Below are 109,899 nucleotides of genomic sequence, written 5' to 3'. Positions count from 1 at the left end.
CGCGCAGGCCCTGGACGAAGGTCTCGAGCCGGGCGAGTCCGTCGAGGTCGAGGTCGTTCGTGGGCTCGTCGAGCAGCACGAGGTCGAAGCGGGAGAGCAGCAGCGCCGCGAGGCCCACCCGGGCGGCCTGCCCGCCGGAGAGGGAGGTCATCATCGTGCGCCGGGCGTCCTCGGGGCCGAGCGCGAGGCCGAGGTCCGCGAGCATCGGCGGGATGCGCTCCTCGAGGTCCGCGGCGCCCGTCGCGAGCCAGTGGTCCAGGGCCGCGGCGTACACGTCGGCCGGGTCCGGGCCGCCCCGGGCGGGGGCGGGCGCGGCGAGCGCGGCGGCGGCCGCGTCGTGGCGGGCGGTCGCCTCGGCGCAGCCGGTGCGGCGCGCGATGTAGGCGGCGATGCTCTCGCCTTCGACGCGCTCGTGCTCCTGCGGGAGGTGGCCGACGAAGGCGTCGCCGGGATTCAGGGTCACGCGGCCGGCCATCGGCGCGGTCTCGCCGGCGAGCAGGCGCAGCAGGGTGGACTTGCCGGCCCCGTTCGCGCCGACCACCCCGATCACGTCGCCCGGTGCGACGGTGAGGTCCAGGTCCTCGAACAGGACCCGGTGGCCGTGGCCGCCGGAGAGGCCATGGGCGACGAGGGTGGCGGTCATGGGGAGCATCCTCCCACCGCACGGACGCCCGCCCGTCATGCGGCATCGACTCGCCGCGGACCGGTCGCGCGAGACCCGTGCCGCAGCGGCCTCTCCGTGGGCGGGAGCGAGGGCAGGAGCCGGCGCGCGGGCGGGCGCCCTCGCCTGGTCATGAGACGACGCCGACCCACCGGCGCGCCGTCGTGCTTCTCCTGCTAGGTTCGCGGCAGCAGCGGACAGCGGAGTCCGCGGAAGGTGGCAGTCATGACCCGGATGATCGATACGGCCGAGCACACCGACGCCGAGGGCCGCCTGCGCGTGGTCCACGGCGTGGACATCGAGGCGGGGGGCGCCGGCGGCACTGCCCCCGTGACCGCCCAGGACCTGCGACAGCTGGCGGAGCTCGGCCTCGACGCCGTGCGAATCGTCGGCGCGGGCTCGGCGGAGCAGGCGCGCGAGCTGCTCGACCTCGCCGAGGGCGAGGGGCTCTCCGTGATCCTCGCCGACGCCCCCGAGGCGGGAGCGGGCCACCCGGCGCTGCTCGACGTCTCCGGTCTCGCCCTGCGCGAGCTGAGCGGCGAGGAGCCCCTGGACGAGGAGCTCCTGGACGCCCTGGACCAGGACGTCACCGGATGGATCTACCACCGGTGGGAGCCGGGCTTCGCGACCTCGGAGGTCGCCCGGACCCTGCGCCGGCCCCGGCCCGTCGCGGTCGCCGGGACCTCCCTGCGCAGCGGTCGGTCCGCGGGCGGCAGCTGGAAGGCCGCCTGGGACGGCGCGGAGGCCTCCGCGCCGAGCGAGTTCTGGGTGCCCGAGGAGCTCGACGTCGAGGTCGTCGTCGACGGCGCCCGCACCTCCCTCACCCGTGAGGGCGCGCGCGTGCTCGTCCCGGCCGGACCCGGGGAGCACCGCCTGCGGGTGAGCTGAGGCGGCGGCCCCGGAGCGACGGCGGCGCGGCGCCATTCCGCCCGAGCCCGGTGACGTCGAGCGTGGCGCCGAGCGGGCAGGCCTCGGACCTCCTACGGTGTCCTGGTGACCGACGCCACTCCGCCACCCCCTGACCGCCCGCGTCTCGTCCTCACGCGCCGGGGACGCCTCGCCCGCACGATCGTGGTAACCCTGCTCTCCGTGCTGCTGATCCTCGTCGTGGTGCTCGGGGTGCGCGCCCTCGCGAGCCCCGCGGAGCCCCCGGGCGATCCCTCCTCCCCCACGACCCCGTCTCCCGCCCCGGTGCCGAGCGACGGCGGCGGGGCGTCCGACGGTGGTGGGTCGGACGGCGGCGGCGCCTCCGACGGCAGCCCGGTCGCCGCGGCGGCGACGGGCGGGGTCACGGCCGAGATCACGGCGGCGAGCACGGAGATCCCCCGCTCGGGCATGACCGGCGAGGGCACCTGGACCGTGGCCGAGCCGGCGACCGACGGCGCCGCGTCGGAGGGCAGTGCGTCGGACGGGAACGTGCGCTCCTACCTCCTGCGCGTCGAGGACGGCATCGACCTGGAGGCCGGCGAGGTCGCCGGCGTCGTCGCCGAGGTCCTCGCCGACGAGCGCGGCTGGGAGCCCCTCGAGCACGTCGCCTTCCGTCAGGTCACGGAGCCCGCGGAGGCGGACTTCACGATCTCCCTCGCCTCCCCGCCCACCGTGGACGAGCTCTGCGCGCCGGCCCGGACCAACGGCCTGTGGAGCTGCCGGATCGGGGAGGAGGTGGTGCTCAACGCGGACCGCTGGACGCTCATGACGCCAGTCTTCGACGACCTCGGCGAGTACCGCGCCTACATGGTCAACCACGAGGTGGGCCACTTCCTGGGGCACGGCCACGAGACCTGCGGCGGCGAGGGCGAGGCCGCACCGGTGATGCTCCAGCAGTCGATGGACCTGGGCGGCTGCCGGGCGAACCCCTGGCCCTCCGCGGACGGCGAGGCCTGATCCCGCCCCAGGCCGGCGGACCGGGATCCGGCACCTGGGAGTGCCCCGGCCCGCCGTGCTCTACGGTTCACCCATGATCCGACGCCTGATCGCCGGAGCGTTCTGGCGTCTGAGCCGGTGGCGCCTCGTCACCGAGCCCGCCTCCCCGCGGCCCACGGTGCTCGTGGGCGCGCCCCACACCTCCAACTGGGACTTCATGCTCATGCTCGCGATCGCGTGGGAGCTCGGGATCCGCATCCACTGGCTGGGTAAGAACAGCCTGTTCACGGGATGGAAGGGGCCGATCATGCGGCGCCTGGGCGGGATCCCCGTGGACCGCTCGGACCCGGGCCGGGTCGTGGAGGAGGTCGTCGCCCGCGTGGACTCCGGCGAGGTCTTCAGCCTCGTCGTCACGCCCGACGGCACCCGCGGGGACCACGACCTGTGGAAGTCGGGCTTCCATCGGATCGCCCTCCGCACGGGCCTGCCCGTCACGCTCGGCTACGTGGACCGCACGACGATGACGACGGGCCTCGGCCCGTCCCTCGCGATGACGGAGGACCTGCGCGGCGACATGGACACGATCCGTGCGTTCTACGCGGACAAGGCCGGCTGGCATCCCGAGCAGCGGGTCGAGCCGCGCCTGCGCGAGGAGGACGAGCCCCGCGACCAGGGGGCCGCCGGCGCCTGAGCGCGGATCCGCTCCACCGCCGACCGCGACCGGGATGTGCCCCGACTCCCCGGGGACGGGTCCCGCTGAGCGCAACCTGGGTCCCGCCGGGCGTCCTGGGGCATCCTGGGGCATCCTGGGGCGATGGACGACATGCACGTGCCCCCGGGGCCCGGTGCCCCGCGCGGCCTGCGGATCCCCGCCGCGGAGCTCACGGAGCAGTTCTCCCACGCCTCCGGCCCCGGCGGCCAGGGCGTGAACACCGCCGACTCCCGGGTGCAGCTGCGCTGGGACCTCGCGACCACCACGGCGCTGACTCCGGCGCAGAGGGAGCGGGCGCTCACCGCGCTCGCCCCGAGGCTGGTGGGGAGCGTGCTCACCGTCGCGGCCGCGGAGAACCGTTCCCAGCGTCGGAACCGCGCGGCCGCGCGGGAACGGCTCGCGGCCCTGCTCCGGGAGGCGATCGCTCCCCCGGTGCCGCGCCGCGCCACGAAGCCCACGCGCGGGTCGCAGCGCCGCCGTCTCGAAGGGAAGCGGCAGCGCTCGCTCACCAAGCAGCAGCGCCGCCGGCCGAGCGGCGACTGAGCCCGCCCGCGACTCGGGCGGGGAGCGGGAAGGCCAGCTGGTTCTCCTTGACCCTCTCCCCGTCCGGGCCGGGCCCGAAGCTCAGGGACCCGCGTCGGGTGCTCGATGGGGCTGATCGTGAGATGGACGGGTGAGGCCCTGGCGTCTCCTCCGCCGGATGACTGCTGCGGGTGCCGGGCCCTCGCGCAGGGCCGGCCGGCGGAGGAGACGCGCCGGCTCACTCGGCCGCGGTGGACCCGTCCGTGGACGACGTCACGCCGGGGGCCTTGTCCTTGAGCGGCTTCTTGAAGGCCGTGAACGCGCTGACCTGCACGATGCCGCCGTCCTTCGTGGGATCCAGGGCGAGGGAGCGGGCCTCCTCGCTCACGGCCTCCTCGTCGCCCGAGACCTCGGCGGCGTCGCGGCTCACCGCGATCCAGCCGTAGACCTTCTTGTTCTTCAGGCCCTTCCAGGTGACGCTCGCGTCCTCTCCCGAGGCGTGGTTGACCTCGCCGATCACCTCGTCCGTCGGCGTGATGCCGACGAGCGCGTCGGTCGTGAACGCGGTCGTGCGGCCCTGGAACTGCACGGGGAGGCGGAAGTCGTCCTCACGGCCGTCGTAGCGGTCCTTCGTGTCGTACTCGGTGGCGCCGAACTCGTCCATGTACGGCGAGTAGGTGTCCACGGAGACCTCGCCGCGGTCCAGGTCGAACTGGAGCAGGCGGAAGAACGCCGCACCGAAGCGCAGGCCCGTGTCCTTCCCGTAGCCGCCCTCCTCGGTCAGGCCCAGCTGGTCCGAGCCCACCTCGTAGAACTGGTAGTCGGCGAGCAGCTCGACGACATCGTTGCCCGCCTCTCCCACGTCGGTGCGCACGCCGATCGAGACGCCGTGCTCGTGCCCGGAGAGCACGAGCGCGACGTTCGGGTGCTTCTCGAGGATCTGCTCGCGGATGATCTGGCCGTCCTGGGAGAAGGTCCCGCCGCGGCCGTCGGGCTCGGAGCTCGGCTTGTTGTACGCGTGGGTGAGCAGGACGGCGTCGCGGCCCGCGTACTGGTCGAGCACGTCGCTCGCCCAGGCGGCCTCCTCGTCGGTGACGATGTAGCCGAGGCTCAGGGCGATGAAGTCCTGGCCGCCGGCGCTGAAGAGGGTGTAGCTGTTGTCGTTGTCCCCCTCCTTCCACGGGTGGTACTCGGCGCCCGCCTCCTTCCAGGAGTCCTGCTGGGCGAGGGCCTCGTAGCGCTCCGCGCCGAAGTACTGGTTGTAGAGGCTGTCGGTGCCGGTGTCCCCGCCGCCGAGGTTGTCGTGGTTGCCGGGGAGCACGGAGTGGGGCACGCCCGTGTCCTCGAGGATCTTCTGGGTCTCGGAGGCGAACTGCATCTCCTCCTCCGCCTTGCCGCGGTCCGTGGCGCCGGTGTTCCAGTCCTCGATGATGTCCCCGGTGTGGGCGACGTAGGCGAGCTTGTGCTCCTCGCCGTGCTCGGCGACCCAGCGGTAGGAGTCCTCGTAGGCGCTCGCCCACTCCTCGCGCTCCGCCGCGGTCGCCTTCTGGGTGGCGCCCTGGCTGAGGTACTGGGTGTCGGTGATGTGCATGAGGGAGAAGTCGTAGTCGTCGGGGTCCTCGAAGCCGTCCTTGACGGGCTCGTCGAGGTCGTCGGCGAAGGGGTCGGTGCCGATGACCAGGGCGCGCAGCGTGCCGCCGGCGCCCTGGGCGGCGGTGGCCGAGGCGAGCAGCTCGGTGTCGCCCTCGGAGCTGCCGCGGGCGGTGTCGGTCACCTCGTAGCGGCCGGTCTCCGGGTTCAGCAGCAGCAGGCTCACGGAGCGCGCCGGGTCCACCTGGCCGCTCCAGGCGACCTGCTGGCCGGCCTCGGTGAAGGGGATCTCGGTGCGCAGGGCGGGCACCTTCGCGGTGACCGGGGAGTCGAGGTCCTTGCCGTCGCCCGGGGCGAGCTTCTCGCCGGTCCTCTTCGCGTCCTGGAGGGTGACGTCACCGGCGACCGAGCCGTCCTCGGCGACGTCGGCCGCCTCGATGACACCCTGCCGGGTGCCCGTCGCGGAGGAGATCTCCCCGGCGAGGAAGGTGGTGCGGAGGTCCTCGCCGGTGGGGCTCGTGGCGCGCGCGGTGAGCTGGGCGCTGCCCCTGCCGCTGGACTGCTCGACGCCGCCCGCCGTGGGGATGCTGGTGGAGGTGAAGGTCTCCTGTCCGGAGACGTCCTCGCCGAACTGGTCGAGACCGGTCCAGGCGAGGGTGTGCTCGCCGGCGGCGAGGCCGGGGCCCACCTCGTCGCCGAGGGAGACGGGCTCCCCGTCGAGGGTGTAGGCGAGGGGCCGGGCGAGCAGCTTCTCGTGCTCGTGGGTCCCCTCGAGGGTGGTCGGCGCGGTGAGGCGGGAGCCGGGGGCAGGGCTCGTGAGGGTGAAGGAGGCCTGGTCCTCGGTGCGGCCGGCGAAGGTGCTCGCGTAGCGGGCGGTGATCTCCTCGCCGCTGAGGGCGCGGGAGTAGATGCCGGCGCCGGCGAGGGAGACGGTGCCGTGGAACTGGGGGTTGCCGGAGCCGTTGGTGTCCGCGCCGAGGAAGAACTGGTGGGCGGCGGTCTTCGGCGGGGCGCTGATGGCGGAGCCGGTGGTGGGGGTCTCGGCGACCTTCGTGCCGTCGAGGTAGAGGGAGACGGACTTCCCGTCCCAGACGCCGGTCGCGTGGTACCAGACGCCCTGCTCGATGGGCACGCCGGCGCCGTAGTACTTCCCGTCGACGTTGACCATCATCTTCAGGGTCGAGCCGTAGACGGTGAGCGAGTAGCCGCCGCCCTCCTTGGCGCCGCAGAAGTTGCCGCGGGACTCGTCGCCGCCGTCGGAGAGGCCGTCGTCGAAGCGGACGGTGCACTCGAGGGTGAGGGCCTTCGCGGTCTTCTCGAAGCCGTCCGCGAAGTCGTAGCGGGTGGCGCCGGTGCCATCGTAGGAGGCGACCTGGCGGCCGAGCGCGGCGTCCTCGCCGACGGTCGGGGCGGTGCCGAAGGGAGTCTGCGTGCGCTGCTGGGCCTGCTCGTCGAGGCCGGTCGCGTCGATGTCGACGTCGAGGACGTCCGGGGTGGGCGCCTCGACGGCGGGGGTGGGCAGCGGGTCGCGCTGGGCGGGGGCGGCCGGGGTCGACGGGGACGCCGGGGCGGTGACCGGGGCGGCCTGCGCCGGGGTCGGCCCGAGGGCGAGGGCGGGGGTGAGTCCGAGGGCGACGGTGACGGCGAGGGCGAGCGGGGAGAAGCGCCGGGGACGGGGCGACATGGGGGCTCCAGGGGTCGAGGAGGAGGACAGGGCCGGGCTCGACGCTAGGGAGCGAGGAGGACGGGGGCGTGCCGCGCAGGCGAAGCTTCGGGGTGGGACAGGTGGACGGAAGGTGACCCGCGCCTCACATGCCCGGAATGCCTGATCATCGGAGGGGCCGCAGGTCAGCGCAGGGTGGGCGCGCTCCCACGACGTGGTGGGTGCGCTCCCGGCAGGATGGCCGCGGGATGAACGCGGCGGGGCGGCAGGGCCGGGCCAGGCGGAGGTCAGGCGCGGGGCAGGGTGGCGCGGGCGATCGTGCCGCCGCCCGGGCGGGGCAGCAGCGCGAGGGTGCCGCCCTGACGCTCGAGGGTGCGCACCGTGATCGCGAGCCCGAGGCCGTGCCCGGGCACCTCCTGCCCCGCCTCCCGGTGGAAGGGCGCGAGGACCTGCTCCGGGTCCTGGATCCCGGGACCGCGGTCCAGCACCTCGAGCCGCACCGCCTCCCCCACCGCCATCGCCCGCACCTCGATCGGTCCGGCCCCCGCGGCGTGCCGCAGGGCGTTGCCGACCAGGTTCCGCAGCACCGTGGTCGCGGCCGTCGCGGGAACGAGCGCCCCGTCGGCCGCCTCGAGGTCGAAGCGCAGATCGGCCCGGGCTCCCTCGGGGGTGCCCAGCAGGTCCCCGGCGAGCGCGCGCACCACGTCCTCCACGCTCTGGCCGTGGTCCTCGGGGGCCGACTCGTCGCCGAGCACGAGGAGCTGGTCGGCGAGGGTCCGCAGCCGGGCCAGCCCACCCTCGAGGGTGCGCCCGCGCCTCTCCCGCTCCTCCTCGTCCCGGGCGGCGAGCAGGTGCTCGGCCTGGAAGGACACGGCGGCGATCGGGGTGCGCAGCTCGTGGGCGGCCTCCGCGGCGAAGCGGCGCCGGCCCTCGAGCACACCCGCGGCGCGGGCGTGATGGGTGTCGACGGCGTCGAGGAAGCCCGTGAGCTCGTCGGGCACGCCGTCCCGGGGTAGGGGCTCGAGCTGGTCACCGCCGCGGGAGGCGAGCTCGCGACGCAGCGACTCGACCGGGCGCAGCGCCCAGGAGACCACGAGCACGGAGCCGAGCACGAGCAGCGGCACCGCGACCACGATCGGCACGAGGGTGGAGGTCACGGTCTCGCGCACGGCGTCGTCTCGCACGGCGATCGGCTGCGCCGCCGCGAGCCGGCGACCGTCGGGCAGCGTCCGCACGGCGACCCGCTGCGGCCCGTCATCCGTGGTCGACGTGGACAGGCCGTCCGGGAGCGAGGAGGGGAGGTCGTGGCCGGAGCCGGCGGAGATCTCCTCGACGACGATCCCCGCGCCCGCCCCGGTGCTCGCGACGTCGGCCGATGCGGAGGGGTCCGGGACGGCGGCGAGCTCGGAGATGCGCGTGAGCAGCTCGTCCTGGGTCTCCGCGGCCTCCTGCCGCGCGCGGAGCGTCGACCCGACCGCGGCGAGCGCGGCGACGACGAGCACCAGCAGGGTCAGCGCGGTGACCAGCCGGGTGCGCAGGGAGGCGCCGGCACCGCGGGGCGCCCTCACGGCAGCCTCGGGATCGTCCAGCCCAGGCCCCGCACGTTGCGGATCGACTCGGGCCCGAGCTTCCCGCGCAGGCGACGGATGAGGAAGTCGATCGCGTTGGACTCGATCTCCACCTCCCCCTCGTAGACCTGCGCCTCGAGCTGGCCGCGGGAGAGGACCATGCCCGGATGCATCATGAGCGCCCGCAGCAGGGCGAGCTCGCGACGGGTCAGCGGGACCACCTCCCCGCCCGGGCCCGTGGCCGTGACGGCGGTCTCGTCCAGCGTGATGCCGCCCGCGCGGAGCACGGCGCTCGTGTGCGCGGTCCCCCGTCGGCCGACGGCCCGCAGCCGGGCCCGCAGCTCCTCGTAGGCGAAGGGCTTGACGAGGTAGTCGTCGGCCCCGGCGTCGAGGCCCGCGACCTTCTCCTCGAGCCGGCCGCGGGCCGTCATGACGATGACGGCGGGGCCGGCCTCCTCCGCTCGCAGCGACCGCAGCACGTCCATCCCGTCGAGACCCGGCAGGCCGAGGTCCAGCAGGACCACGTCGAAGTCGCCGAGCGGGGCGAAGGCGGCTGCGGTCGGGCCGTCGTCCACGTGCTCGACGACGTGGGCGTCCTCGACGAGGCGCTGCACGAGGACGCCCGCGATCATCGGGTCGTCCTCCGCCAGCAGGATCCTCATGGCGGCTCCTCCTTCTCGCGGGCCTGCCCCGTCCCGGGGAGCCGGGACGGGGCAGGCCCATCATGCGCGGTGTCGGTCAGCCCTGCAGGGAGGTGATGACCTTCTGCAGGTCGTGGGAGGCCTGCAGGCTGGTCGCCTGGTCCGGGTGGTCGGCGCGCAGGGCGGTGAGCTCCGCGTCGATCGCCTGGTCCATCGTGCTCCAGTCCTGCGGCGACTGCGGCTTGAGACCGGCCTCCGCGGAGTCCCACGCCGTCTCGAGGTCCTTCACCCGGGTGCGGGCGCCGGAGAGGTCCCCGGCCTCGATCTTCGTGTTCACGTCGTCGACGATCATCTGGAAGCTCGAGAGGTCGCCGAGCGGGCCCTGGGAGGCGGCGGCCGACGACGCGGCCGGTGCGGGCTGCGCCGGGTGGAAGGCCGTGGCGGTGCCGGCGGCGGCCACGATGGCGAGCGCGCCGGCGCCGGCCCAGACCACGTCGCGGAGTCGCCCACCGGGCACGCCCTGGCCCTTGACCTGGACGCCGTGACGGTGCACGAGGAGCTGCTCGCGGATCACGAGGACCACGATGATGGCGAGGAACAGCAGGCTCGTCAGGCTCGCGCCGAGGCCCATGCCGCCGTAGGCGCGGTCCTGGGTGAGCAGGTCACCGATCGAGGCGCCGAGCGGGCGGGTGAGGACGTAGGCGATCCAGAACGACGCGACGACCGAGACCCCGGCGCGGGCGGCGACCGCGCAGGCGAGGATCAGCGCGCCGAAGATGATCGCGCCGAGCAGGAACCCGAGCCCCAGGGCCTCGGTGGCGAGATCACCGGCGGCGGTGCCGAGGGCGAAGGCGGTGAGGATGGCTCCCCAGTAGAAGGCCTCGCGACGCACCGTGTCGATCGAGGTGATCGCGAGGGTGCGCTCCTGCGCGTACCAGGCGGAGAACACGACCGCGAGGAGCACGGTGAACACGGCGGTGGAGACGTACAGGCTCACCCCGAGGGTGTCCGTGAAGAAGTCGGTGATCTGGGTGCCGACGATGCTCACGAGCACCACGGTGGTCCAGTAGATCCAGGGGGTGTAGGCGCGGGAGCGGAACTGCAGCACGAGCGCGGCGGCGAGCAGCACGAGCATCATGCCGGTGGTGACCATCGGCCCGAGGCCCACGTTCACCGCGAGGTAGTCGGCGAAGGTCTCGCCGACGGTGGTGGAGAGGATCTTGATGGTCCAGAAGGTCGCCGTGATGATCGGGACCTTCATCATCCGCTCGGGCGTCAGGGCGCGGAACGGGAGGGTGTCGACCCGGGGTCGGTGCTGCGGGACGGGACTGCTCACGGGAATCTCCTTCGGGGATCGGTGGCCTGCGGGAGAGAGCCTCGGGGGCGAGAGTGAGCGCAGAATGAGCGACCCCGGTAGCGTGCGGCGGATGAGCGTCCCCGATCACCGCCTCACATCCCGCCGCGCCCCGGCGACTGCGGGACATGATGATGCGTGAGCCCTTCGAGCAGGCCGTCGCCCGCCACGGCCCGGCCGTGATGCGGGTGTGCCGTGCGGTGCTCCTGGACCCCGCGGACGCGGAGGACGCCTGGTCCGAGACCTTCCTCTCCGCCCTGCGCGCCTGGCCGGAACTGCCGGCGTCGACGAACGTGGAGGCGTGGCTGGTGCGGGTCGCCCAGCGGCGGGCGATCGACGTGATCCGTCGGCGATCCCGCGCTCCGCTGCCCGTGGAGTCCCTGCCCGAATGGGCCTCGACCGCGGGCGGGCCGGGGGCCGACGAGGGGCTGTGGTCGGAGGTCGCGGCGCTGCCCGAGAAGCAGCGCCTCGCCGTCGCCTACCACTACCTGGGCGGACTCCCCCATGCGGAGACCGCGGAGCTCACCGGCAGCACCCCGGCGGCCGTGCGGCGCGCCGCCGCGGACGGCGTGGCCGCCCTGCGCCGCGGCCTCGCCGGACATCCCGCACCGTCCCGCGCCCTCTCCCCCGAAGGAGCTGACCGATGACCACCGCCGATCCCGATCTCAGCGCCGCACTCCCCGTGGACCCCGCGGTCCTCGAGCACCTGAGCGCCCGGCTCGCCGAGCGGGCCGGCCAGGAGCAGCTGCTCGACGTCGCGACCCGCACCGTCGACTCCCCCGTCGGCCCGCTGCTGCTCGCCGCGACCGAGCGGGGCCTCGTGCGCATCGCCTTCGAGCGCGAGGGCTTCGACACCGTGCTCGAGACGGTCGCGACCAAGGTCAGCCCCCGGATCCTGCGGGCACCCGCACGGCTGGACGGCGCGGCCCGGGAGCTCGAGGAATACTTCGCGGGCCGCCGGCGCGGCTTCGACCTGCCGCTGGACCATGCGCTGTCCCGCGGCTTCCGCCTCGAGGTGCAGGAGTTCCTGCCGAGCATCGGCTACGGCAGCACGCTCTCCTACGGGCAGGTCGCCGCGCAGGTGGGGAACCCGCGGGCCTCGCGCGCGGTGGGCACCGCCTGTGCGACGAACCCGCTGCCGATCGTCATCCCGTGCCATCGTGTGCTGCGCGGCGACGGCTCCCCCGGCGGCTACGTGGGCGGCACCGATGCGAAGACCACCCTGCTCACCCTCGAGAGGACCGCATGAGCACCCCCGATACCGACACCGCCCCCGACGCCGGGACGGTCCTCGGCGAGGACGGCCTGGCGCGCCCCGCCTGGGCCGCGACCGATCCCCTGCTGCAGGCGTACTACGACACCGAGTGGGGCATGCCCGTGCGGGACGAGCAGGGCATGTACGAGCGGATCAGCCTCGAGGCGTTCCAGGCGGGGCTCTCGTGGGCGACGATCCTGCGCAAGCGTCCCGCCTTCCGCGAGGCCTTCGCGGGCTTCGATCCCGAGATCGTCGCGCGCTTCGACGAGGCCGACGAGCAGCGCCTGCTGGCCGACGCCGGGATCGTGCGCAACCGCGCGAAGATCGCGGCGACGATCACGAACGCCCGCGCCACGCTGGATGTGCGCGAGCGGGGCGGCCTCGTGGAGCTCGTGTGGTCCTACCGGCCGGAGGTCACGCCGCGACCGCGCACCGCGGCGGAGGTCCCGACCCGCTCCCCGGAGTCCGTGGCGCTGTCGAAGCGGCTGCGGAAGGAGGGCTTCGCCTTCGTCGGCCCCACGACGATGTTCGCGCTCATGGAGGCCGTGGGCATCGTGGACACGCACCTGCTGGGCTCGCACCGCCGGGGCAGCTCGGGCGTTTGGGACGACTGATCGACGCGCACCGGGCCGTGATCGACGCAGGGCTCCAGCATTCGGTCGCGTGTCGCGAGGACGGCACGGTGCTCGCCGCCGGCTCGGACGAGGACGGCCGGTGCCGGGTCGGCGCCTGGCGGTGACGGGGCTGAGCCGCGCTCGCCCGGGCCGCGCCGGTCAGCCCAGCAGGAGGAAGACGCCGACGGTCCCGAGCACGACGCCGACGGAGACCATGGCGATCGCGGCCCTCGAGGCGCGGCTGCGGCCGAAGGTCATGGTGGTGGAGTAGATCCACACAGAGCCCAGGAACAGCAGGATCCCGGAGACGATGGTCATGACGAGGCCGGGGATGCTCACGGTGCGTTCTCCTGGGTCGGCGGGACTCGTGGTGGCGGCCGTCGGCCGACCTCAGGAACTGTACGCGAACGATTAGTGCACTAACTAGTTGCCTCGGAGTGATCCCCGTCCCGTCGGCGACGTCGGTCAGCCCCCGGGCACCTCGTCCTCGAGCGCGACGGTGATCAGCTTCATCATGCTCGCGTGCAGGGCCGTGAGCTCCTGCTCGTCCATGCGCAGCCGCCGCATCATCGCGGCGGGGATCTTCTCCGCCTCCGCCCGCAGCGCGGCGCCCTCGTCGGTCAGCACGATCGCGAGGGAGCGCTCGTCCGCGCTGTCCCGGGTGCGCAGCACGTAGCCGAGGGCCTCGAGCCGCTTGATGAGCGGCGAGAGCGTCGCGGGCTCGAGGTGCAGGAGGCCGCTCAGCCCCTTGACCGAGAGCGGCGCCCGCTCCCACAGCGCGAGCATCACGAGGTACTGCGGGTGCGTGAGGTGCAGCGGCTCGAGCACGGGCCGGTAGGCGGCGATCACGCTGCGCGAGGCGAGGGACAGCGCGAAGCACACCTGGCTCTCGAGGGCCAGCGGGTCCTTCACGGCCTCACCCTCCGCATCCACCGCCATCACGCTTTCCGCTCCCGTCGCCATGCTCCGTCCCTCGATCCTACGAGTCACCGCTCGGGCCCGGGGTCCAGGGGCAGCGGCTCGACGACCGGGGCGGGGTCGGTGCGCAGACGGCCGTAGGTGCGCACGTCGACCCGCACGCCGTCGACGATGAACTTCCCGCGCTCGGTCCCCTCCGGGACGAAGCCCGCGGCACGGGCCACCGCCCCCGAGGCCGGGTTGTTCACGCGATGCCCGAGCTCGAGCCGCTCGAGACCCCGATCGGTGAGCGCCCACTGCGCGACCGTGGCTGCCGCGCGTGCCATGAGCCCGCGGCCGCGGACCTCCGCATGCAGCCAGTACCAGAACCATCCGCTGCGCTCGGCCTCGTCGACCGTGAGGCCGACGAGGCCGACGGCCCTCCCCTCCTCGTCGATCACCCACGCCTCGTGCGGGGAGGGGCGCCCGTCGGCCCCGGTGTCGAGGAACCGGGCCACGTACCGCTCCGCCTCCTCCGGGCTGCGCACCGTGCCCTGCCGGGCCATGTCGGGGTGCGAGGCGAAGGCGGCGAGGACGTCCGGGGCGTCGCCGCGGCGCAGGCGGCGGAGCGTCGCGGGCGCCGAGGTCGCCGCGCGGACGGACGCCGTGCCGACGGTCGCCGCAGGCCGGGGCGGCTCGCCGACGGCCGCGAGCCAGTGCCGCAGCAGGTCCCGCACCGCGACCGGCTGATCGAGGTGGAGATTGTGCCCGGCGCGGTCGAGCACCGCGGTCGTGGCGCGCGGGAGGCGTCGTGCGAGGGCGAGCTGGTCCTCGTGGCCGACGACGGCGTCCTGGCGCCCCATGGCCAGGAGCACCGGGGCATCGAGCTCCTCGAGCGCGGCGTCGGGAAGGCGCGGGAGCGTGTAGTCCGCGGCGAGGCACGCGACGGCTCCACGATCCGCGGCGCGCAGCCCCGGCAGGGCCGTGGCCCGGAACCGCTCCCAGTTCTCCTGCGACGGCACGACGGCGAGCTCGGCGTAGAGGGCGGCGTCCTCGGGGGCGAGGGAGGCGAGCAGCCCGGCATCCGGCTCGAGCACGTCGCCCGGCGGCAGGGTGCGGTGGGCGTGCACCGGGTCCACCACGGGCGCGAGCAGGGCGATGCCGAGGCAGCGCTCCGGTCGGCGCGCGACGAGGTCCCGGGCGAGCAGTCCGCCGAGAGAGGAGCCGATCACCGCGAAGGGTCGCCCGTCGAGGAGCTCGCCGGCCACGCGGTCCAGCCAGTCGGCGAGCTGCGGCAGCCCGCCGGGCGCGGGCAGCGCCGGGGTCCGGCCGAAGCCCGCGAGGTCGAGGTGCAGCCGCTCCCACGGGGAGCTCTCGTCGAAGAGGTCCTCGAGGTCGAGCAGGAAGCGGTGGTCCACCTCGTTGCCGTGCACGAGCAGCAGCGGCGCCCCCTGCCCGCGGCGGACGATGTGCGGCACGGGATCGGTCATCGCGGCGGGGCTCCTCGGGGACTGTCAGACGGACGGGCGGCGCTCAGCGTACGCTTCCCCCACCGTCCCAAGGAGGCCCCATGCCTGGTCAGGCCGTCTCGTTCACCGATGTCTCCACCGAGGGCCTCGAGTCCTCCCCCGTCACCGAGGCCCTCGCCGGCCTGCGCGCCAACGAGGCCCGCTACTTCCACACGAAGTACAAGCACACGTTCACCGTCGTGCCCGCCGCGGAGGCGCCGGAGACCCTCGCCTGGGTCCAGGAGATCCTGCGCAGCGAGCGGGACATGGTGATCGCCTCCCCCGCGCTCGAGGTCAGTGTCAACGACGTCGAGGGGATCCTCTGGGTGCATGTCTTCCACGAGTCCGGCCTCGCGCTGAACGTGCTGTGGACGCGCGAGGAGGGCGGCAAGCGCGCCGTGGGCCTCAAGCTCTCCGAGGGCATGGAGGTCCCCGAGGAGCTCGGCGCCTTCAGGTTCGCCCGGCAGAAGTCGAAGCTCGCGGGCACGATCCGCGGCTCCTTCTTCGTCATCAAGGGCGAGCACCCGCTGCCCGAGGGCCTCTGACCCGCCCGCCGCAGCCCTGCGGTTCTCCCCCATCCACCTCGGGGGCGGCCCCCGGTGCGCGGGCCGCGCGGTGCGCGTAGCGTCGACCGCATGAACACGATCTTCGACTCCATCCGCCGTCTCGACGTCCGCCGCGGTCCGCGCCGACTCGTGGGCGGCATCGCCGGGGGCATCGCGCAGAGGACCGGGCTGGACGTGTGGCTCGTGCGCCTGCTGGTGCTCGCGTCCTTCCTCCTGCCGGTGCTGGGGCCGGGCGCCTACCTCGCGGTCTGGCTGCTCACCCCGTGGCAGGACGACCGGATTCCGCTCGAGCGGGTGCTCGCCGGCCGCAGCTGACCGGCTCGGCACCGGGCGGAGGTCGCCCCCGTGCGCCGTCCGGGTGCAGGTCGGGGCGCGCGGGGGCCGCAGGGGTCCGCTACCGTCGGAGGGACGTCACGACCACCGTTCGTGCGCGAGGAACGGACCGAGGAGGGGTGATGCCGACCCCGATGCCGTGGCACGAGCGGCAGCAGGTGCCGCTGTACCTCGCGGCGCTCGCGATCGGCGCCGCCGTCGGACTGTTGGCCCCCGCCCTCGCGCACCCTGCGGAGCTCGCGATCCAGCCGGTGCTCGCGCTGCTGCTGTACGCGACCTTCCTCGGCGTGCCCTTCGCGCGGATCGGCGCCGCGGTGCGGGACGTGCGCTTCCTCGCGGCGGCGCTCGGCGTGAACGTGCTGCTCGTGCCGGTGGTGGTGTGGGCGCTCTCGAGGGTCGTCGCGGACGATCCCGCGCTGCTGGTGGGAGTGCTGTTCGTGCTGCTCACCCCGTGCATCGACTACGTGATCGTCTTCGCGGGCCTCGCGGGCGGGGACCGGGAGCGGCTGCTCGCCGTGTCCCCGGTGCTCATGGTCGCGCAGATGCTCCTGCTCCCGCCGCTGCTGTGGCTGTTCGCGGGCGGCGAGCTCGCCCGCTCGATCGAGCCCGGGCCGTTCCTCGAGGCCTTCGCCCTGCTCGTCGTCGCGCCGCTGCTCGCGGCGGGCCTGACCCAGCTCGCCGCGGCGAGGACCCGGGTCGGCGCGCGGGTCGAGGCGGCCGTGAGCGCGTCGATGGTGCCGCTCATGATGGCGACGCTCGCCGTGGTCGTCGCCTCGCAGATCGCCGGGGTCGCGGGGCGGATCGGCGCGCTGCTGCTCGCCGTGCCCGTGCTCGTGGCGTTCGTCGTGGTGATGGTGCCGATCGGGATGGTCGCGGGCCGGGCGGCGGGACTCGACGTGCCGGGGCGGCGGGCGGTCGTGTTCAGCGGCGTCACCCGCAACTCGCTCGTGGTGCTGCCGCTCGTGCTCGCGCTGCCGGCGGCCTACGACCTCGCCCCGCTGGTCGTCGTCACGCAGACCCTCGTCGAGCTGCTCGCGATGATCGTGCTCGTGCGGCTCGTCCCCCGGCTGCTGCCCGCCTGACGTCCCCCTGAACCGCGCGGCCCTGGAGCGATGGGGGTGCTGTCGGGGACTCCCACGGGGACGGGCCCGCGCCTACCGTCGGATCCGGACCACCGCACCATCCCACCTCAGGAGGCTTCGATGACGGATCAGGACTTCGAGCAGATCTTCCCGACGGGCGCGCCGAACGACGCCTTCGCCGAGTTCTTCACCGGGCAGAGCTTCCTCGCCCCGCTCGTCACCGAGGGGAGCGTCGCCGTCAGCAACGTGACCTTCGAGCCCGGCTGCCGCAACAACTGGCACATCCACCACGCCACCGGGGGCGGCGGCGACCAGATCCTCATCTGCACGGCGGGCAGCGGCTGGTACCAGGCCGAGGGCGAGGAGCCCGTGAGCCTCGAGCCCGGCTCCGTGGTGCGCGTCCCCGAGGGACAGAAGCACTGGCACGGAGCGAAGGCCGGCTCGTGGTTCAGCCACCTCGCCTTCCTCACCCCGGGGGCGGACGCGAGCAACGAGTGGCTCGAGCCCGTCACCGACGAGATCTACGGCGCCCTGCCCACCGCCTGACGGCGCTTCGGAACTACCACCACCACACGAAGGAGAGACCCATGACGGAGAAGGTCACCGCAGGCCGGGACGCGCTCGGGGAGTTCGCCCCCACGTTCGCGGAGCTCAACGACGACGTCCTGTTCGGACAGGTCTGGGCACGCGAGGAGCAGCTTCCCCTGCGCGAGCGCAGCATCGTCACCGTCACCGCGCTGATGGCGAGCGGGGTGCTGGACGGCTCCCTCGAGCACCACATCCAGCGGGCGAAGGCCAACGGCGTCACCGCGGAGGAGATGGCGGAGGTGCTCACCCACGCCGCGTTCTACGCCGGTTGGCCCAAGGCCTGGGCGGCGTTCCGCCTCGCGAGGACGGTCTACGAGGGCTGATCCCGTGCCGGGCGGCCCGGGTCTTACACCCGGGTCGCCCGGCGCCTGAAGTCTCCGATCGTGATGACCAGCCAGACCCCCTGCGGCTGCTCCCGGGACGGCGACTTGGTCGCTCCCTGATCCGCGCTCCTCCTGCGCCGCGTGTGCCCCACCGCCCGCAGCCACCACCAGGAGAGACATGACAGCGCACTTCAACCACACGATCATCGCGTCCACCGACCCCGACGGGTCCTCGCGGCTCTACCGCGACCTGCTCGAGGCCGAGGAGGCCCCGTCCTGGGGCCCGTTCCGGAACCTCACGATCGGCGGCGGCGTCCTGCTGCAGTTCGCGACCCCGCCGATCGAGTTCCCGCCGCAGCACTACGCCCTCCTGCTCGACGACGCCCACTTCGACCGGGCGCTCGCCGCGCTGCGCGCGAACGGCCGGGAGCGCTGGGCGGATCCGCAGCGCTCCCGGCCGGGCGAGATCAACCACGAGCACGACGGGCGGGGTGTCTACCTGCTCGACCCGTCGGGCCACTACCTCGAGCTGGTCACCCGGCCGTACGTCTGAGGGCCGGCGGACGACGCGGTGGGCCGGGGTGAGGGCGTGCCATGATCCGCGGGTGACGCGCCCCGGATTCCTGCACACCTCCCCCGTCCACGTGCCGACCTTCGACACGCTCCTGGCCGAGCTCGACCCGGCGACGGGCGCGGTCCACCTCGTCGACGAGAGCCTGCTCGCCGACGCCCGTGCTCTCGGCGCGGAGTCGGTCACGGGTCGGGTCGCCGCGCGGATCGCGGAGCTGCGCGACCAGGGTGCGGGGACGATCTGCTGCACCTGCTCGAGCATCGGCGACGTGGCCGAGAGCGTCGGCGATTCCCTGGGCGTGCCCGTGTTCCGCGTGGACCGGCCGATGGCCGCGCGCGCCGTCGGTGCCGGCCGACGGATCGGCGTCGTCGCCGCGCTCGCCTCGACCCTCGCGCCCACGCGAGTGCTGCTGCTCGAGGAGGCGGCCCGCTCCGGGGCGGAGGTCGAGGTGGAGCTGGTGCTCGCCGAGGGCGCCTGGCCGCTCTTCGAGCAGGGCGACCAGGAGAGCTACCTCGCCGCGATCGCCACCGCCGCGCGCGGCCTCGCCTCGGGGGCCGACGTGCTCGTGCTCGCGCAGGCGAGCATGGCCGGGGCGGAGCCGCTGCTCGCCGATCTCGGCCTGCCCGTGCTCAGCTCACCCCGCATCGCGGCGGAGCACCTGCGGGGCTGAGGTGCCCGCCGCCGGTCCCGTCAGGCCTGGAGCGGCGCCTCGACCAGGAGCTCCCCGCGCTCGATGAGCAGGCGCACCGACTCGAGGATCGCCGCGTCCGGCTCGAAGGCGGGGGCGTAGCCGAGCAGGGTCCTCGCCTTCTCGATGCTGAAGACCTGGCTGCGGTGCAGGTGGCCCCAGCTCTCGAGGGCGTGGTGCTCATCCGTGGTCGCGCGGAACTCCTCCCAGGTGACGGGCTCGATGCTCGCCTCGGCACCGAACCAGCCGGAGGCGATCTCGACGTAGCCCCGCACCGAGAGCGCGGTCGGCGCGACCGCGGTGAAGGACTCCCCCGCGGCCGCGTCGCGGCGGTCGAGTGCGCGCTCGAAGACCTGGGCGACGTCGTCCGCGTGCACGTGGTGCATCGTCTCCGCGCCGCTGCCCGGGACACGCAGCACACCTCCCCCCGAGAGGATCCGCCAGGACTCCGGGTCCCGGTTCCCGAGCGGCCCGGTGGGGTGCCAGCCGGGGCCGACGATGTGCCCGGGATGGATCGAGGTCGTCACGAGGCCACCGCGGGCCGTCTCCTCCTCTAGCATCCGTGCGATGGCGGCTTTCTGCCGGCCGTACTCGTCGAACGGGGCGCCCGCGGCGTCGGAGTCCTCGGTGATGGGGAGCGTGCGGCTGGCCCCGTGGCGCCAGATGGAGCCGCAGTGGATCAGGTGGGCGACCTCCCCGCGCAGCGCCTCCACGAGCGCGGTCGCGGAGTCGAGGATGAAGCAGACCAGGTCGATGACGACGTCGGGGGCCTGCGCGAGGACGGTCCGGCCGAAGCTGCCGTCGGCGTCCTGCTGCTCGCGGTCCGCGGCGAGGTGCGTCACCTGCTCCCACTCCGGGGAGTCCCGGTACCCGGTGCCGCCGGAGCGGGTGATGCTGACGACCTCGTGGCCCGCGCGCACGAGCCGGGGGACGAGATAGGTGCCGATGTGGCCGGATCCGCCGATGACGACGATCTTCATGCTGCTCTCCGATCAGGATGGTGGTCGCGGATCCCGTCCGGACCGGGATGGGGTCAGGCCTGGTGGGGCGCCGTGCCCGAGGGGCCGGGGCCGAGGAGGCGCTGCTCGTCCGCGGTGCCGGGACGGGGCTGTAGGTGACGAGCCGGCGGGTCGGGTCGCCGGGGGTCTCGAGGACCTCGAAGTCCAGGGTGAGCGGGCCCAGCTGCGGGTGCACGAAGCGCTTGGTGCCGGTGCGGTGCTCGTGCACATCCCGTCGGGCCCAGTCCTCGCGGAACAGCGGGCTGCGGGTCGAGAGCTCACTGATCAGCGCCGTGAACTCCTCGTCCAGCGGGTCGCGGCCCGCCTCACAGCGGACGATCGCGGCTCCGGTGCGGCGGGCGAGCGGCCAGTCCGCGTACAAGTCGCGTGCCCGAGGATCGAGGTAGTTGAAGCGGGCGAAGTTCGCCCCGCGGTGGTCCTCGAGCACAGGCGCGAAGAGCCGGCGGGCGGGACCGTTCGCGGCGACGAGGTCGAGCCGCGGGGTCTGCACGATCGCGGGGACGGCGATCCGCTCGACGAGTCGCCGCAGCCGCTCCGGCACCTCCCCCGCCCCGTCGTCGTCCGCGCGGGGGCTGCTGCCCGACGGCCGACGGCCGAGATCCTCGAGATGCTCCCGCTCGACCTCCGTCAGTCGGAGTGCACGGGCGATCGCGTCGAGCACGCCCGGAGAGGCACCGCCGATCTCCCCGCGCTCGAGCCGGGTGTAGTAGCACGTGCTCACCCCGGCCAGCTCGGCGACCTCCTCCCGGCGCAGGCCCGGGACGCGTCGCTCCTCGTCGCGGTCCGGGAGCCCGGCCTGCGCCGGGGTGATCTGCGCACGGCGGGAGATCAGGAACTCCCGGGCGGTCTCCCTCGAGGTCATGCACCCACCGTAGGGGCGGTGCCCTGCTCCGTGGGAGTCCCTGCGAGGTGCACCCGGCGAGCGCGCCTGCTCGCCGGTCACCGGTTCGCGCGGGAGGATGAGGCGATGACGACCCTGCCCGGCCGAGCCCGGATCCGCGAGGCGCTCCCCGCCGATCTCCCCGCGATCGCGGAGGCGCTGCGGGCGTACCTCTCCGGCACCGAGGAGGAGAAGCGCGCGCACGGCGTGAGCCCCACGACGGGGACGGATGACGCGCTGCCCGAGCGGTACCGCGCCGAGGTCGAGGACCCGGCGCGGGCGCTCGCCGGCTGCCGGATCCTCGTCGCCGAGCTCGCGCCGGTGGAGGATCACGGTGGGACGACGACGGCCGACGGGGGCGAGGCGCTTCCCGGGGCGCTCGCGGGGATCGCCGTGCTCGCCCCGCGGGAGGGGTCGCTCGAGATCAAGCGCCTGTGGGCCTCCCCCGCCGTGCGGGGCCGCGGCGTGGGATCCGCCCTGCTCGACGCCGCGGTCGAGGCCGCCGGGCCGCTCCCCGTCACGCTCACGGTCTGGGACTGGCGCGAGCGCGCGATCGGTCTGTACCGCTCCCGCGGCTTCGCCGTGGGGCCGGCATGGGACGAGCGGCCGCGGCTGCTGTGCCTGCGCCGCTCGCCCGCCGTCGGCGATCAGTCCCTCGCTGCCGACTCCCCGTCGGCCGGTTCCGCGCCGGCCGCAACCACATCGGCCACCACGGCGCTCCCGCCGATCCGGCCCGCGCGCCCCGAGGACGCCGCCGCCCTGACGGCCCTCCACCTCGACGCCTGGGAGGAGGCGTACACAGGGCTCATCGCTTCCGAGGTGCTCGCCGCGCGGCGCGCGGACCGGGAGGCCCGGGCACAGCGCTGGCGCGAGAGCATCGCGACCACCCCCAACACCGTGCTCGTCGCGGAGGGGACGGGCGAGCGTCTGCTCGGCTTCGCCATCGCCGGCGCGGGTCGGGACGAGCCCGCCGGCGGTCTCCCGGAGCGGGAGCTGATGGCGCTCTACGTGCGTGCGGAGGTGTACGGCACCGGACTGGGCCATGCGCTGCTGCGCGCCGCGATCGGCGACGGCCCCGCCTCCCTGTGGGTGCTCGAGGGGAACGCGCGGGCGATCCGCTTCTACGAGCGGCAGGGCTTCCGCCTCGACGGCGCCCGCAAGGAGGATCCGGTGGGCACGGAGCTGCGGATGGTGCGCGGGGCCGGATGAGCACCCCGCGCCGTCGGCGCCCCGTGCGCGGCAGCGGACCCCCGTCCGGCACCGAGGCCGTAGAGATCCTCGCCTGGCTCAGGGCGGGCGACGACCCGGGGCGCGCACGGCATGACCCTGGGGGTGCCGGGGGCGCACCGATCCATCGCGCGGGGGGGGGCACGGCCTCTCGTCATCGACCATGCCGCGGCGTGCGGCGCCGGCCGGGTCGAGGGAGAAGTGCTCGATCCACGCAACGTCCCGGCCGGGCGACGCGGACGGGGCCGTCTCCCCGAGCTGACGAGCAGACGGTGACGCGGACCTCGACCGCATCGCTAGGCTGGAGGCATGGCGACGGTTCTCCTCGTGCGACACGGTCGCACCACGGCCAATGCGACGGGACTGCTGGCGGGTCGGATGGCCGGTGTCGGTCTGGACGATCTGGGACGCGACCAGGTGGTGCGGACCGGGGACAGGATCGCGGCCGTGCCCGTGTCCGCGGTGGTGTCGAGCCCCCTGGATCGCTGTGCGGAGACCGCCCGGGCCATCGTGGATCGACAGGCGGGCGCCCCGCTCACCTCGGTCGACGTCGATCTCACGGAGTGCGACTACGGCCGGTGGCAGGGGCGCCGACTCGCGGATCTCGCGACGCAGGATCTGTGGCAGACCGTGCAGGCGCAGCCCTCCGCCGTCATCTTCCCCGGCGGTGAATCCCTGGCAGGGATGCAGAGCAGGGCGGTGGCCGCGATCCGTCGCCACGATGCAGCCGTCCAGGCCGAGCACGGTCCGGGGGCGGTGTGGGTGGCGGTGAGCCACGGCGACATCATCAAGTCGGTCCTGGCCGATGCGCTCGGCATGCACCTGGACATGTTCCAGCGACTCGAAGTGGGGCCCGCCTCGGTGTCGATCGTGACCTACGGGACGAGCAGGCCGAGGGTCTGGGCGACCAGCACCGACTCCGGGGATCTCTCCTGGCTCGCGACGAGCGTCCCCTCCGGCGATGCACCGGTGGGCGGCGGTGCAGGCGCTCCCACCGCCGATGGCCCCCGGGCCTAGGATTCTCACATGACCGACGTGCCCGCACATCTCCATGCGTTCGACTGGCCGGACCGGGTCGTCATCGGGACCCTCGGGCGTCCCGGTGCCCGGACGTTCTACCTCCAGGTGCGCACCGGGGCGCAGATCATGAGCATCGCCCTCGAGAAGGAGCAGTCCGCACTGCTCGCGATGAAGGTCGACGAGGTCCTCGACCAGCTCCGCGCCGTCGAGGGCAACCCCTACAGCGTGCCCACCGGCACGCCCGTCGAGCTCGTCGACAACGATCCGCTCGACGCCGTCCAGGAGCAGTTCCGGGCCGCGACCATCGGCATCGGCTGGGACCCCACCACGGCCCAGCTGATCATCGAGGCGCAGCCGCTCCCCGCCGACGACGTCGAGCCCGACGAGGCCGGAACGGCGGAGTCCGAGATGCTTCGGGTGCGGATCCCGGTCGGCGCCGCCCGGGCATTCACCCAGCGCACCCGCGAGGTCGTGGACGCCGGGCGTCCCCTGTGCACGCTCTGCGGCCATCCCATCGACCCCGACGGCCACACCTGCATCATCCCCGAGTCCTGATGTCCGCGCCGGACCTGGTGACCGACGAGCTGGTGCTCACCGGTCGCCTCACGACGGCGTCGAACGCGACGTTCCTCGCCGCCATCGGCGAGACGGTCGTCGTCTACAAGCCGGTGGCGGGCGAGGCCCCGCTCTGGGACTTCCCGGGCGCCACCCTGGCCCGTCGGGAGGTCGCCGCCTACCTGGTCTCCGAGACGCTCGGCTGGGACGTCGTGCCGCGCACCTGGCTGCGCGACGGCCCATTCGGCGAGGGGATGGTGCAGCTCTGGCAGGAGCAGGATCGCAGCCAGCATCCCGTGGACCTGGTCCCGACGGACCATGTGCCGGCCATGGGCTGGCGGAGCGTCCTCGAGGGGCTCGACCAGGACGAGCAGCGGATCACCCTGGTCCACGAGGACACTCCCGCGCTGCGCCGCATGACGGTGTTCGACGCGATCGTCAACAACGCCGACCGCAAGGGCGACCACATCCTCGCCATGCCGGGCGGACACCGCTTCGGCGTCGACCACGGGCTCACCTTCCATCACGAGGACAAGCTGCGCACGATCCTCTGGGGGTGGCTCGGCGAGGCTCTGGACGACGAGGAACTGGACGGCATCGGCCGCGTCCTGGACGCGCTCGACGGTGAGCTCGGCCAGCGCCTCGGAGAGCTGCTCAGCGCACAGGAGCTCGAGGCGCTCACAGAGCGGTGCGCACGGCTGCGGGCCGACGGGCACTTCCTCGCCCCGAGCGGCGACATGCCGGCGGTGCCGTGGCCGCTGTTCTGACGGCCTGGGCTGCGACGACCGGGAGCAGGCCAGTCGTAGGACCGGAACTCCAGCGAGTCCCTGCACCGCAGGACCTCATGACCGGAAGTACCGGGTGTTCTCTTCCTCCTCCTCCGGGGAGAGGAGCATGCCCTCGTGTGTCACGGTCGCCCCGAGCATCGCGCCGCGCCGGTCGAGGAAGATGACGTCGACGTCCCCCAGCCCCGTCCACTGCTCGCCGCTCTCCGGGTCGGGGAAGAAGCAGCCGAGGCTCTCGATCGCACGGATGATGTCCCTGTCATACGCATAGCTGCGCTTCACCACGTCAGGGCGAGACCGCACGTAGTACCCGTTACCGGGCCCGACACCGACCGTCCTGACCGACTGAAGGTGGGACAGGAGCTCGAGCAGCGAGTGCTGGTCGTCGCCATTGTTGAAGACGAACTCGATGCGCGCCGTCCTCGGTCGCATCGACTGCATCCACGCTGACTGTTCCGCGAAAGAGGGAGTGGTCACCGGCTCAGCCTAGCGAGGACGAAGAGCCGGGCATCGAGGCGCCGCACCCGATTGGCTGATCCCACGACACCGGCCGACGAGGCGTCACTCGCAGGCTTGCTTCATTCAAGCCAGGAACTCGATCCAGGACAGCCTCGTCGGCACATGGACGCTCGGTGCGTACGAGACCGAGGACGTGGCGTGCGGCGATGTGGCCCACCCGCTCGTTCGCAGCGCGACCGGCCCGATCATGCACGCCGCGGACGGATACATGTCGGTGCAGATCAGCGACGGCGGCCGCGCCCTCAAGGTGACGACCACCGCGTGGGTCCGGCCCTCCAGCGCCGACAGGACGCCGGTCCCCCTGGCGCCGTAGGGGCGCGGCACGTCATCCAGAGCCGAGCCGCGTGGCGAGAAGATCCGCGACGTCATCGGCAGTCCGCCCGCCCGTGTCGATCTCCACCACGGCATCGGACCACACGGCATAGTCCGCGCGGCGCTGCTGCACGTCCGCCCAGGTCGGCTCACCGACATGCTCGAGGCCTCGTTCTCTGCCCCGGAGTCTCCGCCGATGCTCCTGCTCCTCCGCGAGCACGAGGTGCACGAACTGGAGGTCAGCGCCTGTCCGCTGTGCGGCGGTGCGCCAGGTCTGCCGGGCCTCGTCGCTGTCGTTCACCGCATCGACGACGACGTCGTGGCCGAGCCGGAGGTTCAGCTCGGCCATCGCTCGCGTTGCCTCGTAGGCAGCGACCCCGACCTCCCAGCCACGCGGCAGACCGCAGGCGAGGAGCGCGTCCTCGACCGCGTCGATGGACAGGTGGACCGACGCCGTCCGCGCCGCGAGGATCTCGGCGACGCTCGTCTTCCCGACCCCTGGGAGGCCGGAGAGCACGACCAGGCGCCCGCTCATCCGAGCGCCCGTGACGTGATCGTCGCGACCCGCTCCCCCGGGACGCCCTCGATGAGGACCGCCCTCAAGCGGGTCGGTGCGATCGGGTCAGTGGTGGTCACCGATCCGCCCCTCCCCCCTGCGGCGCCGCGGGACGCGGAGGACCACAACGCCTCCGCGGATCCGCTCCTCCCCTCATTCTCTTACCGACGCATCGAGTGGGACATGAAATGCGCGGACGAACTCCTCGACCAACGACGTCGGCCCCTCGCAGTCGATGCCGCCGGAGCTCAGCGCCGCGTCGACGTCACCATCGGCGAGCAGGCGACGCATCCCCGGGCCGCCGAGGCGGAGATCCGGATCGGGCGACGTCCCCTCGGCGACGCTGACACCGGTCTCCCCCACTCTCGCGGTCGCCACGGCGGGTCCGACCGCCACCTCGACGCTGAACGGCTCGACCGTCGTGTCGGTGCGAGCTGCCAGCAGGGCAGCGGCCAAAGAGCTGTCCGTGGGTCGCTCGCCCTCCCGCGGGGCATCCATCCGCCGCGCCGCCCACCGGCCGATCGCGAGGAGGATCGGCTCGAGGTCCCGCCCGTAATCACTGAGCCGATAGACGACGCCGCGGCCCGCGACGGCGCGCTCGACCACCTCGGCCCGCTCGAGGACGCCGAGTCGCGTGGTCAGGATGTTGGAGGGGATGCCCGGGATCCCCGTCCTGAGCTCGTTGAAGCGTTTCGGGCCGACGAGCAGATCGCGCAGGATCACCAGCGTCCACCGCTCGCCGAGGACCTCGGCGGCTCTGGCCAGGCCACAGTACTGACCATAGGTCTTCATGATTGACAGTCTAGGATCGAAAGTTCACTATCGCAAGTGTAGTTGTTTTTCTGAACTTCCCAGTCGACGACGAGAGGGCGCGATGACGACGTACGAGACGAACGGCGTGAGGCTCGGGGTCGAGCACTTCGGGGATCCCGCCGCACCGCTGCTCCTGTGCGCAGGAGGCACCACCATGCTGTCCTGGCCCGACGAGCTCTGCACAGCCCTCGCGCGGGGCGGCCGGCACGTCGTGAGCTACGACCTGCGAGATTCCGGCACGTCGACCACCATCGACCCCCAGAATCCGGCATACACGCTGCGGGATCTCGCCGCAGATGCCGTGGGTCTCGCCCGCGCGCTCGACGATCGGCCCGCCCACCTGGCGGGCATCGGGGTCGGAGGCCTGGTCGCCCAGGTTGCCGCCCTCGATCATCCGGACGCCTTCTCGGCACTGACCCTCGTCGGGACACGACCGCTCGCCCCTGGGCCCGTCGACGCAGATCTGCCCGACCACGACAAGGCGACGATGGCTCGGCTGTTCTCCCGCCGCAAGCCCGACTGGTCCGATCGCAGCGCGGTGGCGGAGTACGCGGCGGGCACCGCCGACATCCTCGGCGACGACCCTGCGGCCGCCCCGTCGCTCGCCGCACGCGTATGGGACCGCACTCCGGGCGCGCAGCCCGCTGTGCACATGGCGAATCAGCTGGGGATGACGTTCTCCAGGCTCGACTGCCGACCCCGCTGGCGGGAGCGTCTCGCCGACCTCGCCCTGCCTGCGCTCGTGGTGCACGGCCGTCGCGATCCGTTCTTCCCCGTCGGCAACGGTGAAGCCCTTGCGCGAGAGATCCCCGGCGCACGCCTCCTGGTGCTCGAGGACGCGTCGAGGGCGATCCCCGACGCGGCCACGGCCGAGGTCGCGGCGGCGATGCTGAGCCTGTGACGAGCCCCCGCTCGACGTGTCGCGACCCTCGGCGCGCGCCAGTCTTCCTCGATCCGTCGGGCGGCGTTATCCTCGGCGCCGAGCGTGGAAACCGCGTTCCCCCGGCGCATCTTCCGAATGGAGAGCTCATGACCATGGCCTCGACCCCCAGCAGTGACCCCGCAGTGCCCGAGAAGCACGGGATGACGCCGATCGCGGTCCCCGCACAGCCGGACGCCATCGAGCTCGGAACCGAGCCGTTGCCGGGCGCATCGGTACTGGAGTCCTGGCACAGCGAGTACGGCAGCGTGTTCGCCCGCAATGTCGGCATCGCCACGCTCACGCCGTTCCTGCCGGATCCGGCCACGGCGACGGGCACCGCCGTGATCGTGGCTCCGGGCGGAGGGTTCATGTCCTTGTCCATGGAGAACGAGGGGTGGGACGTTGCCCGCGCGCTCGCGGCCCGTGGTGTCGCCGCTTTCGTGCTGAAGTACCGGCTCAAGCCGACCCCGGCGCACCTCGACGACTTCGCTGCAGCGATCAGGGAGATGCTGGCCGGACCGATTCCCTCTCACCGGCACGACCCCGCCACCGCGCTCGGCGCCCTGGACCCGCAGATCGCCGACGCCCACGCAGCGTTCGCGCTCGTGCGCAGCCGAGCGGCCGAGTGGTCGATCGATCCCGAGCGCGTCGGCATGGTCGGCTTCTCCGCCGGCGCCATGCTCACCGTCGCCACCGCTCTTGTCGGCGAGGAGGCGAAGCCGGCCTTCATCGGCGACATCTACGGGCCGCTCACCGCGTTCGAGGTGCCCGACGACGCGCCGCCGCTGTTCATCGCGCTCGCCGCGGACGATGGCCTGATGGACCCGAGCGGGTTCCCCCTGGTGGAAAACTGGCGCGCCGCCGGGCGGCCCGTGGAGCTCCACTTCTATGAGCGGGGCGGGCACGGATTCGGCATGTACCCGAAGGAGACGACCAGCACCGGCTGGTTCGAGTCCTTCGCCAGCTGGATGCGGATGCACGGCCTGCTCGAGCGTTCTGGGGCGACGTCCGCCTGAGGCGACCTGCTCCTGCGAGACGCCGACCGCACGCCGGGGCTCCACCCCGATCCCTGGTGCGGAGTCGCAGCTCCCGCTCTCTCGTCCGTGAGCTCGAGGTGCACGACGTCGAGCCGTGCGCCCGTGCGCGACGCCGCGGTCCGCCAGGTCTGCCGAGCATCCTCGCTGTCGTTCACCGCATCGACGACGACATCGTGTCCGAGGCGGAGGTTCTGTTCGGCTATCGCGCGAGCCGCTTCGTACGCAGCGACCCCGACCTCTCAGCCTCGCGGTAGACCGCAGGCGAGGATCGATGCGCTGCCGCGCCGACATGCTCACCACCGAAACCCCCGAGAACAACAGCCGGCTCCTCATGACCGCCTGACCCAAAAGCCACCACTCAAAGGGACTTGACCCAGACCACTCGAGGTGCGCGGAGAGGGCGCCCCACAGCCCCAGAGGTATACGCCACGAATGGCAGAATATGCCGAACTACGTCTGTGACCAGCACGTTCTGAGGGTCGAGAGCTCAGCCCTCGGCTCGGAGCGCGGGATGCAGATGCTCGCCCTCGATCGCGACCCGCGCCTGCGCGGCCGCGGCGGAGAGCGCGGAGGGGATGCTCTGTCCGCGCAGCGTCGCCGCCAGCAGTCCGGCCATGAAGGCATCGCCGGCGCCGTTGGTGTCCACGACCTCGGCCGGCACCGCTGCGACCTCGTGCCGCGTCCCGTCGGCCTCCAGGGCGATCGCGCCCTGCGCGCCGAGGGTGCAGACCGCGAGTCGAGGACCGCGTGCGACGCAGGAGGCGAGCAGCGCCCAGGCGTCGTCGGTCGCATCGGCGTTCATCAGCACGACCTCGGCGGCCCCTAGGAAGGGCTCATGGAATGCCGCGGTGCCGTCGTAGTCGTGCAGGTCGGTCCAGATGCTGGGACGGCGCGGGGAGCGCTCGAGATCCCGGAGCACGGCGAGCCCCAGCTCCGAGAGGTCCAGCACGGCGACGTCGGCCGCGAGCGCCGACGCGGTGGCGGAGGAGACGTCATCGGCCGACGGGGCCGACGGGGTCGCGACGTACAGGGAGACCCGCCCGTCCCGCGCCATGAGGTTCACATGCCTCTCGGTGCGCTCGCTCCCGACCGCACGCAGATCGACACCGGCACCGGTCAGCAGCGCGGCGATCCGCCCGCCGTCCTCGTCGGTGCCGAGCGGCGCATGGAGCACCGTGGGGACGCCGAGAGCGACGAGATGCGCCGCCTTGCCGGCCGACGTGCCGCCGACGGTGTGCCAGGCGCTCTCGGCGAACTGCATGTGCGGGACCGGTTCGGGAAGGCGGTCCAGGGAGATCAGGTGGTTCCAGGAGGCGGGACCGCAGACGACGACAAGCGAGACCGGGTCAGGGGTGCTCATCGGACTATTGAACCCCATCGCGGGAGGCGAGGATGCGGAAGCGTCTCTGCGTGACACGGATCGGACGGTCCGCGTCGAGCGCGAGCAGGCGCTCGGCCTCGAGATCGCGCACGATGCACCCCGAGGAGACCTCCGGATACTGGGGATCGGTGCCGAACCACTCGTGGATCTCCTCGGCGTCGGCGCCGTCGACCTGCTGGGTGAGCAGATGACCTCCGGGGGCCAGGACCCGAGCGATCTCGCGCGGACCGATCGCCTCATGGCGGGGCATGACCAGGTCGCTGCACTGCCCGCGGCCCCGGCCCCGGCCCCGGGGATGATCGTCGCGAGCTCCTGCGATCCACCATAGCGCGGGCGCTCGAACTCCAGGACGTCGCCACGACGGGGAACGCATGCACGCCTCACCAGGCCAGACCGGCCTCCGGGCTATGGTCCCTCACCGCGCACGGCCGACTCAGCTGCCTCTCCGCTGGTCATCCAGCAACTGTTCGATCTCATCCGAAACCTCGTCCAGGAGGACCTGGAAGCCGGGCTCCTCGAGGGGGAAGTGGCCGCAGCCCGGAAGCATCACGACCCGGGTCTTGCCGCGAAGCCGACCAAGGTAGTCGAGGCTGAGCTCCGGCATAGTCCAACGATCCTCGGCCGGATGCAACAGCACGACCGGTGGTCCTTGGTATTGCTCGGGTGGAATAGCCGGACCCGCCTCGAGGAAGGAGCGGTACCAGCCCACCGGCATCGCGCCACCGCCGCCGCACGGGTCGGTGAGCACTGCATGACTGAGGCCAGGGTCGTTCGAGATCGCAGACATAGGGGTCAGCACGCGGAACGGGATCCGTGGTTTCGCCGCTGGCCCCCGGGCGAACTGCAGCAGTGGCAATCCCAGCCGCGCTATCCACGGGGATCGCACGATGGCGGCAGCGATGCCCGGCCGAGTCGGGTCGAGCAGGCAGGTCGCGATGACCCGGTCGGCCAGTCCGGTCACTGCAGCGGTGTCGACCGCGAGGGCACCACCCATGCTCGCTCCGACGAGGACCAGTGGCCGCTCGTCATGCTCGCGACCCACGAGATCGACGAGCAGCTGCTGCCAGTCGCCATAACTGACGCTGCGGCGTCCACGCCGCACCCGGATCGTTCGCCCGTAACCGGGCAGATCGACCACCGTAACCCGAGCGCCCAGGCGACTCAGGTGTGCAGCATAGGGCCACATCGCCGCCGCGTTCCCTCCCGCTCCATGGACCAGCAGCATTCGGACCGGAGCCGTCGGGGCACCCACGTGCTCGATGTGCAGGTCCCACGAACCACCCCCGTCCGGCGCCTCCCACCTCCACGATGAGGCCCCCCGCCGCACTGGTGCTGGGACGAGGCGTACGAAAGGCTCGTACCGGCGGTCCGTGGAGTCGAGTCGGCCAGTCCGCGCCGGTGGCACCTTCGCTCGACCCTTCGAAAGCGCCCCATTCATACCCGCAATGTTACGGGAGTGCCCGGTGTCAGGGACTGATGCGCAGGTAGGTGGGTCAGAAGCCTGTATTAGACATTGAACCTGAATTCAACCGAGTTCCGGTACATACCAACCTGTCACTGTGCAGTAAGGGTGCAACTCCGGGGTACAGATCCACAGAGGGTCACCGGGGATCTCACTCAAGGCTGACACAGAGGGCTTACGCCGACTTCGACACGGTACTGATTACTGACAGCGAGCGAAGCTGTGCGCGTCGGCTCCGATCCGTAAGTGCGAGCGCACCAAAGGTTTAGTTCGAGAAGCGGAACTCCACCCCATTCCGACACCGAGCGATCTCTTCCGCCACTGTCGTTGTGCGGGCCAGCACTGATGAGCCGCGTCTTCGCTCACCGGCGGTCAGACAACGGTGTGAGCGGACTCGTCGCCCTCCGTTCGAGCGCACACCATGAGCAGGTTCCCGTCAGGATCCCGGAACTGGACGAAGGCCACGCTCCCGATGTCGACGACGTCCGAGGCGAGTTCGGCCCCGAGATCGCGCACATGCGCCACGACTGCGCCGAGGTCATCGGCCCACCAGAAGAAGCGTGGCGGACCGTCCGGCGTGAACGGCGCGTTCGCGTCCAGAGCAAGGCCGGGGCCCGGTTCCATCGGGACGTCGACGATCGTGTCGTCATGCGAAGGCTGGGACACCTCCGCACCGAGCAGCCTGCCGTACCAGTCGGCAGAGCGGTGGATGTCCCGCACCGGGATGAAGACTTGGCCGATCTCGCGGCGTATAGGAGTCGTCACCGCTCAATCGTATGGCAACGCGTCTCGCGGATCGGCTCGCAGGGCCGTCATCCAGCTGTCCACCGACACGAGCGGACCCGGGAGGACATGGACAAGGGCAGCAACGCGGTGACCAAACGCAGAGGAAGCGCATCACACCACGCGCAACCGGAGGATATACGGCAAAACGAAATTCCACCAAGTTCCGGCACGGAGCAGCCTCTGGAGAGAAACCACCGCGTCGGGTGGGCGGCCCGCGGGCACCGCGGACAGCCCACCCCGGACCGCGACGTTCTCGAGGTCACGACTCCCGCCGCGCACGGCGGAGGCGAGGAATGATCTCGACGGCGATGACCGTCACCGTGCAGAAGAGCCCCAGACCGAGTATCAGCCAGCCGATCCTCCATGCATCATCCTCGTCCACCACACGCGCGCCGACGCCGCTTTTCCCCGGGAACACCCAACCGACGGTGTACGCCGGGTCCAGCAGCAGGACCAGCCCCCATCCGATGAGCATGAACCACACCGCACACGACGCCACCTGCGCGACCAGCATCGGCGTCACCGCGGACCGCGGCAGAAGCAGCAGAGCAGGCGCCGTCGAACCCACCGACGTCAGAGCAGCACAGGCGACGAACACGCCCCAGATGCCCCAGGACCAGGCCATCGCGCACCCGCCGACCGCCAGCGCCGCCGTGGCAGCGACGATCGCCCAGTGCTTCCTGGCGAGACGCAGCTGCATCCGCCTCGATCGCCCGGGGATCACTCACGCACCGCCGTCCGTCAAGATGTCAGACGTTGAAACGGAACTCCACCACGTCGCCGTCCTTCATGACGTACTCCTTGCCCTCCATGCGGACCCAGCCCTTGGCCTTGGCGTCGGCCATGGAGCCGGCCTCGAGGAGGTGGTCGAATGAGACGATCTCCGCCTTGATGAAGCCGCGCTCGAAGTCGGTGTGGATGACGCCGGCGGCCTGCGGGGCGGTCGCGCCCTGCGGGATGGTCCAGGCGCGGGACTCCTTGGGGCCGGCGGTGAGGTAGGTCTGCAGGCCCAGGGTCTGGAAGCCCACGCGCGCGAGCTGGTCCAGGCCGGACTCCTCCTGGCCGGTGGACTCGAGCATCTCCTTGGCCTCGTCCTCGTCGAGCTCGATGAGCTCCGCCTCGAACTTCGCGTCGAGGAAGATCGCCTCGGCGGGGGCGACGAGCTTGCGCAGCGCGTCCTGGGAGGCGGTGTCGGCGAGGCCCTCCTCGTCGGTGTTGAAGACGTAGATGAAGGGCTTGGCGGTCATGAGCTGCAGCTCGCGCAGCTCGGCGACCTCGATGCCGGCCTTCTCGGCGCCCTGGAAGAGGGTCACGCCGGTCTCCAGCAGCGTCTGCGCCTTCGTCACGTTCTCGAGGACGCTCGCCTCGATGACGCCGCGCTTGGTCTCCTTCTCGAGCCGCGGCAGCGCGTTCTCGATGGTCTGGAGGTCCGCGAGGATCAGCTCGGTGGTGATGATCTCCATGTCGCCGGACGGGTCGGTGGAGCCGTCCACGCGGGTCACGTCGGGATCGGCGAAGGCGCGGGTGACCTGGCAGATCGCGTCGGCCTCGCGGATGTTGGCGAGGAACTTGTTGCCGAGGCCCTCGCCCTCGCTGGCGCCCTTGACGATGCCGGCGATGTCCACGAAGGAGACGGTCGCGGGCACGATCTTCTCGCTGCCGAAGACGCCGGCGAGCTGCGCGAGGCGCGGGTCCGGGAGCGGGACGACGCCGACGTTCGGGTCGATCGTGGCGAACGGGTAGTTCGCCGCGAGGACCTCCGCGCGGGTCAGGGCGTTGAAGAGGGTGGACTTGCCGACGTTGGGCAGTCCGACGATTCCGATAGAGAGAGCCACGGGAGGTGATTCTACGGGGCGGGCCGCGGGGCCCGGGAGCGGATCCGGTGAGCCACCGGTCTCACTCCCGGGCCGGGTCCTGCTGACCGCTCAGTAGGCGACGTGGAAGCGGGCGCGGTGGTGCGCGGGCTTCTCGACCTCGTCGACGATGGCGACGCCGAGATCCTCCGCGGAGAGCGCGGAGTTGCCCTTCTCGTCGACCAGCAGCACCTCGTCGCTCACGCGGTAGCTGCCCGTGCGCTCGCCGGGCGCGTAGGCGCCGAAGCCGCCGGCGGGGCTGACGAAGAACCAGTCCAGGCCGGAGGCGTCCGCACGGAGGTCCTCGAGGACGTCGGTGAGCTCCTTCGCCTCGGGCTTGAAGGCGTCGGGGAAGTCGGGGGTGTCCTGCACCCGCGGGCCGCCCTCGGCGACGAGCGTGGAGCCGGCGCCGCCGACGACGCCGAAGCGTGCGCCCTGCTCACCCGCGATGCGTGCCGCGGCGGCGTAGGCGGCGCGGAGCGTGCCGGGCTCGGCGAGGTCGCCGCGGGGCGCGGAGGCGGCGATGACGACGTCGGCCCCCTTGGTGACCTCCTGGAGGAGGGTCTCGTCGCGCAGGTCGCCGGCGCGGTGCGCGGCGCCCTCCGGGAGCGAGGCCGGGGCGGTGCGGGAGACGGAGAGGACATCGTGGCCGCGGGACGCGGCCTCCGTGACGATGCCGGTACCGGCGTAGCCGGTCCCTCCGAGGACGACGATGCGAGCCATGTGCTCTCCTTCCGGGCGCCCTGGGGCGCCACTGATGATGATCACCCACAGCACATGCCATGGACCTCGATGCTCACTGTAGGTAACCTAGTCTCCATTGGGAAGTAGGCACTTTCCGGTAACCGTCCCCGCGCCGCCGCCCCGCCGGCTCCGCCACTCCCCTCGGAGGAGACCCCGATGACCGTCCTCGACGTCGACCCCTACGCGCGCGCCTGCCCGTCCCGGCAGCTCCTGGACCGCATCGGCGACCGCTGGACCGTGCTCGTCATCAACGCCCTCGAGGACGGGCCGCAGCGCTTCTCGCAGATCGCGCGGCGCGTGGACGGCATCTCCCAGAAGATGCTCACGCAGACCCTCCGCGCCCTCGAGGCCGACGGTCTCGTCGAGCGCACCGTCTACCCCGAGATCCCGCCGCACGTGGAGTACGAGCTCTCGGCGCTCGGCCGCTCCCTGCTCGAGCCGCTCGGCGCGCTCATCACCTGGGCCGTCGAGAACCTCGGCGCCGTCCAGAGCTCCCGGGAGCGCGTGGCCGCCTCCTGAGCGCCCCACGCGAACGGCGCGGCAGGCGTCGTTCGTCGGGCCACCGTGGTCTGCTGGGCGGATGGACGCCCTCACCGTGATCCTCATCCTCCTGGCCGGCGCCGCGCTCGGCGCCGCCGTGACCTGGCTGCTGCTGCGCGAGCGGGTGCGCGCCGCGGAGGCCGGCCACGGCCACCGGCAGGCGGAGTCCACCGCCCTGCTGGACCTCGCCGGGGAGCGCTTCGAGCGGGACAGCGCCCGGCGCGAGGCCACCGAGCACGCGCGGGACGCGCAGCTCACCCGCACCCTCGCCCCGATCTCCGAGTCCCTCGCCCAGGTGGAGCGGGCGCTCGCCCGCACCGAGCAGCTGCGGTCGCAGACCGACGGCGCCCTGCGCCGCCACCTCGGCGAGCTCGCCGAGCGCACCGAGCGGCTCGACGCGGGCACCCATGCGCTGACGACGGCCCTGCGCGCCCCCACCTCCCGCGGCCGCTGGGGCGAGGTGCAGCTGCGCCGGATCGTCGAGGCCGCCGGGATGCTCGAGCACGTCGACTTCACCGAGCAGCACGCGGGCACGAGCGCCGGCGGCGAGCGCGGGCAGCGACCGGACCTCGTCGTTCATCTCGCGGGGGACCGGCACGTCGTCGTCGACGCGAAGGCCCCGATGGACGCCTACCTCGACGCGATCGAGCAGACCGACCCGGACCACGCCGCAGGTCGCCGCCGCGCCCACGCGAAGGCCCTGCGCGGCCACGTCGACGCCCTCGCGAAGAAGTCCTACTGGGCCTCCCTCGGGGACACCCCCGAGTTCACGGTGATGTTCGTGCCGAGCGACGGCGTGCTCGCCGCGGCGCTCGAATCGGATCCCGGCCTGCTCGAGCACGCCTTCGCCAAGGACGTCGTGATCGCCTCCCCCGCGACGCTCGTCGCGCTGCTTCGCACCGTCGCGCACACCTGGCGCACCGACGCGCTGAACAAGGACGCCCGCGAGGTGCTCGAGGCGGGCCGCGAGCTGCACCACCGGCTCGCGACGCTGAGCGGTCACCTCGGCAAGGTGGGCCGCTCCCTGGACTCCTCCGTCGCCGCGTTCAACGACGCCGTCGGCTCGCTGCAGTCCCGGGTCATGGTCACGGCGCGCCGCTTCGAGGACCTGGGCCTCACCGCCTCCTCGATCGACGAGGTCGACCAGCTCACGCGCCGCTCCCGCAGCCTCGGCGAGGACGAGATCGCGGACCTCGCCCGCGGGGAGGGGGCCGACGGTCGCGACCCCGGGCGGGAGAACCGCGCGGGCTGAGGCGCCAGGATCCGACGCCAGGGGCCGCTCCGGGATCAGAACCCTGGGCTCTGCGCCCAGGGCCTGCCGCTCAGGACTCCGCGGTCGCGCGGTCGCCCGACGGGCGGGTGCGGCGGTCCGTCTCGCCGGCCGCCTTCATCTCCTGGCGCAGCTCGCGCGGCAGGGAGAACATGAGGTCCTCGGTCGCGGTGCGCACGGGCTGCACGTCGCCGTAGCCGCGCTCGGCGAGCTCGGCGAGCAACTGCTGGACCAGCACGTCCGGCACCGAGGCGCCGGAGGTGACGCCCACGGAGCCGACGCCCTCGAACCACTCCTCGCGCAGCTCGGAGACGTCGTCGATGCGGTGGGAGGCCTTCGCCCCGGCCTCGAGCGCGACCTCCATGAGCCGCACCGAGTTCGAGGAGTTCGGGGAGCCGACCACGAGCACGAGATCCGCGTCCGGCGCGATCTTCTTGATCGCGACCTGGCGGTTCTGGGTGGCGTAGCAGATGTCGTCGCTCGGCGGCGCCTGCAGGGTCGGGAACCGCTCGCGCAGTCGGTCCACGGTCTCCATGGTCTCGTCGACCGAGAGCGTGGTCTGCGAGAGCCACACGACCTTCTCCGGGTCGCGCACGGTGACGTGCTCGACGTCGTCCGGGGAGTTGACGATCTGCACGTGATCGGGCGCCTCGCCGGCGGTGCCCTCGACCTCCTCGTGGCCGGTGTGGCCCACGAGCAGGATGTCGTAGTCCTCGCGGGCGAAGCGCACGGCCTCCTTGTGCACCTTCGTCACGAGCGGGCAGGTCGCGTCGATCGTGCGGAGGTTCCGCGCCTCCGCCATCTCGCGGACCCTCGGGGAGATGCCGTGCGCGGAGAAGATGACCAGGGCGCCCTCGGGCACCTCGTCGACCTCCTCGACGAACACGGCGCCCTTCTCCTTCAGGCGGTCCACGACGAACTTGTTGTGCACGATCTCGTGGCGCACATAGACGGTCTCGTCGTAGTGCTCGAGGGCACGCTCGACGGCGACGACGGCGCGATCGACGCCCGCGCAGTACCCGCGGGGCTCGGCAAGGAGGACGGTTCCGGTGCTCACCGCTCCATCGTAGGAAACCTGCAGGCCCCGTGGCACGAGGGTGCGCCATGCCTCACCACACCTCCACATCACGCGCCGTCCCGGCACCCCGCGCCGATCGTTCCTCCCCAGTGCCCGTTCGTCCCCCGCCGGCGGTGGCGGGCCCGGGGTGTCCGCCGCGCGTGCCAGAGTGGACCCATGACCGAGCCCCTCCCCGAGCAGTCCGCGGCCGCCCCGCGGCCCGCGCCCGCCGCCACCGCGGCGGAGACCACGCCGGAGAACCCGTGGCCGCTGCGGCAGCTGTCGGTGAAGGTCGGCGAGTACGTCTCGCGCATGTCCCCGATCTGGGTCGAGGGACAGATCGTCCAGCTCAACCGGCGGCCCGGCGCGGGGCTCTCCTTCATGACCCTGCGGGACGTCGACGTCGACATGTCCTTCTCCGTCCCGGTGCGCGAGCACGTGCTGCGCTCCCTCCCCGTGGAGCCCGTGCCCGGCGCGCGCGTGGTCGTGCACGCGAAGCCCACCTTCTGGACCAAGCGCGGCAGCCTCCAGCTCGAGGCGGACGACATCCGCCCCGTCGGCCTCGGCGAGCTGCTCGCCCGGCTCGAGCAGCTGCGCCGCAGCCTCGCTGCGGAAGGGCTCTTCGAGGCCTCCCGCAAGCAGCCCCTCCCCTTCCTGCCCCGCACCGTGGGGCTCATCTGCGGCCGCGAGTCCGCCGCGGAGCGGGACGTGGTCGTCAACGCGGAACGGCGCTGGCCCGCCGTGCGCTTCGCGATCCGCGAGGTCGCCGTGCAGGGTGCGCGCGCCGTGAAGGAGGTCTCCGCGGCGCTCACCGAGCTCGACGCCGCCCCGGAGGTCGACGTCATCGTCATCTCCCGCGGCGGCGGCTCCCTCGAGGACCTGCTGCCGTTCTCCGACGAGCAGCTCGTGCGCCTCGTCGCCGGCGCCCGCACCCCGATCGTCTCCGCGATCGGGCACGAGGTGGACACCCCGCTGATCGACCTCGCGGCGGACGTCCGCGCCTCCACCCCCACCGACGCCGCGAAGCGCGTCGTGCCGGACATCCAGGCCGAGCGGGACCAGCTGACGCTGGGACGCACGCGGCTGCGCGCCGCGATCCGCACCCGCATCGACCGGGAGCAGAGCGCGCTCGAGGCGATGCGCTCGCGTCCCGTGCTCGAGGACCCGAGCTCGATCCTCTCGGGCCGCGAGGAGGAGATCCGCTCCCGCATCGCGCTCGCCCGCACGCTCATGGGCTCGCGTCTGGACCGCGCGCGGGACGAGGTGGTGCACCTGGGCCGCCAGGTGCGCGCGCTGAGCCCGCTCGCGACCCTCGAGCGCGGCTACGCCGTGGTGCAGACGCCCGACGGCGGCATCCTCCGCTCCCCCGACGACTCCGCCCCCGGCGACGCGCTGTCCGTGCGGGTGGCCGGCGGTCGCTTCGGCGTGGAGCGCACCGCGCAGGACCCCTACATCCCCCCGACCCACGAGGAGACCTCATGACCAGCCCCGATGCATCCGTGGAGCCCGTCGAGCCGAGCGGCGAGGACCAGGCCCCGCTGCCGGAGGACGTCGCCACCCTCAGCTACGAGGCCGCCCGCGACCAGCTGGTCGACGTGGTGCGCCGCCTCGAGTCCGGGCAGGGCGGGCTCGAGGACTCGATCGCGCTGTGGGAGCGGGGCGAGATGCTCGCCCGCCGCTGCCAGCAGTGGCTCGACGGCGCCCGCGAGCGCCTGGACGACGCCGTCGCCGCACGCCGCGGGGGCGAGCAGGAGCGCTGATCGCGGCCGGTCCTTCGACCCCGCTCAGCCGATCGAGGTGAGCGCCGCCTCCATCACGATGCGCAGCTCCTCGGGATCGGCCTTGCCGTGCACGAGGATCCCGAAGTCCTCCCCCTGGCAGGCGATGCCGTTCTGGGTGCCGCCCTCCCCCTCCCCGGTGAGGACCTGGCACGCGGCGCCGGAGATCGTCGTCTCCTCCTGGACGGTGGAGCCGGGGATCTGCGCGGAGAGCAGCTGCGGGGTGACCTCGCCCTGCTCCTCGAGGGACACGAGGTGCCCGGCGGGGGACGTGTAGCCGATCGTCCACGCGGCCGGGTCCGCTCCGTCGAGGCGGGCGCTGCGGGCTGTCCAGCCGTCCTCGAGCACCGGGTGCGCGACCGGGAAGTCCACCTCGGCCTGGGCGCGCTCCGCGCTCGCGGCCACGTCGAGCCGCGAGTTCTCGGGGACCTCCCGCTGGAGATCGTTGCCGACGCCGAAGAACGCGACCGCGAACAGCGCGACCACGGCCATCATGATGCCGAGCGCCCACGTCATGTTGCGCAGGGACGTGTTCTTGCGCGAGGGGAGCTCGTAGTTCGAGGTGCGCGGTGCCTGCTCCGGGTCGCCGTCCGGGGCCGCCGCCGTCGCGACGGAGCGGTCAGGGGAGTCCTCGGGCTGGGCATGCATGTCCCCCATTGTCACCCGTGTTCGCCCCTCCCCGCGAAACCTGCGATGATCACCCGGTGACAGCGAGATTCCTCATCGCCGGAGAAGCCCTCACCGACATCGTCGTCCAGTCCGACGGTGACCGTCAGGAGCACCCCGGCGGCTCCCCCCTGAACGTCGCCGTGGCCCTGGGCCGCCTGGGACACGACGCGCACCTGCTCACCCGCATCGGCTCCGACGAGCGCGGCGCGGCGATCCGGGCGCACGTCGAGCAGTCCCACGTGCTGCTCACCGGCGGTGCGATCGTCGACGCCCCCACCTCCACGGCGGAGGCGGTGCTCGACGCGACCGGCGCGGCCACCTACACCTTCGACCTCGTGTGGGACCCGGACCCCTCCGGCCTGCCCGAGCGGATCGACGCCGTGCACACCTCCTCGATCGCCGCCGTGCTCGCGCCCGGCGCCGCGACCGTCGCCGAGGTGCTGCGCCGCCACCGCGCGACCTCCCTCATCAGCTACGACCCCAACGCGCGCCCCACCCTCATGGGCGATCCCGCGCGGGTGAGGCCGATCGTCGAGGCGAACATCGCGCTGAGCGACATCGTCAAGACCTCCGACGAGGACGTCGAGTGGCTCTACGGCACCGACGACGTCGAGGACGTCGTCGCGTCCTGGCGCCCCCTCGGCCCGGCCGTCACCGTGCTCACCCGCGGCGGCGAGGGCGCGGTGGGCTTCACCGACGCCGGCCGCGTGCAGGTCGCCCCGGAGCGCGTCGAGGTCGTCGACACCGTGGGCGCCGGGGACACGTTCTCCGCCGGCCTGCTCGACGCCCTCGCCCACCGCACCCTGCTGGGTCCCGAGCACCGCGAGCAGCTGCGCGAGCTGCCCTCCGACGAGCTCGCCGGCGTGCTGCGCCGCGCCGCCCGTCTCGCCGCGGTGACCGTGTCCCGCGCCGGGGCGAACCCGCCCTGGGCCCACGAGCTGGCCTGACCCACCCCGCCCCGCGGGGCACCGACCACCATCCCGAACGAGCATCTACCAGGAGGTTCCTCCATGTCCCAGACCGTCAGCGCCGCCGATCAGGACGGGTACCGCATCGAGCACGACACCATGGGAGAGGTGCGGGTGCCGGCCTCGGCGCTCTACCGTGCGCAGACCCAGCGCGCGGTGGAGAACTTCCCGATCTCCGGCCAGGGCCTCGAGCCGGCGCACATCCACGCCCTGGCCCAGGTGAAGAAGGCCGCCGCCCGCGCCAACAAGGAGCTCGGCGTCCTCGACGGGACCCTCGCCGACGCGATCGTCGCCGCCGCGGATTCCGTCATCGCCGGCGAGCACGACGACCAGTTCCCGGTGGACACGTACCAGACCGGCTCCGGCACCAGCTCGAACATGAACATGAACGAGGTGCTCGCGACCCTCGCCTCGCGCGGCGACCTCGAGGTGCACCCCAACGATCACGTGAACTGCTCGCAGTCCAGCAACGACGTGTTCCCCACCTCGGTGCACGTCGCCGTGACGCAGGGCGTCGTCGAGCACCTCCTCCCCTCCCTCGCGCACCTCGCCGAGGCGCTCGAGGAGAAGGCCGAGGCCTGGAAGAGCGTCGTGAAGTCCGGCCGCACCCACCTCATGGACGCGACCCCGGTGACGCTCGGCCAGGAGTTCGGCGGCTACGCGGCGGCCGTGCGCTACGGCATCGAGCGGGTCGAGGCGGCCCTCCCCCGCACCGCGGAGGTCCCCCAGGGCGGCACCGCCGTCGGCACCGGCATCAACACCCCCGTCGGCTTCCCCCAGAAGGTCATCGCGAACCTCGCCGAGCAGACCTCGCTGCCGCTGACCGAGGCGCGCAACCACTTCGAGGCGCAGTCCACCCGCGACGGCCTCGTCGAGATGTCCGGCGCGCTGCGAACGATCGCCGTGTCCGTCACGAAGATCTGCAACGACCTGCGCTGGATGGGCTCCGGCCCCAACACGGGCCTGGGCGAGATCGCGATCCCGGACCTCCAGCCCGGCTCCTCGATCATGCCCGGCAAGGTCAACCCGGTGATCCCGGAGGCCGTGCTCATGGTGTGCGCGAAGGTCGTGGGCAACGACGCGGCGATCGCCTGGGGCGGCGCGCAGGGCGCCTTCGAGCTCAACGTGCAGATCCCGCTCATGGGCACGAGCCTGCTCGAGTCGATCCGTCTGCTCGCCAACGCCGCCACGGTGCTCGCCGACAAGACCGTCTCCGGTCTCACCGCGAACGAGGAGAAGGCCCGCTTCTACGCGGAGGCCTCCCCCTCGATCGTCACGCCGCTGAACAAGCTGATCGGGTACGAGTCCGCCGCGAAGATCGCCAAGCACGCCGTCGCGGAGCGCATCTCCGTGCGCGAGGCCGTCATCGCGCTGGGCTTCGTGGAGCGCGGCGAGCTCACCGAGGAGCAGCTCGACTCCGCCCTCGACGTGCTCTCCATGACCGCGCCGAAGGCCTGAGCGGTGCCCGTGACGCCGCATCGCCGCCTTGCAGCGGTGCGGCGTCACGCATGATGAGTCCTCGTGAGGGCGGGGCCCCTCCGCCCACGGTGCAGCCGCTGCCCGTGCCGCCGCCTCTCGCACTGCTGCGCGCTGTCTTCACCGTCGCCGCATGGTCGATCACCGCAGCGCCGCTCACCTTCCTGCTCCTCCCCGTCGTCTTCCTCATCGGGGCCCTCCAGACCCTCGGCGGTGGGACCGACTTCTCCGAGACGGACCTCGGCGACGGCGCGATCAGCGCGGTGTTCGCGGGCATGGCACTCGTCTCCGGCATCGGCCTCACGGTCACGGTCCTGCTCTGGCTCCTGCTCCCTGCCGTCGAGATACGACTGGCGGAGTCCGTGGCCGCGCAACAGGCGATCTCCGCCCAGGACTGTCGTCGCTTCGAGCGGACGGCCGCACAGCGGCTGGCCGTCCTGCTGCTCGCCCTGTCCCTGCTGGTGCTGTGCGCCGGCGTCGTGATCGCCGTGTACGGCTTCATCGCCGACGAACCGGATCTGGGCGGACGTTGGACCGCGCTGCTCATGGTCGTCCCCGGCGTGCTCATCACGGCGCTCACGGTCGGCCTGTGGCTCGCTGTCGCACCTCGCGCCTCTGCACGTCTGCAGTCGCTCCGCCGGAGATGGCCCGTCGTCACGTCCCGGCCCGAACCGATCGACGTCGTCGTGGCGCGCGAACGCGCCGAACGGGGTCTCGAGGGCCGCAGGGTCACCGCAGGGCGGCGACGCGCTGCCCCATCGGGCACCGCGAGCCGGAGGCTGCCCGTCCCTGTGCTCCTCATCGGGCTCGCCGTGGTGGCTTTGATGATCGTGGACCGGACCGGGGAGAACGGGGCGATCACGGTCCTGCTCATGGTGCTGCTCTCCACCGGGATCGGCATCCTGATCGTGCGGGCCGCGAGGAGGGCGTTTCGCCGTGCGCAGCAATGGGACTGGGCCACGTCCCTCGAACGCACCGGCACGGCGACCGTCATCGACTACCGGCGGCGGCATCCCTGGACGGTCCTCGCGTCGACGCTCGCAGTGATCGGGGCTCTCACCCTCGGGGGATCCCTGTCCTTCCGATGGCTCCCGACGGCGATCCTCGGGAGTGCGCCGGGCATGCTCGGGATCGTCCTCGGGATCATCGGGGCGGCGACGGCCGCTCTGGCGATCGTGGTGAGCGCGATCGAACACCGGCGGACCAGGGAATGGCGCGCACGCTTCCTCCGCGCGCATCCGGAGACGGACCCGGTGTGGACCCCGGATCTCCTGCACCCCGGCCTGCAGGAGATCAACGGCTGGCTCAACGGATAGCCGCCCGTCCCACGCTTCCGGGGCGGGCGGCCCGCCGCTTAGTCGATCGGTTCGTCGAGCACGTGGGTGACGAGCTCGGCGACCTTCGAGCGCTCCGAGCGCTGCAGCGTGATGTGCCCGAACAGCTCGTGGGACTTGAGCGCCTCGACGACGGAGGCGATGCCGTCGTAGCGGCCGATGCGCAGGTTGTCCCGCTGCGCGATGTCGTGGGTGAGGACCACCCGGGAGTTCTGCCCGATCCTCGAGAGCATCGTCAGCAGCACGTTGCGCTCGAGGGACTGCGCCTCGTCGACGATCACGAAGGCGTCGTGCAGGGAGCGGCCGCGGATGTGGGTCAGCGGGAGCACCTCGAGCATGCCGCGCGAGGCGACCTCGTCGATGACGTTCTGGGAGACCATCGAGCCGAGGGTGTCGAACACCGCCTGCCCCCACGGGCCCATCTTCTCGCCCTGGTCACCGGGCAGGAACCCGAGCTCCTGGCCGCCCACGGCGTACAGCGGGCGGAACACCATGATCTTGCGCTGGGTGCGGCGCTCGAGCACCGCCTCGAGGCCGGTGCACAGGGCCAGGGCGCTCTTGCCGGTGCCGGCGCGGCCGCCGAGGGAGACGATGCCGATCGAGTCGTCGAGCAGGAGGTCGATCGCGATGCGCTGCTCCGCGGAGCGGCCGGAGACGCCGAACACGGTCTGGTCGCCCGGGACGAGGCGCACCTTCTTGTCGCGGGTGAGCCGGCCGAGCGCCGAGCCGCGGTTGGAGGTGATCGTGAGGCCGGTGTGCACGGGGTGGTGGGAGACCTCGGGCAGCTCGACCTCCTCGCCGTCGTACAGCCGGGAGACGGTGGCCTCGTCCGTCGCGACGGAGACCATGCCCGTGTAGCCGCGGTCGCGGGCGAGCTCGGCGCGGTACTCCTCGGCGTGGATGCCGGAGGCGGAGGCCTTGATCCGCATCGGCAGGTCCTTGGAGACCAGCACGACGTTCTTGCCCTCGAGCTGCAGGTTCTTGGCGACCGCGAGGATGCGGGTGTCGTTGTCCCCGAGGCGGAAGCCGTCCGGCAGGGAGGCGGTGCTCATGTGGTTGAGCTCGACGTGCACGTGCCCGCCGTCCTTGCCGATCGGCAGCGGGCGGGAGAGGTTGCCGTGCTGGTCGCGAAGGTCGTCGAGGATGCGCAGCGCCTGGCGGGCGAAGTAGCCGAGGTCAGGGTGGTGGCGCTTGGCCTCGAGCTCGGTGATGACGACGATCGGCAGCACGATGTCGTGCTCGGCAAAGCGGTTCAGCGAGAGCGGGTCCGCGAGCAGCACCGAGGTGTCCAGCACGTAGGTGATGACGCCGGTCTCGAGGTCCTGCAGCACCTCCTGCGCGCCGCCCGGTCGCAGCGAGGGCACCACGGGTGCGACGCCGCCCGGCGACGACCCGACCCCCGTCCCGTACAGCGACCCGTTCCTCGTCGCGCCCTGCTCGGGGAGCGTCTCGCGGGTGGTGGTGGTCTCGTCCATGGGAGCCTCCGTCCTGTGCGGTTGCCTGGACCCTAGCCGTCCCGGCGCCCGCGCTCGGGCGCTTCCCGCGGGGCACGGGACCGACGTTCACCCGATCGTCATCCGGTGTTGTCCGGATCACTCATCGGCCATCCTGCCACTGCCCGGCCGCCGGTCCGGGACCCCGCGGCCGCCGTGTCCGGACGGTGACTCGGGAGCGGGGATCAGGCGCCGAAGCGGCGCTCGCGGCGGCAGAACTCGCGCAGCGCGCGCAGCAGGTCCACGCGGCGGAACCCGGGCCAGTAGGTCTCGCAGAACCAGTACTCGGAGTGCACGGACTGCCACAGCAGGAAGCCGGAGAGCCGCTGCTCGCCGGAGGTGCGGATGATGAGGTCCGGATCCGGCTGGCCGCGCGTGTAGAGGTGCTCGGAGATCGAGTCGGTGCTGATCGCGGCGGCGATCTCCTCCGGGCCGAGCCCCTGGGCGCCGAGGTCCCGCACGAGCTCGCGGACGGCGTCGACGATCTCCTCGCGCCCTCCGTAGCCGATCGCCACGTTGACGGTGAGCGGGGAGTCGACGACGGCGGCCTCGCGGATCCCGGCGATCGCGTCCTGCACCTCGGCGGGCAGCAGGTCGCCGTTGCCGGTGAGGCGCACCCGGTGGCCGGCGCCCGCGATCTGCTCGATCGTCTCGATGATGATCGCGTAGAGCGCGCCGAGCTCCTCCGCGGGGCGGTGGAGGTTGTCGGTGGAGAGCATCCAGACGGTGACGAGCGGGATCTCGAGGTCCTGGCACCAGGAGAGGAACTCGACGATCTTCTCCGCGCCGGCGCGGTGGCCCTGGGCGGTGGTGGCGCCGGCGGCCTTCGCCCAGCGGCGGTTGCCGTCGACGATGACGCCGAGGTGCTGGGGCAGCGAGAAGTCCTCGAGCTCCTTGGTGAGGCGGCGCTCGTAGACGCGGTAGAGGAGGGAGTCGTCGTCCATGGCGATCTCCGTTCCTCCGGGGCGTCCAGGCGGGCGGCGCGGACCTCCCCGGTCTCCCGCGCTCGTCCATTATCCGTGACGCGAGGAGCAGCTCCGGGCACCCGGCGCAGATCCACACCGGATCGCCACAGGCGGCACCCATGAACCTACGGTTGCGTAGGTTACGCTTCGACCATGAGCACCGGAATCCGTCGCGGGAGCGCGAGCAACCCCGCCGTGAACCCTGGCGACACCCCCGACGGGACCCCCGTCGGCCCGACCGTCGCCCCCACCTCAGGCACCGACGTCGAGGACGCCCTCGAGGGCGCCACGGAGCAGCCCGCCCCGCAGGCCGCCGCGACCGACGTCGACACGGCGGACGCCGCGCACGCCCGCGCCGCCGGCTCCCCCGCCGGCCGCGCGCCCGGCTCCGGAGCGGGCTCGGAGACGGTCGACGCCGACATCCCCTCCGCGGAGGACCACCCCTGGGCGCCCCGCACCCTCACCCGCGCGGTGGCCGCCCGTGCCCGGCAGCTCGGCATCACGCTGCCCAAGCCCCGCCTGCGCGGCATCTCCCACCTCGCCGCGTTCCCCGCGGCGCTCATCGCGGGGCTCGTGATCGTCGCGCTCGGGGACTCGCTCGCGAACCGCCTCGCGATGGTCGTGTTCGTGACGACGGCGTCCCTGCTCTTCGGCGTCTCCGCCACCTACCACCGCGGCACCTGGTCACCGCAGCACGCGATCATCCTGCGCCGCTTCGACCACGCGAACATCTTCCTCATCATCGCGGGCACCTACACGCCGCTCGCCGTGGCCCTGCTCGAGCCCCGGTCCGCGGCGATCCTGCTGACGATCGCCTGGGCGGGCGCGCTGATCGGCGTCGCCTTCCGCGTGTTCTGGACCCACGCGCCGCGCTGGCTCTACGTCCCCGCCTACGTGGCGCTCGGCTGGATCGCGGTCTTCTACATGCCGCAGTTCCTCGCGGGCGGCGGCTGGGCCGTGGTGTGGCTGCTCGTCGCGGGCGGCCTCGCGTACACCGCGGGAGCGGTGGTCTACGGCCTCAAGCGGCCGAACCCCTCCCCCGCCTGGTTCGGCTTCCACGAGATCTTCCACGCGGCGACGCTCGCGGGCTTCGCCTGCCACTTCGTGGCCGTGGCGATCGCCGTCGTCTGATCCCGCACCGGCCCCGCGCCGGGGGCCCGGAGGCGGTCAGCGCCCGCTCGGGTCCTCCGGGGTGCCAGGGGCATCGGTGGCATCCGGCCCGGAGCCGCCGTCACGGGGCTCGCCGTCGGCGTCGGTCGTGGACGACTCACCTTCGGCAGCACCGGCCCCGGAGGCCTCCTGCTCCGCGGCCTCCCGCTCCGCGGCATGGCGCGCCTCGACCTTCGCGGTCGCCTGGACGCGGCGCACGCGCCGGTTCATGTCGACCACCAGCAGCAGGATCACGATCCCCACCAGGAAGATCGCGATGAAGCCCGGGGTCCCCGGGGTGATCGAGCTGGGGGTCATGTCGCCGCCGTCGGACGGCGCCGCCAGCAGCACGGCACGGGAGATCTCGACGGGGCTCATCGGCCCTCCTCCTGCTCGGGGCGGAGGCCGGCGAAGAGATCGTCCTCCGGCAGCTGCACGCCGATCCGGGAGATGTGCAGCTCGAAGTCCTCCGTGCCCCACACCTCGCGCTCCACGTCGTGCGAGATCCGGAAGAACGGCCCCTCGGGGTCCACCTGGGTGGCATGGGCGCGCAGCGCCTCGTCCCGCACGTCGAGGTAGTCCTTCACGTCGATGCGTGTGGTGAGCAGGCGGTCACGGCTCTCGTCGAAGTGCTGGAGCATGAGCTCGAGCTCCTCGTTGGGCATCTGGTGCGTGCGGAGGTGGCGCGCGACGACCGCGAGCTTCTGGCGGTGGAAGACGTTCGTGTAGTAGACCTTCGCGACCTCCCACGGCTCCCCGAGCTCCGGGGCGTACGCCGGATCCGCGGCGAGGCGGAACGCCTCCATGCTCACGCGGTTGGTCTGGATGTGGTCGGGGTGCGGGTATCCGCCGTTCTCGTCGTAGGTGACGAGCACGTGCGGGCGCAGGCGGCGCAGCGCCTCGACGAGCGGGCGCGCGGCCTCCGCCGGGTCCAGGGTCGCGAAGCTGCCCTCGGGCAGGTCCGGCAGCGGATCACCCTCGGGCAGGCCGGAGTCGACGTAGCCGAGCCACTCGTGGGCGATGCCGAGGATCTCCTGCGCGCGGGCCATCTCCGCGCGGCGCACGGCCGGCAGGTTCCGCGCGATCTCCTCGTCGCCCTGCAGGTGGGGGTTCAGGATGTCGCCGCGCTCGCCGCCGGTGCAGGTGACGACGGTGACCTCGACGCCCTCGCGCACGTAGCGGGCCATCGTGCCGGCACCCTTGCTCGACTCGTCGTCGGGGTGCGCATGGACGGCCACCAGGCGCAGGGGCTCGTCAGGGGCGGGACGCAGGACGCTCACGGTTCTCCTCGGGAGGATGCGGCGGGAGGCCGCCGGGACGGGGCGGGCGGCGCTCGCGGGAGCGCTGTCCGGCACCGCACGAGACTACGCCACCCCACCTGGACCGTCGCTCCGTGATGTCGCTCCCGCCACAGCCGTCCGCGGTCGCCCCGAGGGCCGTGTCCCAGGTGCATCTGGGAGACTCCCGCCATGAGCGACTCCCCCGCCCGGGACACGGCCCGCTACGGCGGGCCCCTCGTCCCCCGACGCACCGCCCGCCTCCTCCTGGTGCTCGGAGCGGCCGTCGCGCTCGTCGTGCTCGTGCTCGTCGGGCTGCGCTTCGCGGACCAGCCCGTGCGCTCCGAGCTCGTCTCCTACGACCACGTCGGCGAGCACGCGATCCGCGTGGACTTCACCGTGACGATGGATCCGGGCGACGCCGCCACCTGCACGATCCAGGCGATGAACGACGGCCGCGCCCAGGTGGGCTTCGTCGAGGTCCCGATCCCCGCGCAGACCGAGCGCCGCACCGCGCACACGGTGACGATCTCGACCCAGGGCGAGGCGGTCTCCGCCGAGATCCTCGACTGCTCGCCGGTCTGAGCCGCGGCGGTCCCGGGGCCGTCGGAGGCGCTCCCGCGGGCGCCGACGGGCCGCCGAACACGCGGTCGGCACCTGCGTGGATGCTGGGGCCACCGCGCACCCCCGGTGTAGAGTTCTCCGGATACCGGCTCCACGCCGGACGTCATCACCCGCACACGGGGCGCATGGATGTCATGTGCCCCGTGATTCGTGTCGGAGGGCTCTCAGGCCCTCCCGACCCCACAGAACGACAGGAGTGAACCCATGAGCAGCCAGCCGAATGGCGCCTGGCTCACCCAGGATGCCTACGACCGCCTCGCCAACGAGCTCGCGGAGCTCGAGGGCCCGCGCCGCACCGAGATCGCCGAGCGCATCGCCGCGGCCCGCGACGAGGGCGACCTCAAGGAGAACGGCGGCTACCACGCGGCCCGCGAGGAGCAGGGCATGAACGAGGCCCGCATCACGGACCTCAAGCACCTGCTGAAGAACGCCGTGGTCGGCGAGGCCCCGGAGGACGACGGCGTCGTCGAGCCCGGCATGGTCGTCACCATCACGATGGCCGGCTCCGAGCGCACCTTCCTGCTCGGCAACCGCGAGATCGCCGAGGGCACCGACCTCGAGGTCTTCTCCTCGGACTCCCCGCTCGGCGCGGCGATCCACGGCGCCAGCGTCGGCCAGACGATCGACTACACCGCCCCCAACGGCAAGTCGCTGCCGATCGAGATCACCGGGGCCACGCCCTACAAGGCCTGACCGCAGGCCTCCCGCGCCGGGGTCCGCGCGGGACAGCGGAGAGCGAAGCCCCCACCGGCCGTGCCGGTGGGGGCTTCGTCGTGTCCGGGTCCCGGAGGACCGGGGACGGCCGCGGAGGGGATCAGCCCTCGGTGGTCGTCGTCCCCGGAGCCCTCCCGGGCGCCTTCTCGGGGGCCGTCACGGGGGTGTCCTCCGCATCGCCCTCGGGGGCCGTCGCCGGCGCGTCCTCGTCCGGCTCCTCGGTCTTCTCCCCCTCGACCTCGTGCTCGCTCGCCTCCTCCTCGGCGTCGGAGCCGCGGGCGCCGCGGCCCAGCGAGGCAAGGAAGGTCCTCAGCGTGGGGTCCGTGCCCAGCTCGGGGCTCGGGTCACGACCCACCAGGTAGAGCATCGTCGCGTTGACGAAGGCGATGATCGGGATCGCGAAGAGCGCACCGGGGATGCCGGCGACCATCGCGCCCGCGGCCACGCCGAGGAACACCGCGAGCGGGTGGAGCTCGACGGCCTTGCCCATGAGGAAGGGCTGGAGCACGTTGCCCTCGAGCTGCTGCACGCCGAGCACCACGACGAGCATGATGATCGCGCCCACCCAGCCGTTCAGCACGAGCACCAGCAGCACCGCGATCGCGCCGGAGAGGATCGCGCCCACGAGCGGGATGAACGAGAACAGGAAGACGAGCAGCCAGATCGGCACGGCGTACACGCCGAGGCCCAGGGCCAGCATGCCGATCGCGATGCCGGTCGCGTCCACGGCCGCCACGAGGATCTGCGTGCGCACGTACGCCGAGAGGGCCTTCCAGCCGCGGCGCACCGACTCGTGCGTGGGGACGCGGGCCTGCGGGGGCAGCAGCCCGATCACCCAGCGCCAGATCCCGGCGCCGCCCGAGAGCATGAAGAAGAGGCTGAACAGGCACACGACGATGCCGGTGACGACGTTGCCGAGGACCGCCGCGGTGCTCAGCGCCGAGTTCAGCAGGGCGTCGGCGTTCTGCTGGAGCTGGGTGAGCCCCTCGTCGATCGCCGAGCTGATCATCGTGTCGTCGATCTGGAAGGTGCCGGTCGCCCAGGTCGTGAGGGACTGGAAACCGCTGATCGCCTTGTCCTGGATGTCCGACCACTGGGCGATGAGCTGGCGGCCGGCGAGGGTGAACATGCCGGCGATGACGATGAGCAGGCCCAGCATCGCGACGGCGCTCGCGGCGCCGCGGCCCAGGAAGGTGTACTTCGTGAGCAGCTTGACGATCGGCGAGAGCATCGCGGCGAGCAGCACGGCCAGCAGCACCGGGATCACGAGCGTGGAGATCTTGCTGATGCCCCAGAGCAGCAGGGCCGCGGCGGCGACGATGACGAGCAGCCTCCAGGACCAGGCACCGAGGCGGCGGACGCCGATCGGGATCTCCGCGACCTCCTGGGCGAGGGCGGGGCCCTTGGGGGCGGGACGCAGCTTGGGCATCGCTTCTCCTTTCGGAGCCGATCGGCTCACGGGGCACACTCTAGCGGCCCCGCTTGCGGCCGCACCTGCCGACGACCAGCCGGTACACGCGGCCCGGCCCGACGGGGCGCCGCCGGCCGGAGGTCCTCGACGAAGGTCGCACCCCCTCGCGCCCCGTGGCGGGGTCCCGCAGGGGCGCGGGTCACTAGCGTGGGGCGCATGTCGACGCCCGACGCCTCCCCCGCCCCCCGCCCCGCCGCGCCCGAGGAGCTCGGCGCCGCCGCGCCGCTCGACGCCGCCGCCGCCCCCGACTCCTCCGCCGCGCTCTCGATCCGCGGCCTGCGGAAGTCATTCGACGACCGCGAGGTCGTCCACGGGCTCTCCCTCGACGTGCCCCGCGGCTCGTTCTACGGGATCGTCGGCCCCAACGGCGCCGGGAAGACGACGACGCTGTCGATGGCGACCGGTCTGCTGCGGCCCGACGCCGGCAGCGCGGTCGTGCTCGGCGAGGACATGTGGCAGCAGCCCGCCCGCGCGAAGGCACGCCTCGGCGTGCTCGCCGACGGCCTGCGCACCTTCGACCGGCTCACCGGCCGCGAGCTCCTCACCTACGTGGGCCTGCTGCGCGGCATGGACGCCGCGACCGTCGAGGAGCGCAGCGCCTCCCTCCTCGAGGCGCTCGACCTCGCGGGCGAGGACGGCAAGCTCGTCGTCGACTACTCCGCCGGCATGACCAAGAAGATCCTGCTGGCCTCCGCCCTCATCCACGCGCCGCGGCTGCTCGTGCTCGATGAGCCGCTCGAGGCCGTCGACCCGGTCTCCGCGCAGGTCATCCGCACCATCCTCACCGCCTACGTGGACGGCGGCGGCACGGTCGTGCTCTCGAGCCACGTCATGGAGCTCGTCGAGGGCCTGTGCAGCCACGTCGCGATCATCGCGGGCGGCGAGCTCAAGGCCGACGGCACGCTCGCCGAGGTGCGCGGCGAGGGGACCCTCGTGCAGCGCTTCATCGATCTCGTGGGCGGCGCACGCGTCGCGGAGGGGAGCCTGTCGTGGCTGGAGTCCTGAGCAGCGAGCAGACCGCCGTCGCCTCCGCGCAGCACGCGGGCCACGGCGAGATCCCGACGCGTGCGGTGATCCGCCTGCTGATGGGCCTGAAGTGGACGCTCTGGAAGCGGTCCTACCGCAAGAACGTCGGCAAGATCGTCGGCACCGTGATCGGCTCGCTCTACGCGCTCGGCGGCCTTGTGGGCCTCACCTTCGCCTTCCTCGGGACGACACTGTGGAGCGGCGGGGGCGAGACCTTCCCGCTGATCCTGCGCACCCTCGGCGTCGCCGCCGTGCTCCTCTGGCTGCTGGTGCCGCTGCTCGCCTTCGGGGTCGACGACACGCTCGACGCCCGCGCCTTCGCCCTCCTCCCCCGGCGCGCCCGGGAGCTGCAGCCGGGCCTCTTCGCCGCCGCGGCGCTCAGCCTGCCGAGCCTGTTCACGCTCGCCGCCGTCGCCGTCGCGACCGTCTTCGAGGCGATCTGGCTGCTGCTCCTGGGCCCCGGTCCGCTGTGGACGGTGCTCGCGCTGATCGCCCTGGTCCCTGCGAACCTCGCCGGGGTGGTGCTGTGCCTGCTGCTGCCGCGCGCCGTGTTCGCCCACCAGGCCGGTCGGGCGAGCTCCCGCAGCGGCCGTGAGCTCGGCGGGATTCTCGCGATGGTCGTGTTCCTCGCGGTCGTCTACGCCTTCTCCGTGGGCATGCAGTCGCTCGGCTCTCTCGACCTCGACCAGCTGCTGCCCACCTTCCTCGTCGCCGTGGACGTCCTCGCCTGGACGCCGATCGGCGCCCCCTTCGCGGTGCCCATGGACCTCGCCGAGGGCGCGGTCCTCGTGGCCCTCGGGCGGGCCGCGGTCACGGCCGCCTCGATCTGGCTCGTGTGGCGCTGGTGGCGACGCTCCCTCGACGCGGCGATGACCTCCGCGCTCACCGGGGACGCCTCCTCCGGCACGGCGAAGGTCTCCGCCCTCGTCCCCCGCTGGGCGCCCAGCACGGCGCTCGGCGCGGTGATCGGCCGCAGCCTCCGCTACTGGCGACGGGACACCCGCTACCTCGCGGCGATCAGCATCTACCCGGTGATGTTCGTGTTCTTCGGGGCGATGGGCGTCGTGCTGCCGGAGTCGCGCTCGTTCATGATGATCATGGTCGTCGCGATGGGCGGTCTCACCGGCATCGCGATCTCCAACGAGATCGGCTTCGACGGCCCCGCCGGATGGGTGAACATCACCGCCGGTGCACCGGCCCGGGCGAACCTGCTGGGCCGCGTCATCGCCGCCGCGGTCATCGTGCTCCCGATCGTGCTCGTGCTCTCCGCCGCCGTCTCCGTCGTGCTCGGCATGACCGCGCACCTCCCCGTGATCCTCCTGGGCATGCTCGGACTGATGCTCTCCGGCTGGGGCGCCTCGGTCCTGGCGGGCACGCTGCTGCCCTACCCCACGTCCCCTCCGGGCACGAACCCGATGAAGGACAAGTCCGCCTCGAGCGCGAACGCCATGCTCTCGATGGCGATCACCTCGGCCGCGATGGGCGTGCCGCAGATCCCGGCGATCGGCCTCGCGATCTGGGGTCTGCTGGGCGGCGGCCCGCTCATCGAGCTGCTCGCCGGGCTCGTGGCCGTCCTGATCGGCGCGGTCGTGCTGGTCGTGGGGCTGCGTCTGGGCGCCGCCCGGCTCGAGCGGTCCTACCCCGAGCTGTTCCAGAAGGTCCGCGCCTTCGTCTGATCGGCGGCGGCCGGGCCCGCCGGCGGGCTGTCAGGCCCGCAGGCGGCGCTCCATGACGAGGGCGTCGACGGTGCGGTCCGGGAGCCGGTAGTAGCCGGGGCGACGACCGATCTCCACGTACCCGGCCCGCGTGTAGAACGTGCGGGCCCGGTCGTTGTCCTCCCGCACCTCGAGCAGCATGCGCTCCGCACGGCGCACCACGGCGACCTCCTCGCACCAGCGCAGCAGCGCCCGGCCGATCCCGACCCCCGGCCGCAGGGTGCCGATCGTGTGCAGGTCCGCCACGTCGCCGGCGACCATGATCCCGGCGTAGCCGAGCAGCGGGCCGGCGGCGTCCTCGCCCTCGGCGGCGACCACGTAGTCCCGGGAGGGGTGGGCGATCTCCTCGGCGAGCTGGGCGGGGCTCCAGGCCTCGCCGGGGAAGAGCGCGAGCTCCGCCTCCGCGATCGGGCCCAGGTCCTCGGGACGGGCCCGACGCAGGGCCCAGGGCGACCCGGGCCCCGGCGCGGGACCGCCCACGGTCACGGGACCGATCGACGGCACGGCGCCGTCCCGGCTCAGCGGCCCAGCGCGCTCTTGCGCGCGGTGGGCTTCGCGGCGTCGGGCTCGCGCAGGTACAGCGGGGCCGTGTCGGTGAGGTCCTCGCCGCGGGCGACCAGCTGCGAGGCGACCTCGAGCAGGTGCCCGGCGTCCGCGTGCGCGAGCGACGAGGGCGCGGGCAGCAGCTCGGGGTACAGGGCGGTTCCGGAGCCCACGAGCAGGTCGCAGGCCGTGAGCTCGGCGGCGACGTCCGCCGGGGCGCCGACGGCGGGCCCGTGCTCGCGCACCAGGTCCCCGTCCTCCGTGCGGCGGTAGCGGGCGTGGTAGACCTCGCGGCGCCGGGCGTCGAGGGCGACCGCGACCGTGAGCGGTGCAGCGGTCCCGGCCTCGGGGCCGACGGCGGGCTCGTCGGAACCGGCCGCGGCGTCGGCCTCGGCGAGCGCCTCGTGCGCGAGCGCGTCGAGGGAGCAGACGCCCACGAGCGGCACGTCGAGCACCGCCGCGATCGTGCGCGCGACGACGAGCCCCACCCGCAGCCCGGTGAAGGGGCCGGGGCCGCGACCGGCGACGACGCCCGTGACCTCGGAGCGGGTGGCACCGGCCGCGGTGAGCACCTCGTCGACGAGGCCCAGCAGCACCTCGTCGTGGTGGCGGGCGCGGTCGTCCCCGGCGACGGCGAGGACCTCGAGGGGGCCGTCGCCGAGGATGCCGCGGGCGGCGGCGACGCTCACGGCGCCGGAGGTGTCGATCCCGAGCAGCATCAGCGTGACTCCTCGTCCTCCGCCGCGATCGCGGCGGTCGGGGCAGTGGTGGTGGTGACGGAGAGCCCCGCGGAGCGCAGGGTCTCGGCGAGGTCGCCGCTGGCCGTCGCGTCCCAGCGCGGGCCCTGCGGGGTCAGGCGGATCGTGCGCGGCTCCTCCGGGTCCTCCGGGTCGCCGTCCCAGATCTCCGGCCGCTCGAGCTCCACGAGCAGCCACGACTCCACGAGGTGCTCCACGCGGCCGCGGCCCCATTCGATGACGGTAACGGCGCGGTCGAGGTCCGCCTCGAGGTCGAGGTCGTCGAGGTCCTCCCCCGCGCCCAGCCGGTAGGCGTCGACGTGGACGAGGTCCGGGCCGCCGCTCAGCGCGGGATGGACCCGCTCGATGACGAAGGTCGGCGAGGCGACGGGACCGCGCACATCGAGCCCCGCCCCGAGGCCCTGGGTGAAGGTGGTCTTCCCGGCGCCGAGGGGGCCGTCGAGCACGAGCAGGTCACCGGCGCGGAGGACGCCTGCGAGGGCGCGGGCGAGGGTGCGGGTCCCCTCCGCGCGGTCCGTCGCGACGCAGAGCGTGGTCACGGGAGGACCTCGCGGGCCACGCGGCCGGAGACTGAGGTGAGCACCTCGTAGGGGATGGTGCCGGCGGCGCGCGCCCAGTCCTCCGCGGAGGGGGCGCCGGCGCCGAACAGGACGACCTCGTCCCCCGCACGGGCGGCGGAGTCCGGGCCGAGGTCCACGACGATCTGGTCCATGCTGATGCGGCCCACCTGCGGGGCGCGGACGTCACCCTCGGCGGTGCGCACGAGCACCTCGGCGCGTCCGCTCGCCGCGCGGTGCAGGCCGTCCGCGTAGCCGATCGGGACGAGGCCCAGCCGGGTCGCGCGGGAGGTGGCGTAGGTGCGGCCGTAGCCGACGCTCTGCCCCTCCGGCACCTCCTTCACCAGGGCGAGGCGGCTCGTGAGGCTCATGGCGGGGCGCAGCTCGAGGTCCGTCGGCACCGGGGCGTAGCCGTAGAGCGCGAGCCCGGGGCGCACGATGTCCCGGTGCAGGTCGGGGCGGGTGAGCGTCGCCGCGGAGTTCGCGAGGTGCTGCAGCGGGACGGGGCCCATCTCCTCGGCGAGGTCCGCGCAGGCGGCGTCGAAGATCTCGACCTGCGCGTCGGTCGCCGGGTCCGCCGGGTCGTCGGCGCTGGTCAGGTGGGTCCAGGCGGCGCCGATGCGGAGGTAGTCGTCCTCCTGGATCGCGGCGGCGATGCGGCGCACGTCCTGCGGGAGCACGCCGTTGCGGCCCATGCCGGTGTCGATCTTGAGGTGGAGGCGGGCGCGGCGGTCGGCCTGCCGGGCGGCCTCGGAGAGCAGCGAGACCATCTCGAAGGAGCCGACGGAGACGTTGACGCCGGCGCGCAGGGCCTCCGGCAGCACGGCCTTCGCGGTCTCCGGCTCGTAGAGCCAGGTGAGGATGTTGACGTCGAGGCCCGCGCGCGAGAGGGCGAGGGCGCTCGCGGGGTGGGCCACGCCGAGCCAGGTCGCGCCGCCCTCGAGGGCCGCGCGGGCGGCGGTGAGCATGCCGTGCCCGTAGCCGTCCGCCTTCACGACGGCCATCAGGGCGGTGTGCCCGGCGAGGGTGCCCGCGATGGCGCGGGTGTTCTCGGTGATGGCCGAGGGGTCCACGACGGCACGGTTCGGCACGTGCCGCGGGTCCTCCGCGGGGATCGGGATGGTCATGGTGCTCCTTCGCTCAGGGCAGGGCGTCCGCCAGGATAGCGGCGAGAGCGGCCGGGAGGTGGTCGGCGACGTCCAGGGCGACGAGGGGGACGAGGCCGTCGCGGGACGCGAGCCGGCCCGCGCGGCCGTGCAGCAGGGCGGCGAGGGCGGCGGCCTCGGGGCCGGGGAGACCGGCCGCGAGGAGGGTGCCGAGGATCCCGGCGAGCACGTCCCCGGTGCCGGCCGTCGCGAGCTGCGAGGTGGCGTCGTCCTGGGCGAGCAGCGGCCCGCCCGTGCGGCCCGGGGCGACGACGGTGACGGCGCCCTTGAGGAGCACCGTCGCGCCCGTGGTGCGGGCGAGTGCGCTGGCCAGCGCCGGGGCGCTCTGCTCGGGGTCGATCTCGAGGCGCTCGGCGAGACGGTCCGCCTCGCCGCGGTGCGGGGTCAGCACGATCTCCGATCCGAACCGGTCCTCGGGGCCGATCGCGCCGAGCGCGCCGGCGTCGATCACGCCGCGGCCCGGGCCGTGGGCGCCGCGTCGCAGCAGGGCCACGCCGGCCCGGGCGCGGGGGTCCTCCGGGGAGAGACCGGGGCCGACGACGAGCGCGTGGGTGCGGCCCGCCGCCTCGAGATCGATGACGGGCCGGGCGTGACCGGTCTCATGCGAGGGCGGCGTGGGGCTCTCGTGGCCCACGACCTCCGGCCGGCGGTGCAGCACGAGCTCGCGCACGCTCCCCGGGGCGAGCAGGCGCACCATGCCGGCGCCCGCGCGGGCGGCGCCGGAGACGGAGAGCACGGCCGCGCCGGGATAGTCGGGGCTGCCGGCGGCGAGGGCGACGACCCCGCGGCGGTACTTCGTGGACTCCGCCCCCGGGCGCGGGAACAGGCTGCGCACGTCGGCGTCGGTGAGTCGCTGGACCACGAGGCCGGGACCGGAGCTGGGCAGGTGCGGGTCCAGGCCCAGGTCCACGGGGTGCACGGTCCCGGCGAGCGCGCTGCCGCCGGGGAGGAGGAGGCCCGCCTTCACCGCGCCGAAGGTGAGGGTGGCGCGGGCGGCGAGCGCCTCGGGGGCCGCCTCGCCGGTGGACGCGTCGAGGAAGCTCGGCTGGTCCACGGCGATCACGGGCAGGGAATGGCGGCGCACGGCGTCCAGCAGCGGGGCGATCGGGGCGGGCACCTCGGGCCGGCCGCCGATGCCGACGATCGCGTCGAGCACGAGGTCCATCTCGTCGAGGAGGTCGTCGAGGTCCCGCTCGGTCAGCTCGTCGAGGCGGTCGATCCGCCCGCCGGCCTCCCGCAGCGCCTGCGCCCCGCCCTCGTGCAGGCTCGTGCCGGTCGTGAGCGCCCGGGCCTGCACGCCGCGGCCGCGCAGCAGGGCGGCCGCGTGGAGGCCGTCCCCGCCGTTCGCGCCGGAGCCGGCGAGCACGAGCACGTGCCGGTCGCGCAGCGGGCCGCGCGGTTCGAGCAGCGCGGCGACGTGGGCGTCGATCGCGGCGGCGGCGCGCTGCATGAGCGGCTCGCCCGCGTCCAGGAGGGGACGCTCGGCGGAGCGGACGGCGGCGGCGGAGTAGCCGATGATCATCGCGGGACCTCGGTGTTCGCAGTCGGGGACGGCTCGGCACGCTCGGCGACGACGATCGCGGTGGCGATGTCGCCGTCGTGCGAGAGGGACAGGTGCAGGTGCGTCACCCCGAGCTCCTCCGCCGCGGCGAGGGTCGCGCCGCGCAGCACGAGATAGGGGCGGCGCACGGCGGTGCGCTGGACGGTGACGTCCTGCCAGGAGAAGTCGCCCGGATGGCCGAGGGCCTTGCCGACGGCCTCCTTCGCCGCGACCCGTGCCGCGCGGGAGGCGAGGGAGAGCTCGCGCTCCTCGGGGGCGAAGAGCCGCTCGCCGAGGGCGGGAGTGCGCTCGAGCAGGCCCTCGAGCCGCGAGATCTGGGCGACGTCGATGCCGACGCCGACGATCCGGCCGTCCTCGCGGGGCGGGAACGCCCGGCCCGCGACGGTCGTCCCGTCGGTCGACCCGTCAGTGCTGCCCGCGGCGGTGCCCCCGGGCTCGGAAGAGGTGCTCACCCTCGCAGTATCACACCCGCTCCCCCACCCGTGCAGGCCCGTCGGCCCGCAGCAGGACGGCCAGCCCACCACCCCGGGAGGGGTGACGGACCGGCCGTCGGGCGCGCCGCGGAGGCGCCGACGGGTGCGCCGCCCACAGCGGCGCGCCCCGTCGTCAGCGGGTCACTCGACCGTCACGGACTTCGCGAGATTGCGCGGCTGATCGACGTCCAGGCCCTTCGCGGCGGCGAGGGCGCACGAGAAGATCTGCAGCGGGATCACGGTCAGCAGCGGCGCGAAGAGCGTGCGGGTCGCCGGGACGCGCAGCACCACGTCCGAGTACGGCAGCACGTCCTCGTCGCCCTCCTCCGCGATCACCAGGGTGCGGGCGCCGCGGGCGCGCACCTCCTGGATGTTCGAGACGACCTTCGAGTGCAGGGAGTCGCGACCGCGCGGGGACGGCACGATGACGAAGACCGGCTGACCCTCGTCGACCAGGGCGATCGGCCCGTGCTTGAGCTCGCCGGCGGCGAAGCCCTCCGCGTGGATGTAGGCGATCTCCTTGAGCTTGAGCGCGCCCTCGAGCGCCGTCGGGTAGCCGACGTGGCGGCCCAGGAACAGCACGCTCGTGGTGTCCTTCATCGACCGCGCGAGCTCCTCGACGGCGCCCGCGCCGTCGAGCACCGTCTGCACGTGCGCGGGGAGCTGCTCGAGGTCCTCCATGAGGGCCGCGATCTCGTCGGGGAAGAGGTTCCCGCGCACCTGGGCGAGGTACAGGCCCAGGAGGTAGCAGGCGGTGATCTGGCCGAGGTACGCCTTCGTCGAGGCGACCGCGATCTCGGGGCCCACGTGGAGGTACAGGGCGGCGTCGGCCTCGCGCGGGATCGTCGAGCCGTAGGTGTTGCAGATCGCGACGACCTTCGCGCCCTGCTCCTGCGCGTGGCGCATGGCCATGAGGGTGTCCATGGTCTCGCCGGACTGGGAGATCGCGACGACGAGGGTCTTCTCGGTGACGATCGGGTCGCGGTAGCGGAACTCGTGGGCGAGCTCGACCTCGGTGGGGATGCGGCACCAGTGCTCGATCGCGTACTTCGCGACGTTGCCGGCGTTCGCGGCGGTGCCGCACGCGACGACGATGATCTTGTCGATGCTGCGCAGCACCGACTCGTCGATGCTCATCTCGTCGAGGTGGAGGGCGCCGCTGTCGATGCGGCCGCGGAGGGTGTCCGCGACGGCGGTCGCCTGCTCGTGGATCTCCTTGGCCATGAAGGAGTCGTAGCCGCCCTTCTGCGCGGCGGCGACGTCCCAGGCGATCGTGTACTGCTTCTTCTCGGTGACCTCGGTGCCCTCGAAGTCGGTGACGGCGACGTCGTCCGCGGTGACGGTGACGACCTGGTCCTGACCGATCTCGAGCGCCTCGCGGGTGTTGTCCACGAAGGCGGCGACGTCGGAGCCGAGGTAGTTCTCGCCCTCGCCGAGGCCCACGACGAGCGGGGAGTTGCGGCGGGCGGCGACGACGCGGTCCGGCTGGTCGCGGTGGATGGCGAGGAGGGTGAAGGCGCCCTCGAGCTGGACCGCGGCGGCGCGCAGGGCGAGGGTGAGGTCGCCGGTGCGCTGCATCTCGCGGGCCACGAGATGCGCGGCGGCCTCGGAGTCGGTCTCGGAGCGGAAGGTGTAGCCGTCGGCCTCGAGGGAGGTGCGGAGGGCGGCGAAGTTCTCGATGATGCCGTTGTGGACGAGGGCGAGCTCGTCGTCCTTGCCGCCCAGGTGGGGGTGGGCGTTCTCGTCGGTCGGCGCGCCGTGGGTGGCCCAGCGGGTGTGGCCGATCGCGACCGCGGAGGTCGGGACGTCCTGTCCCTCGAGCACCCCGCGGAGGTTCTTCAGCTTGCCCTTGGCCTTCGCGACGCGCACCTCGGAGCCGTCGAGGACGGCGACGCCCGCGGAGTCGTATCCGCGGTACTCGAGACGGGCGAGGCCCTGGAGGGCCACGTCGACGGGACGGGAGGAGGGGGAGGCGGGGCGCTGGCCCACGTAACCGACGATTCCACACATGAGGACGAACGTAGCGCCCCGGGAGGCCCCGGACCGCACCGGATCGCCGCAGGTCACGAGTGTTCGCTCACGCTTCACCCACCTCGTGACCGGTCGTGACGGGCGGTGCGCACGCCCGTGCACGATCACGCAGGGGTGCGGCGTGGGTCTCACCGGCGCGGGAGTGACGGGGGCACGGGCGGGCGGCTGGAAGAATCGCCCCATGAGACCCGCCGCCGCGTCGAGTGCCGTCACCCCCTTCCTCGAGATCCCCCGCGAGGACTGGGCGAGGCTCTCCCGGCAGACCCCGCTCCCCCTGGACGCGCGGGACGTCGACAACCTCCGCGGCCTCGGCGACATGATCGACCTGAGCGAGGTCGACGCCGTGTACCGGCCGATCTCCCGCCTGCTGAACATCCAGGTCGCCCAGGCGCAGCGCCTGCGCCGCTCGCGCGGGGACTTCCTCGGCGAGCAGCAGGTGCGCACCCCGTACGTCATCGGCGTCGCCGGCTCGGTCGCGGTCGGCAAGTCGACGACGGCCCGCCTGCTGCGCGAGCTCATGGCCCGCTGGCCGGACACTCCCCGCGTGCAGCTCGTGACGACCGACGGCTTCCTGCTCCCCAACGCGGAGCTCGAGGCCCGCGGGATCATGCACCGCAAGGGCTTCCCCGAGAGCTACGACCGGCGCCGGCTGCTGCGCTTCGTCGCGGACGTCAAGGCCGGGGTCGAGCGCGTCGAGGCGCCCGTGTACTCGCACCTCGTCTACGACATCGTGCCCGACGAGCGCGTCGTCGTGGAGAGCCCCGACGTGCTCATCCTCGAGGGCCTGAACGTGCTCCAGCCCGCGCGGCCGCGGCGCGACGGCCGGCTCGGCATGGCCGTCTCCGACTTCTTCGACTACTCCGTCTACGTCGACGCCCGCGGCGAGGACGTGCAGCGCTGGTACGTGGACCGCTTCCTCGCCCTGCGCCGCACCGCCTTCTCCGACCCGCGCTCGTACTTCCGTCGCTACGCGGAGCTCACGGACGAGGAGGCGGTCGAGACGGCGCTGCGGATCTGGCACACGATCAACGGGCCGAACCTCTCCGAGAACGTGCTGCCCACCCGCGGCCGCGCCGACCTCGTGCTGCGCAAGGACGCCCAGCACCGCGTGCAGAACGTGCTCCTGCGCAAGGTCTGATCGACGTACTGCGAGGAACGAGCGGGAGGAGATCAGGCGGAGCAGCACCGTCTGAGAACCCGCCCCCGCCCCCGCCCCCGCGCAGAACGAGGATGGTCCGATTCCGTTCCAGATCCACCATCGATCTGGAACGGAATCGGACCATCGGCCGCTTCGCGGGAGCGTCGGGCGAGAGAGAACGTCGGGCTCACGGGACCGCCGGGCTCGCGGGGGCAGCCGGTGAGCCTCGTGCGGTGAACTCGCATACCCGAACCATCCACCGTTCTCCCCGGTTGATCAGCCGCTGAGGTCCACGATCGAGGACGCAACCCTCCGGAGTCCCCCTCGTACGGGGGATCTTCTTCCGCCCAGGGATGTCGAAGCACGAAGGATCGCTCTATGCCGACCCTGCAGAGAAGCTCGGCATGTAGGCGGTGCTCAGAGCGCGAGGCGCTCCTGGACGACGGCGGCGAGGCGCTCGGCGACGGCGGTCGCGGTCTCGTCGGTGGGGGCCTCGACCATGACACGGACGACGGGCTCGGTGCCCGAGGGGCGCAGCAGCACGCGGCCGCTCTCGCCGAGCTCCGCCTCCGCCGCGGCGACCGCGTCGCGCACCTCGTGGTCGATCGTCGCGCGGGCCTTGTCGACGCCCTTGACGTTGATGAGCGCCTGCGGGAGGCGGGACATGACGTCCGCGAGCTCGCGGGCGGAGGTGCCGGTCGCGGCGATGCGCTGCAGCAGGTGCAGGGCGGTGAGCTCGCCGTCGCCGGTGGTGGCGTGCTCGGCGAGGATCACGTGGCCGGACTGCTCGCCGCCCACGGAGTACCCGCCGAGGTTCATCTCCTCGAGCACGTAGCGGTCACCCACGCCGGTCTGGGCGAGGGTGATGCCGTGCTCCTTCATGGCGAGCTTGAGGCCGAGGTTGCTCATGACGGTGACGACGAGGGTGTCGTCGTGGAGCTTGCCGCGCTCCTTGAGGTCCAGGGCGAGGATCGCCATGATCTGGTCGCCGTCGACCGGCTCGCCGTCGGCCGCGACCGCGAGGCAGCGGTCCGCGTCGCCGTCGAAGGCCACGCCGAGGTCCGCGCCGTGCTCGAGCACCGCGGCCTGCAGCGGGCCGAGGTGCGTGGAGCCCACGCCGTCGTTGATGAGGCCGCCGTCGGAGCGGTCGCCGATCACGTGGACGGTCGCGCCAGTGCGGCGCAGCGCCTCCGGCCCGGAGACCGAGGCCGCGCCGTTCGCGCAGTCGGCGACCACGGTGAGGCCCGTGAGCGGGCGGTCGAGGGTCGAGACGAGATGCTCGACGTACTGCTCGACGGCGTTCTCGAAGGGGCGGATGGTGCCGACGGCGGTGCCCTGCGGGCGCTCCCACTCCTCGCCGAGCCGCGCCTCGATCGCGTCCTCGACCTCGTCGGGCAGCTTCACGCCGCCGCGGGCGAAGAACTTGATGCCGTTGTCCGGGGCCGGGTTGTGGGAGGCGGAGATCATGACGCCGAGGTCCGCACCGGTGGACTGCACGAGGAAGGCGAGGCCCGGGGTCGCGATGATGCCCGCGTCGAGCACGTCGACCCCTGCGGAGGCGAGGCCCGCGCTCACCGCGGCGGCGAGGAAGTCGCCCGAGGGGCGGGTGTCCCGGCCGACGATCGCAACGGGCTTCCTCCCGTCCGCCTCGAAGGCGCCGAAGGTCCCCAGCACGTGGGCGGCGCCCACCGACAGCTCGACCGCGAGCTCCGCGGTGATGTCGTCGTTCGCGCGTCCGCGCACGCCGTCGGTGCCGAAGAGTCGAGCCATGAGGAGGGTCCTTCCGAGATGCGGGGCCCTGCGCGGCCTGCGCGGGCGGAACGGCACCGACTGTAGCGCCCGGGGCTCCCCCGGCGCCCCGGGCGCGCCTCGCGTGGTCGTGCTCACGCCGCCCCCGTCGGCCCGCCGTGAGCCCTCCCCCGGATGCGCCGTGAGGGCTCCGCGCTCGATACGCTGTCCCCTATGCCTTCGTCGGCCTCCTCCGCCTCCACCCCGCCCTCCGCCGCCGCGCCGCTGCCGCACGTGCCGCCGCTCGCGATCAGCCAGGCGGTGGGCGACGCCGCCGCCGGCCGCGGCCTCGAGTACTCGCGACAGAAGCGGGTGATCTCCCTGGACTGGGATCGCGCTGCGGGCCGCGCCGAGGCGGAGGTCGAGGGGATGAGCGACCGCTACCGGGTCGTCGTCGAGCTGCGCGAGTACGAGGAGGACGCCGTCTCCCGCCGCTTCTGGCGCCCCACGGCGGGCGGCATCTGGCGGCCCACCGGCTCCCGCTGCACGTGCCCCGTCTCCCGCGGCTGCAAGCACGTCGCGGCGACCCTGTACGCGCTCGACGCGCGCGCCGAGGAGCAGGATCGCGAGCACCCGCCGTCGGAGTGGCGCTCCGTGCTGCGCCCCCTGCTCGGCGAGGAGGCCGCCGAGGAGACGACGCCGCAGCCGCTCGCCCTGCGCTTCGACCTCGCGGCCGCGCCGCTGCAGGGCCGCGGCGCGCGGATCGGCCGGGAGGACGTCACCGCGGAGCACCTCGCGTCCGGCTCGCCGCTCTCCCTCAGCATGCGCCCGCTGATCATGGGCCGGAAGGGCAGCTGGATCAAGGGCGGCATCTCCTGGCGCACCTTCGAGTACCGCGTGCACTCGACCGCCTACGACCCCGCCCATGCGGAGGCGCTCACCCGGATCTTCGCGGCGGCCTCCGCCGAGCGCTCCTACGCGGTGGGCGCGATCGAGCAGCTGTGGATCAACCAGATCGGCTCGCCGCTGCTGTGGCAGGCCCTCGCCCACGCGCGCGACGTCGGCGTCGCCTTCCTCCCCGGCAGCGCGCTCACGGGCCTCTCGCTCGCCGGCTCCGCCGCGGTCACGGTGGACCTGCGCAGCACCGGCGAGGACGCACCGCTCGTCGTCCAACCGCTCGTCACGATCGACGACGTGCCCGCCCCGCACGCCCGCCCGCTCGGCAGCGCCGGCATCATCGACCTGGACCCCGAGCGCGCCGAGCCCGCGCCGAAGGGCGACGGCGTGCGCCTCCCGGCCCGGATCGCCCCCGCCGGCAGCCCGATCCCCACCGCCCTGCAGCGCCTCTTCCAGCGCACCTCTCCGCTCGAGGTGCCACCCGCCGAGCGCGAGGAGTTCCTCGAGGTCGCCTACCCGCACCTGCGCGCCACGACGGCCGTGACCAGCTCCGACGGCAGCGTCGAGATGCCCGCGGTGCGCCCTGCGACGCTGCGCCTCGCCGCCGCCTACGCCGAGGGCGACCGCCTGGACCTCAGCTGGTCCTGGCAGTACCACGACCCCTCGCGCACCCTCCCCATCGACCGCCGCCAGGGCGTGCGCCGCGACGTGGAGCACGAGGACGCGGTGCTCGAGTCGGCCCGCTCCCTGTGGGCGCAGGCCGGGCGCGACGCGACCGAGCACCTCTCCGGTCCGGACACGGCCGCCTTCACCGAGCACGTCCTCGACGCGCTCGGCGCCCTCGACCACGTCGAGGCGCGGATCGTCGGCACCCGCCACGCCTACCGCGAGCTCGACGGCTCCCCGCAGGTGCGCGTGAACCAGTGGCCCACCCCCGGCAAGAACGACTGGTTCGACCTGGGCTTCGAGATCACGGTCGACGGCCGCACGATCCCCTTCCCCACCCTGTTCACGGCCCTCGCGACCGGCCAGGGCCGGCTCATGCTCCCGGACCGCACCTACTTCTCCCTCGACAACCCCGTCTTCGACCGGCTCCGCGAGCTGATCGGCGAGGGCGAGGCGCTCGCCGAGTGGAACCCCCACCAGCAGCAGATCAGCCGCTACCAGGTGGACATGTGGGAGGACATCACCGCGATCGCCGAGGAGGCCCGGGCGAGCGCCGAGTGGGAGCGCAGCGTGGGCGCCCTCGCGCGCCTCACGGAGATCACCGCCCCGCCGCTGCCCGCCGCCCTCACGGCGACCCTGCGCCCCTACCAGGAGGAGGGCTTCGCCTGGCTCGCCTTCCTGCTCGAGCACGGCCTGGGCGGCGTGCTCGCGGACGACATGGGCCTCGGCAAGACGGTCCAGACCCTCGCCCTGCTCGCCCACGCCCGGGCGAAGGATCCGACCGCCCCGCCCTTCCTCGTCGTCGCGCCGTCCTCCGTGCTCGGCGTGTGGCGCGCGGAGGCGGAGCGCTTCACGCCCTCGCTCAAGGTCGTCGTCGTGGACCGCACGGCCCGCGCCCGCGGCACCGACGTCTCCCGTGAGATCCTCGGCGCGGACCTCGTCGTCACCAGCTACACGGTGCTCCGGATCGACGCCGAGGAGTTCACGGCGCTCGACTTCCAGGCGCTCGTGCTCGACGAGGCGCAGTTCGTGAAGAACCGCCGCTCCCGCTCCCACCAGGTCGCCGCGGAGATCCGCGCCTCCTTCCGGCTCGCGATCACGGGCACCCCGATGGAGAACACCCTCGAGGACCTCTGGTCGATCCTCGCGCTCGCCACCCCGGGACTGTTCCCCTCCGCGATCGCCTTCCGCCAGCGCTACACCGCGCCGATCGAGTCCGGGGAGCACCCGGAGCGGATGGAGGAGCTGCGCTCCCGCGTGCGGCCCTTCCTGCTGCGCCGCACCAAGGAGCTCGTCGCGAAGGACCTCCCGCCCAAGCACGAGCAGGTGCTCACGGTGACGCTCTCCGAGCAGCACCGCGCCCTGTACGACTCGATCCTGCAGCGGGAGCGCAAGAAGGTCCTCGGGCTCATCGAGGAGGACCTCGACCGCAACCGCTTCATCGTCTTCCGCTCCCTCACCCTGCTGCGGATGATGGCGCTGGACCCGTCGATCGTCGACGCGGAGGCGCACGGCGACGTCGCCAGCTCGAAGCTCGAGGCGCTGTTCGACCGCCTCGACGAGGTGGTCGACGGGCACCGGGTGCTGCTGTTCAGCCAGTTCACCTCGCACCTGCGGCACGTGGCCGACGAGCTGGACATGCGCGGCATCCGCTACGCCTACCTCGACGGCTCCACGAAGGACCGCGACGCCGTGGTCACCACGTTCCGCGAGGGGGACGCGCCGGTCTTCCTCATCTCCCTCAAGGCGGGCGGCTTCGGCCTGACCCTCACGGAGGCGGACTACGTGTTCCTGCTGGACCCGTGGTGGAACCCGGCCGCGGAGAACCAGGCCGTGGACCGCGCCCACCGCATCGGCCAGGACCGCACCGTCATGGTGTACCGCATGGTCGCGGAGGACACGATCGAGGAGAAGGTGCTCGCCCTGCAGCAGCGCAAGGCGGAGCTGTTCGAGGCGCTCACGGAGGGCGGCGGCGCCTTCGCCCGCGGCATCAGCGCGGACGACATCCGCGAGCTGCTCGCCTGAGCCGGGGCGGCCCCGCTCAGGCCTCCGAGGAGACCCAGTCGTAGGACAGGAACTTCCCGTCGATGGTGAGCACGACGCGGTCCCCACCTGGGTGCTCGCCCCGGCGCAGGTCGATCGAGCAGTTGATGGCGCTCATGATCCCGTCGCCGAACTCCTCGTGGATCAGCGCCTTCAGGGCCGGTCCGTACACCTGGATCAGCTCCTGGAACCGGTAGATCGTCGGGTCGCTGAGCGCAGCGTGATCGGCGATGCGGGTGGGCTGGCGACGCAGGGCGGCGACGAGCGCCGGCTCCAGGCCCAGGGCCTCTCGCAGCACCTCGGCCTCCTGCGACGGCACGGGGTGCGCGCCGAGCACGGCTGCGGTGAGCCAGACGGCCGGCCGTCCCGTGCGCTCGGCGAGCTCGGCCCAGGTGATCCCGCGTTCGCGGCGCCGCTCGTCGATCAGCTCCCCCGCCCGGCTCTTGCCGACGGGCTCCGGTGCTGCGTTGCTGGGCGTCCCCGAGGTGGTCATCGGTGGGTCCTCTCGTCTCCGACAGTGATCGAGCGGCCAGGATGCGCGCCGCCGTCGGCGCCGGGGACTGCGGTCCGCCCTGCGTGCACGGAGGTCTCGGTCCGGTCTCATCCCGGGGCCGACGGCGCCCCGCGCGGCCCCGGGGACGCGGAAGGGCCCCGCCACCCGGAGGTGGCGGGGCCCTTCGCAGCCGAGCGCTCGAGCGCTCGAGGCGGCGATCCGGGGATCAGCGCTTCGAGAACTGCGAGGCCTTGCGGGCCTTCTTGAGGCCGGCCTTCTTGCGCTCGATGACGCGCGCGTCGCGCGTCAGGAAGCCGGCCTTCTTCAGGGTCGCGCGGTTGGCGTCCTGATCGATCTCGTTGAGCGCGCGGGAGACGCCGAGGCGCAGCGCACCGGCCTGGCCCGAGGGGCCACCGCCGGAGATGCGGGCGACGACGTCGAAGCGGCCCTGCAGATCGAGCACCTTGAAGGGGTCGTTGACCTCCTGCTGGTGCACCTTGTTCGGGAAGTAGTCCTCGAGCGTGCGGCCGTTGACGGTCCACTGGCCGGAGCCGGGGATCAGACGGACGCGGGCGATGGCCTCCTTGCGGCGGCCGGTGCCGTACCCGGGCGCGATGGCCGACTGGCCGGAGCCGACGGCCTCCTCGCCGGTGGACTCGGTGGTGAAGGTCGAGGGAGCCGACTCGTCAGTGACGGTCTCGAGGTCCTCGTGGGTGGTCTCGGTCACGGTTCTCCTAGATGTTTTCCGTGCAGTGAGCGGCAGCGGCGGGGGCCGCTTACTGCGCCACCTGGTCGATGGTGAAGGGGACGGGCTGCTGGGCCGCGTGCGGGTGCTCGCCGCCCGCGTAGACCTTCAGCTTCTTGAGCTGCTGGTCGGCCAGCTTGTTCTTGGGGAGCATGCCCTTGATGGCCTTCTCCACCGCGCGCTCCGGATGCGTCTCGAGGAGCTCGGAGTAGGGGGTGCTCCGGAGGCCGCCCGGGTAGCCGGAGTGGCGGTAGGCCAGCTTGGCCTCACGCTTGTTCCCGGTCAGGGCGACCTTCTCGGCGTTGATGATGATCACGAAGTCGCCTGCATCCACGTGGGGTGCGAAGACCGGCTTGTGCTTGCCCCGCAGCAGCTGAGCAGCCTGGGAAGCGAGCCGGCCGAGGACGACATCCGTTGCGTCGATGACGTACCAGGAACGCTCGACATCGTCGGGCTTCGGGGTGAACGTACGCACTCGTGCCTTCTTCTCTCGTCGGAGTGCCCGTCGAGCTCGTTGCTCGCGGGGCACGTTTCGATGGACCGTGGACACGCTTCCTTCGAAAAAAGCATGGCCTTCTCGTCGAGCCCGTCCCGTTCCGCCCACGATGCGGCGACGGTCCTGGATGCGGGTGAGACCCCTCCTCGCGCCGGAAAGCAGGTTTCGGCAGCGGAGCAGAGCGCACATCAAGGCACGACGACGCCCCAGGATAGTCGCGGGCGAGCAGGGGGGTCAACGCGGGGAGCGCCCCTCGGGGAGTGGCTTCGCCCACGTCCGCCGCGCCCGGGGCTCAGCCCCGGAGGGTCCGCGCCCGTCGCGCCTGCTCGGCGAGGCCGTCGTCCGGCGGGTACTCGATGTCCTCGAGGGTGAGGCCCTGGGGCGGGCACAGGCTCGCGGCGCCCGCCTCGCCGCGCCGGCCGGCCTCGCGGGTGCGGGCGGCGAGCACCGCCGCGGGCCAGCCCTCCCCCTGGCGGCCCTCCCCCACGGGCAGCAGTGTCCCCACGAGCGAGCGGACCATGTGGTGGCAGAAGGCGTCGGCCCGCACGGTCGCGACGACGAGCCCCGCATCGGCGAAGCCGGGGCCCGGGCGCTCCCAGCGCAGCAGCTCGAGGGTGCGCGTGGTGCTCGCCCCCTCGCGGGGCCGGCAGAAGGAGAGGAAGTCGTGCTCGCCGAGCAGCACCTCGCTCGCCCGGTCCATGGCCTCCACGTCGAGGGGCCGACGGTGGCGCAGCACGTCCCGGCGCAGCGGGTCGTGCACGGACGGGGAGTCGGAGATCCGGTAGCGGTAGGTGCGGCGCAGCGCGCCGAAGCGGGCGTCGAACGCGTCCGGGACGACCCGTGCGGTGTGGACGACGACGTCCGCCGGCAGGACGCCCGCGAGCCGGGTCACGAGGGCCGCGGCGGGGTCCCGGTCGGAGCGGCCCGGCAGCCCCGCGAGGACCTGCTCACCGAGGTCGAGGTGGCACACCTGCCCTCGGGCGTGGACGCCGGTGTCGGTGCGACCGGCGACGGTGACGGCGACCGGGGTGCGCGTCACCTGGGCGAGCGCGGCCTCGAGCTCCCCCTGCACGGTGCGCAGGCCCGGCTGGACGGCCCAGCCGTGGAAGTCGCTGCCGTCGTAGGAGAGGTCGAGCCGCAGGCGGCGGGTGGGGTCGGGCTCCGGCATACGGGCGATCGTAGCGGCGAGCGGTCCGCCCCTCCTCGTGCCCGCCCCGGGCCGCGCCCTCCGCAGTGCGGGCACCTCCGCGGGAGGTGGACGGCCGTCGGTACGCTGGCCCGCGTGAAGATCCTCGTCATCGGCTCCGGTGGTCGCGAGCACGCGATCGTGCGCCGCCTCGCCGCCGATTCCCCCGCCCCCGAGCTCCACGCCGCCCCCGGCAATCCCGGGATCGCCGCGCTCGCGACCTGCCACGACGTCTCCGTCGACGACCTCGACGGCCAGGTGGCGCTCGCGCAGGAAGTCTCCCCCGACCTCGTCGTCGTCGGCCCCGAGGCCCCGCTCGTCGCGGGCGCCGCCGACAGGCTCCGCGCGGCGGGCCTGACGGTCTTCGGCCCCTCCCAGGAGGCCGCACGGCTCGAGGGCTCCAAGACCTGGGCGAAGGAGATCATGGACGCCGCGCGCGTCCCCACGGCCATGGCGGTCACCGCGACCACGGGGGACGAGGTGCTCCCCGCGCTGGACCGCGTGAACCCGCTGCGGGACGTGCCCTTCGTCGTGAAGGCCGACGGCCTCGCCGCCGGCAAGGGCGTCGTCGTCACCCCGGACATCGAGCACGCGATCGCCCACGGCCGCGCCGTGATCGGCGCCGGCGGCTCCGTCGTCGTCGAGGAGTACCTCGACGGCCCCGAGGTCTCCCTGTTCTGCGTGAGCGACGGCACCCGCGTCGTCCCGCTCGCCCCCGCCCAGGACTTCAAGCGCGCGCTCGACGGCGACGAGGGCCCCAACACCGGCGGCATGGGCGCCTACTCCCCGCTCCCCTGGGCCCCCGCCGGTCTCGTCGAGGAGATCGTCGAGAAGGTCGCCCAGCCCACGATCGACGAGCTCGCCGCACGCGGCATCCCCTTCGTGGGCGTGCTCTACTGCGGCCTCGCGCTCACCGCCCGCGGCGTGCGCGTGGTCGAGTTCAACGCCCGCTTCGGCGACCCGGAGACCCAGGTGGTCCTCGAGCGGCTCACCTCGCCGCTCGGACCGCTGCTGCTCGCCGCCGCCCGGGGTGACCTCACCACCGCCGGCGAGCTCACCTGGAGCGACGATGCCGCGGTGACCGTGGTGATCGCCTCCGCCGGCTACCCGCGGAAGAACCGCACCGGTGACGTGGTCACCGGGATCGAGCAGGCCGAGGCCACCGGGGCCCACGTGATCCACTCCGGGACCGCCCTCGACGCCGACGGGGACCTCGTGAGCGCCGGCGGCCGGGTGCTGTGCGTCGTGGGCCGCGGCCGGAACCTCTCGGCCGCCCGCGCCGCCGCCCTCGCCGGGGTCGACGCGATCGGCCTCGAGGGCTCCCACCACCGCACCGACATCGCCGCCGAGGCCGCCGGGTCCGAGTCCCGGAGCGGGGGCCGCGCATGAGCACCGCGCTGATCGAGGCGCCCGAGCTCGAGGGCTGGGACCACGCCGTCACCGGCAAGGTGCGCGAGCTGTACGTGCCCGCCGGGGAGGACGTGAGCACCGCCCAGGAGGTGCTCGTCCTCGCCACGGACCGGATCAGCGCCTACGACCACTCCCTGCAGCCGGGGATCCCGGACAAGGGCCGCCTGCTCACCGGGATCAGCCTGTTCTGGTTCGAGCAGCTCGCCGATCTCCTCCCCCACCACGTGCTCTCCGCGACCGACGTCCCGGAGCAGGTCGCCGGGCGCGCGCTGCGCTGCCGGGGCCTGGACATGGTGCCGCTGGAGTGCATCGCCCGCGGCTATCTCACGGGCTCCGGCCTCGCCGACTACCGCGCGGGCGGCTCCGTGGGCGGGCACGTGCTGCCCGCGGGCCTGCGCGAGGCCTCCCGCCTGGACCCGGCGATCTTCACGCCGTCCACGAAGGCGGGCCCCGGCGAGCACGACGAGAACATCACCGTCGCGGAGGCGGGCGACCGCCTCGGCGAGGAGCTCGTCGCGGAGCTCGGCAGCCTGACCCTCGCGGTCTACGAGCGGGCCCGCTCGCTCGCCGCGGAGCGCGGCATCCTGCTCGCGGACACGAAGCTCGAGTTCGGCCGCTCCCGCACCGACGGCGCCCTGACCCTCGGCGACGAGGTGCTCACCCCGGACTCCTCGCGGTTCTGGTCCGCGGAGTCCTACCGCGAGGGCGCCGCGCAGCCGAGCCTGGACAAGCAGTACGTGCGCGACTGGCTCACCTCCCGCGCCTCCGGCTGGCACAAGGGCTCCTCGACGCCGCCGCCGGAGCTCCCGGCGGAGGTCGTCGAGCAGACCCGCGCGCGTTACGTCGAGGCCTACGAGCGGCTCACCGGCACGAGCTTCTGAGCCGGGCGGGACCCGCCCCGGGCTGCGCTCAGAGCTCGACCTCGCCGTCCACGCCCCAGTCGCGCACCTCGGTGCCGGCGGGGGCGAGGGCGGCGGACTGCCGCAGGAAGATCGGGCGACCCAGCTCGCTCGCGACCGCCTCGTGGACGGGCAGGGCGAGCACGGGACGCACCTCGCGGAGGAACTCGATCGTCTCGCTCATCTTCGACCAGGGGGCGACGACGGCGAAGGCGAGCACGTCGATGCCGTGGAACTCGGGGACCGGTTCGAGGGAGTCGCCCGTGATCCCCAGGCGGGGCCCCTCACCGGCACGCAGCACCAGGCCGCAGTTGCCCACGCGCGGGATGTCCGGGTGGATGATCGCGTGCCGGCCGCCCACCGCCTCGATCCGCAGCTTCGGCTCCCCGGCCGCGGCCGGGAACACGTGCGCGGCCCCCGCGGCGAGCGAGAGGGTGCGCCCCCGCGGCACGGCGGGCCCCTCCCCCATCGGCCCCGCGTCCGCCTGCTCGAGCAGCGTCGCGGTCTCCGGCTCCGCGACGACCACGGCGTCGGGGCTCGCGGCGAGCACCTCGGCGAGCAGCGCGCGGGAGACGTGATCGGTGTGCTGGTGGGTGATCGCGACGACGTCGATCGCGGAGAGGACCTCGGGGCCGAGCGCGCGCACGGCCTCGGCGCTGAAGGCGCCCGGGTCCACGAGGACGCGGCGGCCCCCGAGCTCGACGAGCAGGCACGAGTGGACGAGATGGCGGATGCGCATGGCGGGACCTCCTGGCGGGGCGGGCGCTGACGCACAGCACGGTACGCCGCCCGCCCGGGACCCGCGGCGGGGCGGCGGATGCCCGGCGGCGGGCGCCCGGGCACCGCGGGCCCCGCAGTCGATACGATGGGCCCTGCAGACGCTCGCGGCCGCTCCCTCCGGGGCCGCCCCGGGCCCTCGCCCACCCAGCGCCGTCCCCCAGGAGAACGCCCATGCCACGCGTCGTGGTCCACGTCATGCCGAAGCCGGAGATCCTCGACCCGCAGGGGAAGGCCGTCGCCGCCGCCCTGCCCCGCCTCGGCTTCGAGGGGATCGCCTCCGTGCGCCAGGGCAAGCGGTTCGAGCTCGAGGTGGAGGGCGAGGCGACCGAGGAGGTCCTCGCGACCCTCCGCGAGGCCGCCTCGACGCTGCTGTCCAACCCGGTGATCGAGGACGTCGTCGCCCTCGAGGTCGAGGACGCCTGATGCGCATCGGCGTGGTGACCTTCCCGGGCACCCTCGACGACCGGGACGCCCTGCGGGCCGTGCGCCTCGCGGGCGGCGAGCCCGTCTCCCTGTGGCACGGCGACGACGACCTCCAGGCCGTCGACGCGGTCGTGCTGCCGGGCGGCTTCTCCTACGGCGACTACCTCCGCGCGGGCGCGATCAGCGGCTTCGCCCCGGTGATGGGCAAGCTCGTGGACGCCGCGAAGGGCGGGCTGCCCGTGCTCGGCATCTGCAACGGCTTCCAGATCCTCTGCGAGACCCACCTGCTGCCCGGCGCGATGATCAAGAACGCGCACCGCTCGTTCCTGTGCCGCGACCAGCCCCTGCGGATCGAGAACAACCGCACCGCGTGGACCACGGAGTACGCGGAGGGCCAGGTCATCCGCGTGCCGCTGAAGAACCAGGACGGCCAGTACGTGGCCGACGACCGCACCCTCGCGCAGCTCGAGGACGAGGGCCGCGTCGTGTTCCGCTACGTCGCGGGCGCGACCCACGGCCCGGCGGGCTTCGAGGCGAACCCCAACGGCTCGCGCCACGACATCGCCGGCATCACCAACGAGGCGGGCAACGTCGTGGGGCTCATGCCGCACCCCGAGCACGCGGTCGAGGCGGGCTTCGGCCCGGACCAGCCGGGCGAGGGCACCCGCACCGGGACCGACGGGCTGGGCCTGTTCACCTCGGTGCTGCGCAGCCTGGTGGCCTGACGGGCCGCACGGCTCCTGCCGCCGAGAGGCGCGCTCCGACCTCCGGGTCGGGGCGCGCCTCTCGCGTTCCCGGGCTGGTCGACCCGGGGCCCGTCGGGCCGCTCAGCGGCGGCGGGCGCTCAGCACCGTGAAGCGACGGTCCCGGGCGCGCTCGCGCACCGCGCCGATCCGTCGCGCGAGCTCCGCGCGGTAGCGCAGGGAGGAGTTGTGGACGAGCCACAGCTCCCCACCGGGGCGCAGCACCCTCGCGGCGGCGTCGAGCAGGTCCTGCACGAGCGTCGCGTCGACCGCGGTGCCGTCGTGGAAGGGCGGGTTCAGCACCACGAGATCCACGCCGCCCACGCCGCCCGGCGCGGCGGCGCCCGGCCCGTCCTCGTCCCCGAGGAGGTCGTCGAGCTCCGCCGCTGCCTCGGCCTCCTCGCGGGTGCGCTCGAGGGCGTCCTCCCAGACGACGTCGACCCCGTCGCGGTCCAGGCCGTTCGCGGCGAGGGTCGCGCGGGTGGAGAGCACGGCGTCCGCGTCGTCGTCGCTGCCGCGCACCCGCGCCCCGGGCAGCGCCGCGGCGAGGTACGCGGTGAGCAGCCCGTTGCCGCTGCCGAGGTCGATCGCGGAGCGGATCCCCTCCGTGCCCCGGCGGAGGTGCTCGTCGAGGGCGCCCAGCAGGAGCAGGCTGCCGGCGTCCGCCGCGGCGCCGCCGAACACCCCGCCGTGCGCGCGCAGCGCGAGGGCGCGCCGCTCCCCGAGCACGGCGACCTCGGCGCCGCCCTCCTGGGCCCGCGGCGCCGGGGCGTCCTCCCGGACCCCGCTCGCGATCAGCGCGCGGGACTTGCCGACCCCGCGGCCGCCCCGCACCTCGGTGAAGGCACGGGCGAGCACCTCGTTCTGGCTGCGGGTCATGTGCTTGACGCGGCCGCCGGCGACGAGCGTGTGCTCCCGCGCGCCGTCCCCGGAGCGGGCGCCGGCGAGCGCGAGGGCGGTGTCCTCGAGGGCGCGGAGCGACTTGGGCAGGCGCGCGAGCACCGTCAGGCATCCCTCCCCCGCGGCGGCGGCCTCGGCGAGCGGGGCGGGCTCGGCGCCCTCCTCGCCGGCCGTGGCGAGGACCAGGCGGCCGCTCGCGAGCGCATCGGCGAAGCGTGCGGCGAGCGACGTGGTGAGGGCGCGGGAGGAGGCGCGGGTGATCACGCGGCCGTCCTCGTGCTCGGCCATGGTCGTGAGGGCGAAGGCGGTGAGCGCGCCGGTCGCGTCGTCCAGGACGAGGACGTCGCAGGGGCAGCCGATGCCCTCCTCCTCGGCGGCGGCGATGATCGCGCGGTCCGTCTGGTCGGGGGCGGGCGCCGGGTCGTGCGGCGTGCTGGTGGTCATGCGGGGTGCTCCTCGGGGTGGCCCACGCGGCCGCGGGTGCGCAGCCGTCCGTGGGGAAGGGCGGGGGCGGGCAGGGCCGCCGGGGTGTGCGGGGCGAAGGGGCCGAACTGCTCGGCGTCGGCGGCGAGGCCGGCGCGCTCGCGGGTCAGCGGGTCCACGGCGGTGCCGTCGGGTCCGTCCTCGACGCCGATCTCGACCTGGTAGCGGGCGCGGAAGGCGGCGATCTCCTCGTGGGTGCGGCCCACGAAGTTCCACCACATGAGGATCTCCTCGCCGAGCGGCTCCCCGCCGAGCAGCAGGACCCGCAGGTCCTCGCCCTCCGTGGCGGTGAGGGTGAGGGAGGAGGCGCCGTCGGGCAGGACGTTCAGCTCCCGCGGGGCCGCGGTCGTGGATCGCTCTCCCGCCTCGAGGCGGGCCGTGCCGCGGTCCACGAGCAGTCCGTGCTCGTGGGACGGGTCGAGGTCCATGCTCGCGCTCGTCCCGGCGGCGAGGTCGATCTGGGCGAGGAGGAGGGCGGTGTCGGTCGTGACGGGGCTCGCGTCGGCGAGCACGGCGCCGCCCGCGCGGAGGGTGAGGGCGCCGAGGCCCACCCGCATCCGGGCGGGGCCGCCCGCCTGCTCCGCGGGGGTGGCGACGAGGAACTCGCGCTCGCGGAAGCGGCGGGCGTCGGGCAGCGCGTACCAGAGCTGGACGCCGTGCAGCACGGTCGTGTCCGGGCTCGAGAACTCCGAGTGGGTGATGCCGGCACCCGCGACCATGAGGTCCAGGTCGCCGGGGCGCACGAGGGCGTGGCTGCCGAGGGCGTCGCGGTGCACGATCGCGCCGTCGAACAGCCAGGAGACGGTCGCGAGCCCGGTGTGCGGGTGGCGGGGCACGCGCATCCCGCCGGAGGCCTCGACGTCGTCGGGGCCGAAGTGGTCCACGAAGCACCAGGCGCCGATGAGGGAGGTGGCGCGGGCCGGGAGGGTGCGGTGCACGGTCATCGCTCGCGGGCCTCCCAGCGGGACCTCGCGCGGCGCAAGCAGCAGGAAGTCCTCGAACGCGCTCATGCCCGCGAGTCTACGGGCGCGCCTGCGTAGGCTGGCGGCATGCCGACCCCCGCGGCCCCGTCCCCCGGCTCCTCCCGCTCCGCCGAGTCCGTGCTCGAGGACGCCGTGCGGCGCGGTGTGGTGCCGGGTGGCATCGTCGCCCGCGGCCGCGATCCGCGACCGGTGCCCGTCGGCGTCCACGGGATACGCGGGGCCGACGGGACCCCGTGGCGCGGCGACGAGATCGTGCGCATCCAGTCCATGTCCAAGGCGATCCTCGCGGTCGCCGCGCTGCGCCTCGTGGAGCACGGCGCGCTGGCGCTGGACTCCCCGGTCGCGCCCTGGATGCCGGAGCTCGCGGCGCCGCGGGTGCTGCGCCGCCCCGACGCCCCGCTGACGGACACGGTCGCGACCGACGCCCCGCTCACCCTGCGCCACCTGCTGACCTGCACCTCGGGCTACGGCATGGCGCTCACGCCGTCCCCGCTGCAGGACGCGATGCGGGAGGCGGGCCTCGAGGCGGGCGCGCTGCCCTGGCCGATGGACGCGGACGTCTTCGTCGGCGCCCTCGCCGCGCTGCCGCTCGTCGGGCAGCCCGGTGCGCGCTGGCGCTACCACCACTCCTTCTCCCTGCTCGGGGTGCTGATCTCCCGCGTGACCGGGACGAGCACCGGGGAGCACCTGCGCACGGACCTGCTCGACCCGCTCGGCATGGTCGACACCGCGCACCGCGTCCCCGCCGGGCAGGAGCACCGCCTGCCGCCCGCCCTCGGTGAGGAGGACAGCGCGCTCGTGGAGCGCGAGCCGGCCGGGGGCGGCCCGCTCACCGGTCCCGCCCCGCACGACGTGAGCCACGAGGAGCTCGTCTCGACCGCGGCGGACTACCTGCGCTTCCTCACCGCGCTCCGGGACGGTGCCCTGCTCACGCCCGCGCACCTCGCGCTCATGACGAGCGACCAGGTACCCGCCGCGGCGAAGGACCCGGACGGCTTCTTCCCCGGGTTCTGGGAGACGACCGGCTGGGGCATGGGGGTGTGCACGGTGACCGCCGGTGCGCACCGGGGCCGCTGGGGATGGTCCGGCGGCTACGGCACGGACGTCTTCGTGGACCCCGACGGCTCCGTGGGCCTGCTGCTCACCCAGCTCGAGATGGGTGAGCGGATCGGCTCGCTGCTCGAGGCATTCCAGAAGAGCTGAGTCGAGCTGAGTCGAGCCGGTCGGGCGCCGCGCACGGGGTCGTCGTCCTCGACCTTCCGCGGATGGGCCATGGGGCGATCATGCCGCAGCCCGTAGGCTCCCGCCATGACGCTCCCCCTCCTGGTCGACTGCGACACCGGCATCGACGACGCGATCGCCCTGACCTACCTCGCCTGCCGGGAGGACGTGGAGGTGGCCGGGATCGTCTCGACCGGCGGCAACGTGCCCGTGGAGGCCGTGCACCGCAACAACCTCGTGCTCACGGGCCTGCTGGGGCTCGAGGTTCCCGTCTCGCGTGGGGCGGGGGCCCCGCTCGTGGAGCCGCCCATGTACGCGGAGGACACCCACGGGCCGACGGGCCTCGGCCATGCGGTGCTGCCGGAGCCGGAGCGGGAGGAGGATCCCCGCGCGGGCGCGCAGCTGTGGGTGGACCTCGCCCGGGAGCGTCCCGGCGAGCTCGAGGGCCTCGTGCTGGGCCCGCACACGAACCTCGCCCTCGCGCTCGAGATCGAGCCGGAGCTGCCGCGGCTGCTGCGACGCCTGCACATCATGGGCGGGGCGATTCATCACCGCGGGAACACGGGACCCACGAGCGAGTGGAACGTGGCCGTGGACCCGGAGGCCGCGCAGCGCGTGCTCGCCGCCTTCTCCGGCGTCCCGCGGCGACCGGTGCTCGGCTCCCTCGAGGCGACCGAGGCGGTGCGCTTCGAGCCCGCGACCCTCGAGGCGGTCGAGGCGATCGCGAGCGGCACGGGGCACCCGGTCGCGCAGATCATCGCGGACGCCCTGCGCTTCTACTTCGCCTTCCACGAGTCCGACGGCTTCGGCTGGATGGCCCACGTGCACGACCCGATCGTCGCGATCCACGCCGTGACCGGCGGCTTCGCCTCGACCTCCCCGCTCGCCGTGGACGTCGAGCTCGCGGGGACGCTCACCCGCGGGCAGACGGTCGGCGACGTGCTGGGCCGCTGGGGCCGCGAGCCGAACGTCGACGTGCTGCGCGAGGTGCAGGCGGAGGCCTTCGTGGAGCATCTGCTCTCGACGCTCCGCGAGGGCCTCTCCCGCGACTGACCCGCCCTCAGCCGACCCGGACTCAGCCGAGCGGCGTCACCGCGACCTCGAAGCAGCGGCGGTCGGGCTTCCCGTCCCGCCCGGGTCGCCAGCCCACGCAGGTGGTCGAGCCGTCGGCCCGGTCCTCGTAGGAGACGAGCACCGTGCCGGGCAACGTGACGGGGGCGTCGAACTCGACGTCCCAGCGCAGCGGCCGCGAGAGGTCCGGCCGGGCCTCGGTGAGCGCCCGCGCGGCGGTGTACATGCCGTGCGCGATCGCCTTCGGGAACCCGAAGGCGCGGGCGGTCAGGCCGCTCATGTGGATGGGGTTCGCGTCCCCGGAGACCGCGGCGTAGCGGCGGCCGGTGTCCGCTCCGAGGGACCAGCGGCCGGTGGGGCGGGGCGCGACGAACTCGCGGCGCCGCGAGGGGGAATCCGCCCCCGTGCCCTCCGCGGCGGGGCTGTCGCCCTTGGCGAGGTAGGTGGAGACGTCCGTCGCGATGATCGCGCCGTCCTGGTCCAGCACCGTCGCGACCGCCTCGAAGGTCCAGCCCTTGCGGTGCGGGCGCAGGTCCCGCACCCGGCACTCGACGTCGACCGTCTCCCCCACGTTCACGCTGCGGTGCTGGAGCAGCTGGTTGCGCAGGTGCACCACGCCCAGCAGCGGGAAGGGGAACTCGTCCCGCGCCATGAGCGCGAGCGAGACGGGGAAGGCGAGGATGTGCAGCACCGCGGGGTGGACGAGGTCCGTCGCGGCGCCGCCCAGCAGGTGGTCCACGTCCCGGGCCCGCTCCGCGTCGATCCGCACCCCGCGCACGCGGTAGGCGAGCGCGGGCAGCCGGGGAGTCCCGCGGCGGGAGCGGCGCGCGCGGGACGGCGTGAGCGCCGCCGCGTACACCGCGGGGAAGGACGGGACGTCCCGGAGGTCCTTGATCGTCTCGGCGGTCACGGGTCTCACCGCCCCACGATGTTCTGGCCGCACACGCGCAGCGTCTGGCCGTGGATGCCGCCGGCCTCGTCGGAGGCGAGGAAGGCGATCGCCTCGGCGACGTCCACGGGGAGCCCGCCCTGGCGCAGCGAGCTCACGCGCCGCGCGAGCTCGCGGTTCAGCGGGGGCATCCGGGCGGTCATCTCGGTCTCGATGAAGCCGGGCGCGACCGCGTTCGCCGTCCCGCCGAGCTCCCGGAGCCGCTCGGCGAGCGCGGCGACGAAGGCCATGACGCCGGCCTTCGAGGTCGCGTAGTTGGTCTGCCCGGCGTTGCCGGCGATGCCGCTCGTCGAGGCGAGGGACACGACGCGGGGCTGCGGGCCGAGCGCGTCCCCGGCCGCGATCAGCGCCTCCATGAGCGTGATCTGGCTCGTGATGTTCACCGCGAGCACGCTGTCCCAGCGGTCCGGCGTCATGTTCGCGAACATCTTGTCGCGGGTGATGCCGGCGTTGAGGACCACGCCGTCGAGCACGAGTCCCCGCTCGCGCAGCTGGGCGACGAGCCGCTCGCCGGCGCCCGCGGAGGTCACGTCGAGCTGCACGGGCACGGCCCGCAGCTCGTTCGCGAGGCGCGCGAGCTCGGTGCCCGCGCCGGGCACGTCCAGGAGCACGAGACGGGCGCCGTCGGCGGCGAGGGTCCGCGCGATCGCCGCGCCGATGCCGCGAGCGGCGCCGGTGACGAGCACGGTGCGCTCGGCGAAGGGGCGCGAGCGGTCCGCCGGGGCGGAGCCCTCGGCGCCGTCCACGGTGAGGATCTGGCCGTCGACGTAGGCGCTGCGGGCGGAGAGCAGGAAACGCAGGGCGCCCAGCACGCTCGGGGCGTCCAGGGGCACGCCGTCGGCGACCTGCACGCCGTTCGCCGTGCCGCCGCCGCGCATCTCGTGGGCGAGGGAGCGCAGCCAGCCCTCGACGCCGCCGCGGGCGGCGTCCCGGGCGGGGTCCTCCCCCGTCGCGGGACGGGAGAGGGAGACGACGCGCGCGCCCGGGGCGAGGGAGCGCATGGCCCCGGCGAGCGGGAGCAGGATCTCGCCCAGCTCCGCGGGGGCGGCGACCTCGTCGAGGACGGCGACCACGGAGCCGACGGTGCGCAGCTCGTCGAAGCGGCGGCGGACGTCGACGCCCTCGGCGAGCAGCAGGGAGGTGATGGCGTCGGCCCCGGCCGAGCGGCCGAGCACGACGACGGGGCCGAGCACGGGCTCGGGGCGGTCCTCGCGGCGCAGCAGGCGGGAGGGGCGCGGGAGCCCCAGCTGCTTGGCGATGGTCCTTCCCGGCGCGGAGCGGACGAAGCGGGTGTAGCCGTCGGTCATGGTGACCTCGGTTCTCCTTCCCGTCGCGCTCAGGCGACGGACTCGATGAGGGCCACGGTGCCCTGGCCGGCGGCCGCGCAGATCGACACGAGGCCGCGCTGCACGGTCCCGGTCTCGACGTGGCGGGCGTGGAGGTGCTTGGCGAGGCTCGCGATGATGCGGCCGCCGGTCGCCGCGAAGGGGTGCCCGGCGGCGAGCGAGGAGCCCAGCGGGTTGAGCTTCGTGCGGTCGATCGCGCCGAGCGCGCCGTCGCGGCCCAGGCGCTCGCGGCAGAACTCCTCGGACTCCCAGGCCTTGAGGGTCGCGAGCACGGTCGCCGCGAAGGCCTCGTGGATCTCGTAGACGTCGAGGTCCTGGAGGGTCAGGCCGTTCGCGTCGAGCAGCTCGGGGACGGCGTAGGCGGGGGCCATGAGGAGACCCTCGTCGCCGTGCACGAAGTCGACCGCGGCGGAGCGGGCGTCGATCACGCGGGCGAGCGGGGTGAGGCCGCGCTCGGCGGCGAACTCGGCGCTGCCCAGCAGCACCGCGGAGGCGCCGTCGGTGAGCGGGGTCGAGTTGCCGGCGGTCATCGTGGGCTCGGCGACCTGGGGGCTCTTCACGCCGAAGACGGGCTTGAGGCCGGCGAGCTTCTCGAGGGTCGAGTCCGCGCGCAGGTTCTGGTCGCGGGAGAGACCGCGGTAGCCGGTGACGAGGTCGTCGTGGAAGCCGGCGTCGTAGGAGGCGGCGAGGTGCTGGTGCGAGGCGAGCGCGAGCTCGTCCTGCGCCTCGCGGGTGATGCCCCACTGCGCGGCGGTGAGGGCCATGTGCTCGCCCATCGAGAGCCCGGTGCGGGGCTCGCCGTTGCGCGGGGGCACGGGGGCGAGGTCCGCGGGGCGGATCGCGGCGAGGGCCTTGAGGCGGTCGGCGGTGCTGCGGGCGGCGCTCGCGCGGTGGAGGATGCGGCGCAGGCGGGCGGAGACCTCGATCGGGGCGTCGGAGGTGGAGTCGACGCCCGCGGCGATCGCGGAGTCGATCTGGCCCAGGCGGATCCGGTTGGAGACGTGGACGACGGCCTCGAGGCCGGTCGCGCAGGCCTTGGAGAGATCGATCGCAGGGGTGCGGGGGTCCAGCGGGGTGCCCAGCGCGCTCTCGCGGGTGAGGTTGAGGTCCCCGGCGAGCTTGAGCACGGCGCCGCCGGCGACCTCGCCGAGGCGCGCGCCCTGGAGGCCGTAGCGGGCGATGAGGCCGTCGAGCGCGGCGGTGAGCAGGTCCTGGTTCGAGATCCCGGCGTAGGGGCCGTTCGCGCGGGCGAAGGGGAGGCGGTTGCCGCCGAGGATCAGGGCGTCGCGGGGGCTGGAGTTCACGGTGCACCTCGTTGTGGTCGCGGGTCGGGGTCGGTCCGTCGTCGCCGGGCTCCCGCGGGTGGCGGGAGTCCGGCGGTCGTGGGCGGCGCCGGTGTCGGCAGAGGATCCGTGGCGATCGATCGCCCGTGACCCTTTACATAGAACCGACGGTACTTGATACCCTACGTACCGTGAATGCGACGACGCAAGCCCCCCTCGACGGCCGCTCGGCCCGCTGGGCCCAGCACCGCGAGCAGCGGCGGGCCGAGCTGCTCGACGTGGCCCGCCACCTCATCCACGACCGCGGCCCCGACGTGACGATGGAGGACATCGCCGCGGCCTCCGGGACCTCCAAGTCGATCGTCTACCGGTACTTCTCGGACAAGGCGCAGCTCCAGCAGGAGCTCGGCCGCTCCATCCTCGCCACGATGCACCGCCGCCTCCTCCAGGAGCTGCAGGACCTCGAGGCGGACGGCGCGACCCCCGGCGCACCGGAGCGGATCCACGCCATGATCCGCGCCTACGTCGAGACCGCCGAGCGCTCCCCCGGCGTGTACCGCTTCATCATCCGGCCCAGCGACGGACTGAACCACTTCCTGGACAGCGTCTCCCGCCTCATCGCCACGTTCCTCCCCGACTCCGTGCCCGCCCCGCAGATGTGGGCCCACGGGGCGGTGGGCTTCGTCGAGGGAGCGGTCGACGCCTGGATGACGCAGCAGGAGACCCACGCCTCCGACCCGACCACACCCCCACCGCTCGACGCCGACGACGTCGTCACCCACCTCACCAGCTGGCTCATGAAGGGACTGCACCCGTGAACACCACCGACACGACCCCCGAGACCGTCACCTCATCCACCGCGCACGCGCGCACCGCGACCCCCACCGGTCCGCTGCCCGTCCCGCCCGCCGGCGGCCCCCGCCTCGACGTCGAGGCCGTCTCCGCGGCGCTCCTGGGGCGCTGGGCGGAGGTCCGCCGGGAGGCCCGCGAGCGCGCCGCCCGACCCGAGCTGCACCGCCCCGTCGACGCGACCGTCGCCGAGCACCGCGAGCGGGTCTTCGCCCAGCTGCAGACCCTCGCCGACGAGGGCGTCGCCCGCCAGATGCTCCCCGAGTCCCTCGGCGGCCCCAACGACAACGGCGCCAACGTCGCCGCCTTCGAGGAGCTCGTCGTCGCGGACCCGTCCCTCCAGATCAAGTCCGGCGTGCAGTGGGGCCTGTTCACCTCCGCGATCCTCCAGCTCGGCACCGAGGAGCACCACCGCGCCTGGATCCCCGGCGCGATGAGCCTCGAGACCCCCGGCGCCTTCGCCATGACCGAGATCGGCCACGGCTCCGACGTCCAGTCCCTCGCGACCACCGCGACCTACGACCCCGAGACCGACGAGTGGGTCATCCACACGCCGTTCCGCGCCGCCTGGAAGGACTATCTCGGCAACGCCGCCGTCCACGCGCGCGCCGCGACCGTCTTCGCGCGTCTCGTCACGCGCGGCGTCGACCACGGCGTCCACTGCTTCTACGTGCCCGTGCGCGACGCCGAGGGGAACCTCCTGCCGGGTGTCTCGAGCGAGGACGACGGCGAGAAGGGCGGCCTGAACGGCATCGACAACGGCCGTCTCGCCTTCGACCACGTCCGCGTGCCGCGCACGAACCTGCTGAACCGCTACGGCGACGTCGACGCGGACGGCGTCTACTCCTCCCCCATCGACTCCCCCGGGCGCCGCTTCTTCACGATGATCGGCACCCTCGTGCAGGGCCGCGTCTCCCTCGACGGCGCCTCCAACCGCGCGAGCCAGCTCGCCCTCACGATCGCGCTCACCTACGCCTCCCAGCGCCGGCAGTTCTCCGCCGCGGACCCGTCCCGCGAGACGGTCCTGCTGGACTACCAGGCGCACCTGCACCGCCTGCTGCCCAAGCTCGCCGCGACCTACGCGGGCGCCTTCGCGCACGAGCAGCTGCTGCAGGCCTTCGACGACGTCTTCTCCGGCCGCGGCGACACCCCCGAGGCCCGCGAGGACCTCGAGACCCTCGCCGCCGCGCTCAAGCCGACCTCGACCCGGCTCGCCCTGGACACCCTCCAGGAGTGCCGCGAGGCCTGCGGCGGCGCCGGTTTCATGGGCGAGAACCAGCTCGTGGGCCTGCACCAGGACCTCGACGTCTACGCGACCTTCGAGGGAGACAACACGATCCTCCTGCAGCTCGTCGCCAAGCGCCTGCTCGCGGACTACACCTCCGAGCTCAAGAGCGTGGACCGCGCGGGGATCGGCCGCTTCATCGCCCAGCGCGCGGAGACCCTCGCCCGCCGCCACACCCCCTGGACCGAGCTCGCCCAGGGCATCGGCGACCGCGGCAACCCGCGCCGCGCCTTCGACTCGATGCGCCAGGCGGACTTCCAGGAGGAGATGCTCGCCGGCCGCGCCCGGATCAAGGTCGAGGAGGTCGCGCTCGCGCTGCGGCCCGCGGGCAGGATGTCCCCCGAGGACGCCGCCGCGCACGTCAACAAGCACCAGGTCGAGATGCTCGACGCGGCCCGTGCCCATGCGGACCTCGTACGCTGGCGCGCCTTCACCGACGGGATCGAGGCGATCGACAGCGAGGGCTCCCGCGCCGTGCTCACCGAGGTCCGCGACCTCTTCGGGCTCACCGTCATCGGGGACGATCTCGCCTGGTTCCTGCTCAACGGCCTCATCTCCACCCAGCGCGGCCGGCAGATCGCCGCGGACCAGCGCCGGCTGCTGTGGCGACTGCGCCCGCACGTGCTCGACCTGGTCGCCGCCTTCGACGTGCGCCCCGGCCACGTCCGGGCCCCGATCGCCCTCGGCGGGGAGAAGGAGCGGCAGGACGAGGCCGCCGCGTACTTCCGTGCACAGCGGGCCAGCGCGGACGCCCCCGTGAGCGAGAAGGTCCTGCGTGACCAGGAGCGTCGCCGCCAGAAGGCGGCCCGCGGGGCGGGCGCATCCGCCCGCGGCGCCCGGCGCTGAGCGACCCGGCCCCGGGAGCGGGCGCCGACGTAGGATGGGGCGGGCCGGTCACGACCGGCCCGCCCCCTCTGTCGCCGCCACGAAACGGATCCGACCGCGCATGACCGCCTCCGCCCCCACCCCGTCGGCCCCGCAGCCCGGCACCGAGATCGACACCGTCGAGGACGCCGCGGGCACCCCGGAGCAGGCCCAGCCCTTCGCCGAGCTCGGCCTCAAGGAGGACGAGTACGCCTCGATCCGCGAGATCCTGGGCCGCCGCCCCACCAACGCCGAGCTCGCCATGTACTCCGTCATGTGGTCCGAGCACTGCTCCTACAAGTCCTCCAAGATCCACCTCAAGACCTTCGGCGACCACATCACGGAGGAGATGCGCGAGCACCTCCTGGTGGGCATCGGCGAGAACGCCGGCGTCGTCGACATCGGCGACGGCTGGGCGGTGACCTTCAAGGTCGAGTCCCACAACCACCCCTCCTACGTCGAGCCCCATCAGGGCGCCGCGACCGGCGTGGGCGGCATCGTCCGCGACATCATCGCCATGGGCGCGCGCCCCGTCGCCGTCATGGACCAGCTGCGCTTCGGCGCGATCGACCACCCGGACACCGCACGCGTGGTGCACGGCGTCGTCTCCGGCGTGGGCGGCTACGGCAACTCCCTGGGCCTGCCGAACATCGGCGGCGAGACCGTCTTCGACGCGGCCTACCAGACCAACCCGCTCGTCAACGCGCTCGCAGTGGGCGTCATGCGCCACGAGGACATCCACCTCGCCTCCGCGACCGGCACCGGGAACAAGGTCGTGCTCTTCGGGGCGCGCACCGGCGGCGACGGAATCGGCGGCGCCTCGATCCTCGCCTCGGAGACCTTCGACGAGGGAGGCCCCGTCAAGCGCCCGAGCGTCCAGGTGGGCGACCCCTTCATGGAGAAGGTGCTCATCGAGTGCTGCCTCGAGCTCTTCCACGGCGGCGTGGTCGAGGGCATCCAGGACCTCGGCGCCGCGGGCATCTCCTGCGCCACGAGCGAGCTCGCCTCCAACGGCGGCTCCGGCATGCACGTGGACCTCGAGACCGTGCTGCTGCGCGACCCGACCCTCACCGTGGGCGAGATCCTCATGAGCGAGTCGCAGGAGCGCATGATGGCGGTGGTGACGCCGGAGAACCTCGAGCGCTTCCTCGCGATCACCGAGAAGTGGGACGTCGAGACCGCCGTGATCGGCGAGGTGACCGGCGACGGCCGCCTCACGATCGACCACCACGGCCGGCGCATCGTCGACGTGGACCCGGTGACGGTCGCCCACGGCGGCCCCACCTACGACCGCCCCTACGCGCGCCCCGACTGGCAGGACGCCCTCCAGGCCGACCGGGCCGAGGACCTCCCCCGTCCCGAGGGCGCCGAGCAGCTCGCCGCGACCCTGCGCGAGCTCGTGGCCTCCCCGAACCTCGCCTCCGCCGCCTGGGTCACCGATCAGTACGACCGCTACGTGGGCGGCCAGACCGCACTCGCCATGCCGGACGACGCCGGCGTGCTCCGCGTGGACGAGACCACGCACCGCGGCGTCGCCATCGCGACCGACGCGAACGGCCGCTACACGAAGCTCGACCCCCGCACCGGCGCCCAGCTCGCCCTCGCGGAGGCCTACCGGAACGTGGCCACCGTGGGCGCGCGCCCGCTCGCCGTCACCGACTGCCTGAACTTCGGCTCCCCGGAGGACCCGGGCCCCATGTGGCAGCTCGTCGAGGCGATCGGCGGGCTCGCCGAGGCCTGCGAGACGCTCGGCGTCCCCGTCACCGGCGGCAACGTCTCCCTCTACAACTCCACCGGAGAGCCCGGGCGACTCGACTCCGCGATCCACCCGACCCCGGTCGTCGGCGTGCTCGGCGTGCTCGACGACGTCACCCGCCGCACCCCCTCGGGCTGGCACGAGGACGGCCTCGCCTTGCTGCTGCTCGGCACCACCCGCGAGGAGCTCTCCGGCTCGGCCTGGGCGCAGGTCGCCCACGACCACCTCGGCGGTCTGCCCCCGCAGGTGGACCTCGAGGCGGAGCGCGCGCTGGGCCGCGTGCTCATCGCCGCGCGGGACGCCTCGCTCGCCACCGCGGCGCACGACCTCTCCGAGGGCGGCCTCGCGCAGGCGCTCGTGGAGTCCGTGACGCGCTTCGGCACGGGCGTGCAGGTCGATCCCGCCGCGCTGCTCGAGCGGGACGGCGTGGACCTGTTCTCCGCACTGTTCTCCGAGTCGCAGGCCCGTGCGATCGTCGCCGTCCCCGCGGCGCGCGAGCAGGAGCTGACCGGCCTCGCCGCGGAGCACGGTGTGCCCGTGCTGCGCCTCGGCACCACCGGCGGCACCGCCCTCGAGCTCGAGGGCGTCGGCTCCTTCGAGGCGGCCGAGCTGCGGGAGCTGCGCGAGGGCACGCTGCCCCGCCACTTCGGCTGAGCGCCCCGCCCACGACGACGGGCCCTGCCCGGGAGGAGCCCTCCCGGGCGGGGCCCGACGCGCTGCTCAGCGCTCGCGCCGCCCCCGCAGCCGTCGCACCGCGCGCGCCCCGAGGCTCAGGGCGTCCAGCCGCGCGACCTTCTCGCGCACCTCGGCGAGCTCCTCACGCGTGGCCCGGAGCTCCTCGTGCAGCGAGTGCAGCTCCTCGACGAGGCGGTCCTCGCTGCGCTGCAGCATCGTGCCCGTGCTGTGCGTGAGGTAGAGCGGCAGGCCCAGGCCGTGGTCCCGCGTCCAGGAGCGCAGGTGCCGCTCGCGCAGCACCGCGTCGAAGGCGACGTGCTCGTCCCGGCGGGTCGTGATCGAGTTGCCGCCCGACCCCGTGGCCCGGGGCCGCTGCCGCCAGTGCGCGAGCGGCCGCTCGAGGAAGCCGACCTCCGCGCGCTCGAGCAGCGCGAGGTGGAAGGCGTAGTCCCCCACCACGGGCAGCGACTCGTCGAAGAGCCCCACGGCCTCGTGGATCGCGCGGCGGTGCAGCATGGCGATCGGCGTGTGGCGGTTGATCTCGAGGTAGTCCACGAGGCGCACCCCGGTCACCTCCGGCCAGGAGACGTGCACGCCGTCCTCCACGAAACCGTCCTCCGTCTCGTGCTCGTGGACGACGAGCGTGCGCACCACCACCGCGTCCCGCGCGGGGTGCTCCGCGAGGTGCGCGGCGGCCTCCTGGAGGAAGGTCGGGTGCCAGGTGTCGTCGTCGTCGTGGACGGCGATCAGCGGGGCGGAGGTCGCGGTGAGCCCGGCGTTGCTCGCGGCCTCCATGCCCTCGGAGGCGGTGCGGTGCACGACGGCGAGGCGACCGGCGGCCTCCTCGCGGTGGCGGTCGAGGACGGCATCCACCGCGGCGGCGTCGCCGGCGTCGTCCACGACCAGCAGCTCCCAGTCCTGCCGGCTCTGGCCGAGCACGTCCTGCACGGCGCGGTCGAGCATCAGCGGGCGCCGCTGCGTGCGCATGACGATCGAGACCTCGGGCGGCACGGCTCGGGGACGACCCCGGTGCAGCGGGGGCACGAACGGGGCGAGGGAGGCCTCGAGCTCCGCGGGCCAGCGGGCCTCCCGCGGCAGGCCCGCGCCGCGCGGGTCCGGGAGCCCGGCGGCGTCGTCGGCACCGCGCAGCACGGCGTCGATCCGGTCCCACCACTCCTCGGCGGCGGCGAGGACGGGCCCGCGGGCCGCCTCGAGCCGCTCACGCTCGGCCTCGCGGCCGGCCACGAGGGCGTCGAGCACCGGCTCGACCAGGGCGGAGGGGGCGCGCGCGGCAGGGTCCCAGAGCGCCGCCAGCGGCACCGTCCCGCCGCCCACGCCCATGTTCGCGAGCGCCCCGTCCATGCGGGAGGCGCCGTAGCGGTTCAGCGGCAGGGCGAGGACCCCCGCTCCCCCGAGGGCGCCGAGCACCACGGGGTGGAAGCGCGTGGAGACCACCCAGGCGGCCCGCTGCGTGCGGGCGACGGCCGCCGTGTCCGTCTCGATCGGCAGCACGCGGGCGGGGACGGTGAGCAGGGCGGCGAGCTCCTCGTGGATCGCGAGGTCGGCGCCGCCGGTGTCGGGATCGGCCATGTGGGGCAGCAGCTCGACGTCGGCGCAGGTGCGCGCGGCGAGGCCGTCGACCACGGCGGCGAGCACCCGCACGTAGTCCTCCCGCGGGAAGGGATCGCCGTCGGCCCCGAGCGTCACGGAGAGGGCGCCGGTCCCGTCCCCGGGGGCGGAGCCCTCCGTGCCCGCGGGGCCGACGGAGCCGGCGGGACCGGCGGGGCCGTCGGGATCGGAGCCGTTGACGGGGACGAGCCCGATCGCGTCGTCGAGGGTGTGGAGGATCGCCGGGTGCTCCGGGGCGATCTGCCGGGCGAGGCGCACGCTGTGCGCGTCCCGCAGCCCCACGAGCGTGCACAGGTCCAGCAGCTCCCGGATGCGGTCACGGTCCTGCGGGGTGAGCTCGGGGCCCAGGCTCTGGCCGCTCAGCACGACCGGCAGGCCGAGCGAGCGGGCCACCAGGGCGGTCGCGAGGCGCTCATCGAGCAGCCAGCCGTAGCGGGAGGTGAGCGCACCGCCGCCGCCGATCACGAGGGCGTCCGCCTCCCGCAGGCGGTCCACGAAGGCGTGGAGCTTGTCGCCGCGCGGCAGGGCGCCCACGTCACCGTCGAGGACCCGCCGGATCTCCCCCAGGTAGGCGGCGCGGCGCTCGAGCTCCCAGGGGAAGACGAGCGCGGGGAACGACGGGTCGGGCCGCTCCCTCGCCGGGCCGAACTTCTCGAGGCGGCTGATGCGCAGCACCTCGTGACCCCGCTCGCGCAGGCGCCGGGCCGATGCGCTCGCGATCGCCTCGTCCCCCACGTGGTAGACGGTCTGGTCCACATCGCACAGCAGGGCGACCTTCACGCGGGGTGCTCCTTCCGGCGGGCGTGCCTGGTGGTCACAGCCCGCGATGGTCCATCCAGCGGATCATGAACGCCGCCATCGCGTCGCGGGCGATGGGCAGCGTGGGACGGAAGGTCCCGTCGCTCCAGCCGGTGGTGATCTTCGTCGAGGCGAGCCACGTGATCTCCCGGGCGAACTGGTGGTTCGCCGGCACGTCGCGGAACCCGCTGGTCGTCCCCGTGGAGGGACTCCCCGAAGCACGGTACAGGAAGGCGGCGACGGCTCCCCGCTGCACGGATGCCGTGGGCCGGAAGGTGCCGTCCGGCCAGCCCTCGACGATGCCCTGCGCATGAGCCCAGCAGATCTCCTCGTAGTACATCGTGGAGGAGCTCATGTCCCGGAAGGGCGACCGCGCGGGCGGGGTCGAGGCGGGCGCGCCGAGCGCCCGGTGCACGAAGACGACCATCGCGTCGCGGTGGATGTCCGCGAGCGGGCGGTAGGTGCCGTCGGGCCAGCCGGTGGTGATGCCGCGTGCGGCGAGGGCGTCGATCTCCGGGAAGTACATGTGCTGCCCGGTGACGTCGCGGAACCGGTTCTTCAGGAACACGGCCTCCTCGCCGCTGCCCACAGCCTGTCCCGCCGCGAAGCCCTGCAGGGTCCGGCCTCCCTCGCGGCGGGGGTTCCCGAGCGGTCGTCCCCAGGAAGCGCTCCACTGGCGGGAGACCTCGCTGCGCCAGCCCGTCGCGGTCGCCGCTCCGCGACCGCTGAGCACGAGCCCGGAGGTGAGGACGGTCGCCTCGAGGTCCCCGGCGATGTGGGCGCTCCGGACGACGGTGCCGAGCGCCTCCCCACCGCCGGCCCGGGAGAAGGCGCCGAGATGCTTGCGCCAGCCGCCGTCGATCCTCCGCTGCGCCGCGTCGCGGATGCTCTCGAGCTTCCCGTAGAGGTTCCTGCCGGGGCACTCGGTGGCGTTGACGTCCCGGTGCCCCATGACGACCTTCAGCTCGTGGGTGCCGATCGGGTAGTTCGTGTCCGGGGTGGTGACGTCCCAGGTCCCGGTCGCATGGGTCGAGGTGGTGAAGGTGCTCAGCAGCTTCCAGCCGACGAGGCGGGTGATCGCGTCCTGCGCCGCGGAGGGCACGGAGGCGACGTCGTAGTCGCCGAGCAGCGAGATGCCGAAGGAGCCCGTGTTGTAGCCGCGGGCGTGCGCGCCGACGATGTTGCGGTGCAGGCCGCCGCCCCGCCCCTCGAACACCTGCCCGTACTTGTCCACGAGCATGTTGTAGCCGAGGTCCGCCCAGCCCAGGGTGCGCGTGTGATAGCTCAGGATCCCCCGGATCAGCTGGGGGGAGTCCTGGGCGGAATAGGCGTTGGACCCGGCCGTGTGGTGGACGACGACGGCCTTCAGACGATCGGCGGCGCTCGTGGAGCGCACGAGAGACTCGTCCGCTCCCCAGGCGGCGCGGGAGACGAACGCCGGCGCCCCGGGCATCGGCGGCGTCGCCGGGTTCGTCACCGCCGCGGCGCGCAGCATGGGCCGGTCCTCGAGGCCCAGGCTCACCGAGGGGCCGCTGTCGCTGCCGACCTCGGCGTCCGCCTCGAGCGGGGAGGTGGTCAGCAGGTGGGCGGTGAGCTCGTCCGCGACGTCCTCGCCGTCCCGCTCGGCGCAGATCTGCACGCCGGTCACGGGCCCGAGCCAGCCGGCCTCGGTGGCGGGGACCTCGTCGCCGGTGCTCGGATCGGTCGCGGGGTCCAGCGCGTGCCAGTCCGTCCAGCCGCCGCCCGCGAGACGGCCGCGCACCGTCACGGCCGGCGCCTCTCGTCCCTCCTCCCAGCGCACACCGACCATCGTCGCGGTGTGCTCGGGCAGGTCACGGGCGGGCACCCCCGCGGCGTCGGCGCCTCCCGCGTCCGACGCCCCGGCGCTCGCACCGCCCACGTCGACCGGGTCGGTGCCCGCGAGGGGCACATCGACGATCCGGGTCTCGCCGCCGGTCACGGCCGGGTCCGCATGGGCGGGAGGGGCGGTCGTCCCCACGGCGAGGGCGGCGCCGGTCGCGGGGAGTCCGAGGGCGGTGAGGGCGAGCAGGCGGCGCCGACTCGGTCCCGTCCGCCGGTCACGGGGCGGATCGTGCGGGGCGGGGGCGTCGTGGTGGCGGGTCGGCTCGAGCATGCGCTGCTCCGATGCAGGAGGGGGGACGGGACACGGAGAGCCGGCCGAGGCCCTCCCCCACACCGTAGGCCGGTCCCGTCGCCGAATCCCTGGACACGTGCCATCGGGAGCGGATCGTTGCCCGACCGCGACCTGCCTCCCAGGATCACTCGCGGCGCCCGATCAGCTCCCGGCGCCCGACCGTCCCCAGGTCTCCGGACGGCGAGAGGCCCCGCCGAGCGATGCTCGACGGGGCCTCTGCGCGTGGCGCGAGGGGGCTCAGGCCTCCTCGGTCGCCTCCGGGGTGGTCTCCTCGGTCGCGGCGGGGGCCTCGGTGGCGTTCGCCTTCGCGGCGCCCTCGGCCTCCTTCACCACGGCCTGCTTCGGGGAGTACTCCTCCTGCACCAGCTCGATGACCGCCATGGGGGCGTTGTCGCCCTTGCGCGGACCGATCTTGGTGATGCGGGTGTAGCCGCCGGGACGCTCGGTGAACGTCGGGGCGATCTCCTCGAAGAGCGAGTAGACGACGCCCTTGTCGCGGATGGTGCGCATCACGCGACGACGGGAGGCGAGATCGCCCTTCTTGGCGTGGGTGACGAGACGCTCGGCGTACGGGCGCAGGCGCTTCGCACGGGACTCGGTCGTCGTGATCGCCTTGTGCCGGAACAGCTCGGTGGCGAGGTTGGCGAGGATCATCCGCTCGTGCGCGGGGGACCCTCCGAGGCGCGCGCCCTTGGTGGGAGCAGGCATGGTCGTTCTCCTAGAGGTTCAGATGAAGGTCAGTACTGGTCGCCGAAGTCGTCGGAGTAGGAGTCCAGGGCGGACGGGTCGAACCCGGCCGGGGAATCCTTCAGCGACAGACCGAGGTCGGCGAGCTTCGCCTTGACCTCGTCGATGGACTTCTGCCCGAAGTTGCGGATGTCGAGCAGGTCCGCCTCGCTGCGAGCGGTGAGCTCGCCGACGGTGTGCACACCCTCGCGCATGAGGCAGTTGTACGACCGCACGGTGAGGTTGAGGTCGTTGATCGGCAGCGCCAGATCGGCGGCCAGGGCCTGGTCCGTCGGGGACGGGCCGATGTCGATGCCCTCGGCCTCCTGGTTCAGCTCGTGCGCCAGACCGAACAGCTCGACCAGGGTCTTGCCGGCGGAGGCGACGGCGTCGCGCGGGGAGATGGCGGGCTTCGTCTCGACGTCGACGATGAGCTTGTCGAAGTCGGTGCGCTGCTCGACACGGGTGGCCTCGACCTTGTAGGTCACCTTCAGGACGGGCGAGTAGATCGAGTCGACCGGCACACGGCCGATCTCCCCGTCGAGGGACTTGTTCTGAGCGGCGGAGACGTAGCCACGGCCGCGCTCGACGATCAGCTCGACCTCGAGACGGCCCTTCTGGCTGAGGGTCGCGATGTGGAGGTCGGGGTTGTGGATCTCCACGCCGGCGGGCGGGGTGATGTCGGCCGCGGTCACCGGGCCCTCCTCCTCCTTGCGGAGGTACATCACGACGGGCTCGTCGTTCTCCGAGGAGACGACGAGGTTCTTGATGTTGAGGATGATCTCGGTGACGTCCTCGCGCACACCGGCGATGGTGCTGAACTCGTGCAGCACGCCGTCGATGCGGATCGAGGTGACCGCGGCACCGGGGATCGAGGAGAGCAGGGTGCGGCGCAGCGAGTTGCCGAGCGTGTAGCCGAAGCCCGGCTCGAGCGGCTCGATGACGAACCGGGAGCGGTACTCCGACACGACCTCTTCGGTCAGCGTGGGGCGCTGTGCAATGAGCACTGTGGGTCCTTTCCGTGAGCGTCCGCCATATGACGCTCAGAAGGGGGCGATGGTCTGAGAAGGGTGGTGGTCCAACAGGTGCGGCGGAGGTGGGCGGACGCCCGGACGCACCGGTGCCGGCCGCAGGCCGCGAACCGGGAGCACGGATGCTCCGCGGGATCACGGCTCACGGCCGACGAGGCTCAGACGCGGCGACGCTTCGCCGGACGGGTGCCGTTGTGCGCCTGCGGGGTGACGTCCTGGATCGAGCCGACCTCGAGGCCGGTCGCGGTGAGCGAGCGGATCGCGGTCTCGCGGCCGGAGCCCGGGCCCTTCACGAAGACGTCGACCTTCTTCAGGCCGTGCTCCTGGGCGCGGCGCGCGGCGGCCTCGGCGGCCATCTGCGCGGCGTAGGGGGTGGACTTGCGCGAGCCCTTGAAGCCGACCTGGCCGGCGGAGGCCCAGGAGATCACAGCACCGGTCGGGTCGGTGATCGACACGATGGTGTTGTTGAAGGTGCTCTTGATGTGGGCCTGGCCGTTGACGACGTTCTTCTTGTCCTTGCGGCGCGGCTTGCGCGCGGCGGCCTGGCGGGTCTTGGTTGCCATGCGGCGGAACTCCTCTGGTGGGTATCGGGTGCGCCGGATCCCTCAGCGGCGCGAAGTGTGTGCGGGGCTGCGCCGGAGCGCGGGCACCGGCATCACCACGGCGGTGCCGTGGGTCAGCGGGCCTTCTTCTTGCCCGCGACGGTGCGCTTGGGGCCCTTGCGGGTACGGGCGTTGGTCTTGGTGCGCTGACCGCGCACCGGAAGGCCGCGGCGGTGACGCAGGCCCTCGTAGCTCCCGATCTCCACCTTGCGGCGGATGTCGGCGGCGACCTCGCGGCGGAGGTCACCCTCGACCCGGTAGTTCGCCTCGATGTGGTCGCGCAGCTTGACGAGCTCGTCGTCGCTCAGATCGCGCACTCGCGTGTCACCGGAGACCCCGGTGGCGGCGAGGGTCTCGAGCGCACGGGTGCGCCCCACGCCGAAGATGTACGTCAGGGCGACCTCGAGGCGCTTCTCGCGCGGAAGGTCGACTCCCACCAGACGTGCCATGTGCAGTTTCTCCTTGTTCCTTCGGAGGCCTGATCCGACATCTCGCCGACGGGCTGCTCCCGTGGCGCCGCAGCCTCCGACTGCGGGTGACCGGCCGAGGCCGGTGATGTCGACTCTTCATTTGTGTGTGCCGCTCGATGGCGGCGGGGTCACGGCAGGACCGTGGCTGCGGGGCCCGGAGGCCCCGGGATCAGCCCTGGCGCTGCTTGTGACGCGGGTTCGAGCAGATCACCATGACGCGCGAGTGGCGACGAATCACCTTGCAGTTGTCACAGATCGGCTTGACGCTCGGCTTGACCTTCATGTCTTCCTTCTCCCAGGACGATCACTTGTAGCGGTAGACGATGCGGCCCCGGTCGAGGTCGTAGGGGCTCAGCTCGACGACCACGCGGTCCTCGGGAAGGATGCGGATGTAGTGCTGGCGCATCTTCCCGGAGATGTGCGCGAGCACCTTGTGCCCGTTGTCGAGCTCGACGCGGAAGCGCGCGTTCGCGAGCGCCTCCGTGACCGTGCCCTCGACCTCGATCACGCCGTCCTTCTTGGCCATGCCTCCCCAATCTCTCACCCCCGGTCGCCCGGTGGCTGAGTTCCGCATTCGGTGTCCGCCGTCCCCTGCCGCCTGACGGCGGTACGGTGGACGACGCAGGCTGCTCAGCACCCGGGCCGACCGTCCTGGGACGGCGGCTGACGGGCCCGCGGACCGGCTCGGCTCCGACCGGGAATCGCATCCGGATCGGGGCAGGGCACGGCGCTCACGCGCGGAGCACACCCGATCGACCAGCGTACACGGCATCCGCGGGACCCGCGAGGGAATGTGCCGATGACCCCCGTCACGTGACCGGACGGGCCGGCGCCCGGAGGGCTCCCGGGACGTCGTGCGACGCGCCGGGGCGAGGCGTCAGGCCGCGGGATCCGGTGCGGCCGTGATGCCCGCGGCGGCGAGGCGGGCGGCGCCGCCGTCGGCCTCGGTGAGGACGATCAGTCCCTGCTCGGTGACGGCGACGGAGTGCTCAGCATGGGCGGCCCGGCCGCCGCCGGTGGCGCGCACCGTCCAGTCGTCGTCGTCCATCTCCCACTCCCCCGAGCCCTGGATGAGCATCGGCTCGATCGCGAGGCACAGACCGGGGACGACCTTCGCGCCCCGCGAGCGGGTGCGGTAGTTCATGACGTCCGGCGGCTGGTGCATCGCGGTGCCGATGCCGTGGCCGCCGAAGCCCTCGAGGTGGGAGAGGGTCTCCCCCGCCTCCATCGCCACGAGGTCCTCGATCGCGGCCCCGATCTCGCCGACGCGGCGCGCCGAGGCGAGGGCGGCGATGCCCTCCCACAGCGCGGCGTCGGTGATGCGCACGAGCTCCTCGTCCGCCGCACGCCGCGGGGCGCCGACGATGTGGGTGCGCGCCGCGTCGGAGTGCCAGCCCTCGACGATGCAGCCGCCGTCGATGGAGACGACGTCCCCCTCCTCGATCACGAGCTCACCGGGGATGCCGTGCACGACGACCTCGTTGACGCTGATGCAGAGGGAGGCGGGGAAGCCCTGGTACCCCTTGAAGTTCGGCAGGGCGCCTTCGTCGCGGATCATCTCCTCGGCGAGGGCGTCCAGCTGTGCGGTGGTGATCCCGGGGCGCAGCTCGCGGGCGAGCATGTCGTGCACGCGCGAGAGCAGCAGTCCGCTGCGGCGCATGATCGCGATCTGCTCGGCGGTCTTGAGCTCGACCTTCTCCCGGACGATCCCCACGGCGCGCCCGCTCAGCCCTGCAGCGCGGCGGTCAGCGCCGCGGAGACCTCGTCGATCGAGGCCATGCCGTCGACGCGGCGCAGCACGCCTCGGCCCTCGTACACCTCGACCAGCGGAGTGGTCTGCTCGGCGTACACGTGGAGGCGGTGGCGGATCGTCTCCTCGGTGTCGTCGCTGCGGCCGGACTCCTGGCCACGGGCGATGAGGCGCTCGACGACGGTGTCGTCGTCCGCCTCGAGCAGCAGCACGCGATCCAGCGCGGTGCCGAGCTCGGCGAGCATGCCGTCGAGCGCCTCGACCTGCGCGAGGGTGCGCGGGTAGCCGTCGAGCAGGAAGCCCTCGCGGGCGTCGTCCTGCGCGAGGCGGTCGCGGACCATGTCGTTGGTGACCGAGTCCGGTACGTACTCGCCCTTGTCCATGTAGGACTTCGCGAGGACGCCGAGCTCCGTGGACTGCGAGACGTTCGCCCGGAAGATGTCGCCGGTCGAGATCGCGGGGATCCCGAGCCCCTCGGCCAGGCGCGCGGCCTGGGTGCCCTTGCCGGCGCCGGGAGGGCCGACGATCAGCAGGCGGCGGGCGGTCGGAGCGGTGTCGCTCGCGGAGGTGCTCGTGGAGGTGTCGGTCACCGGAGGATCCCTTCGTAGTGGTGCTGCTGGAGCTTGGCGCTGATCTGCTTCACGGTGTCGAGACCGACGCCGATGATGATGAGCAGCGACGCCCCACCCAGCGGGAAGTTCTGCGAGGCGCCCAGGTACACGAGCGCGAACAGCGGGATCAGGGAGATCACCGCGAGGTAGATCGCGCCGGGCGTCTGGATGCGGTTGATGACGTAGGTCAGGTACTTCTCCGTGGGTCGGCCCGCGCGCACGTTGGGCACGAAGCCGCCGTACTTCTTCATGTTGTCCGCGATCTCCTCCGCGTTGAACGTGATGGAGACGTAGAAGAAGGCGAAGAAGACGATCAGCGCGACGTACACGACGGCGTAGATCCACGAGAACGTGAAGCCCATGACGAGGTGCGTGTTGATCCACTGCACCCACCCGGCGCTCGGGTCGCCGAACGAGGCGGCCATCTGCGGCAGGGCCAGGATCGAGCTCGCGAAGATCACGGGGATCACGCCGGCCTGGTTGACCTTGATCGGGATGTACGTGGAGGTGCCGCCGTACATCCGCCGGCCCACCATCCGCTTCGCGTACTGCACGGGGATCCGCCGCTGGGACTGCTCCACGAACACCACGCCGAGCATGACCACGAGGGCGATGACGATGACGAGGGCGAAGGTCATCCAGCCCTGGAGCTGCCAGATCTGGCCGAGCGCCGCCGGGAAGGAGGCCGCGATCGAGGTGAAGATCAGCAGGGACATGCCGTTGCCGATGCCGCGCTCGGTGATCATCTCGCCCATCCACATGATGAGGACGGTGCCGACGGTCATGGTGAGGACCATGAGCACGAGGGTCACGATCGACTCGTCCGGGATCAGGGTGAGGTTGCAGCCGGTGAAGAAGTTGCCCGAGCGCACGAGGGTGATGATCGTGGTCGCCTGGAGGACGGCGAGGCCGATCGTCAGATAGCGCGTGTACTGGGTGAGCTTGGCGGTGCCGGACTGGCCCTCCTTGTGGAGGGCCTCGAAGCGCGGGATGACCACGCGCAGCAGCTGGATGATGATCGACGCGGTGATGTAGGGCATCACGCCGAGGGAGAAGATCGACAGCTGCAGGAGGGCCCCGCCGGAGAACAGGCTGACCATCCCGAGGACGCTGCCGCCCTGGGCGGCGGAGGCCTGGTCGGAGCACACCATGACGTTGGTGTAGTCGAAGCCCGGGGTGGGGATGAAGACGCCGAGCCGGTAGACGGCGAGCAGGCCCAGGGTGAAGAGGATCTTCGCCCTCAGCTCCGGTGTGCGCAGCACACGCACGATCGCGTTCACGAAAATTCCTCCTGGAGGTCCGGGGACGGGGACCGCCGGTCCTGCCGGCGGAGCCCGTGGCCGCCATGGCGGCACGGTCGTCGGACCGGTCCCGTAGGTGCTGATGCACGACGACGGGGCACCGCGGCACAGAGTATTCTGCGCCGCGGTGCCCCGTCAAAAGAGGTCACGCGGTGGTGACGGTCCCACCCGCCGCGGTGATCTTCTGCTCCGCCGAGGCGGAGAACTTCTGCGCGGTCACGTCGAGCTTGACGCTCACCTCGCCCGTGCCCAGCACCTTGACGGGCTGGTTCTTGCGCACGGCGCCCTTGGCGACGAGGTCCTCGACCGTGACGGAGCCGCCCTCGGGGAAGAGCTCCTGCAGGGTCGCCAGGTTCACGACCTGGAACTCGACGCGGAAGGGGTTGGTGAAGCCGCGGAGCTTCGGGAGGCGCATATGCATCGGCATCTGCCCGCCCTCGAAGCCGACGGGCACCTGGTAGCGGGCCTTCGTGCCCTTGGTGCCGCGGCCCGCGGTCTTGCCCTTGCTCGCCTCACCACGGCCGACGCGGGTGCGCGCGGTCTTGGAGCCCGGCGCGGGGCGAAGGTCGTGGAGCTTCAGGGGGTTCTGGTTGTCGTCGATCATGGATCAGTCCACCTCTTCGACCGTCACCAGGTGGGTGACGGCGCGGATCATGCCGCGGATCTCGGGGCGGTCCTCCTTCACCACCGTGTGGCCGATGCGCTTGAGGCCGAGGCCGCGCAGGGTCGCACGCTGGGACTGAGTGCCGCCGATGTCGGAGCGCACCTGGGTCACCTTGAGCTGCATCACGCACCCACCTTCTCGGCGCGGGCGGCGGCGCGACCCTCGGCCTGCGCACGCAGCAGGGCCGCAGGAGCGACGTCCTCGACGGGGAGACCGCGACGGGCCGCGACGGCCTCCGGCTCCTCGAGACGCTGGAGGGCGTCCACCGTCGCACGGACGATGTTGATCGCGTTGGTCGAGCCGAGCGACTTCGAGAGGACGTCGTGGACGCCCGCGCACTCGAGCACGGCGCGGACGGGACCGCCCGCGATCACACCGGTGCCGGGGGCAGCCGGACGCAGCAGGACGGTGCCCGCGGCGTCGTGGCCCTGGACCGGGTGCACGACGGTGCCCTGGATGCGGGGGACGCGGAAGAAGTTCTTCTTCGCCTCCTCGACACCCTTGGAGATCGCCGAGGGCACCTCCTTGGCCTTGCCGTAGCCGACGCCGACGGTGCCGTCGCCGTCACCCACGACCACGAGGGCCGTGAAGGAGAAACGACGGCCGCCCTTGACGACCTTCGACACGCGGTTGATGCTGACCACGCGCTCGAGGAATGCCGACTTCTCGGCCTCCTGGTTGTTGCGCCCACGGCCCTCGCCGCGACGCCCGCCGCGATCGTTGCCGCCGCGGCCGCTGTCGTTGGTGGAGTTCTCGCCCCGCCGGCCGGTGGCCGCGGGACCATTGTTCCGCTGCTGTGCAGCCATGTTCAGATCCTCTTCTCGTCCTGTGTCCGGGGGGCGGTCACAGCGCCAGGCCGGCCTCGCGAGCGCCGTCAGCGACGGCGGCCACACGACCGTGGTACTTGTTGCCGCCGCGATCGAACACGACAGCCTCGATGCCGGCGGCCTTGGCGCGCTCGGCGACCAGGGTGCCGACGGTCTTGGCCTTGTCCGACTTGGTGGCGGAGGCGGCGCGGACGTCGGCCTCCATCGTCGAGGCCGAGGCCAGGGTGCGACCCAGGGAGTCGTCGACGACCTGGACGAACACGTGGCGCGACGACCGGGTGACCACCAGGCGCGGGCGCTGGGCGGTGCCGATGACGCGACGACGGACGCGGAGGTGACGACGGCCGCGGGAGCGCAGCTTCGAGCCGGCCTTGCCCTTGGTGTGCTTGAGTGCGTACCCCATGATCACTTACCAGCCTTTCCGGCCTTGCGGAGCACGGTCTCGTCCGCGTAGCGCACACCCTTGCCCTTGTAGGGCTCGGGCTTGCGCAGCTTGCGGATGTTCGCGGCGACCTCGCCCACCTGCTGCTTGCGGATGCCGTTGACCGCGAACTTGGTCGGCGACTCCACGGCGAAGGAGATCCCCTCGGGGGCCTTCACCACGACGGGGTGGGAGAAGCCGAGGGCGAACTCGAGGTCCGTGCCCTTCGCGGTCACGCGGTAACCCGTGCCCACGATCTCCAGCTTCTTCGTGAAGCCCTCGGTCACGCCGAGGACCATGTTGTTGATGAGCGTGCGGGTCAGGCCGTGCAGGGCCCGGTTCTCGCGCTCGTCGTCGGGGCGGCTGACGACGATCGAGCCGTCCTCAGCGCGCGCGACGGTGATGGGGGCGGGCACCTCGTGGGTGAGCTCGCCCTTGGGGCCGGTCACCGTGACGGTGCCGCCCTCGATGGAAACGTTGCTGACTGCGGCCGGCACAGTGACCGGCAGGCGTCCGATGCGGGACATATGAAGGCTCCTCTCCCGCTCACCAGATGTAGGCGAGGACTTCCCCACCCACACCCTTCTTGGCAGCCTGCTTGTCGGTCAGGAGGCCGGAGGACGTGGACAGGATCGCCACGCCCAGTCCGCCGAGGACCTTGGGCAGGTTGGTGGACTTGGCGTACACACGAAGGCCGGGCTTCGAGATGCGGCGCACACCGGAGATGGCGCGCTCACGGCTGTCGGAGTACTTGAGCTCGAGGGAGAGGGTCTTGCCCACCTCGGCCTCTTCCTCGGTCCAGCCGAGGACGTAGCCCTCGGCCTTGAGGATGTCCGCGATGCGGACCTTGAGCTTCGAGGACGGCATGGTCACGGTCTCGTGGTAAGCGCCGGAGGCGTTACGGATGCGCGTGAGCATGTCCGCGATCGGGTCGGTCATGGTCATGTCTGTAGCTTCTTCCTCACCTGGTTTCCCTCACCCCTCGCGGGACGGGGACCTGTGGCGATAGTCCTTACCAGCTGCTCTTGGTGACGCCGGGCAGCTCACCGCGGTGAGCCATCTCGCGCAGGCACACACGGCACAGCCCGAACTTCCGGTACACGGAGTGGGGGCGGCCGCAGCGCTGGCACCGGGTGTAGCCGCGCACGGCGAACTTCGGCGTACGCTCCGACTTCTTGATCAGGGCGGTCTTGGCCATATCAGTTCTCCTTGAAGGGGAAGCCGAGCAGCTTCAGCAGCGCGCGCCCCTCGTCGTCGGTCTTCGCGGTGGTCACGACCGTGATGTCCATGCCGCGGACGCGGTCGATCTGATCCTGGTCGATCTCGTGGAACATGACCTGCTCGGTGAGACCGAAGGTGTAGTTCCCGTTGCCGTCGAAGTGGTTCGGCGACATGCCGCGGAAGTCGCGGATGCGCGGGAGCGCGGTCGAGAGCAGACGGTCCAGGAACTCCCACATGCGATCGCCGCGGAGCGTGACGTGCGCACCGATCGGCATGCCCTCACGCAGCTTGAACTGGGCGATGGACTTGCGGGCCTTGGTGACCTGCGGCTTCTGGCCGGTGATCGCGGTGAGATCCTTGATCGCGCCGTCGATGACCTTGGAGTCGCGAGCGGCGTCGCCGACGCCCATGTTCACGACGACCTTGGTCAGGCCCGGGATCAGCATGACGTTCTCGTAGCCGAACTGCTCGGTGAGCTGGCCCTTGATCGTCTCGCGGTACTTGGTCTTCAGGCGCGGGGTGGGCGCCTGCGTGGTGGTCGTCTCCGACATCAGATGTCCTTCCCGGAGCGCTTGGCGTACCGCACGCGGACCTGCTTCGTGCGGCCGTTCTCGAGCTCGACGGTCTCGACGCGGAAGCCGACCTTGGTCGGCTTGTTGTCCTCCGGGTCCACCAGAGCCACGTTGGAGACGTGGATGGGGGCCTCGCGCTGCTCGATGCCGCCCGCACCGCCGGCCTGGTTCGGCTTGAGGTGGTGGGTGCGACGGTTCACGCCCTCGACGAGGACGCGCTCGGTGTCGGTGAACACCTCGAGCACACGGCCCTGCTTGCCCTTGTCGCCGGCCTCGAGGCCGCGCTTGGCGGCCGCATCGGCGTCACCGGTGCGACCGGAGATGACCTGCACGAGGTCACCCTTCTTGATCTTCATCTTTGCCATGTCACACGACCTCCGGCGCGAGCGAGACGATCTTCATGAACCGCTTGTCGCGCAGCTCGCGACCGACGGGCCCGAAGATGCGGGTTCCGCGCGGCTCACCGTCGGTCTTGAGGATGACCGCGGCGTTCTCGTCGAAACGGATGTACGACCCGTCGGCACGACGGCGCTCCTTGGTCGCACGCACGACGACGGCCTTGACGACGTCGCCCTTCTTCACATTGCCACCGGGGATGGCGTCCTTGACGGTCGCCACGATGGTGTCGCCGATTCCGGCGTAACGGCGACCGGAGCCACCGAGAACGCGGATGCAGAGGATCTCCTTGGCACCCGTGTTGTCGGCGACCTTGAGTCGCGACTCCTGCTGAATCACTCCGTACTCCTGTCGTCTCACCGGTTCTCACCCGCATGAGCGGGCCGAGCCTGGCGGAACGGATGGTGGACCGCTGCCCGGCGAGGCGCCCCCGGAGGGGCGGATCGTCGGCGCGGACAGCCACGGGCATCAAAAAACCCTCCGGCGGACTCGGGCACAAGGACCGTTCCCTCGGCCGGGGCCGTGGGGACGGGCGGTGCGAGGTCTCCGTCGGGGGATGGACGCTGCCGTCCGCGAGATCCGGGCTCTCACCCGGATTCGCAACCCTCCCAGCATAGGCGCTCCGCGTGCACCGTGGGAAGGGAGTTCCCGGGCCGCCCCCGTGTGTCCTTGCTCTCGGAGCGCGGCCGCCCCGGTCGCGCCGGGCCCCGCGATCCTTCCGCCACCTCACTCCGGGGCGACGATCCAGAGCTCCTCGGCGCCGCGGCAGGCCTCCGGGACGGTCCACGAGTCGGAGGTCCTCCACGTGGTGTCCGAGGCCTCGATGCTCCCCCCGCCGAGCTCGACGTACTGCCCCACGGTGAAGGACCGAGGCCGCGCGTCGGACCGTCCGAAGACGGGGTACACGTCCTCCCCCTCGTCGCCCCGGACGACGATGCACCCGCGGACCTCGGCGACCGTGCCGACCAGCAGCGCGGCATCCCCTTCGCGGGAGTCCGGGAGGGTGATCCAGGTCAGTCCCGCCTTGTTGACCGCCGGCTCGGGCGCACCGCATCCTGCCGCGACTGCGAGCAGCAGCGCCGCGGCGCCGAGCATCCGCACGCCGCTCCCCCATCGCACCGCCCCGTGGTCCATGCCCCGATGCTCCGCGCCCCCGCCCGTCACCACCAGCGACCCCGGCCGATCGGCATCGGATCGTGACGGACCACCTCGGCGGCACAGTCCCTAGACTCGCCGCATGATCGACATCGACGTCGCCCGCCGCCTCCGCGCCGCGGGCCTGGACTGGGAGCCCCGCGACGGGGACCGCTTCGCTATCGACACCGAGGACCTGCGGGAGGAGACCTTCCTGCTCTCCTCCATGGTCATCGAACCGGGGATCAGCCGCAGCGGCGGCAAGGTGCTTCGCTTCAACGGGACCACCGAGTGGGCGCTCGACTCCGTGGAGGAGGGCGAGGTGGTGTGGATCCCCCGCGAGGACCAGCTGCGTGAGGCCCTCGGCGAGGCGTTCCTCGCCCTGCGCCGCGACCCGGCCGGGACCGGCTTCGTCGTGGACCTCGCCCGCGGGACGGACAGTCGCGCGATCACCGCTCCGTACGCGGAGGACGCCCTCGCCGGAGCGCTGCTCGTGCACCTCAGCGAGGACTGAGCGAGGACGCCCCTCCCCCATCGCACACGACGACGGGCCGCCCACCCGGAGGTGGGCGGCCCGTCGGTCGCGTGAGGGAGCGCTGTGCTCAGGCCTTCGCGGAGGGCTCCGCGTCGCCCGCGCCCGCGGCGTCCGTCGGCAGCCCGGCACCGGGCTGGTCGAGGGCGTCCTCGATCTCCCGCTCGAGCTCCTCGGGCACCACGATCGGCATCTCCGACGTGTTCAGCAAGGGGTTCTCCTCCTGGTGCTCGACCAGGTCGATCGCCTCCTCGGTGGTCTCCACCGCAGGGAACGAGCCCAGCAGCGGCCGCTGCGCGCTCTCGCGCATGAAGATCACCGCGATGCCGGCCATCACGGCGAACGCCATGATCCAGATCGCCGGCATGTAGCTGTTGCCCGTGAGCTCGATGAGGGTCTGCGAGATGAGCGGCGTGGTGCCGCCGAACAGCGAGACGGACACGTTGTAGGCGATCCCCATCGCGCCGTAGCGCGCGGCCGTCGGGAACAGCGCCGGCAGCGCCGAGGCCGAGGGCCCGATGAACAGGGCCACCGGGACGGCGACCATCACCATCGCGGCCTGGATCGCGAAGAAGGAGCTCTGGTGCATGAGCCAGAAGGCCGGCAGCAGCAGGACGACCGCGGCGATCGCGGCGGCGAAGTACAGGTTGCGGCGCCCGAACCTGTCCGAGGCCATCCCGACGAACGGGATCATCGCGCAGAGGATCAGCAGCGAGGGGATCGTCGCGGCGGCGCTCGCCATCTCGTTGAAGCCGAACTCGCTGCCCAGGTAGGTGGGCATGTAGCTCGTCAGCGCATAGCCGGCGGTGTTCGTCGCGGCCACGATCGCGATCGCGATGAGCAGCTCGCGCCAGTGGTGCTTGACGATCGCACGGGGACCCTTGCGGGCGTGCAGCGAGGAGTCGTCCTCCTCCGTCTGCGCGGCGAAGCCGTGGCCCTGGGCCTCCGCGGCCTGCTCGGCCTCGGTGGCCTCGTAGGCCGGCGTCTCGGGGATCCGGGCGCGGAACCAGATGGCGACCGCGCCGAGCGGGATCGCGAGCAGGAACGGCACGCGCCAGCCCCAGTTGAGCATCGCGTCCGGTCCCCAGACCTCCGCGGTGATGAGGTGGGTCAGCGCGACCGCACCGGCACCCATCGCGAAGCCGAGGTAGGAGCCAACGTCCAGCAGCGAGGAGTAGAAGCCGCGCTTGCGGTCCGGGGAGAACTCGGCGACGTAGGTCGTGGCGCCGGCGTACTCGCCGCCCGTCGAGAAGCCCTGGACGAGCTTGAGGGCGTAGAGCAGGAAGGCGGCCCAGACGCCGATGTCGGCGTAGGTGGGGAGCACACCGATCAGGGCGGTGGCGATCGCCATCATCGCCATCGTGAAGAACAGGACCTTCTGGCGGCCGATCCTGTCACCGAGCGGACCGAGGACCAGACCGCCGAAGGGACGCACCAGGAAGCTCACCGCGAAGGCGAGCAGCGACAGGATGAGGTCGAGGCTCTCGCTGCCGGTCTGGAAGAACAGCTGCGACAGCATGATGGCCATGTAGCCGTACACGCCGAAGTCGAACCACTCCATGACGTTGCCGACCACGGTGCCGCCGATGGCGGTCCGCATGCGGCGCCCCTTGACGACGAGGACGTCGTCGACCTCGAGGCGGGGCGGCTTCGGTGAGCGGCGGCCCTTGCGGGGGCGGCGCGCTGCGGGCGGGGTGGTCGATTCGGATGAAGAGGACATGGACCTGCCTTCGTGAGGCGGGTGCACGAGGGGCCGACGAGCGACGCTTCCTACCTCGCGGTCACGGGCGCGCGGTGTCCCCGACCGGGGGCTCTGCGGCGCCCGGACCCTGGGCACGGCCATATAGACAACCACGTTGCGCAGCGGATGTCACGCCCATGACCTGCATCGATGCTCAGAAATCGGTGCTGACCAGGTGAAGCGGAGCCTGAATCCCCCCTGTGACCCAGGTCGCAGGAGCGGCCTCCCGGCGGCATCGACGGCACGTCCGGCGGGTCCCCTCGGCCGCCCGCTCGAGGGCACGGTGAAGGGCCGGCCACCCCCTCGCGGGGATGACCGGCCCTTCTCGGATGCGGTCGACGGTCACGAGGACCGATCGATCACTTGGCCTTCTCGACGACCTCGACCAGACGCCACCGCTTGGTGGCGGACAGCGGCCGGGTCTCCATGATGAGCACGCGGTCGCCGATGCCGGCGACGTTGTCCTCGTCATGGGCCTTGAACTTGTTGGTCTTCGTGAGGACCTTGCCGTAGAGCGCGTGCTTCACGCGCTCCTCGACCTCGACCACGATGGTCTTGTCCATCTTGTCGGAGACCACGAAGCCGCGGAGCGTCTTGCGGTAGGGACGCTCGTGGGACGACGCGTGAGCGCCCTCCTTCGCAGCGGCCTCGACCTCAGGGGTGTTCTCGTTCATCTCTCAGTTCCTCGCTTCGCGGTCACTCGGCGGAGCCGGGGGCCTGGCGGATGCCCAGCTCGCGCTCGCGCAGGATCGTGTAGATCCGTGCGATGTCCTTCTTGACGGACCGCAGGCGGCCGGAGCTCTCGAGCTGACCGGTGGCGTTCTGGAAACGGAGCTTGAACAGCTCGTCCTTCGCCTTGGCCAGCTCCTCGGCCAGCTTGACGTCGTCCAGCTTGTCGAGTTCGTCGGCGGTGAGCTTGGTCGCTGCCATCAGATGTCACCACCCTCTCGGGTCAGAATGCGGCACTTCATGGGGAGCTTGTGGATCGCGAGGCGGAGGGCCTCACGGGCGGTCGCCTCATCCACGCCGGCGATCTCGAACATGACGCGACCGGGCTTGATGTTGGCGATCCACCACTCCACGGAGCCCTTGCCGGAGCCCATGCGGACCTCGGCGGGCTTCTTGGTGAGCGGGCGATCGGGGTAGATGTTGATGTACACCTTGCCGCCGCGCTTCATGTAGCGCGTCATGGCGATACGAGCCGCCTCGATCTGACGGTTGGTGACGTAGGCCGGCGCGAGCGCCTGGATGCCGTAGTCGCCGAACGCCAGCTCGGTGCCGCCCTTGGCCATGCCGCTGCGGGTCGGGTGGTGCTGCTTGCGGTGCTTGGTCCTGCGAGGGATCAGCATGTCGCTCAGGCCTCCGTTCCGGGCTGCTGCGCGGGTGCTGCCTGCTCCGCGGGGGCGGCGGTCTGCGGCGCAGACTCGGTGCCCTCACGACGCGCGGCGGCGTTGCGCTCGTTGCGACGGCCGCGGGGACGCTCGGCACGGGGGCCACGACCGCCGGAGCGGGGACCCTGTGCGGCGGCCTGCTGGGCCGCGAGCTCCTTGGCGGTGACGTCGCCCTTGTAGATCCACACCTTCACGCCGATGCGGCCGAAGGCGGTGCGGGCCTCGTAGAAGCCGTAGTCGATGTTCGCCCGGAGGGTGTGCAGAGGCACGCGACCCTCGCGGTAGAACTCGCTGCGGCTCATCTCGGCGCCGCCGAGGCGGCCGGCGACGGCCACTCGGATGCCCTTCGCACCGGCGCGCTGCGCGGACTGCATGCCCTTGCGCATCGCACGGCGGAAGGAGACACGGGCGGCGAGCTGCTCGGCGATGCCCTGTGCGACCAGCTGGGCGTCGGCCTCGGGGTTCTTGACCTCGAGGATGTTCAGCTGGATCTGCTTGCCGGTGAGCTTCTCGAGCTCACCGCGGAGGCGCTCGGCCTCCGCGCCGCGACGACCGATCACGATGCCCGGGCGGGCGGTGTGCAGGTCCACGCGGACACGATCGCGGGTGCGCTCGATCTCGACCTTGGAGATGCCGGCTCGCTCGAGTCCATCGGACATGAGCTTGCGGATCGCGACGTCTTCCTTCACGTAGTCGCGGTACCGCTGGCCGTCCTTGGTGGAATCGGCGAACCAACGGCTGGTGTGCTCCGTGGTGATCCCGAGGCGGAACCCGTTCGGATTGACCTTCTGGCCCATTCGGGACTCCTTACTTGTTCACGGGAGCGACCACCACGGTGACGTGGCTGGTGCGCTTCTTGATCTGGAAGGCTCGACCCTGTGCACGCGGCTGGAACCGCTTCATGGTCGGGCCCTCGTCGACATAGGCGGCCGAGACGACGAGCTCGCGCTCGTCGAAGCGCTCACCCGCCTGGTCGGCCTTGACGCGAGCGTTGGCGATCGCGGACTGGACGAGCTTGAGGACGGGCTCGCTGGCGGCCTGCGGGGCGAACCGCAGGGTGTCCAGGGCCTCAACCGTGCTCTTGCCACGAATCAGGTCGACAACGCGGCGAGCCTTCATGGGCGACATGC

At 73.0% G+C, this 109,899-nt stretch carries 118 protein-coding genes and 2 pseudogenes (2 of these 120 running past the window's edge); 46 read left to right on the top strand and 74 right to left on the bottom strand.

Translation table 11 applies throughout. The features are described from left to right. Positions 1-643: the start of an ABC-F family ATP-binding cassette domain-containing protein gene (locus C1N80_RS07650; protein ID WP_137770223.1), read on the bottom strand. 1,022 nt of this gene lie to the left of the window's left edge; only the first 643 of its 1,665 coding nucleotides appear in the window; its start codon is at positions 641-643; its stop codon lies off the left edge, out of view. 243 nt (positions 644-886) lie between these two features. Between C1N80_RS07650 and C1N80_RS07645 the strand changes: the two genes are divergently transcribed. The 4 genes from C1N80_RS07645 to arfB all read left to right on the top strand — a co-directional run bounded on the left by C1N80_RS07645 (position 887) and on the right by arfB (position 3,779). Next, positions 887-1,549, top strand: coding sequence for a hypothetical protein (locus C1N80_RS07645; protein WP_137770222.1), 663 nt, complete (start codon positions 887-889; stop codon positions 1,547-1,549). A 183-nt stretch (positions 1,550-1,732) separates the two neighbouring features. Beyond that, complete coding sequence (locus tag C1N80_RS07640; protein ID WP_137770221.1) at positions 1,733-2,545, top strand: DUF3152 domain-containing protein; 813 nt, start codon at positions 1,733-1,735, stop codon at positions 2,543-2,545. Positions 2,546-2,618: 73 nt separating this feature from the next. Beyond that, positions 2,619-3,215 carry a 1-acyl-sn-glycerol-3-phosphate acyltransferase gene (locus C1N80_RS07635; RefSeq protein WP_137770220.1) on the top strand — a complete coding sequence of 199 codons (597 nt, stop codon included), beginning with the start codon at positions 2,619-2,621 and terminating at the stop codon, positions 3,213-3,215. Between the two features lie 123 nt (positions 3,216-3,338). After that, a complete protein-coding gene (arfB, locus tag C1N80_RS07630; protein ID WP_137770219.1) occupies positions 3,339-3,779 on the top strand; it encodes an alternative ribosome rescue aminoacyl-tRNA hydrolase ArfB in 441 nt (146 codons plus the stop codon). A 217-nt stretch (positions 3,780-3,996) separates the two neighbouring features. Here arfB and C1N80_RS07625 read toward each other — a convergent pair whose 3' ends face one another. From C1N80_RS07625 to C1N80_RS07610, 4 genes are all read right to left on the bottom strand, one after another. Further along, the gene (locus C1N80_RS07625) at positions 3,997-7,032 is read right to left on the bottom strand and encodes a LamG-like jellyroll fold domain-containing protein (RefSeq protein WP_137770218.1); all 3,036 of its coding nucleotides are present in this window, start codon (positions 7,030-7,032) and stop codon (positions 3,997-3,999) included. Between the two features lie 266 nt (positions 7,033-7,298). After that, complete coding sequence (locus C1N80_RS15510; protein ID WP_168198058.1) at positions 7,299-8,579, bottom strand: ATP-binding protein; 1,281 nt, start codon at positions 8,577-8,579, stop codon at positions 7,299-7,301. Continuing rightward, the gene (locus C1N80_RS07615; RefSeq protein ID WP_137770217.1) at positions 8,576-9,241 is read right to left on the bottom strand and encodes a response regulator transcription factor; all 666 of its coding nucleotides are present in this window, start codon (positions 9,239-9,241) and stop codon (positions 8,576-8,578) included. Before C1N80_RS07615 ends, C1N80_RS15510 begins: the two co-directional genes overlap by 4 nt. Before the next feature lie 76 nt (positions 9,242-9,317). Next, positions 9,318-10,556, bottom strand: coding sequence for a hypothetical protein (locus C1N80_RS07610; protein WP_240811266.1), 1,239 nt, complete (start codon positions 10,554-10,556; stop codon positions 9,318-9,320). Between the two features lie 152 nt (positions 10,557-10,708). Here C1N80_RS07610 and C1N80_RS07605 point away from each other — a divergent pair, with 152 nt between their 5' ends. Genes C1N80_RS07605 through C1N80_RS15995 form a run of 4 tightly spaced genes read left to right on the top strand, consistent with a single transcriptional unit; the run spans position 10,709 to position 12,568 of the window. After that, positions 10,709-11,221 (top strand): RNA polymerase sigma factor, encoded by a 513-nt coding sequence (locus C1N80_RS07605; RefSeq protein WP_137770216.1) that lies wholly within the window; start codon positions 10,709-10,711, stop codon positions 11,219-11,221. Beyond that, positions 11,218-11,823 carry a methylated-DNA--[protein]-cysteine S-methyltransferase gene (locus C1N80_RS07600; protein WP_137770215.1) on the top strand — a complete coding sequence of 202 codons (606 nt, stop codon included), beginning with the start codon at positions 11,218-11,220 and terminating at the stop codon, positions 11,821-11,823. The genes C1N80_RS07605 and C1N80_RS07600 overlap by 4 nt, the downstream gene beginning before the upstream one ends. Continuing rightward, the gene (locus C1N80_RS07595; RefSeq protein WP_137770214.1) at positions 11,820-12,443 is read left to right on the top strand and encodes a DNA-3-methyladenine glycosylase I; all 624 of its coding nucleotides are present in this window, start codon (positions 11,820-11,822) and stop codon (positions 12,441-12,443) included. The genes C1N80_RS07600 and C1N80_RS07595 overlap by 4 nt, the downstream gene beginning before the upstream one ends. A 17-nt stretch (positions 12,444-12,460) precedes the next feature. Next, positions 12,461-12,568, top strand: a complete 108-nt coding sequence (locus C1N80_RS15995; RefSeq protein WP_168198057.1) for an RCC1 domain-containing protein — start codon at positions 12,461-12,463, stop codon at positions 12,566-12,568. 34 nt (positions 12,569-12,602) lie between these two features. Here the strand turns inward: C1N80_RS15995 and C1N80_RS07590 are convergent, their stop codons facing one another. The 3 genes from C1N80_RS07590 to C1N80_RS07580 form a co-directional block, all read right to left on the bottom strand. Then, on the bottom strand, positions 12,603-12,782 hold the full coding sequence (locus C1N80_RS07590; RefSeq protein WP_137770213.1) for a hypothetical protein: 180 nt from the start codon (positions 12,780-12,782) through the stop codon (positions 12,603-12,605). 126 nt (positions 12,783-12,908) lie between these two features. After that, a complete protein-coding gene (locus C1N80_RS07585; RefSeq protein WP_137770212.1) occupies positions 12,909-13,382 on the bottom strand; it encodes a MarR family winged helix-turn-helix transcriptional regulator in 474 nt (157 codons plus the stop codon). 47 nt (positions 13,383-13,429) lie between these two features. Further along, the gene (locus C1N80_RS07580; RefSeq protein ID WP_137770211.1) at positions 13,430-14,830 is read right to left on the bottom strand and encodes a GNAT family N-acetyltransferase; all 1,401 of its coding nucleotides are present in this window, start codon (positions 14,828-14,830) and stop codon (positions 13,430-13,432) included. An 80-nt stretch (positions 14,831-14,910) separates the two neighbouring features. Here C1N80_RS07580 and C1N80_RS07575 point away from each other — a divergent pair, with 80 nt between their 5' ends. From C1N80_RS07575 to C1N80_RS07545, 7 genes are all read left to right on the top strand, one after another. Further along, positions 14,911-15,393 (top strand): phage tail protein, encoded by a 483-nt coding sequence (locus C1N80_RS07575; RefSeq protein WP_137770210.1) that lies wholly within the window; start codon positions 14,911-14,913, stop codon positions 15,391-15,393. Between the two features lie 90 nt (positions 15,394-15,483). After that, positions 15,484-15,729 (top strand): PspC domain-containing protein, encoded by a 246-nt coding sequence (locus tag C1N80_RS07570; protein ID WP_137770209.1) that lies wholly within the window; start codon positions 15,484-15,486, stop codon positions 15,727-15,729. A gap of 140 nt (positions 15,730-15,869) precedes the next feature. After that, a complete protein-coding gene (locus C1N80_RS07565; protein ID WP_137770208.1) occupies positions 15,870-16,829 on the top strand; it encodes an arsenic resistance protein in 960 nt (319 codons plus the stop codon). A gap of 120 nt (positions 16,830-16,949) precedes the next feature. Further along, entirely contained in the window at positions 16,950-17,375 is a 426-nt protein-coding gene (locus tag C1N80_RS07560) for a cupin domain-containing protein (RefSeq protein ID WP_137770207.1), read from the top strand. A gap of 41 nt (positions 17,376-17,416) precedes the next feature. Further along, positions 17,417-17,740 carry a carboxymuconolactone decarboxylase family protein gene (locus tag C1N80_RS07555; RefSeq protein WP_137770206.1) on the top strand — a complete coding sequence of 108 codons (324 nt, stop codon included), beginning with the start codon at positions 17,417-17,419 and terminating at the stop codon, positions 17,738-17,740. Between the two features lie 178 nt (positions 17,741-17,918). Continuing rightward, positions 17,919-18,293: a VOC family protein gene (locus C1N80_RS07550; RefSeq protein ID WP_137770205.1), complete on the top strand. Its 375-nt coding sequence runs from the start codon at positions 17,919-17,921 to the stop codon at positions 18,291-18,293. A gap of 52 nt (positions 18,294-18,345) precedes the next feature. Beyond that, positions 18,346-18,981, top strand: coding sequence for an aspartate/glutamate racemase family protein (locus C1N80_RS07545; protein ID WP_137770204.1), 636 nt, complete (start codon positions 18,346-18,348; stop codon positions 18,979-18,981). A 20-nt stretch (positions 18,982-19,001) separates the two neighbouring features. Here C1N80_RS07545 and C1N80_RS07540 read toward each other — a convergent pair whose 3' ends face one another. Beyond that, positions 19,002-19,979: an NAD(P)-dependent oxidoreductase gene (locus C1N80_RS07540; RefSeq protein ID WP_137770203.1), complete on the bottom strand. Its 978-nt coding sequence runs from the start codon at positions 19,977-19,979 to the stop codon at positions 19,002-19,004. Between the two features lie 157 nt (positions 19,980-20,136). Continuing rightward, positions 20,137-20,880: pseudogene (locus tag C1N80_RS07535) on the bottom strand (helix-turn-helix transcriptional regulator); the annotation flags it as partial. Positions 20,881-20,985: 105 nt separating this feature from the next. Between C1N80_RS07535 and C1N80_RS07530 the strand changes: the two are divergent. The 4 genes from C1N80_RS07530 to C1N80_RS07515 all read left to right on the top strand — a co-directional run bounded on the left by C1N80_RS07530 (position 20,986) and on the right by C1N80_RS07515 (position 24,467). Further along, positions 20,986-22,107 (top strand): GNAT family N-acetyltransferase, encoded by a 1,122-nt coding sequence (locus tag C1N80_RS07530; RefSeq protein ID WP_137770202.1) that lies wholly within the window; start codon positions 20,986-20,988, stop codon positions 22,105-22,107. A 327-nt stretch (positions 22,108-22,434) separates the two neighbouring features. Beyond that, complete coding sequence (locus tag C1N80_RS07525; protein WP_205750689.1) at positions 22,435-23,142, top strand: MSMEG_4193 family putative phosphomutase; 708 nt, start codon at positions 22,435-22,437, stop codon at positions 23,140-23,142. A gap of 9 nt (positions 23,143-23,151) precedes the next feature. Continuing rightward, positions 23,152-23,700: a DUF3090 domain-containing protein gene (locus C1N80_RS07520; RefSeq protein ID WP_137770201.1), complete on the top strand. Its 549-nt coding sequence runs from the start codon at positions 23,152-23,154 to the stop codon at positions 23,698-23,700. Further along, positions 23,700-24,467 carry an SCO1664 family protein gene (locus C1N80_RS07515; RefSeq protein WP_137770200.1) on the top strand — a complete coding sequence of 256 codons (768 nt, stop codon included), beginning with the start codon at positions 23,700-23,702 and terminating at the stop codon, positions 24,465-24,467. The genes C1N80_RS07520 and C1N80_RS07515 overlap by 1 nt, the downstream gene beginning before the upstream one ends. A 75-nt stretch (positions 24,468-24,542) precedes the next feature. On the opposite strand, the gene C1N80_RS07510 is transcribed toward C1N80_RS07515, so the two are convergent. Continuing rightward, a complete protein-coding gene (locus tag C1N80_RS07510) occupies positions 24,543-24,962 on the bottom strand; it encodes a hypothetical protein (RefSeq protein WP_137770199.1) in 420 nt (139 codons plus the stop codon). A 175-nt stretch (positions 24,963-25,137) separates the two neighbouring features. On the opposite strand from C1N80_RS07510, the gene C1N80_RS07505 reads away from it, so the two are divergent. Next, positions 25,138-25,317 (top strand): hypothetical protein, encoded by a 180-nt coding sequence (locus C1N80_RS07505; protein WP_370297266.1) that lies wholly within the window; start codon positions 25,138-25,140, stop codon positions 25,315-25,317. Positions 25,318-25,329: 12 nt separating this feature from the next. Here the strand turns inward: C1N80_RS07505 and C1N80_RS07500 are convergent, their stop codons facing one another. Both C1N80_RS07500 and C1N80_RS07495 read right to left on the bottom strand, forming a co-directional pair. Further along, a complete protein-coding gene (locus tag C1N80_RS07500) occupies positions 25,330-25,851 on the bottom strand; it encodes an AAA family ATPase (RefSeq protein ID WP_137770198.1) in 522 nt (173 codons plus the stop codon). A 174-nt stretch (positions 25,852-26,025) separates the two neighbouring features. Continuing rightward, the gene (locus C1N80_RS07495; RefSeq protein ID WP_137770197.1) at positions 26,026-26,664 is read right to left on the bottom strand and encodes a helix-turn-helix domain-containing protein; all 639 of its coding nucleotides are present in this window, start codon (positions 26,662-26,664) and stop codon (positions 26,026-26,028) included. 175 nt (positions 26,665-26,839) lie between these two features. On the opposite strand from C1N80_RS07495, the gene C1N80_RS07490 reads away from it, so the two are divergent. After that, entirely contained in the window at positions 26,840-27,586 is a 747-nt protein-coding gene (locus tag C1N80_RS07490; protein WP_240811265.1) for an alpha/beta fold hydrolase, read from the top strand. 128 nt (positions 27,587-27,714) lie between these two features. Beyond that, the gene (locus C1N80_RS07485; RefSeq protein ID WP_137770196.1) at positions 27,715-28,623 is read left to right on the top strand and encodes an alpha/beta hydrolase; all 909 of its coding nucleotides are present in this window, start codon (positions 27,715-27,717) and stop codon (positions 28,621-28,623) included. 137 nt (positions 28,624-28,760) lie between these two features. On the opposite strand, the pseudogene C1N80_RS15990 reads toward C1N80_RS07485, so the two are convergent. From C1N80_RS15990 to C1N80_RS07450, 8 genes and pseudogenes are all read right to left on the bottom strand, one after another. Beyond that, positions 28,761-28,847 (bottom strand): annotated as a pseudogene (locus C1N80_RS15990) (ATP-binding protein); the annotation flags it as partial. A gap of 284 nt (positions 28,848-29,131) precedes the next feature. Further along, positions 29,132-30,004: a carbohydrate kinase family protein gene (locus tag C1N80_RS07480; protein WP_137770195.1), complete on the bottom strand. Its 873-nt coding sequence runs from the start codon at positions 30,002-30,004 to the stop codon at positions 29,132-29,134. Positions 30,005-30,008: 4 nt separating this feature from the next. After that, positions 30,009-30,275: a hypothetical protein gene (locus C1N80_RS07475; protein ID WP_137770194.1), complete on the bottom strand. Its 267-nt coding sequence runs from the start codon at positions 30,273-30,275 to the stop codon at positions 30,009-30,011. A gap of 183 nt (positions 30,276-30,458) precedes the next feature. Continuing rightward, on the bottom strand, positions 30,459-31,211 hold the full coding sequence (locus C1N80_RS07470; RefSeq protein ID WP_240811291.1) for an alpha/beta fold hydrolase: 753 nt from the start codon (positions 31,209-31,211) through the stop codon (positions 30,459-30,461). A 648-nt stretch (positions 31,212-31,859) separates the two neighbouring features. Further along, positions 31,860-32,252 (bottom strand): VOC family protein, encoded by a 393-nt coding sequence (locus tag C1N80_RS07465; protein ID WP_137770192.1) that lies wholly within the window; start codon positions 32,250-32,252, stop codon positions 31,860-31,862. 280 nt (positions 32,253-32,532) lie between these two features. Continuing rightward, entirely contained in the window at positions 32,533-32,973 is a 441-nt protein-coding gene (locus C1N80_RS07460) for a hypothetical protein (RefSeq protein WP_137770191.1), read from the bottom strand. 49 nt (positions 32,974-33,022) lie between these two features. Continuing rightward, positions 33,023-34,108: a redox-regulated ATPase YchF gene (gene ychF / locus C1N80_RS07455; RefSeq protein WP_137770190.1), complete on the bottom strand. Its 1,086-nt coding sequence runs from the start codon at positions 34,106-34,108 to the stop codon at positions 33,023-33,025. A gap of 90 nt (positions 34,109-34,198) precedes the next feature. Next, positions 34,199-34,849 carry an NAD(P)-dependent oxidoreductase gene (locus C1N80_RS07450; RefSeq protein ID WP_137770189.1) on the bottom strand — a complete coding sequence of 217 codons (651 nt, stop codon included), beginning with the start codon at positions 34,847-34,849 and terminating at the stop codon, positions 34,199-34,201. Positions 34,850-35,026: 177 nt separating this feature from the next. On the opposite strand from C1N80_RS07450, the gene C1N80_RS07445 reads away from it, so the two are divergent. Together C1N80_RS07445 and C1N80_RS07440 are read left to right on the top strand one after the other, a co-directional pair. Then, positions 35,027-35,389 carry a helix-turn-helix domain-containing protein gene (locus C1N80_RS07445; RefSeq protein WP_137770188.1) on the top strand — a complete coding sequence of 121 codons (363 nt, stop codon included), beginning with the start codon at positions 35,027-35,029 and terminating at the stop codon, positions 35,387-35,389. A 61-nt stretch (positions 35,390-35,450) separates the two neighbouring features. Further along, positions 35,451-36,662, top strand: coding sequence for a DNA recombination protein RmuC (locus C1N80_RS07440; protein ID WP_137770187.1), 1,212 nt, complete (start codon positions 35,451-35,453; stop codon positions 36,660-36,662). A gap of 70 nt (positions 36,663-36,732) precedes the next feature. Here C1N80_RS07440 and C1N80_RS07435 read toward each other — a convergent pair whose 3' ends face one another. After that, positions 36,733-37,737 (bottom strand): 4-hydroxy-3-methylbut-2-enyl diphosphate reductase, encoded by a 1,005-nt coding sequence (locus C1N80_RS07435; protein WP_137770186.1) that lies wholly within the window; start codon positions 37,735-37,737, stop codon positions 36,733-36,735. 177 nt (positions 37,738-37,914) lie between these two features. Between C1N80_RS07435 and xseA the strand changes: the two genes are divergently transcribed. Further along, positions 37,915-39,219 (top strand): exodeoxyribonuclease VII large subunit, encoded by a 1,305-nt coding sequence (gene xseA, locus C1N80_RS07430; RefSeq protein ID WP_137770185.1) that lies wholly within the window; start codon positions 37,915-37,917, stop codon positions 39,217-39,219. Then, positions 39,216-39,497 (top strand): exodeoxyribonuclease VII small subunit, encoded by a 282-nt coding sequence (locus C1N80_RS07425; protein ID WP_240811264.1) that lies wholly within the window; start codon positions 39,216-39,218, stop codon positions 39,495-39,497. The genes xseA and C1N80_RS07425 overlap by 4 nt, the downstream gene beginning before the upstream one ends. Positions 39,498-39,521: 24 nt before the next feature. On the opposite strand, the gene C1N80_RS07420 is transcribed toward C1N80_RS07425, so the two are convergent. Then, a complete protein-coding gene (locus C1N80_RS07420) occupies positions 39,522-40,163 on the bottom strand; it encodes a DUF4245 domain-containing protein (protein ID WP_137770184.1) in 642 nt (213 codons plus the stop codon). A 56-nt stretch (positions 40,164-40,219) separates the two neighbouring features. Between C1N80_RS07420 and C1N80_RS07415 the strand changes: the two genes are divergently transcribed. From C1N80_RS07415 to C1N80_RS07405, 3 genes are all read left to right on the top strand, one after another. Beyond that, positions 40,220-41,131, top strand: coding sequence for a carbohydrate kinase (locus C1N80_RS07415; protein ID WP_137770183.1), 912 nt, complete (start codon positions 40,220-40,222; stop codon positions 41,129-41,131). A 63-nt stretch (positions 41,132-41,194) separates the two neighbouring features. Further along, a complete protein-coding gene (locus C1N80_RS07410) occupies positions 41,195-42,610 on the top strand; it encodes an aspartate ammonia-lyase (protein WP_137770182.1) in 1,416 nt (471 codons plus the stop codon). A gap of 50 nt (positions 42,611-42,660) precedes the next feature. Then, complete coding sequence (locus C1N80_RS07405; RefSeq protein ID WP_137770181.1) at positions 42,661-43,944, top strand: hypothetical protein; 1,284 nt, start codon at positions 42,661-42,663, stop codon at positions 43,942-43,944. Positions 43,945-43,982: 38 nt separating this feature from the next. Here the strand turns inward: C1N80_RS07405 and C1N80_RS07400 are convergent, their stop codons facing one another. Then, on the bottom strand, positions 43,983-45,437 hold the full coding sequence (locus tag C1N80_RS07400; protein ID WP_205750688.1) for a PhoH family protein: 1,455 nt from the start codon (positions 45,435-45,437) through the stop codon (positions 43,983-43,985). 203 nt (positions 45,438-45,640) lie between these two features. Beyond that, a complete protein-coding gene (locus tag C1N80_RS07395) occupies positions 45,641-46,399 on the bottom strand; it encodes an isoprenyl transferase (protein ID WP_137770180.1) in 759 nt (252 codons plus the stop codon). A 174-nt stretch (positions 46,400-46,573) separates the two neighbouring features. On the opposite strand from C1N80_RS07395, the gene C1N80_RS07390 reads away from it, so the two are divergent. Further along, positions 46,574-47,551, top strand: a complete 978-nt coding sequence (locus tag C1N80_RS07390; RefSeq protein WP_370297260.1) for a hemolysin III family protein — start codon at positions 46,574-46,576, stop codon at positions 47,549-47,551. A gap of 36 nt (positions 47,552-47,587) precedes the next feature. Here C1N80_RS07390 and C1N80_RS07385 read toward each other — a convergent pair whose 3' ends face one another. Both C1N80_RS07385 and mca read right to left on the bottom strand, forming a co-directional pair. Next, a complete protein-coding gene (locus C1N80_RS07385) occupies positions 47,588-47,947 on the bottom strand; it encodes a hypothetical protein (RefSeq protein WP_137770179.1) in 360 nt (119 codons plus the stop codon). After that, positions 47,944-48,849: a mycothiol conjugate amidase Mca gene (gene mca / locus C1N80_RS07380; RefSeq protein ID WP_137770178.1), complete on the bottom strand. Its 906-nt coding sequence runs from the start codon at positions 48,847-48,849 to the stop codon at positions 47,944-47,946. The genes C1N80_RS07385 and mca overlap by 4 nt, the downstream gene beginning before the upstream one ends. 189 nt (positions 48,850-49,038) lie before the next feature. Here mca and C1N80_RS07375 point away from each other — a divergent pair, with 189 nt between their 5' ends. Next, entirely contained in the window at positions 49,039-49,431 is a 393-nt protein-coding gene (locus tag C1N80_RS07375) for a DUF4307 domain-containing protein (RefSeq protein ID WP_137770177.1), read from the top strand. Between the two features lie 243 nt (positions 49,432-49,674). After that, a complete protein-coding gene (gene greA / locus C1N80_RS07370; protein WP_137770176.1) occupies positions 49,675-50,163 on the top strand; it encodes a transcription elongation factor GreA in 489 nt (162 codons plus the stop codon). Between the two features lie 121 nt (positions 50,164-50,284). Here greA and C1N80_RS07365 read toward each other — a convergent pair whose 3' ends face one another. Further along, entirely contained in the window at positions 50,285-51,613 is a 1,329-nt protein-coding gene (locus C1N80_RS07365) for an AI-2E family transporter (protein ID WP_205750687.1), read from the bottom strand. A gap of 198 nt (positions 51,614-51,811) precedes the next feature. Here C1N80_RS07365 and C1N80_RS07360 point away from each other — a divergent pair, with 198 nt between their 5' ends. After that, on the top strand, positions 51,812-52,660 hold the full coding sequence (locus C1N80_RS07360) for an ABC transporter ATP-binding protein (protein WP_137770175.1): 849 nt from the start codon (positions 51,812-51,814) through the stop codon (positions 52,658-52,660). After that, positions 52,645-54,357 (top strand): hypothetical protein, encoded by a 1,713-nt coding sequence (locus C1N80_RS07355; protein WP_137770174.1) that lies wholly within the window; start codon positions 52,645-52,647, stop codon positions 54,355-54,357. Before C1N80_RS07360 ends, C1N80_RS07355 begins: the two co-directional genes overlap by 16 nt. Positions 54,358-54,387: 30 nt before the next feature. On the opposite strand, the gene C1N80_RS07350 is transcribed toward C1N80_RS07355, so the two are convergent. The 7 genes from C1N80_RS07350 to glmS all read right to left on the bottom strand — a co-directional run bounded on the left by C1N80_RS07350 (position 54,388) and on the right by glmS (position 61,464). Then, positions 54,388-54,900 carry a GNAT family N-acetyltransferase gene (locus C1N80_RS07350; protein ID WP_240811263.1) on the bottom strand — a complete coding sequence of 171 codons (513 nt, stop codon included), beginning with the start codon at positions 54,898-54,900 and terminating at the stop codon, positions 54,388-54,390. A gap of 14 nt (positions 54,901-54,914) precedes the next feature. Continuing rightward, positions 54,915-55,658 carry a tRNA (adenosine(37)-N6)-threonylcarbamoyltransferase complex dimerization subunit type 1 TsaB gene (gene tsaB / locus C1N80_RS07345; protein ID WP_137770173.1) on the bottom strand — a complete coding sequence of 248 codons (744 nt, stop codon included), beginning with the start codon at positions 55,656-55,658 and terminating at the stop codon, positions 54,915-54,917. Further along, positions 55,658-56,236: a tRNA (adenosine(37)-N6)-threonylcarbamoyltransferase complex ATPase subunit type 1 TsaE gene (tsaE, locus tag C1N80_RS07340; RefSeq protein ID WP_137770172.1), complete on the bottom strand. Its 579-nt coding sequence runs from the start codon at positions 56,234-56,236 to the stop codon at positions 55,658-55,660. Before tsaE ends, tsaB begins: the two co-directional genes overlap by 1 nt. Further along, positions 56,233-57,381, bottom strand: a complete 1,149-nt coding sequence (gene alr / locus C1N80_RS07335; RefSeq protein WP_137770171.1) for an alanine racemase — start codon at positions 57,379-57,381, stop codon at positions 56,233-56,235. The genes tsaE and alr overlap by 4 nt, the downstream gene beginning before the upstream one ends. A 13-nt stretch (positions 57,382-57,394) precedes the next feature. Further along, positions 57,395-58,942: an NAD(P)H-hydrate dehydratase gene (locus tag C1N80_RS07330; RefSeq protein WP_137770170.1), complete on the bottom strand. Its 1,548-nt coding sequence runs from the start codon at positions 58,940-58,942 to the stop codon at positions 57,395-57,397. Further along, the gene (locus tag C1N80_RS07325; protein WP_137770169.1) at positions 58,939-59,433 is read right to left on the bottom strand and encodes a holo-ACP synthase; all 495 of its coding nucleotides are present in this window, start codon (positions 59,431-59,433) and stop codon (positions 58,939-58,941) included. Before C1N80_RS07325 ends, C1N80_RS07330 begins: the two co-directional genes overlap by 4 nt. A 162-nt stretch (positions 59,434-59,595) precedes the next feature. Beyond that, complete coding sequence (glmS, locus tag C1N80_RS07320; protein ID WP_137770168.1) at positions 59,596-61,464, bottom strand: glutamine--fructose-6-phosphate transaminase (isomerizing); 1,869 nt, start codon at positions 61,462-61,464, stop codon at positions 59,596-59,598. A 202-nt stretch (positions 61,465-61,666) separates the two neighbouring features. On the opposite strand from glmS, the gene coaA reads away from it, so the two are divergent. Beyond that, on the top strand, positions 61,667-62,623 hold the full coding sequence (gene coaA / locus C1N80_RS07315; protein ID WP_137770167.1) for a type I pantothenate kinase: 957 nt from the start codon (positions 61,667-61,669) through the stop codon (positions 62,621-62,623). 417 nt (positions 62,624-63,040) lie between these two features. Here the strand turns inward: coaA and glmM are convergent, their stop codons facing one another. Further along, positions 63,041-64,393: a phosphoglucosamine mutase gene (glmM, locus tag C1N80_RS07310; protein ID WP_137770166.1), complete on the bottom strand. Its 1,353-nt coding sequence runs from the start codon at positions 64,391-64,393 to the stop codon at positions 63,041-63,043. Between the two features lie 192 nt (positions 64,394-64,585). Between glmM and C1N80_RS07305 the strand changes: the two genes are divergently transcribed. Next, entirely contained in the window at positions 64,586-67,939 is a 3,354-nt protein-coding gene (locus C1N80_RS07305) for a DEAD/DEAH box helicase (protein ID WP_137770165.1), read from the top strand. Between the two features lie 16 nt (positions 67,940-67,955). On the opposite strand, the gene cynS is transcribed toward C1N80_RS07305, so the two are convergent. The 4 genes from cynS to truA form a co-directional block, all read right to left on the bottom strand. Beyond that, on the bottom strand, positions 67,956-68,450 hold the full coding sequence (gene cynS, locus C1N80_RS07300) for a cyanase (protein ID WP_137770164.1): 495 nt from the start codon (positions 68,448-68,450) through the stop codon (positions 67,956-67,958). A gap of 226 nt (positions 68,451-68,676) precedes the next feature. After that, entirely contained in the window at positions 68,677-69,177 is a 501-nt protein-coding gene (gene rpsI / locus C1N80_RS07295) for a 30S ribosomal protein S9 (protein WP_137770163.1), read from the bottom strand. A 49-nt stretch (positions 69,178-69,226) separates the two neighbouring features. Continuing rightward, positions 69,227-69,670: a 50S ribosomal protein L13 gene (gene rplM / locus C1N80_RS07290; RefSeq protein ID WP_137770162.1), complete on the bottom strand. Its 444-nt coding sequence runs from the start codon at positions 69,668-69,670 to the stop codon at positions 69,227-69,229. A gap of 313 nt (positions 69,671-69,983) precedes the next feature. Next, positions 69,984-70,859 (bottom strand): tRNA pseudouridine(38-40) synthase TruA, encoded by an 876-nt coding sequence (gene truA / locus C1N80_RS07285; RefSeq protein ID WP_137770161.1) that lies wholly within the window; start codon positions 70,857-70,859, stop codon positions 69,984-69,986. A 114-nt stretch (positions 70,860-70,973) separates the two neighbouring features. Here truA and purD point away from each other — a divergent pair, with 114 nt between their 5' ends. Continuing rightward, positions 70,974-72,266, top strand: a complete 1,293-nt coding sequence (purD, locus tag C1N80_RS07280; RefSeq protein WP_137770160.1) for a phosphoribosylamine--glycine ligase — start codon at positions 70,974-70,976, stop codon at positions 72,264-72,266. After that, positions 72,263-73,168: a phosphoribosylaminoimidazolesuccinocarboxamide synthase gene (locus C1N80_RS07275; protein ID WP_137770159.1), complete on the top strand. Its 906-nt coding sequence runs from the start codon at positions 72,263-72,265 to the stop codon at positions 73,166-73,168. Before purD ends, C1N80_RS07275 begins: the two co-directional genes overlap by 4 nt. A gap of 28 nt (positions 73,169-73,196) precedes the next feature. On the opposite strand, the gene C1N80_RS07270 is transcribed toward C1N80_RS07275, so the two are convergent. Beyond that, positions 73,197-73,925 carry an MBL fold metallo-hydrolase gene (locus tag C1N80_RS07270; protein WP_137770158.1) on the bottom strand — a complete coding sequence of 243 codons (729 nt, stop codon included), beginning with the start codon at positions 73,923-73,925 and terminating at the stop codon, positions 73,197-73,199. A 212-nt stretch (positions 73,926-74,137) separates the two neighbouring features. Here C1N80_RS07270 and purS point away from each other — a divergent pair, with 212 nt between their 5' ends. Both purS and purQ read left to right on the top strand, forming a co-directional pair. Continuing rightward, positions 74,138-74,389, top strand: a complete 252-nt coding sequence (purS, locus tag C1N80_RS07265; RefSeq protein ID WP_137770157.1) for a phosphoribosylformylglycinamidine synthase subunit PurS — start codon at positions 74,138-74,140, stop codon at positions 74,387-74,389. Further along, on the top strand, positions 74,389-75,114 hold the full coding sequence (purQ, locus tag C1N80_RS07260) for a phosphoribosylformylglycinamidine synthase subunit PurQ (protein WP_137770156.1): 726 nt from the start codon (positions 74,389-74,391) through the stop codon (positions 75,112-75,114). Before purS ends, purQ begins: the two co-directional genes overlap by 1 nt. A gap of 102 nt (positions 75,115-75,216) precedes the next feature. On the opposite strand, the gene C1N80_RS07255 is transcribed toward purQ, so the two are convergent. Further along, positions 75,217-76,476, bottom strand: a complete 1,260-nt coding sequence (locus tag C1N80_RS07255) for a class I SAM-dependent methyltransferase (protein ID WP_137770155.1) — start codon at positions 76,474-76,476, stop codon at positions 75,217-75,219. Continuing rightward, positions 76,473-77,525 (bottom strand): pirin family protein, encoded by a 1,053-nt coding sequence (locus tag C1N80_RS07250; RefSeq protein ID WP_137770154.1) that lies wholly within the window; start codon positions 77,523-77,525, stop codon positions 76,473-76,475. Before C1N80_RS07250 ends, C1N80_RS07255 begins: the two co-directional genes overlap by 4 nt. Before the next feature lie 39 nt (positions 77,526-77,564). Here C1N80_RS07250 and C1N80_RS07245 point away from each other — a divergent pair, with 39 nt between their 5' ends. Beyond that, positions 77,565-78,701: a serine hydrolase gene (locus C1N80_RS07245; protein WP_137770153.1), complete on the top strand. Its 1,137-nt coding sequence runs from the start codon at positions 77,565-77,567 to the stop codon at positions 78,699-78,701. 105 nt (positions 78,702-78,806) lie between these two features. Beyond that, complete coding sequence (locus C1N80_RS07240) at positions 78,807-79,772, top strand: nucleoside hydrolase (RefSeq protein WP_137770152.1); 966 nt, start codon at positions 78,807-78,809, stop codon at positions 79,770-79,772. 22 nt (positions 79,773-79,794) lie between these two features. On the opposite strand, the gene C1N80_RS07235 is transcribed toward C1N80_RS07240, so the two are convergent. From C1N80_RS07235 to C1N80_RS07225, 3 genes are read right to left on the bottom strand one after another with little or no spacing between them, the layout of a single operon-like run. Next, positions 79,795-80,709, bottom strand: a complete 915-nt coding sequence (locus C1N80_RS07235) for a MaoC/PaaZ C-terminal domain-containing protein (protein WP_137770151.1) — start codon at positions 80,707-80,709, stop codon at positions 79,795-79,797. After that, positions 80,706-82,046, bottom strand: coding sequence for a 3-oxoacyl-ACP reductase (locus C1N80_RS07230; RefSeq protein WP_137770150.1), 1,341 nt, complete (start codon positions 82,044-82,046; stop codon positions 80,706-80,708). Before C1N80_RS07230 ends, C1N80_RS07235 begins: the two co-directional genes overlap by 4 nt. A 29-nt stretch (positions 82,047-82,075) precedes the next feature. After that, positions 82,076-83,389, bottom strand: a complete 1,314-nt coding sequence (locus tag C1N80_RS07225; RefSeq protein WP_137770149.1) for an acetyl-CoA C-acetyltransferase — start codon at positions 83,387-83,389, stop codon at positions 82,076-82,078. 170 nt (positions 83,390-83,559) lie between these two features. On the opposite strand from C1N80_RS07225, the gene C1N80_RS07220 reads away from it, so the two are divergent. The 3 genes from C1N80_RS07220 to purL all read left to right on the top strand — a co-directional run bounded on the left by C1N80_RS07220 (position 83,560) and on the right by purL (position 88,776). Further along, positions 83,560-84,186 (top strand): TetR/AcrR family transcriptional regulator, encoded by a 627-nt coding sequence (locus C1N80_RS07220; RefSeq protein WP_137770148.1) that lies wholly within the window; start codon positions 83,560-83,562, stop codon positions 84,184-84,186. Continuing rightward, entirely contained in the window at positions 84,183-86,348 is a 2,166-nt protein-coding gene (locus C1N80_RS07215) for an acyl-CoA dehydrogenase (RefSeq protein ID WP_137770147.1), read from the top strand. Before C1N80_RS07220 ends, C1N80_RS07215 begins: the two co-directional genes overlap by 4 nt. Before the next feature lie 100 nt (positions 86,349-86,448). Then, the gene (gene purL / locus C1N80_RS07210; RefSeq protein ID WP_137770146.1) at positions 86,449-88,776 is read left to right on the top strand and encodes a phosphoribosylformylglycinamidine synthase subunit PurL; all 2,328 of its coding nucleotides are present in this window, start codon (positions 86,449-86,451) and stop codon (positions 88,774-88,776) included. Positions 88,777-88,842: 66 nt separating this feature from the next. On the opposite strand, the gene C1N80_RS07205 is transcribed toward purL, so the two are convergent. The 22 genes from C1N80_RS07205 to C1N80_RS07100 form a co-directional block, all read right to left on the bottom strand. After that, positions 88,843-91,206, bottom strand: a complete 2,364-nt coding sequence (locus C1N80_RS07205) for a polysaccharide pyruvyl transferase family protein (protein ID WP_137770145.1) — start codon at positions 91,204-91,206, stop codon at positions 88,843-88,845. Between the two features lie 34 nt (positions 91,207-91,240). Then, a complete protein-coding gene (locus C1N80_RS07200) occupies positions 91,241-93,358 on the bottom strand; it encodes an S-layer homology domain-containing protein (RefSeq protein WP_137770144.1) in 2,118 nt (705 codons plus the stop codon). 258 nt (positions 93,359-93,616) lie between these two features. Continuing rightward, complete coding sequence (rplQ, locus tag C1N80_RS07195; protein ID WP_137770143.1) at positions 93,617-94,087, bottom strand: 50S ribosomal protein L17; 471 nt, start codon at positions 94,085-94,087, stop codon at positions 93,617-93,619. 29 nt (positions 94,088-94,116) lie between these two features. Beyond that, positions 94,117-95,112: a DNA-directed RNA polymerase subunit alpha gene (locus C1N80_RS07190; RefSeq protein WP_137770142.1), complete on the bottom strand. Its 996-nt coding sequence runs from the start codon at positions 95,110-95,112 to the stop codon at positions 94,117-94,119. Positions 95,113-95,294: 182 nt separating this feature from the next. Then, positions 95,295-95,699 carry a 30S ribosomal protein S11 gene (gene rpsK, locus C1N80_RS07185; RefSeq protein ID WP_137770141.1) on the bottom strand — a complete coding sequence of 135 codons (405 nt, stop codon included), beginning with the start codon at positions 95,697-95,699 and terminating at the stop codon, positions 95,295-95,297. 113 nt (positions 95,700-95,812) lie between these two features. After that, positions 95,813-96,187: a 30S ribosomal protein S13 gene (rpsM, locus tag C1N80_RS07180; protein WP_137770140.1), complete on the bottom strand. Its 375-nt coding sequence runs from the start codon at positions 96,185-96,187 to the stop codon at positions 95,813-95,815. A gap of 190 nt (positions 96,188-96,377) precedes the next feature. Continuing rightward, complete coding sequence (rpmJ, locus tag C1N80_RS07175) at positions 96,378-96,491, bottom strand: 50S ribosomal protein L36 (protein ID WP_010532506.1); 114 nt, start codon at positions 96,489-96,491, stop codon at positions 96,378-96,380. Positions 96,492-96,512: 21 nt separating this feature from the next. Beyond that, positions 96,513-96,734, bottom strand: coding sequence for a translation initiation factor IF-1 (infA, locus tag C1N80_RS07170; protein ID WP_010532507.1), 222 nt, complete (start codon positions 96,732-96,734; stop codon positions 96,513-96,515). A gap of 351 nt (positions 96,735-97,085) precedes the next feature. After that, on the bottom strand, positions 97,086-97,868 hold the full coding sequence (gene map / locus C1N80_RS07165; protein ID WP_370297278.1) for a type I methionyl aminopeptidase: 783 nt from the start codon (positions 97,866-97,868) through the stop codon (positions 97,086-97,088). 65 nt (positions 97,869-97,933) lie between these two features. Continuing rightward, positions 97,934-98,548 (bottom strand): adenylate kinase, encoded by a 615-nt coding sequence (locus tag C1N80_RS07160; RefSeq protein WP_137770138.1) that lies wholly within the window; start codon positions 98,546-98,548, stop codon positions 97,934-97,936. Next, positions 98,545-99,849: a preprotein translocase subunit SecY gene (gene secY, locus C1N80_RS07155; RefSeq protein ID WP_137770137.1), complete on the bottom strand. Its 1,305-nt coding sequence runs from the start codon at positions 99,847-99,849 to the stop codon at positions 98,545-98,547. The genes C1N80_RS07160 and secY overlap by 4 nt, the downstream gene beginning before the upstream one ends. Positions 99,850-100,015: 166 nt before the next feature. Beyond that, entirely contained in the window at positions 100,016-100,474 is a 459-nt protein-coding gene (gene rplO, locus C1N80_RS07150) for a 50S ribosomal protein L15 (protein WP_137770136.1), read from the bottom strand. A 3-nt stretch (positions 100,475-100,477) separates the two neighbouring features. Continuing rightward, on the bottom strand, positions 100,478-100,660 hold the full coding sequence (gene rpmD, locus C1N80_RS07145) for a 50S ribosomal protein L30 (protein WP_168198052.1): 183 nt from the start codon (positions 100,658-100,660) through the stop codon (positions 100,478-100,480). After that, positions 100,657-101,340: a 30S ribosomal protein S5 gene (rpsE, locus tag C1N80_RS07140; RefSeq protein ID WP_137770135.1), complete on the bottom strand. Its 684-nt coding sequence runs from the start codon at positions 101,338-101,340 to the stop codon at positions 100,657-100,659. The genes rpmD and rpsE overlap by 4 nt, the downstream gene beginning before the upstream one ends. Positions 101,341-101,377: 37 nt before the next feature. Continuing rightward, positions 101,378-101,764, bottom strand: a complete 387-nt coding sequence (rplR, locus tag C1N80_RS07135; RefSeq protein WP_137770134.1) for a 50S ribosomal protein L18 — start codon at positions 101,762-101,764, stop codon at positions 101,378-101,380. Positions 101,765-101,766: 2 nt separating this feature from the next. Beyond that, on the bottom strand, positions 101,767-102,309 hold the full coding sequence (gene rplF / locus C1N80_RS07130) for a 50S ribosomal protein L6 (RefSeq protein WP_137770133.1): 543 nt from the start codon (positions 102,307-102,309) through the stop codon (positions 101,767-101,769). Between the two features lie 19 nt (positions 102,310-102,328). Further along, positions 102,329-102,727 carry a 30S ribosomal protein S8 gene (gene rpsH, locus C1N80_RS07125; RefSeq protein WP_137770132.1) on the bottom strand — a complete coding sequence of 133 codons (399 nt, stop codon included), beginning with the start codon at positions 102,725-102,727 and terminating at the stop codon, positions 102,329-102,331. Positions 102,728-102,794: 67 nt separating this feature from the next. Continuing rightward, positions 102,795-102,980 (bottom strand): type Z 30S ribosomal protein S14, encoded by a 186-nt coding sequence (locus C1N80_RS07120; protein ID WP_103384804.1) that lies wholly within the window; start codon positions 102,978-102,980, stop codon positions 102,795-102,797. A 1-nt stretch (position 102,981) separates the two neighbouring features. After that, positions 102,982-103,554 (bottom strand): 50S ribosomal protein L5, encoded by a 573-nt coding sequence (gene rplE, locus C1N80_RS07115; protein WP_103384803.1) that lies wholly within the window; start codon positions 103,552-103,554, stop codon positions 102,982-102,984. Next, positions 103,554-103,940, bottom strand: a complete 387-nt coding sequence (rplX, locus tag C1N80_RS07110) for a 50S ribosomal protein L24 (protein WP_103384802.1) — start codon at positions 103,938-103,940, stop codon at positions 103,554-103,556. The genes rplE and rplX overlap by 1 nt, the downstream gene beginning before the upstream one ends. Position 103,941: 1 nt before the next feature. Continuing rightward, a complete protein-coding gene (rplN, locus tag C1N80_RS07105) occupies positions 103,942-104,310 on the bottom strand; it encodes a 50S ribosomal protein L14 (RefSeq protein WP_137770131.1) in 369 nt (122 codons plus the stop codon). A 387-nt stretch (positions 104,311-104,697) separates the two neighbouring features. After that, positions 104,698-105,105 (bottom strand): hypothetical protein, encoded by a 408-nt coding sequence (locus tag C1N80_RS07100; RefSeq protein WP_137770130.1) that lies wholly within the window; start codon positions 105,103-105,105, stop codon positions 104,698-104,700. 103 nt (positions 105,106-105,208) lie between these two features. Between C1N80_RS07100 and C1N80_RS07095 the strand changes: the two genes are divergently transcribed. Continuing rightward, a complete protein-coding gene (locus tag C1N80_RS07095) occupies positions 105,209-105,619 on the top strand; it encodes a hypothetical protein (RefSeq protein WP_137770129.1) in 411 nt (136 codons plus the stop codon). Positions 105,620-105,707: 88 nt separating this feature from the next. Here the strand turns inward: C1N80_RS07095 and C1N80_RS07090 are convergent, their stop codons facing one another. The 6 genes from C1N80_RS07090 to rplV form a co-directional block, all read right to left on the bottom strand. Beyond that, a complete protein-coding gene (locus C1N80_RS07090; RefSeq protein ID WP_137770128.1) occupies positions 105,708-107,357 on the bottom strand; it encodes an MFS transporter in 1,650 nt (549 codons plus the stop codon). Between the two features lie 380 nt (positions 107,358-107,737). Then, positions 107,738-108,052, bottom strand: coding sequence for a 30S ribosomal protein S17 (gene rpsQ, locus C1N80_RS07085; RefSeq protein ID WP_103384700.1), 315 nt, complete (start codon positions 108,050-108,052; stop codon positions 107,738-107,740). 22 nt (positions 108,053-108,074) lie between these two features. Next, positions 108,075-108,308: a 50S ribosomal protein L29 gene (rpmC, locus tag C1N80_RS07080; RefSeq protein WP_103384701.1), complete on the bottom strand. Its 234-nt coding sequence runs from the start codon at positions 108,306-108,308 to the stop codon at positions 108,075-108,077. After that, positions 108,308-108,727, bottom strand: coding sequence for a 50S ribosomal protein L16 (rplP, locus tag C1N80_RS07075; RefSeq protein WP_103384702.1), 420 nt, complete (start codon positions 108,725-108,727; stop codon positions 108,308-108,310). Before rplP ends, rpmC begins: the two co-directional genes overlap by 1 nt. Positions 108,728-108,732: 5 nt before the next feature. Further along, positions 108,733-109,566 (bottom strand): 30S ribosomal protein S3, encoded by an 834-nt coding sequence (gene rpsC / locus C1N80_RS07070; RefSeq protein ID WP_137770127.1) that lies wholly within the window; start codon positions 109,564-109,566, stop codon positions 108,733-108,735. 10 nt (positions 109,567-109,576) lie between these two features. Further along, positions 109,577-109,899: the 3' portion of a 50S ribosomal protein L22 gene (gene rplV, locus C1N80_RS07065; protein ID WP_103384703.1), read on the bottom strand. It continues 31 nt past the right edge of the window; 323 of the gene's 354 nt are visible here — the last part of the coding sequence; the start codon falls outside the window, past its right edge; it ends in the stop codon at positions 109,577-109,579.

The sequence above is a fragment of the Brachybacterium sp. SGAir0954 genome, assembly GCF_005490785.1.
GTDB classification, from domain to species: Bacteria; Actinomycetota; Actinomycetes; order Actinomycetales; family Dermabacteraceae; genus Brachybacterium; species Brachybacterium rhamnosum.
Note: the sequence above shows the minus strand (reverse complement) of the source record. Positions and strands in the feature narration are given on the sequence as shown.

Coding starts and splice junctions, on each gene's coding strand:
- C1N80_RS07240 (WP_137770152.1), top strand. CDS start 78,807: ATGACGCTCCCCCTCCTGGTCGACTGCGACACCGGCATCGACGACGCG.
- C1N80_RS07270 (WP_137770158.1), bottom strand. CDS start 73,925: ATGCGCATCCGCCATCTCGTCCACTCGTGCCTGCTCGTCGAGCTCGGG.
- C1N80_RS07330 (WP_137770170.1), bottom strand. CDS start 58,942: ATGATCATCGGCTACTCCGCCGCCGCCGTCCGCTCCGCCGAGCGTCCC.
- C1N80_RS07645 (WP_137770222.1), top strand. CDS start 887: ATGACCCGGATGATCGATACGGCCGAGCACACCGACGCCGAGGGCCGC.
- C1N80_RS07425 (WP_240811264.1), top strand. CDS start 39,216: ATGACCAGCCCCGATGCATCCGTGGAGCCCGTCGAGCCGAGCGGCGAG.
- purL (WP_137770146.1), top strand. CDS start 86,449: ATGACCGCCTCCGCCCCCACCCCGTCGGCCCCGCAGCCCGGCACCGAG.
- C1N80_RS07530 (WP_137770202.1), top strand. CDS start 20,986: ATGACGACCCTGCCCGGCCGAGCCCGGATCCGCGAGGCGCTCCCCGCC.
- C1N80_RS07405 (WP_137770181.1), top strand. CDS start 42,661: ATGATGAGTCCTCGTGAGGGCGGGGCCCCTCCGCCCACGGTGCAGCCG.
- C1N80_RS07420 (WP_137770184.1), bottom strand. CDS start 40,163: ATGCATGCCCAGCCCGAGGACTCCCCTGACCGCTCCGTCGCGACGGCG.
- rpsM (WP_137770140.1), bottom strand. CDS start 96,187: ATGGCACGTCTGGTGGGAGTCGACCTTCCGCGCGAGAAGCGCCTCGAG.
- purQ (WP_137770156.1), top strand. CDS start 74,389: ATGCGCATCGGCGTGGTGACCTTCCCGGGCACCCTCGACGACCGGGAC.
- alr (WP_137770171.1), bottom strand. CDS start 57,381: ATGACCATCCCGATCCCCGCGGAGGACCCGCGGCACGTGCCGAACCGT.
- C1N80_RS07605 (WP_137770216.1), top strand. CDS start 10,709: ATGCGTGAGCCCTTCGAGCAGGCCGTCGCCCGCCACGGCCCGGCCGTG.
- C1N80_RS07490 (WP_240811265.1), top strand. CDS start 26,840: ATGCTGTCCTGGCCCGACGAGCTCTGCACAGCCCTCGCGCGGGGCGGC.
- C1N80_RS07365 (WP_205750687.1), bottom strand. CDS start 51,613: ATGCCCAAGCTGCGTCCCGCCCCCAAGGGCCCCGCCCTCGCCCAGGAG.
- glmM (WP_137770166.1), bottom strand. CDS start 64,393: ATGGCTCGACTCTTCGGCACCGACGGCGTGCGCGGACGCGCGAACGAC.
- C1N80_RS07585 (WP_137770212.1), bottom strand. CDS start 13,382: ATGGCGGTGGATGCGGAGGGTGAGGCCGTGAAGGACCCGCTGGCCCTC.
- C1N80_RS07555 (WP_137770206.1), top strand. CDS start 17,417: ATGACGGAGAAGGTCACCGCAGGCCGGGACGCGCTCGGGGAGTTCGCC.
- glmS (WP_137770168.1), bottom strand. CDS start 61,464: ATGTGTGGAATCGTCGGTTACGTGGGCCAGCGCCCCGCCTCCCCCTCC.
- C1N80_RS07525 (WP_205750689.1), top strand. CDS start 22,435: ATGGCGACGGTTCTCCTCGTGCGACACGGTCGCACCACGGCCAATGCG.
- C1N80_RS07100 (WP_137770130.1), bottom strand. CDS start 105,105: ATGGACCACGGGGCGGTGCGATGGGGGAGCGGCGTGCGGATGCTCGGC.
- C1N80_RS07470 (WP_240811291.1), bottom strand. CDS start 31,211: ATGTGGCCCTATGCTGCACACCTGAGTCGCCTGGGCGCTCGGGTTACG.
- C1N80_RS07540 (WP_137770203.1), bottom strand. CDS start 19,979: ATGAAGATCGTCGTCATCGGCGGATCCGGCCACATCGGCACCTATCTC.
- rpsE (WP_137770135.1), bottom strand. CDS start 101,340: ATGGCTGCACAGCAGCGGAACAATGGTCCCGCGGCCACCGGCCGGCGG.
- C1N80_RS07450 (WP_137770189.1), bottom strand. CDS start 34,849: ATGGCTCGCATCGTCGTCCTCGGAGGGACCGGCTACGCCGGTACCGGC.
- rpsH (WP_137770132.1), bottom strand. CDS start 102,727: ATGACCATGACCGACCCGATCGCGGACATGCTCACGCGCATCCGTAAC.
- C1N80_RS07440 (WP_137770187.1), top strand. CDS start 35,451: ATGGACGCCCTCACCGTGATCCTCATCCTCCTGGCCGGCGCCGCGCTC.
- rpmC (WP_103384701.1), bottom strand. CDS start 108,308: ATGGCAGCGACCAAGCTCACCGCCGACGAACTCGACAAGCTGGACGAC.
- C1N80_RS07275 (WP_137770159.1), top strand. CDS start 72,263: ATGAGCACCGCGCTGATCGAGGCGCCCGAGCTCGAGGGCTGGGACCAC.
- C1N80_RS07460 (WP_137770191.1), bottom strand. CDS start 32,973: ATGCAGCTGCGTCTCGCCAGGAAGCACTGGGCGATCGTCGCTGCCACG.
- tsaB (WP_137770173.1), bottom strand. CDS start 55,658: ATGCTGCTCGGGATCGACACCTCCGGCGCCGTGAGCGTCGCCGCCGCC.
- C1N80_RS07200 (WP_137770144.1), bottom strand. CDS start 93,358: ATGCTCGAGCCGACCCGCCACCACGACGCCCCCGCCCCGCACGATCCG.
- C1N80_RS07230 (WP_137770150.1), bottom strand. CDS start 82,046: ATGACCGACGGCTACACCCGCTTCGTCCGCTCCGCGCCGGGAAGGACC.
- coaA (WP_137770167.1), top strand. CDS start 61,667: ATGAGACCCGCCGCCGCGTCGAGTGCCGTCACCCCCTTCCTCGAGATC.
- C1N80_RS07360 (WP_137770175.1), top strand. CDS start 51,812: ATGTCGACGCCCGACGCCTCCCCCGCCCCCCGCCCCGCCGCGCCCGAG.
- C1N80_RS07500 (WP_137770198.1), bottom strand. CDS start 25,851: ATGAGCGGGCGCCTGGTCGTGCTCTCCGGCCTCCCAGGGGTCGGGAAG.
- C1N80_RS07550 (WP_137770205.1), top strand. CDS start 17,919: ATGACAGCGCACTTCAACCACACGATCATCGCGTCCACCGACCCCGAC.
- C1N80_RS07515 (WP_137770200.1), top strand. CDS start 23,700: ATGTCCGCGCCGGACCTGGTGACCGACGAGCTGGTGCTCACCGGTCGC.
- greA (WP_137770176.1), top strand. CDS start 49,675: ATGAGCAGCCAGCCGAATGGCGCCTGGCTCACCCAGGATGCCTACGAC.
- rplO (WP_137770136.1), bottom strand. CDS start 100,474: ATGATCGACGACAACCAGAACCCCCTGAAGCTCCACGACCTTCGCCCC.
- C1N80_RS07410 (WP_137770182.1), top strand. CDS start 41,195: ATGTCCCAGACCGTCAGCGCCGCCGATCAGGACGGGTACCGCATCGAG.
- C1N80_RS07120 (WP_103384804.1), bottom strand. CDS start 102,980: ATGGCCAAGACCGCCCTGATCAAGAAGTCGGAGCGTACGCCGAAGTTC.
- C1N80_RS07520 (WP_137770201.1), top strand. CDS start 23,152: ATGACCGACGTGCCCGCACATCTCCATGCGTTCGACTGGCCGGACCGG.
- C1N80_RS07445 (WP_137770188.1), top strand. CDS start 35,027: ATGACCGTCCTCGACGTCGACCCCTACGCGCGCGCCTGCCCGTCCCGG.
- C1N80_RS07375 (WP_137770177.1), top strand. CDS start 49,039: ATGAGCGACTCCCCCGCCCGGGACACGGCCCGCTACGGCGGGCCCCTC.
- xseA (WP_137770185.1), top strand. CDS start 37,915: ATGACCGAGCCCCTCCCCGAGCAGTCCGCGGCCGCCCCGCGGCCCGCG.
- C1N80_RS07575 (WP_137770210.1), top strand. CDS start 14,911: ATGCCTGGTCAGGCCGTCTCGTTCACCGATGTCTCCACCGAGGGCCTC.
- rpsK (WP_137770141.1), bottom strand. CDS start 95,699: ATGGCAACCAAGACCCGCCAGGCCGCCGCGCGCAAGCCGCGCCGCAAG.
- C1N80_RS07635 (WP_137770220.1), top strand. CDS start 2,619: ATGATCCGACGCCTGATCGCCGGAGCGTTCTGGCGTCTGAGCCGGTGG.
- C1N80_RS07250 (WP_137770154.1), bottom strand. CDS start 77,525: ATGAGCGCGTTCGAGGACTTCCTGCTGCTTGCGCCGCGCGAGGTCCCG.
- C1N80_RS07615 (WP_137770217.1), bottom strand. CDS start 9,241: ATGAGGATCCTGCTGGCGGAGGACGACCCGATGATCGCGGGCGTCCTC.
- map (WP_370297278.1), bottom strand. CDS start 97,868: ATGCGCCGCAGCGGACTGCTGCTCTCGCGCGTGCACGACATGCTCGCC.
- rplE (WP_103384803.1), bottom strand. CDS start 103,554: ATGTCGGAGACGACCACCACGCAGGCGCCCACCCCGCGCCTGAAGACC.
- C1N80_RS07245 (WP_137770153.1), top strand. CDS start 77,565: ATGCCGACCCCCGCGGCCCCGTCCCCCGGCTCCTCCCGCTCCGCCGAG.
- C1N80_RS07485 (WP_137770196.1), top strand. CDS start 27,715: ATGACCATGGCCTCGACCCCCAGCAGTGACCCCGCAGTGCCCGAGAAG.
- purS (WP_137770157.1), top strand. CDS start 74,138: ATGCCACGCGTCGTGGTCCACGTCATGCCGAAGCCGGAGATCCTCGAC.
- C1N80_RS07095 (WP_137770129.1), top strand. CDS start 105,209: ATGATCGACATCGACGTCGCCCGCCGCCTCCGCGCCGCGGGCCTGGAC.
- C1N80_RS07385 (WP_137770179.1), bottom strand. CDS start 47,947: ATGAGCCCCGTCGAGATCTCCCGTGCCGTGCTGCTGGCGGCGCCGTCC.
- cynS (WP_137770164.1), bottom strand. CDS start 68,450: ATGACCACCTCGGGGACGCCCAGCAACGCAGCACCGGAGCCCGTCGGC.
- C1N80_RS07390 (WP_370297260.1), top strand. CDS start 46,574: ATGAGCACCGGAATCCGTCGCGGGAGCGCGAGCAACCCCGCCGTGAAC.
- rplX (WP_103384802.1), bottom strand. CDS start 103,940: ATGGCAAAGATGAAGATCAAGAAGGGTGACCTCGTGCAGGTCATCTCC.
- C1N80_RS07625 (WP_137770218.1), bottom strand. CDS start 7,032: ATGTCGCCCCGTCCCCGGCGCTTCTCCCCGCTCGCCCTCGCCGTCACC.
- C1N80_RS07565 (WP_137770208.1), top strand. CDS start 15,870: ATGCCGACCCCGATGCCGTGGCACGAGCGGCAGCAGGTGCCGCTGTAC.
- rplR (WP_137770134.1), bottom strand. CDS start 101,764: ATGGGGTACGCACTCAAGCACACCAAGGGCAAGGCCGGCTCGAAGCTG.
- C1N80_RS07600 (WP_137770215.1), top strand. CDS start 11,218: ATGACCACCGCCGATCCCGATCTCAGCGCCGCACTCCCCGTGGACCCC.
- truA (WP_137770161.1), bottom strand. CDS start 70,859: ATGCCGGAGCCCGACCCCACCCGCCGCCTGCGGCTCGACCTCTCCTAC.
- C1N80_RS07595 (WP_137770214.1), top strand. CDS start 11,820: ATGAGCACCCCCGATACCGACACCGCCCCCGACGCCGGGACGGTCCTC.
- rplP (WP_103384702.1), bottom strand. CDS start 108,727: ATGCTGATCCCTCGCAGGACCAAGCACCGCAAGCAGCACCACCCGACC.
- rpsQ (WP_103384700.1), bottom strand. CDS start 108,052: ATGAACGAGAACACCCCTGAGGTCGAGGCCGCTGCGAAGGAGGGCGCT.
- C1N80_RS07480 (WP_137770195.1), bottom strand. CDS start 30,004: ATGAGCACCCCTGACCCGGTCTCGCTTGTCGTCGTCTGCGGTCCCGCC.
- rplQ (WP_137770143.1), bottom strand. CDS start 94,087: ATGCCTGCTCCCACCAAGGGCGCGCGCCTCGGAGGGTCCCCCGCGCAC.
- C1N80_RS07580 (WP_137770211.1), bottom strand. CDS start 14,830: ATGACCGATCCCGTGCCGCACATCGTCCGCCGCGGGCAGGGGGCGCCG.
- C1N80_RS07475 (WP_137770194.1), bottom strand. CDS start 30,275: ATGCCCCGCCATGAGGCGATCGGTCCGCGCGAGATCGCTCGGGTCCTG.
- C1N80_RS07495 (WP_137770197.1), bottom strand. CDS start 26,664: ATGAAGACCTATGGTCAGTACTGTGGCCTGGCCAGAGCCGCCGAGGTC.
- C1N80_RS07570 (WP_137770209.1), top strand. CDS start 15,484: ATGAACACGATCTTCGACTCCATCCGCCGTCTCGACGTCCGCCGCGGT.
- C1N80_RS07400 (WP_205750688.1), bottom strand. CDS start 45,437: ATGGACGAGACCACCACCACCCGCGAGACGCTCCCCGAGCAGGGCGCG.
- C1N80_RS07090 (WP_137770128.1), bottom strand. CDS start 107,357: ATGTCCTCTTCATCCGAATCGACCACCCCGCCCGCAGCGCGCCGCCCC.
- C1N80_RS07255 (WP_137770155.1), bottom strand. CDS start 76,476: ATGACCACCAGCACGCCGCACGACCCGGCGCCCGCCCCCGACCAGACG.
- rplF (WP_137770133.1), bottom strand. CDS start 102,309: ATGTCCCGCATCGGACGCCTGCCGGTCACTGTGCCGGCCGCAGTCAGC.
- C1N80_RS07560 (WP_137770207.1), top strand. CDS start 16,950: ATGACGGATCAGGACTTCGAGCAGATCTTCCCGACGGGCGCGCCGAAC.
- C1N80_RS07395 (WP_137770180.1), bottom strand. CDS start 46,399: ATGGACGACGACTCCCTCCTCTACCGCGTCTACGAGCGCCGCCTCACC.
- rpmJ (WP_010532506.1), bottom strand. CDS start 96,491: ATGAAGGTCAAGCCGAGCGTCAAGCCGATCTGTGACAACTGCAAGGTG.
- C1N80_RS07305 (WP_137770165.1), top strand. CDS start 64,586: ATGCCTTCGTCGGCCTCCTCCGCCTCCACCCCGCCCTCCGCCGCCGCG.
- infA (WP_010532507.1), bottom strand. CDS start 96,734: ATGGCCAAGAAGGACGGCGTGATCGAGGTCGAGGGCACGGTCACGGAG.
- arfB (WP_137770219.1), top strand. CDS start 3,339: ATGGACGACATGCACGTGCCCCCGGGGCCCGGTGCCCCGCGCGGCCTG.
- rpsC (WP_137770127.1), bottom strand. CDS start 109,566: ATGGGCCAGAAGGTCAATCCGAACGGGTTCCGCCTCGGGATCACCACG.